This window comes from Paraburkholderia sp. BL9I2N2 (genome assembly GCF_004339745.1).
In the GTDB taxonomy this organism is placed as follows: Bacteria; Pseudomonadota; Gammaproteobacteria; order Burkholderiales; family Burkholderiaceae; genus Paraburkholderia.
Genome location: NZ_SMGP01000004.1, coordinates 963,909 through 1,078,889 on the forward strand (window position 1 = coordinate 963,909; position 114,981 = coordinate 1,078,889).

99 protein-coding genes and 2 pseudogenes (2 of these 101 running past the window's edge) are annotated in these 114,981 nt (G+C 63.1%); 55 read left to right on the forward strand and 46 right to left on the reverse strand.

Annotated elements, in window-relative coordinates:
• Positions 1-1,605, forward strand: partial view of an ATP-binding protein gene (locus B0G74_RS40785; RefSeq protein WP_132382902.1) — the 3' portion only. Its footprint begins 252 nt before the window's first position; the window shows 1,605 of its 1,857 coding nt (coding positions 253-1,857); the start codon falls outside the window, past its left edge; its stop codon occupies positions 1,603-1,605.
• An 81-nt stretch (positions 1,606-1,686) separates the two neighbouring features.
• Here the strand turns inward: B0G74_RS40785 and B0G74_RS40790 are convergent, their stop codons facing one another.
• The 3 genes from B0G74_RS40790 to B0G74_RS40800 form a co-directional block, all read right to left on the reverse strand.
• Positions 1,687-2,541 carry a helix-turn-helix domain-containing protein gene (locus tag B0G74_RS40790; RefSeq protein ID WP_132382904.1) on the reverse strand — a complete coding sequence of 285 codons (855 nt, stop codon included), beginning with the start codon at positions 2,539-2,541 and terminating at the stop codon, positions 1,687-1,689.
• Between the two features lie 293 nt (positions 2,542-2,834).
• Entirely contained in the window at positions 2,835-4,175 is a 1,341-nt protein-coding gene (locus tag B0G74_RS40795; RefSeq protein ID WP_132382906.1) for a type II toxin-antitoxin system HipA family toxin, read from the reverse strand.
• Positions 4,176-4,177: 2 nt separating this feature from the next.
• Positions 4,178-4,432: a helix-turn-helix transcriptional regulator gene (locus B0G74_RS40800; protein WP_132382908.1), complete on the reverse strand. Its 255-nt coding sequence runs from the start codon at positions 4,430-4,432 to the stop codon at positions 4,178-4,180.
• A gap of 262 nt (positions 4,433-4,694) precedes the next feature.
• On the opposite strand from B0G74_RS40800, the gene B0G74_RS40805 reads away from it, so the two are divergent.
• The 6 genes from B0G74_RS40805 to zwf all read left to right on the forward strand — a co-directional run bounded on the left by B0G74_RS40805 (position 4,695) and on the right by zwf (position 11,112).
• Positions 4,695-6,035 carry an FAD-binding oxidoreductase gene (locus B0G74_RS40805; RefSeq protein ID WP_132382910.1) on the forward strand — a complete coding sequence of 447 codons (1,341 nt, stop codon included), beginning with the start codon at positions 4,695-4,697 and terminating at the stop codon, positions 6,033-6,035.
• A gap of 35 nt (positions 6,036-6,070) precedes the next feature.
• Entirely contained in the window at positions 6,071-6,703 is a 633-nt protein-coding gene (locus B0G74_RS40810; protein WP_132382912.1) for a C39 family peptidase, read from the forward strand.
• A gap of 97 nt (positions 6,704-6,800) precedes the next feature.
• Entirely contained in the window at positions 6,801-7,052 is a 252-nt protein-coding gene (locus B0G74_RS40815; protein ID WP_132382914.1) for a hypothetical protein, read from the forward strand.
• A gap of 200 nt (positions 7,053-7,252) precedes the next feature.
• The gene (locus B0G74_RS40820; RefSeq protein ID WP_132382916.1) at positions 7,253-8,359 is read left to right on the forward strand and encodes a potassium channel family protein; all 1,107 of its coding nucleotides are present in this window, start codon (positions 7,253-7,255) and stop codon (positions 8,357-8,359) included.
• A 45-nt stretch (positions 8,360-8,404) separates the two neighbouring features.
• On the forward strand, positions 8,405-9,340 hold the full coding sequence (lhpI, locus tag B0G74_RS40825; protein ID WP_132382918.1) for a bifunctional Delta(1)-pyrroline-2-carboxylate/Delta(1)-piperideine-2-carboxylate reductase: 936 nt from the start codon (positions 8,405-8,407) through the stop codon (positions 9,338-9,340).
• 290 nt (positions 9,341-9,630) lie between these two features.
• The gene (gene zwf / locus B0G74_RS40830; protein WP_132382920.1) at positions 9,631-11,112 is read left to right on the forward strand and encodes a glucose-6-phosphate dehydrogenase; all 1,482 of its coding nucleotides are present in this window, start codon (positions 9,631-9,633) and stop codon (positions 11,110-11,112) included.
• 356 nt (positions 11,113-11,468) lie between these two features.
• On the opposite strand, the gene B0G74_RS40835 is transcribed toward zwf, so the two are convergent.
• From B0G74_RS40835 to tssJ, 4 genes are all read right to left on the reverse strand, one after another.
• Complete coding sequence (locus tag B0G74_RS40835) at positions 11,469-11,948, reverse strand: DUF2778 domain-containing protein (RefSeq protein WP_132382922.1); 480 nt, start codon at positions 11,946-11,948, stop codon at positions 11,469-11,471.
• 180 nt (positions 11,949-12,128) lie between these two features.
• Entirely contained in the window at positions 12,129-12,908 is a 780-nt protein-coding gene (icmH, locus tag B0G74_RS40840) for a type IVB secretion system protein IcmH/DotU (RefSeq protein ID WP_132382924.1), read from the reverse strand.
• Positions 12,905-14,251: a type VI secretion system baseplate subunit TssK gene (gene tssK / locus B0G74_RS40845; protein ID WP_132382926.1), complete on the reverse strand. Its 1,347-nt coding sequence runs from the start codon at positions 14,249-14,251 to the stop codon at positions 12,905-12,907. Before tssK ends, icmH begins: the two co-directional genes overlap by 4 nt.
• A gap of 108 nt (positions 14,252-14,359) precedes the next feature.
• Complete coding sequence (tssJ, locus tag B0G74_RS40850; RefSeq protein WP_132382928.1) at positions 14,360-14,986, reverse strand: type VI secretion system lipoprotein TssJ; 627 nt, start codon at positions 14,984-14,986, stop codon at positions 14,360-14,362.
• A 364-nt stretch (positions 14,987-15,350) separates the two neighbouring features.
• Here tssJ and B0G74_RS40855 point away from each other — a divergent pair, with 364 nt between their 5' ends.
• The 9 genes from B0G74_RS40855 to tssA all read left to right on the forward strand — a co-directional run bounded on the left by B0G74_RS40855 (position 15,351) and on the right by tssA (position 26,170).
• Positions 15,351-16,037: a tetratricopeptide repeat protein gene (locus B0G74_RS40855; RefSeq protein WP_165924027.1), complete on the forward strand. Its 687-nt coding sequence runs from the start codon at positions 15,351-15,353 to the stop codon at positions 16,035-16,037.
• 36 nt (positions 16,038-16,073) lie between these two features.
• The gene (gene tssB / locus B0G74_RS40860) at positions 16,074-16,622 is read left to right on the forward strand and encodes a type VI secretion system contractile sheath small subunit (protein WP_106280696.1); all 549 of its coding nucleotides are present in this window, start codon (positions 16,074-16,076) and stop codon (positions 16,620-16,622) included.
• 14 nt (positions 16,623-16,636) lie between these two features.
• A complete protein-coding gene (gene tssC, locus B0G74_RS40865; protein WP_132382930.1) occupies positions 16,637-18,127 on the forward strand; it encodes a type VI secretion system contractile sheath large subunit in 1,491 nt (496 codons plus the stop codon).
• A gap of 72 nt (positions 18,128-18,199) precedes the next feature.
• Entirely contained in the window at positions 18,200-18,703 is a 504-nt protein-coding gene (locus B0G74_RS40870; RefSeq protein ID WP_020070381.1) for a type VI secretion system tube protein Hcp, read from the forward strand.
• An 85-nt stretch (positions 18,704-18,788) separates the two neighbouring features.
• Positions 18,789-19,268: a type VI secretion system baseplate subunit TssE gene (gene tssE, locus B0G74_RS40875; RefSeq protein ID WP_007176945.1), complete on the forward strand. Its 480-nt coding sequence runs from the start codon at positions 18,789-18,791 to the stop codon at positions 19,266-19,268.
• A 134-nt stretch (positions 19,269-19,402) separates the two neighbouring features.
• Positions 19,403-21,241, forward strand: coding sequence for a type VI secretion system baseplate subunit TssF (gene tssF, locus B0G74_RS40880; RefSeq protein WP_132382932.1), 1,839 nt, complete (start codon positions 19,403-19,405; stop codon positions 21,239-21,241).
• Positions 21,205-22,299 carry a type VI secretion system baseplate subunit TssG gene (tssG, locus tag B0G74_RS40885; RefSeq protein ID WP_132382934.1) on the forward strand — a complete coding sequence of 365 codons (1,095 nt, stop codon included), beginning with the start codon at positions 21,205-21,207 and terminating at the stop codon, positions 22,297-22,299. Before tssF ends, tssG begins: the two co-directional genes overlap by 37 nt.
• A 35-nt stretch (positions 22,300-22,334) precedes the next feature.
• Positions 22,335-25,010, forward strand: coding sequence for a type VI secretion system ATPase TssH (gene tssH / locus B0G74_RS40890; RefSeq protein ID WP_132382936.1), 2,676 nt, complete (start codon positions 22,335-22,337; stop codon positions 25,008-25,010).
• A gap of 53 nt (positions 25,011-25,063) precedes the next feature.
• Positions 25,064-26,170 carry a type VI secretion system protein TssA gene (gene tssA, locus B0G74_RS40895; protein ID WP_132383299.1) on the forward strand — a complete coding sequence of 369 codons (1,107 nt, stop codon included), beginning with the start codon at positions 25,064-25,066 and terminating at the stop codon, positions 26,168-26,170.
• 92 nt (positions 26,171-26,262) lie between these two features.
• On the opposite strand, the gene B0G74_RS40900 is transcribed toward tssA, so the two are convergent.
• From B0G74_RS40900 to B0G74_RS40915, 4 genes are all read right to left on the reverse strand, one after another.
• Complete coding sequence (locus B0G74_RS40900; protein WP_132382938.1) at positions 26,263-27,219, reverse strand: OmpA family protein; 957 nt, start codon at positions 27,217-27,219, stop codon at positions 26,263-26,265.
• A 4-nt stretch (positions 27,220-27,223) separates the two neighbouring features.
• The gene (gene tagF / locus B0G74_RS40905) at positions 27,224-28,216 is read right to left on the reverse strand and encodes a type VI secretion system-associated protein TagF (RefSeq protein ID WP_132382940.1); all 993 of its coding nucleotides are present in this window, start codon (positions 28,214-28,216) and stop codon (positions 27,224-27,226) included.
• The gene (gene tssM / locus B0G74_RS40910; RefSeq protein ID WP_132382942.1) at positions 28,213-32,097 is read right to left on the reverse strand and encodes a type VI secretion system membrane subunit TssM; all 3,885 of its coding nucleotides are present in this window, start codon (positions 32,095-32,097) and stop codon (positions 28,213-28,215) included. Before tssM ends, tagF begins: the two co-directional genes overlap by 4 nt.
• 260 nt (positions 32,098-32,357) lie before the next feature.
• Complete coding sequence (locus tag B0G74_RS40915; RefSeq protein ID WP_132382944.1) at positions 32,358-33,203, reverse strand: M15 family metallopeptidase; 846 nt, start codon at positions 33,201-33,203, stop codon at positions 32,358-32,360.
• A 124-nt stretch (positions 33,204-33,327) separates the two neighbouring features.
• Between B0G74_RS40915 and B0G74_RS40920 the strand changes: the two genes are divergently transcribed.
• Entirely contained in the window at positions 33,328-34,272 is a 945-nt protein-coding gene (locus B0G74_RS40920; protein ID WP_132382946.1) for a hypothetical protein, read from the forward strand.
• Between the two features lie 173 nt (positions 34,273-34,445).
• On the forward strand, positions 34,446-35,588 hold the full coding sequence (locus tag B0G74_RS40925) for a nucleoside hydrolase (RefSeq protein WP_132382948.1): 1,143 nt from the start codon (positions 34,446-34,448) through the stop codon (positions 35,586-35,588).
• Between the two features lie 41 nt (positions 35,589-35,629).
• On the opposite strand, the gene B0G74_RS40930 is transcribed toward B0G74_RS40925, so the two are convergent.
• Positions 35,630-36,586, reverse strand: coding sequence for a LysR family transcriptional regulator (locus tag B0G74_RS40930; RefSeq protein WP_165924028.1), 957 nt, complete (start codon positions 36,584-36,586; stop codon positions 35,630-35,632).
• A gap of 738 nt (positions 36,587-37,324) precedes the next feature.
• Positions 37,325-38,377: an NAD(P)-dependent alcohol dehydrogenase gene (locus tag B0G74_RS40945; RefSeq protein ID WP_132382952.1), complete on the reverse strand. Its 1,053-nt coding sequence runs from the start codon at positions 38,375-38,377 to the stop codon at positions 37,325-37,327.
• Between the two features lie 317 nt (positions 38,378-38,694).
• On the opposite strand from B0G74_RS40945, the gene B0G74_RS40950 reads away from it, so the two are divergent.
• Positions 38,695-39,663: an AraC family transcriptional regulator gene (locus tag B0G74_RS40950; protein ID WP_132382954.1), complete on the forward strand. Its 969-nt coding sequence runs from the start codon at positions 38,695-38,697 to the stop codon at positions 39,661-39,663.
• 25 nt (positions 39,664-39,688) lie between these two features.
• Here the strand turns inward: B0G74_RS40950 and B0G74_RS40955 are convergent, their stop codons facing one another.
• The 3 genes from B0G74_RS40955 to B0G74_RS40965 all read right to left on the reverse strand — a co-directional run bounded on the left by B0G74_RS40955 (position 39,689) and on the right by B0G74_RS40965 (position 41,819).
• Entirely contained in the window at positions 39,689-40,465 is a 777-nt protein-coding gene (locus B0G74_RS40955; RefSeq protein ID WP_132382956.1) for a molybdopterin-dependent oxidoreductase, read from the reverse strand.
• Entirely contained in the window at positions 40,462-41,094 is a 633-nt protein-coding gene (locus B0G74_RS40960; protein ID WP_132382957.1) for a cytochrome b/b6 domain-containing protein, read from the reverse strand. The genes B0G74_RS40955 and B0G74_RS40960 overlap by 4 nt, the downstream gene beginning before the upstream one ends.
• A gap of 92 nt (positions 41,095-41,186) precedes the next feature.
• Positions 41,187-41,819 carry a hypothetical protein gene (locus tag B0G74_RS40965; RefSeq protein ID WP_132382959.1) on the reverse strand — a complete coding sequence of 211 codons (633 nt, stop codon included), beginning with the start codon at positions 41,817-41,819 and terminating at the stop codon, positions 41,187-41,189.
• Between the two features lie 203 nt (positions 41,820-42,022).
• Here B0G74_RS40965 and B0G74_RS40970 point away from each other — a divergent pair, with 203 nt between their 5' ends.
• Entirely contained in the window at positions 42,023-42,694 is a 672-nt protein-coding gene (locus tag B0G74_RS40970; protein ID WP_132382960.1) for a heavy metal response regulator transcription factor, read from the forward strand.
• The gene (locus tag B0G74_RS40975) at positions 42,691-44,091 is read left to right on the forward strand and encodes a heavy metal sensor histidine kinase (RefSeq protein ID WP_132382962.1); all 1,401 of its coding nucleotides are present in this window, start codon (positions 42,691-42,693) and stop codon (positions 44,089-44,091) included. Before B0G74_RS40970 ends, B0G74_RS40975 begins: the two co-directional genes overlap by 4 nt.
• On the opposite strand, the gene B0G74_RS40980 is transcribed toward B0G74_RS40975, so the two are convergent.
• Positions 44,088-44,504 carry a VOC family protein gene (locus B0G74_RS40980; RefSeq protein ID WP_132382964.1) on the reverse strand — a complete coding sequence of 139 codons (417 nt, stop codon included), beginning with the start codon at positions 44,502-44,504 and terminating at the stop codon, positions 44,088-44,090. The two genes, B0G74_RS40975 and B0G74_RS40980, sit on opposite strands and share 4 nt — an antisense overlap.
• Positions 44,505-44,558: 54 nt before the next feature.
• Positions 44,559-44,900 (reverse strand): zinc ribbon domain-containing protein YjdM, encoded by a 342-nt coding sequence (locus B0G74_RS40985; protein ID WP_132382966.1) that lies wholly within the window; start codon positions 44,898-44,900, stop codon positions 44,559-44,561.
• Positions 44,901-45,170: 270 nt separating this feature from the next.
• Here B0G74_RS40985 and B0G74_RS40990 point away from each other — a divergent pair, with 270 nt between their 5' ends.
• On the forward strand, positions 45,171-45,473 hold the full coding sequence (locus B0G74_RS40990; RefSeq protein ID WP_132382968.1) for an antibiotic biosynthesis monooxygenase: 303 nt from the start codon (positions 45,171-45,173) through the stop codon (positions 45,471-45,473).
• Positions 45,474-45,597: 124 nt separating this feature from the next.
• On the opposite strand, the gene B0G74_RS40995 is transcribed toward B0G74_RS40990, so the two are convergent.
• Entirely contained in the window at positions 45,598-47,085 is a 1,488-nt protein-coding gene (locus B0G74_RS40995; RefSeq protein ID WP_132382970.1) for a sensor domain-containing diguanylate cyclase, read from the reverse strand.
• A gap of 247 nt (positions 47,086-47,332) precedes the next feature.
• Between B0G74_RS40995 and B0G74_RS41000 the strand changes: the two genes are divergently transcribed.
• Positions 47,333-48,265, forward strand: coding sequence for a 2-hydroxyacid dehydrogenase (locus tag B0G74_RS41000; protein ID WP_132382972.1), 933 nt, complete (start codon positions 47,333-47,335; stop codon positions 48,263-48,265).
• 21 nt (positions 48,266-48,286) lie between these two features.
• Here B0G74_RS41000 and B0G74_RS41005 read toward each other — a convergent pair whose 3' ends face one another.
• Entirely contained in the window at positions 48,287-49,045 is a 759-nt protein-coding gene (locus tag B0G74_RS41005) for a GntR family transcriptional regulator (protein WP_132382974.1), read from the reverse strand.
• Between the two features lie 258 nt (positions 49,046-49,303).
• Here B0G74_RS41005 and B0G74_RS41010 point away from each other — a divergent pair, with 258 nt between their 5' ends.
• The 10 genes from B0G74_RS41010 to B0G74_RS41055 all read left to right on the forward strand — a co-directional run bounded on the left by B0G74_RS41010 (position 49,304) and on the right by B0G74_RS41055 (position 63,707).
• A complete protein-coding gene (locus tag B0G74_RS41010; protein WP_240975458.1) occupies positions 49,304-49,648 on the forward strand; it encodes a UxaA family hydrolase in 345 nt (114 codons plus the stop codon).
• A 59-nt stretch (positions 49,649-49,707) separates the two neighbouring features.
• Positions 49,708-50,883 (forward strand): UxaA family hydrolase, encoded by a 1,176-nt coding sequence (locus B0G74_RS41015; RefSeq protein WP_132382976.1) that lies wholly within the window; start codon positions 49,708-49,710, stop codon positions 50,881-50,883.
• A gap of 201 nt (positions 50,884-51,084) precedes the next feature.
• Entirely contained in the window at positions 51,085-52,449 is a 1,365-nt protein-coding gene (gene dctA / locus B0G74_RS41020; protein WP_243658566.1) for a C4-dicarboxylate transporter DctA, read from the forward strand.
• Between the two features lie 188 nt (positions 52,450-52,637).
• Positions 52,638-53,636, forward strand: coding sequence for an Ldh family oxidoreductase (locus B0G74_RS41025; RefSeq protein ID WP_132382980.1), 999 nt, complete (start codon positions 52,638-52,640; stop codon positions 53,634-53,636).
• Between the two features lie 178 nt (positions 53,637-53,814).
• Positions 53,815-56,739, forward strand: a complete 2,925-nt coding sequence (locus tag B0G74_RS41030; RefSeq protein ID WP_132382982.1) for a molybdopterin-dependent oxidoreductase — start codon at positions 53,815-53,817, stop codon at positions 56,737-56,739.
• A gap of 27 nt (positions 56,740-56,766) precedes the next feature.
• Positions 56,767-57,522: a 4Fe-4S dicluster domain-containing protein gene (locus tag B0G74_RS41035; RefSeq protein ID WP_132382983.1), complete on the forward strand. Its 756-nt coding sequence runs from the start codon at positions 56,767-56,769 to the stop codon at positions 57,520-57,522.
• A gap of 20 nt (positions 57,523-57,542) precedes the next feature.
• Positions 57,543-58,493: a DmsC/YnfH family molybdoenzyme membrane anchor subunit gene (locus B0G74_RS41040; RefSeq protein ID WP_132382985.1), complete on the forward strand. Its 951-nt coding sequence runs from the start codon at positions 57,543-57,545 to the stop codon at positions 58,491-58,493.
• Positions 58,494-58,928: 435 nt separating this feature from the next.
• Complete coding sequence (locus B0G74_RS41045) at positions 58,929-61,607, forward strand: type VI secretion system Vgr family protein (RefSeq protein ID WP_132382987.1); 2,679 nt, start codon at positions 58,929-58,931, stop codon at positions 61,605-61,607.
• A complete protein-coding gene (locus B0G74_RS41050; protein WP_132382989.1) occupies positions 61,607-62,470 on the forward strand; it encodes a hypothetical protein in 864 nt (287 codons plus the stop codon). The genes B0G74_RS41045 and B0G74_RS41050 overlap by 1 nt, the downstream gene beginning before the upstream one ends.
• 79 nt (positions 62,471-62,549) lie before the next feature.
• A complete protein-coding gene (locus tag B0G74_RS41055; protein ID WP_132383301.1) occupies positions 62,550-63,707 on the forward strand; it encodes a glycosyl hydrolase in 1,158 nt (385 codons plus the stop codon).
• Between the two features lie 54 nt (positions 63,708-63,761).
• Here B0G74_RS41055 and B0G74_RS41060 read toward each other — a convergent pair whose 3' ends face one another.
• Positions 63,762-66,338 (reverse strand): adenosylcobalamin-dependent ribonucleoside-diphosphate reductase, encoded by a 2,577-nt coding sequence (locus B0G74_RS41060; protein ID WP_132382991.1) that lies wholly within the window; start codon positions 66,336-66,338, stop codon positions 63,762-63,764.
• Between the two features lie 271 nt (positions 66,339-66,609).
• A complete protein-coding gene (locus tag B0G74_RS41065) occupies positions 66,610-66,891 on the reverse strand; it encodes a DUF3331 domain-containing protein (protein ID WP_106311561.1) in 282 nt (93 codons plus the stop codon).
• Positions 66,892-67,262: 371 nt separating this feature from the next.
• Here B0G74_RS41065 and B0G74_RS41070 point away from each other — a divergent pair, with 371 nt between their 5' ends.
• Positions 67,263-68,345: an AI-2E family transporter gene (locus B0G74_RS41070; RefSeq protein ID WP_132382993.1), complete on the forward strand. Its 1,083-nt coding sequence runs from the start codon at positions 67,263-67,265 to the stop codon at positions 68,343-68,345.
• A 52-nt stretch (positions 68,346-68,397) separates the two neighbouring features.
• Here B0G74_RS41070 and B0G74_RS41075 read toward each other — a convergent pair whose 3' ends face one another.
• Both B0G74_RS41075 and B0G74_RS41080 read right to left on the reverse strand, forming a co-directional pair.
• A complete protein-coding gene (locus B0G74_RS41075; protein WP_132382995.1) occupies positions 68,398-69,312 on the reverse strand; it encodes an alpha/beta hydrolase-fold protein in 915 nt (304 codons plus the stop codon).
• A gap of 99 nt (positions 69,313-69,411) precedes the next feature.
• A complete protein-coding gene (locus tag B0G74_RS41080; protein ID WP_132382997.1) occupies positions 69,412-70,521 on the reverse strand; it encodes an OpgC domain-containing protein in 1,110 nt (369 codons plus the stop codon).
• Between the two features lie 521 nt (positions 70,522-71,042).
• On the opposite strand from B0G74_RS41080, the gene B0G74_RS41085 reads away from it, so the two are divergent.
• Positions 71,043-72,203: a porin gene (locus tag B0G74_RS41085; protein ID WP_132382999.1), complete on the forward strand. Its 1,161-nt coding sequence runs from the start codon at positions 71,043-71,045 to the stop codon at positions 72,201-72,203.
• A gap of 30 nt (positions 72,204-72,233) precedes the next feature.
• On the opposite strand, the gene B0G74_RS41090 is transcribed toward B0G74_RS41085, so the two are convergent.
• A complete protein-coding gene (locus tag B0G74_RS41090) occupies positions 72,234-73,181 on the reverse strand; it encodes a LysR family transcriptional regulator (RefSeq protein WP_132383001.1) in 948 nt (315 codons plus the stop codon).
• Positions 73,182-73,410: 229 nt separating this feature from the next.
• On the opposite strand from B0G74_RS41090, the gene B0G74_RS41095 reads away from it, so the two are divergent.
• The gene (locus B0G74_RS41095; RefSeq protein ID WP_132383003.1) at positions 73,411-74,412 is read left to right on the forward strand and encodes an aldo/keto reductase; all 1,002 of its coding nucleotides are present in this window, start codon (positions 73,411-73,413) and stop codon (positions 74,410-74,412) included.
• Positions 74,413-74,553: 141 nt separating this feature from the next.
• Here the strand turns inward: B0G74_RS41095 and B0G74_RS41100 are convergent, their stop codons facing one another.
• Complete coding sequence (locus B0G74_RS41100; RefSeq protein WP_243658546.1) at positions 74,554-74,850, reverse strand: hypothetical protein; 297 nt, start codon at positions 74,848-74,850, stop codon at positions 74,554-74,556.
• A 256-nt stretch (positions 74,851-75,106) separates the two neighbouring features.
• Complete coding sequence (locus tag B0G74_RS41105) at positions 75,107-75,694, reverse strand: NUDIX domain-containing protein (protein WP_132383005.1); 588 nt, start codon at positions 75,692-75,694, stop codon at positions 75,107-75,109.
• A gap of 123 nt (positions 75,695-75,817) precedes the next feature.
• On the opposite strand from B0G74_RS41105, the gene B0G74_RS41110 reads away from it, so the two are divergent.
• The 4 genes and pseudogenes from B0G74_RS41110 (at position 75,818) to B0G74_RS41125 (ending at position 79,632) form a co-directional block, all read left to right on the forward strand.
• The gene (locus B0G74_RS41110) at positions 75,818-76,573 is read left to right on the forward strand and encodes a DeoR/GlpR family DNA-binding transcription regulator (RefSeq protein WP_132383007.1); all 756 of its coding nucleotides are present in this window, start codon (positions 75,818-75,820) and stop codon (positions 76,571-76,573) included.
• 400 nt (positions 76,574-76,973) lie between these two features.
• A pseudogene (locus tag B0G74_RS41115) lies at positions 76,974-77,657 on the forward strand (molybdopterin cofactor-binding domain-containing protein); the annotation flags it as partial.
• Positions 77,654-78,376: a (2Fe-2S)-binding protein gene (locus B0G74_RS41120; RefSeq protein ID WP_132383009.1), complete on the forward strand. Its 723-nt coding sequence runs from the start codon at positions 77,654-77,656 to the stop codon at positions 78,374-78,376. The pseudogene B0G74_RS41115 and the gene B0G74_RS41120, both read left to right, overlap by 4 nt.
• Positions 78,373-79,632: a cytochrome c gene (locus tag B0G74_RS41125; RefSeq protein ID WP_132383011.1), complete on the forward strand. Its 1,260-nt coding sequence runs from the start codon at positions 78,373-78,375 to the stop codon at positions 79,630-79,632. Before B0G74_RS41120 ends, B0G74_RS41125 begins: the two co-directional genes overlap by 4 nt.
• 155 nt (positions 79,633-79,787) lie before the next feature.
• Here the strand turns inward: B0G74_RS41125 and B0G74_RS41130 are convergent, their stop codons facing one another.
• The gene (locus tag B0G74_RS41130) at positions 79,788-80,195 is read right to left on the reverse strand and encodes an SRPBCC family protein (RefSeq protein ID WP_132383013.1); all 408 of its coding nucleotides are present in this window, start codon (positions 80,193-80,195) and stop codon (positions 79,788-79,790) included.
• 131 nt (positions 80,196-80,326) lie between these two features.
• On the opposite strand from B0G74_RS41130, the gene B0G74_RS41135 reads away from it, so the two are divergent.
• Positions 80,327-80,743: a hypothetical protein gene (locus B0G74_RS41135; RefSeq protein WP_132383015.1), complete on the forward strand. Its 417-nt coding sequence runs from the start codon at positions 80,327-80,329 to the stop codon at positions 80,741-80,743.
• Between the two features lie 619 nt (positions 80,744-81,362).
• Positions 81,363-82,316, forward strand: a complete 954-nt coding sequence (locus B0G74_RS41140) for a M23 family metallopeptidase (RefSeq protein ID WP_132383017.1) — start codon at positions 81,363-81,365, stop codon at positions 82,314-82,316.
• A 10-nt stretch (positions 82,317-82,326) separates the two neighbouring features.
• Here B0G74_RS41140 and B0G74_RS41145 read toward each other — a convergent pair whose 3' ends face one another.
• Both B0G74_RS41145 and B0G74_RS41150 read right to left on the reverse strand, forming a co-directional pair.
• On the reverse strand, positions 82,327-83,145 hold the full coding sequence (locus tag B0G74_RS41145) for an alpha/beta hydrolase (RefSeq protein WP_132383019.1): 819 nt from the start codon (positions 83,143-83,145) through the stop codon (positions 82,327-82,329).
• 493 nt (positions 83,146-83,638) lie between these two features.
• The gene (locus tag B0G74_RS41150; protein ID WP_132383021.1) at positions 83,639-84,037 is read right to left on the reverse strand and encodes a hypothetical protein; all 399 of its coding nucleotides are present in this window, start codon (positions 84,035-84,037) and stop codon (positions 83,639-83,641) included.
• Positions 84,038-84,446: 409 nt separating this feature from the next.
• Here B0G74_RS41150 and B0G74_RS41155 point away from each other — a divergent pair, with 409 nt between their 5' ends.
• Genes B0G74_RS41155 through B0G74_RS41165 form a run of 3 tightly spaced genes read left to right on the forward strand, consistent with a single transcriptional unit; the run spans position 84,447 to position 88,428 of the window.
• Positions 84,447-84,902 carry a (2Fe-2S)-binding protein gene (locus B0G74_RS41155; protein ID WP_132383023.1) on the forward strand — a complete coding sequence of 152 codons (456 nt, stop codon included), beginning with the start codon at positions 84,447-84,449 and terminating at the stop codon, positions 84,900-84,902.
• A gap of 1 nt (position 84,903) precedes the next feature.
• Positions 84,904-87,135, forward strand: a complete 2,232-nt coding sequence (locus tag B0G74_RS41160) for a xanthine dehydrogenase family protein molybdopterin-binding subunit (protein ID WP_132383025.1) — start codon at positions 84,904-84,906, stop codon at positions 87,133-87,135.
• Positions 87,136-87,147: 12 nt separating this feature from the next.
• On the forward strand, positions 87,148-88,428 hold the full coding sequence (locus B0G74_RS41165) for a cytochrome c (protein ID WP_132383027.1): 1,281 nt from the start codon (positions 87,148-87,150) through the stop codon (positions 88,426-88,428).
• Positions 88,429-88,507: 79 nt separating this feature from the next.
• Here B0G74_RS41165 and B0G74_RS41170 read toward each other — a convergent pair whose 3' ends face one another.
• The 7 genes and pseudogenes from B0G74_RS41170 to B0G74_RS41200 form a co-directional block, all read right to left on the reverse strand.
• A complete protein-coding gene (locus B0G74_RS41170; RefSeq protein ID WP_132383029.1) occupies positions 88,508-89,164 on the reverse strand; it encodes an amino acid ABC transporter permease in 657 nt (218 codons plus the stop codon).
• A 2-nt stretch (positions 89,165-89,166) separates the two neighbouring features.
• Positions 89,167-89,913, reverse strand: coding sequence for an amino acid ABC transporter permease (locus tag B0G74_RS41175; RefSeq protein WP_106277825.1), 747 nt, complete (start codon positions 89,911-89,913; stop codon positions 89,167-89,169).
• A gap of 68 nt (positions 89,914-89,981) precedes the next feature.
• Entirely contained in the window at positions 89,982-90,806 is an 825-nt protein-coding gene (locus B0G74_RS41180; protein WP_132383031.1) for a transporter substrate-binding domain-containing protein, read from the reverse strand.
• Positions 90,807-90,881: 75 nt separating this feature from the next.
• Positions 90,882-91,955 carry an ABC transporter ATP-binding protein gene (locus tag B0G74_RS41185; protein WP_132383033.1) on the reverse strand — a complete coding sequence of 358 codons (1,074 nt, stop codon included), beginning with the start codon at positions 91,953-91,955 and terminating at the stop codon, positions 90,882-90,884.
• A 39-nt stretch (positions 91,956-91,994) separates the two neighbouring features.
• Positions 91,995-92,879: an ABC transporter permease gene (locus B0G74_RS41190; RefSeq protein ID WP_132383035.1), complete on the reverse strand. Its 885-nt coding sequence runs from the start codon at positions 92,877-92,879 to the stop codon at positions 91,995-91,997.
• A pseudogene (locus B0G74_RS41195) lies at positions 92,876-93,839 on the reverse strand (ABC transporter permease). Before B0G74_RS41195 ends, B0G74_RS41190 begins: the two are co-directional and overlap by 4 nt.
• Positions 93,836-94,930 (reverse strand): extracellular solute-binding protein, encoded by a 1,095-nt coding sequence (locus tag B0G74_RS41200; protein ID WP_132383037.1) that lies wholly within the window; start codon positions 94,928-94,930, stop codon positions 93,836-93,838. Before B0G74_RS41200 ends, B0G74_RS41195 begins: the two are co-directional and overlap by 4 nt.
• A gap of 533 nt (positions 94,931-95,463) precedes the next feature.
• Here B0G74_RS41200 and B0G74_RS41205 point away from each other — a divergent pair.
• Positions 95,464-96,357, forward strand: a complete 894-nt coding sequence (locus B0G74_RS41205; protein ID WP_132383039.1) for a LysR substrate-binding domain-containing protein — start codon at positions 95,464-95,466, stop codon at positions 96,355-96,357.
• Positions 96,358-96,425: 68 nt separating this feature from the next.
• Here the strand turns inward: B0G74_RS41205 and B0G74_RS41210 are convergent, their stop codons facing one another.
• Entirely contained in the window at positions 96,426-97,508 is a 1,083-nt protein-coding gene (locus B0G74_RS41210; protein ID WP_132383041.1) for an ionic transporter y4hA, read from the reverse strand.
• Positions 97,509-97,980: 472 nt separating this feature from the next.
• Positions 97,981-98,343: a BON domain-containing protein gene (locus B0G74_RS41215; protein WP_132383043.1), complete on the reverse strand. Its 363-nt coding sequence runs from the start codon at positions 98,341-98,343 to the stop codon at positions 97,981-97,983.
• 417 nt (positions 98,344-98,760) lie between these two features.
• Here B0G74_RS41215 and B0G74_RS41220 point away from each other — a divergent pair, with 417 nt between their 5' ends.
• Positions 98,761-99,402, forward strand: a complete 642-nt coding sequence (locus B0G74_RS41220) for a DNA-3-methyladenine glycosylase (RefSeq protein ID WP_132383045.1) — start codon at positions 98,761-98,763, stop codon at positions 99,400-99,402.
• A gap of 282 nt (positions 99,403-99,684) precedes the next feature.
• On the forward strand, positions 99,685-100,029 hold the full coding sequence (locus B0G74_RS41225) for a DUF4148 domain-containing protein (protein ID WP_132383047.1): 345 nt from the start codon (positions 99,685-99,687) through the stop codon (positions 100,027-100,029).
• 369 nt (positions 100,030-100,398) lie between these two features.
• Here the strand turns inward: B0G74_RS41225 and B0G74_RS41230 are convergent, their stop codons facing one another.
• Positions 100,399-100,842, reverse strand: a complete 444-nt coding sequence (locus B0G74_RS41230; RefSeq protein ID WP_132383049.1) for a CBS domain-containing protein — start codon at positions 100,840-100,842, stop codon at positions 100,399-100,401.
• A 270-nt stretch (positions 100,843-101,112) separates the two neighbouring features.
• Here B0G74_RS41230 and ribA point away from each other — a divergent pair, with 270 nt between their 5' ends.
• Positions 101,113-101,763: a GTP cyclohydrolase II gene (ribA, locus tag B0G74_RS41235; RefSeq protein ID WP_116121574.1), complete on the forward strand. Its 651-nt coding sequence runs from the start codon at positions 101,113-101,115 to the stop codon at positions 101,761-101,763.
• 128 nt (positions 101,764-101,891) lie between these two features.
• Here ribA and B0G74_RS41240 read toward each other — a convergent pair whose 3' ends face one another.
• Both B0G74_RS41240 and B0G74_RS41245 read right to left on the reverse strand, forming a co-directional pair.
• The gene (locus B0G74_RS41240) at positions 101,892-102,095 is read right to left on the reverse strand and encodes a hypothetical protein (protein WP_132383051.1); all 204 of its coding nucleotides are present in this window, start codon (positions 102,093-102,095) and stop codon (positions 101,892-101,894) included.
• Between the two features lie 14 nt (positions 102,096-102,109).
• Positions 102,110-103,027, reverse strand: a complete 918-nt coding sequence (locus B0G74_RS41245; RefSeq protein ID WP_132383053.1) for an NAD(P)H-binding protein — start codon at positions 103,025-103,027, stop codon at positions 102,110-102,112.
• A 205-nt stretch (positions 103,028-103,232) separates the two neighbouring features.
• Between B0G74_RS41245 and B0G74_RS41250 the strand changes: the two genes are divergently transcribed.
• Entirely contained in the window at positions 103,233-104,171 is a 939-nt protein-coding gene (locus B0G74_RS41250) for an AraC family transcriptional regulator (RefSeq protein ID WP_132383055.1), read from the forward strand.
• Between the two features lie 89 nt (positions 104,172-104,260).
• On the opposite strand, the gene B0G74_RS41255 is transcribed toward B0G74_RS41250, so the two are convergent.
• The 3 genes from B0G74_RS41255 to B0G74_RS41265 all read right to left on the reverse strand — a co-directional run bounded on the left by B0G74_RS41255 (position 104,261) and on the right by B0G74_RS41265 (position 106,476).
• Entirely contained in the window at positions 104,261-105,088 is an 828-nt protein-coding gene (locus tag B0G74_RS41255) for an anti-sigma factor (protein WP_132383057.1), read from the reverse strand.
• Positions 105,085-105,603 carry a sigma-70 family RNA polymerase sigma factor gene (locus tag B0G74_RS41260; RefSeq protein ID WP_012426855.1) on the reverse strand — a complete coding sequence of 173 codons (519 nt, stop codon included), beginning with the start codon at positions 105,601-105,603 and terminating at the stop codon, positions 105,085-105,087. Before B0G74_RS41260 ends, B0G74_RS41255 begins: the two co-directional genes overlap by 4 nt.
• Before the next feature lie 150 nt (positions 105,604-105,753).
• Entirely contained in the window at positions 105,754-106,476 is a 723-nt protein-coding gene (locus tag B0G74_RS41265; protein ID WP_132383059.1) for a transcriptional regulator, read from the reverse strand.
• Positions 106,477-106,756: 280 nt separating this feature from the next.
• Between B0G74_RS41265 and B0G74_RS41270 the strand changes: the two genes are divergently transcribed.
• The 3 genes from B0G74_RS41270 (at position 106,757) to B0G74_RS41280 (ending at position 108,766) form a co-directional block, all read left to right on the forward strand.
• Positions 106,757-107,026: a DUF4148 domain-containing protein gene (locus B0G74_RS41270; RefSeq protein ID WP_132383061.1), complete on the forward strand. Its 270-nt coding sequence runs from the start codon at positions 106,757-106,759 to the stop codon at positions 107,024-107,026.
• A gap of 112 nt (positions 107,027-107,138) precedes the next feature.
• Positions 107,139-108,230: a catalase family peroxidase gene (locus tag B0G74_RS41275; protein WP_132383063.1), complete on the forward strand. Its 1,092-nt coding sequence runs from the start codon at positions 107,139-107,141 to the stop codon at positions 108,228-108,230.
• Positions 108,227-108,766: a cytochrome b gene (locus B0G74_RS41280; protein WP_132383065.1), complete on the forward strand. Its 540-nt coding sequence runs from the start codon at positions 108,227-108,229 to the stop codon at positions 108,764-108,766. Before B0G74_RS41275 ends, B0G74_RS41280 begins: the two co-directional genes overlap by 4 nt.
• 7 nt (positions 108,767-108,773) lie before the next feature.
• Here the strand turns inward: B0G74_RS41280 and B0G74_RS41285 are convergent, their stop codons facing one another.
• Complete coding sequence (locus B0G74_RS41285) at positions 108,774-111,269, reverse strand: FAD-dependent oxidoreductase (protein ID WP_132383067.1); 2,496 nt, start codon at positions 111,267-111,269, stop codon at positions 108,774-108,776.
• A gap of 273 nt (positions 111,270-111,542) precedes the next feature.
• On the opposite strand from B0G74_RS41285, the gene B0G74_RS41290 reads away from it, so the two are divergent.
• Positions 111,543-112,325, forward strand: a complete 783-nt coding sequence (locus B0G74_RS41290; RefSeq protein ID WP_132383069.1) for a DeoR/GlpR family DNA-binding transcription regulator — start codon at positions 111,543-111,545, stop codon at positions 112,323-112,325.
• A 124-nt stretch (positions 112,326-112,449) separates the two neighbouring features.
• Positions 112,450-114,981 carry the 5' portion of a DEAD/DEAH box helicase gene (locus tag B0G74_RS41295; RefSeq protein WP_132383071.1) on the forward strand. It continues 927 nt past the right edge of the window, so the window shows 2,532 of its 3,459 coding nt (coding positions 1-2,532); its start codon is at positions 112,450-112,452; its stop codon lies off the right edge, out of view.

Below are 114,981 nucleotides of genomic sequence, written 5' to 3' on the forward strand. Positions count from 1 at the left end.
GACGACGACTATCAGCGGCTCATGCTGCGTTACCAGTTGCTGCAATCCAAGCTGCACGTGATGGCCGGTTCCACGCGCCGGCTGACTACCCAGCTCTCGCTGCTGCAAAGGCAGCTGGACGAAATCCATGCGCTCGATCAGTTGCTGGGCGGCATCGAACCCGAAGTCGACGCGCTGCCGAAAGACCGCAGCCAGGCCAACCGGATCGTCGCGCAACTGCGTCAGCACTGGAACGAGGTCAACGATCTCGCGCTGAGCCGCCGTTTCGCCGACGTCGCCGATCGCGAAGCGATGAACCGCGACTTCATCGACAAGCGTCGCATCCTGTTCGCCGGCGGCATGTTGCTGCTGTTGCTCTCGGCGGCGGCGACGCTGTTGCTCGTGCTGAACGGACGGCGCCGGACGCGCCTGATGCATCAGCAGCACGCGGCGCTCGAAGCCGAGCACCAGGCGAGCCGCGCCGCGCGCGAGGCGAGCCATGCGAAGGACGCGTTTCTCGGCATGATCAGCCACGAACTGCGCACGCCGTTGCATGCGATCGTGTCGTCGATCGAATTGCTGGGCTTCAACTATCACTCCGAGGCGGACCGCAAGGTGATCCAGCGGCTCGAAACCGCGGCGCGGCATCTGGAGGCACAGATGAAAGATCTGACCGACTATGCGCGCCTCGGCGCCGGCAAGCTCGAGTTGCGTCACGAGCATTTCGAGCCGCGCGAACTGCTGGCGTCGATCGTCGATGAACATGCGATGTCGGCCGCCGCGCGCGGTCTGCAACTGGAGAGCGAGGCGAGCGGCATGAGTGGTCTCGTCGATTCCGATCCGCACCGCATCCGCCAGATCGTCAACAACCTCGTCACCAACGCGATCCGCTATACCGAGACCGGCACGGTGCGCGTGCAGTTGCGGCAGCGGCCGGCGATGCTGGTTTTCGTCGTCAGCGATACGGGGCCTGGCGTGCCGCATGCGCAGATTCCGCTCATCTTCCAGGAGTTCACTCAACTGGACGCGTCGCGCACGCGCCGCTTCGAAGGCGCGGGCATGGGGCTGACGATCGTGCAGGGGCTGGTCAAACTGTTCGGCGGCACCGTCGAGGTGGCGAGCAAGGTCGGCGAGGGCACCACCTTCACCGTGACGATTCCGGTTACGCCGGTCGCGGCTGCGCAGCCGCGGGATGTGGCGGCGCGCGCCGAGCCAGGTGGTGGCGCGCGTCCGTGCGTGCTGATCGTCGACGACAACCGCCTGATCCGCGAGTCGCTCAGCGAAATGATCGCGCACATGAATTTCGACGCGCACGCCGTCGCCAATGCCGACGATGCGCTCGCCTGGCTCGATGCGCGCCGTTGCGACGTGGTGTTGCTCGATCTGCACATGCCCGAGCGCGACGGCTATACGTTTCTCGCGGACTTCGCCACGCGGGGCGGGCCGTCCGCGGGTGTGCCGGTGATCGTGGTCAGCGCGTATGCGCCGGAGGAGGAAGTAGCCGGAGGGGCGGAAGAAGGAGAAGCCGGCTCGCAGCCGTTCTTCGAAGCGTTATTAAAGCCGGTACATTACGAGGAGCTCCGCAGCGCGTTGCAGCGGGCTTTGGCTTCGCGGCATACGGTGTGATGCGAAGCGTGGCGGCCGGGCGAAGGTGGGCATCAACCTGAGCACACGCCTTCAGCCGTTTGCCGGCGCGAGTGGATCCGCTTAGGGCCGGTTCAGCCGCTTCGACAGATCGGCGACCAGGATCGCCATGCGCGCGGGCTTTTCATAGCACGCGACGTCGTAATTGCGGATCACCTGGCTGATCTCCGATTCGCTGGCCTTGCCGGTCAGCAATTCGCCAGTCAGCACGAAGATCGGCGCGTCCGGATTTTCCGAGGCGCGCACCGCGCGAATCGCGTTCGCCGAAGTCTGAGCGCCGAACAGCCAGTCGATCACGATGCCGTCGAACACCTGGCTTTGCAACTGGTCGGCAAAGGCCGCGAGTCCGTAGATCGCCACCGCCGCGAAGCCGCTGCGCTCCAGATAGTCGCGCAGGTTGTCGGCGCTGGCCTGATCGTCGTCGACCACCGCGATGGTCGGCTTGTCGGTTTCGGCGCGGCGCGGATAGATCTCGATCTTGTGAACTTCGTACGCGCTCTGGTAAAGCGTGCCGTCGTGGCGCGCCACGCGCCATTGACCGAGCCGGGAGTACGCGACGAATTCGGGGCGGCTGCCCGCCTCGAGCGCGGCGCCGACCCAGGCCGTGCAGGCCAGTTCGATCGCGCCGATGCTGAACACGGCTTCCTGGGCGATCGCGCCGACCATGCCGGGATCGAGCGATTGCGCGCCGAACAGCTGGGCGGCCGGTTCGCCGAACACCTCGGCGACCTTCTTGATCTGCGAGAGCGTCCACGGGCTGTTGCCGCGCAACTTGCGGTGCCCCTGTGAAAAACTCAGATCGAGGATGCGGCACAGCTCCGTGGTCTGCTGGCGTTTGCCGATTCCGTGCCGGCTCATCAACTCGCGCACGCGCTCGGCGACTGCGATGGAGTCAGGTGAGTTTGTTTCGTTGGCCATACTGCGTGAGAACCGCCGTCTTAAAGGGTACTGGGGAGTGCGATACGACAGGCGCAGCGCGGCCATGCACATTCAATGCGCAAAGACGCGGCGTCGCGGGGGACAGCAAATGTACCGTAAAAAGTATCGCAATCTGTAGTTTTGTACGACCGCCGCCGAGCCCGTCCGCGCGAGAGTCGGCAAGGACCGGTTTGGCGATCTTTTTATGCATTGAGCATCAATGTATTTTACCGATGAAACCTCGCTGCATCTGAAGAGAAATATGTCGCCCGATGCCGGCCGCTCGAAAACCTCTAACCAGCAGACATCGTGCCGAGCTTCGCCGCCGAGTTTTTCAGGCCTTTGAAAATCCGCTCGGCGACCTTGGCCGGAAAGCGTTCGGGCAATTCCGCCGAGACCCGCTCGATCACGCCGGGCGTCTGTTCGATCAACCGCTGGATCAGCGGTTCCGCGTCCGCGCCGTACGAGCACTTCAGCGCCATGATGTTGAAGTGGCGCCGCTGCACGTCGCGAAACGCGTCGTGCTTGCTGCGCGACCACATGCCCATGGCGAGCCTCGCCTTGAACCATGACCACTGGTTCGGGCCGCTGCCTTCCACCGGCCAGATCGACATCACGTCGTAAAGCGGCGTGAGGCGGTAATGGCCGCCCGCCAGCAGGCGGATGCTGAAGTTCTTGGCGTGGCCGTCCGGCGCCGCCAGCATCCAGAACAGAATCTGGCTTGCCAGCAACGTTTCGATGTCCTGCCGCGCCTCGACCGATTGCTGAAGAATCCGCGCGAGGTCGAGCACGCCCGGGCCGCCTTCGTTTTCGTATTTGCGATGCGACGGCACGCCGTACACCTGGCAGAAATCTTCCTGCGGCAGGCGCAACAGCCATTGCCCGCTCGAATGCATTTGCCGGTCGAAGCGCTCGACGCTCAACACCCGCTGCTTGCCGAACGCCATGATCTCCGTATTGGCGACCGGCAGGCCATAGGCGCGCAGAATCCGCAGGCAGAGCCACTCGTTTTCAACCGAGGTGCTGAGGTCGGCGAGCTTGTTGCCGACGAGGCCGAGCGGCAACTTGAAAATGTGCGTGGTGGGCGTGGCGCCATGCGGCCGCTGCCACTTGCCGTCGTGCCACAGCAGCGCGGTTTTCTCCTGCGCGCCGGCGAGCGAGATGCGGAAGTCGTCCGTCTCGTCCGGAGCGCCGAGCGCGGGGTTGCTGACCGTGCGCGCCAGCATGGTCTCGATCTCGCTGTCCGTGAGCGGCGTGCCCTCGATCCGTTCGACGCCTTGCGGCGAGTCGTCTTCGGCGAGCAACTGCACGGCGCCCACGCAATCGCGGCCGATGGCTTGCAGCAGATCGAACGCATCGAGCGTCTCGGTCTGGTAGCGTTGGCCGATGCGTTTTCTGATCGCCTCGCTGTCGGGCAGCAGGTTGTCGAAATAGTTGAGGACGCGCGGGCCTTTTTGCGCCAGGTTGCCCGGCGTGAACGGCAGCGACAGCGACAGCGGCCGTCCCGCGGGCGAGGCGACCCACGCGGGATCGTAGGCGAACTCCATGGGCCCGCGAGCGGGCAGGCGCCAGACGCCGACGCGCTCGCCGTTGGCCCATACCGATAGCGCACGTGAGTGAGTTTGGCGGCCCATGCTCACCACTCGCTCAACGGCGCCGGGCCCGGCAGCGCCTGACTCTTGTCGCGCAACTGCAATTGCAGGCCGTAGACGCCGCACAAGGCCAGCAATTGTGCGAGGGTGAGTGCGGCGGCGTCGGTTTCGAAGGCCGAAATGCGGCTCTGGCTGACGCCGATCCGCGCGGCGGCCTCGGCCTGCGTGAGGCCGGCTTGCCGCCGGCTGGCGGCAAGCAGCTGGGCCATCTGGTCCGGCGTGGCGATGAGGTGGAGCATGGCAGATTATCCGCGACACGAATAAATGCACTTTATGCGTCACACGAATATTTGTCAAATATTCGTGTGACGCATATTTTACGTATATCTGTTTGGCGAATAAAATGCAGATATCTGTGTGGCGAATAAACGGCGCGAATGGCATGAGAGCCCCGCGGACGCGCTTCAACGCGCTTGCACAGTCGGTCTTCAGGCACAGCGGCATTGCGGACAACCGGGCCGCCTGCGAAGATTACGCCCACACTTAAAACCTGCCCGCCCGATGACCACGACTTACCCGTTGCACGCGAGCCTCACTTCCGCCGACCAGGTGTTCCCGAACCATGCCGATGTGGTGATCGCCGGCGCCGGCATCATGGGCTGCGCCGCCGCTTACTATCTGGCGCGCCGTGGCCTTTCGGTGGTGGTGCTCGACAAATCGCGGATCGCGGGTCAGCAGTCGTCGCGGGCGTGGGGATTCGTGCGTCAGCAGGGCCGCGAATCCGCCGAAGTGCCGCTGATGATGGCCGGCATCCCGCTGTGGAAAAAACTCGAGAGCGAGCTGAATTTCGATCTCGAATGGCGTCAGGGCGGCTGTCTGTACGTGGCGACCGGCGAGGAGGACTGGGCCTCGTTCCAGCAATGGATGGACGTTGCCCGTCAGCATGGGCTCGATACGCGCACGCTCGACCGCAAGCAGATCGACACGGTCGTGACCGGCATGCACGCTCCGGCGCTCGGCGGCCTCTACACGCCGAGCGATGGCCAGGCGGAACCGCGTCGCGCCGCGGCTGCTTTCGCGGCGCGGGCGGCCGAGGCCGGCGCGCTCTTTTTCGAAGGCTGCGGCGTGATCGGCGTGGAGCGCGCGGGCGGTGCGATTGCCGGCGTGGTCACCGAGCGCGGCACGCTGCGCACCTCGCGCTTCATCTGCGCGGCCGGCGCCAGCAGCTGGCGTCTGCTCAAAACGCTCGGACTCGAACTGCCGCAGCAGGCGGTGCGCGGCACCTGCATGCGCACCAATCCGCTGCCGCGCATCAGCGCGTCGACGTTCTGGGGCCACGGCCTCGGCGTGCGGCAGCGCGCGAACGGCGCGATCAATCTCGCCGACGACATGCAGGTCGACGTCGACATGACGCTCGGCCATTTCCGCGCGCTCAAGTGGTTCCTGCCCGAGTTGTGGGCGCAGCGCGAGAAGTTCAGCTTCCACCTGAACGGCGCATGTCTGCGTGATCTGCGCGAGCGTTTGCCAGGCGGCGTGTCGAATCACGAACGCGTGCTGCATCCGCGTGATCCGCATCCGCAGCCGAACGTGGGCCATGCGCCCCGGGCGTTGAAAAAACTGCGCGCCTTGTTCCCCGCGTTGAAAGACGCGCAGGTGGTCGAATCGTGGGCCGGTCTGATCGACGTGCTGCCCGACGGCATTCCGGTGATCGACGCGCCGCCGCAGGTCAGCGGGTTGACGATCGCCACCGGCTTTTGCGGTCACGGTTTCGCGATGGGGCCGATCGTCGGCAAGCTGCTCGCGGAATTGAACGATGGCGGCCAGGCGTCGCTCGATCTGTCGGCGTTCCGTCTGCAGCGTTTCTTCGACGGCACGATGCAACGGCCTCGCAGCATGCTGTAAAAAACTTCTGTCTCAATCTTCCTCCCGCACCACCAATGAACGAACCGACCTTGCGCCACGCCGGCGTGCCGTACTACACGCAATGGGGCAGCCCCGACTGGGTTGGCCGGATCGTCGAGCAGCACGGCGATCCGTGCGCCGATCCCGGCTGGCAGCGCAGCGGCTTCTCCGATCCCGAGCGTTACCGCTTCTGGGCCAGGCGCCTGTGCGGCCTGACGTGCCTCGAGTCGGCGCTCGACTATTGGCGCATCGAACACGCACCGCGCGCCGCGCTGCTCGACGAAGCGTTGCGGCATGGCGTGTACCGCATGCGCGAGGATGGCGGCGTCGACGGTTTGATCTATCGGCCGTTTGCCGATTGGGTGGCTGGCGCGTTCGGCGTTCAGGTCGACGTGCTGCCGCAGGCGTCCATCGAAGACATGGCCGCGCGCCTGAACGCCGAGACGCTGGCGATCGTTTCCGTGAGCCCCGAAATCCGCTATCCCGAGCGGCCCAATCAGCGCCAAGGCGGTCATCTGATCCTGCTGCACGGACGCGGCCGCGATGGCGTGTGGTTTCACAATCCCTCGGGCATCGCGCCGCATCAGGCCGATGTGTATCTACCGTTCGAAACCATGGTGCGTTTCTACGCCGGGCGCGGCATGACGCTCAGCCGGATCGCGCGCTAGGCGCGACGTGCGGCGGGTGGGGCGTCCGGTGGGCGCGATGTTCGGGCCCGTTTTCTGCTGGATAGCCGGTACCGACTTCTGCGCTACCGGAACCGCCATGAAACGAACCTACGCCCTCCTTGCCGCCAGCTTGATGGCTCTTGGCTCCGCCGCCTCGGCGGACGCTGCCAGCCGCGACGATCAGGCCAAGGCCTGCCGTGGCGACGCCATGCATTTCTGCGCCGCCGACATTCCCAACGAAGACAAGATCACCGCCTGCATGAAGCAGCACGTCGATGAACTCAGCCCAGCGTGCCGCGCGATGTTCAAGGGTGGCAAGAAGGGCGGCGACAAAGACACGTCGCAGTGATGGCGGCGCGGCTGCTTTCGGCTTTAGCCTGGCTTGAACGCACGGCCATGCGCGAGGCTGATCAGGCTGTGTCGAACCGATCTTCAACCGCGCGCTAACGCGCCCGTCGTCGCGCGACTTACCGCCGCGCTTTCCCGATCCGGCCCCAGGGCGCGCGCGGCGTCGTAGAATCGCTTGTCCTCGACTCCCGGAGCCGCCGCGTGCCTGATTCGCCCAAGCCGGAGCCACGTCCGCCGCGCTTCCGTTTGTCGCGCCGCGCCCGCACGCCCTGGCAGGCGCCGCGCGCCCGCACGCTGTTCACGCGGCCCGCGGCGTCGCCGCAGCGCATGCTGTTGCATCGCGTCTATCTGGTGGTCGGCCTGTGCGTGCTCGCCTTCGCCGTGCTCTACATCGATCGGGACGGCTTGCGCGACGCTAACCGCAAAGTTCTCGGCATCGTCGATTTGATGTACTTCACGATGGTGACCGTGGCCACCGTCGGCTATGGCGACATCGTACCGGTGACCGCCCGCGCGCGGCTCATCGACGCCTTTTTCATCGTGCCGATCCGCATCGTCATCTGGTTCGTGTTTCTCGGCACCGCCTATCAGTTCGTCATTCAACGCGTCATCGAGGAATTCCGCATGAAACGCCTGCAAAAGCGGTTGCGCGATCACGTCGTGATTTGCGGCTACGGATTGAGCGGTTCGGTCGCGGTGCGCGAGTTGCTGGAAAGCGGTTTCGCCGCGGAATCGATCGTCGTGATCGATCCGCAGCAGGCGGCGCTCGAAGCGGCCACGGGGCTCGGCGTCGCCGGCCTGCTCGGCGATCCGTCGCGCGAAGATCTGTTGCAGCAGGCGCAGGTGCATATTGCCCGCGCGATCATCATTGCCGTCACCGACGACGCCACCGCGATCCTGCTCACGCTGACCGTGCGCAGCGTCGCGCCGCAGGCCAAGATCGTCGTGCGGATTCAGGAGCAGACCTATCAGCGCCAGTTGCGCCAGGCCGGCGCGAACGTGATCGTCTCGTCGACCAAGATCGGCGGTTTGCTGCTCGCCGACGCGGTCGACAGCGAATACATCGTGCCCTTCGTGAACGATCTTTTGTCGGCACGCGGCCGCGTCAACCTGGTCGAACGTCAGGCGACGGCGCAGGAAGTCGGCCGCTGGAGCAATGCGTTGCCGGGCGCGGTGGTGGTCGGCCTGGTGCGCGCGGGACGCGTGCTGTCGTTTTACGAAGACGAGCCGTGTCCAATCGAGGCGGGCGATCTGCTGATGGTGATCCAATCGTCGCGCCGGCCGAACGAAACGCCCGCCGCCTGCTAGCCCATACGAACTCAACCTTCTGCCAAGGACTGGAACGACCTGCCCATGACCCACCCGACCACGCAGACTTTCGACGCCGCCGCGACCACGCGGCTGATTCCCTATGCAGCGCTCGTCGACGCACTCAAGCGCGCGACGATCGACTACGCGCAGCAGCGCATCGCGAGTCCCGAGCGGCTCGTCGTGCCGCTCAACGAAGACGGCATCATGCTGTCGATGCCCGCCACCGCGCCCGACCTCGCGATCCACAAGCTGGTCAACGTGTGCCCGGGCAACGGCGCGCGCGGCCTGCCGACCATCCACGGCAAAGTGATGGCATTCGACGCCGACACCGGCGAGACGCTTTTCATTCTCGACGGCCCGACCGTGACGGGACGCCGCACGGCGGCGATCTCGATGCTCGGCGTCGACACCTTCGCCGCCGGCACGCCGCGCGAATTCCTGTTGATCGGCACCGGCACGCAGGCGCTCAACCATCTGGAGGCGATCGGCGAACTGTTTCCCGACGCGCGCGTGTGGGTGAAGGGCAGTGCGCCCGCGCGCGCCGAGGCGTTTTGCGCCGCGCATCGGGACAAGGCGCGCGATCTTCAACCGCTGATGCAACCCGGCGCCACGATCCCCGATTCGGTCGACGTGGTGATCGCGCTGACCACTAGCAGACAGCCCGTCTACGACGAAGCGGCGCGCGCGGAGCGGCTCGTGATCGGCGTCGGCGCATTCACGCCGGCGATGGTCGAGATCGGCGCGCGCACCCTCGGCGGCAGCGCGCTTTTCGTCGATGATGAAGCGGGCGCCCGCCACGAAGCCGGCGACTTCATTCAGGCGGGCGTGGACTGGGCTCAGGTCGGCGGCATCGCCTCGGTGCTCGACAATCCAGCGTTGTTGCCGCAAAAAAAACCGGTCGTATTTAAAAGCGTCGGCTGCGCCGCGTGGGATCTGGCGGCGTGCCGCGTGGCGCGCGAGGCGTTGTCAGGTGGTTGAAGGCTTGGCGAAAAAACGTGCGTGTGAGGGCCGCGTAAGCGGCCTGCGGGCGTGCTTTGCAACAGCATAGGGCGTGGCTCGCGAGCATCGAAAAAGGCCTTGAAAACAGGCCTTTATGGCGTCCGGTTGGCATATTGCGCTAACCTGAGGCACATGTTGCCGTGCAAACAATCTCAAAACGTTGCACCATAGGCGTTTGCCAGAAAAAGTGCCGGTCCGCCGGCACGGCGCTGCTGCTTTTTTCTGCCCGTTGACCGACGCCTTATCCCTCACGACGCTGCGACCGCGCTATGACGACCCACCACGCTTCTGCCACTCCCGACCTGCCGCTCGACATGATCATCTTCGGCGGCACCGGCGACCTGTCGTTTCGCAAGCTGCTGCCCGCGCTCTACATGGCGCATCTGCACTGCAATCTGCCGCCGGACACCCGCATTCTCACGATCGGCCGCAAGCCCTGGTCGCGTGAGGAGTACATCAACGAATTCATGGAGCTGAAGGCCAAGCCCTTCATCGAAAAGAAAGCATTCGATGCCGGCGCCTGGGACAAATTTCTCGCGCTGTTCGAATACGTGCGCATGGACGTCGATTCGGTCGAAGACTATCAGCGCCTGAAAGAAGTATCGCGTGAAGGCGTGCGCCGCGTGTTCTATCTCGCGACGTCGCCGGATCTGTTCACGAATATCTGCGACAACCTCTCGGCGGCGGGACTGGTGGACGCCAACTCACGCATCGTGCTCGAGAAGCCGCTGGGTCACGATCTGGCCTCCGCGCAGGAAATCAACACGGCGGTCGGCAAGCATTTCAGCGAAGCGCAGATCTACCGGATCGACCACTACCTCGGCAAGGAAACCGTGCAGAACCTGATGGTGCTGCGCTTCGGCAATCCGATTTTTGGCCCGCTGTGGCAAGCGCCGTACATCAAGAGCGTGCAGATCACCGTGGCGGAGACGGTCGGCGTGGGCAGCCGTGCGGGCTTCTACGATAAAACCGGCGCGCTGCGCGACATGGTGCAGAACCACTTGCTGCAATTGCTGTGCATCGTCGCGATGGAGCCGCCGGTGTCGCTCGACCCGGACGCGGTCCGCGACGAAAAGCTCAAGGTGCTGCGCTCGCTGCGGCCCATGACGCCCGAGGACATCGCGCGCGATACCGTGCGCGGCCAGTACACAGCGGGCGCCGTGGATGGCGAGGCCGTGAAGGGTTATCAGGAAGAAGACAATGTGCCGGCGGGCAGCCGCGCCGAAACCTTCGTGGCATTGCGCGCGCATATCAACAACTGGCGCTGGGCACACGTGCCGTTTTTCCTGCGCACCGGCAAGCGGATGCAGAAGAAGGTGTCGGAGATCGTCATCGAATTCGCCGAACTGCCGTTCTCGATCTTTCCGAAGGGCGGTCGCAATTACGGCAATCGTCTGGTGATCCAGTTGCAGCCGGAAGAATCGATCCAGTTGCAGGTGCTCGCGAAAGAGCCGGGCAGCGGCATGCATATGCTGCCGGTGAATCTGAATCTGGATTTGCAGCAAGCCTTCACCGAGCGTCGCGCGGAAGCGTATGAGCGCTTGCTGATCGACGTGATTCGCGGACGCCTCACGCATTTCATGCGGCGCGACGAACTCGAAGCGGCATGGGCGTGGGCCGAACCGATTCTGGAAGGCTGGGGCAAATCGGGCGAAAAGCCGCGCGGTTATACGGCGGGCACGTTTGGACCGGCGGCATCCACGGCGCTGATGGCGCGCGAAAATGCCGTGTGGGCGGAAGAGTCTCAATAAGCTTTGCTTCAGCGCTAGATGGAGATGGCCCGCATTTGCTGGCGGGCCACAAAGTTGGCACCCCGAAGCCTATCGCCTGCTGGACAGGTGCTTCCATGCGACTACGCTTGTGAATACAACAACGACGGCCGCGATCAGATAGCCCGAGACGATGAGGATAAAGTTAGTCCACGCCTCGATATCGTAGGCATCGGGCATCCAGGCGGGATACAGCGAACGCAGCAGGCGTCTCACGAAGTCCGCGAGCCATAGCGGTATTTCAAACGAAAGCTGTTGCGATCCCCAAGCGAGTGCTGTGCCCAATGCCAACCATACTGCGAGCGTGCTAGCGCACCATCGAAGCAATCGTGCATGTCTCATCGGACGTCGACCCGCCCGTATGCTCGCATGTCAGTTCCGGGCATTTGCATTGTGGGTTCGAACGCGCGGATATGACGTTGGAGGCGTTCAAAATCAGCCGGATTCTTGACGGTAATGCAGCCTTCGCTGAGACGCCTTTCGCCTTCGGGGTGAAGGCGAAACTGGCCTCGCCGGATACCATTGATCATAGTGAGATCGCCGCCGTGCGGATTCCAGAGCATGAACCACTTGTGTCGGTCAGTACTACCCATGTGCTCGGCAATAAAATCTCTTAGCCCGCCGAAGCGCCCACCCGATTGCCGATCCACGATGTAGTAGGTGCCGGGAGGAATCGGGCCGACATCCACATCGGCCACTTCGTCCGGGTTGTCCCGGCCTATCTTCTGCCCTGAGTAAGCCTCGACCTGGCCGAAGCCGGAGCAGACCAGCTGCGAAGTCTCTTTTCGATTGAGTGTGAAGCTACAGAACACAGGCATCGTTTTTTTCGTAGTGGAGAAAGACTCCTTCTAGCATTGCTCTTGCGGGCTTGTATATAGGACGATTTATTCTTGACGAAGTTTTACACTGGCCGATTCCATGCGGATATCCAGGCCGTCGAGGACGAAGAAAAGCCCGCGCGATGGCGGGCCACAAAGTGCCTATGGATCGACGCGGCTCTAAGGCAACGAAATCGTCAACGTAGCCGATTGCGGCCCGAGCTTGACCACCTGCGAATACGGCGCGAGCGAGCGCAAGGTCTGATCGCGCAGATAGGTATTCAGGCCGAGATAAGCCAGCAATCCAACCAGCGCAAACACGGCGCCGATCGACCACAACGGCACCTCGCGTTTCAGACGATGCGCGACCTGATCCGGCAGCGGCCAATGCGGCGCGAACTGCGCGCGCTTGCCCTTCAGATGCGCGATTTCGTCACCGATGCGCGCGGTCAGATACGCGAGCTTCTCCGGTCCTTCGAGCAGATACTTGCCCTGATAACCGAGCAGCAGGCACATGTGAAATACCTCGAGCGACTGCAAACGCGCCGCGCCTTGTGCGCGGCACTCCTCGAGATACTGGAAGAATTTCTCGCCCGCCAGTTGCTCGCCGAACAGCACGAGTTGCAGCGGCCGGCGCTCCCACTCCGTGCGGATCCTGAAGGTGGACGACAAGACCGATTCGTCGATAGCCGCGCAGAACGCAAACTTCGATGCGTAGACATCTTCGGCCGACGCATTGAGCTTCTTCGCGCCGCGCTCGAAGTCGCCGAGAAACTGCTGGATGCGCTGGCTGAATTCCTGCGCGTCGCCGGGTTCGCGACCGTTCTTCAACAGGAACAGCATGAAGAAGCCGTCGTACAAGAGATCGAGCAGCGAGCGGACCTGATAGCTCGGCTCGGTGATGGGTGCGGGCGCGGCGGAAGGCGTGCTGCCGCCAAAGAGGGATGGCGCGTAGCTCATGATGTGACGGCGATCAGTTCGAGTTGAAGATCGTTGATGCCCGACGGCGCGTAGATCATTGCCGATTGGGCCTGCAACATACGGTCGTACAGCGCGCCGCGCGCTTCGAACGAGAAGTAGCACGCACCCGGACGAACCGGAATGGCGGGCGGCACCTGCGGCGTGTAGACGAGCCGCACGCCCGGCATGGCCGAGAGCACCAGTTTGTCGACGTCGTCTGGCGCGCCGACCTTGAAGCGCGCGGGCACGGCTTCCACGAGTTCGGCGGTCGGCATGTCCGCCGACACCGCGATATAGAACATGGTCTTGTCGTCGATCTTGCCCGAGTCGAGGCGGCCCGCATGGAACGACGGACGCACTTCCTCGAGCGCGATCGCGAAGTAGCGCGTGGAGATCACGGTTTCGAGCAGATCGCGCAGGATCGTGTCGAGGCGCGCGAAGCCGGGGCCCGGATCGTCGTGCCGGTAAGCCGGCAAGTCGGACAGCGCATAGCCCTTTGAAAACGTCATCAACTGGCCGGCGAGGCGCAGCAGTTCCTGGAACAGACGTTCGGGGTGCAGCGCCGAATGCTGGTACAGGTGCGCGAGCGAAGCGAATGCCGCGCTCGCGGTATGCAGCAGCCAGAACGAAGCGATGTCGCCGGAACGGAACTCGATGATGTTCTTGGTCGGCTCGCGGTGAAAACCGTACAGCGCATTGACCTTGGCCTGTAGTGCGTCGATCAGCTGGCGCAGGCGCTGATGCAGGATCGGCGATGCGTCGATGGCGAGGCAGGGCGGCACGAAGTTGTCGTCGATCTCGAAGCCCGAGGTGGCCGTGCGGCGCACGCGCACGAGCGGCACCGACAACAACTGGTCGCGCGGCTCGCTGTGCGCGATGAGTTTGACGCTGGTCTTCAGGAAGGTGATGTCGGCTTCGGCGGCGTCGGTGAAATGATCGGCCACCGGCGTCTGCTCGCTGACGTAACGCGACACGAAACCGGCGTTGCTGTCCTGCGCGTAGTTCGCGCCGGTTTCGCGCAGCGGATGCAGCGCGAGATAAAACGTGAATTCGTTGATGCCGTCGGGCAGCGTATCCAGCGCGATGGGCGGCGACAGGTCGTCGGCTTGCGGGGCGGAATAGAGCGCGCCGTCGGGGAACACCAGCGAGAGTTCGCTCACACGCAGCACGTTGCTGCCGAGCGCGTCGCGGTCGAAGCGCGCCGAACGCACGCCCCAGTTGTACGGCTGGATCGCCTGGATCGATTCGAACAGGCGCGCCTCATGATAGGCGTCCTGACGCTGAAAATGCTGCGGCCTTAGAAACAGGCCTTCCCCCCAGAGCACTTTTGCGGAATAACTCATCTCAAACCTGTTATATGCGTTCAGCGTGTGGCGCACCCGGAGATAACCGATTCGAGCGCCGCATTGTTAATTCTCTAAAAACTGTTAAATCGTATTTGACCGGCATCTTTATCCGCAGCTTACCGAAGAAAGCATATTCAGCGATTGCGCGGGCAATCCCTGTTCCGGCGGGATCACGGTGCCGTTGGTCACCGTCATTGCACAGTTATGCAGGCCGATCATTATGCCGGATTTCTCCGACTTCGCCGGGTCGAAGGCGAATTTCCAGCGCTGCATCGCCGGATCACGGAATAGCGCGACGATACCGAATGCCTGCGCTTCACGCGAGACTTTTTCGGTAACAACGTAGCGCTGGCCCGGGATCAGTGTTACTTCACGCACGCCCAGCAAATCGCCGCCCAATGTGCTCTTTTCCTTGGCCGGATCGGTAAATGCGTCGAATGGCGCCTGCTGGAATGAAGTCGGGTCTTTCAGCGTGTAAAGCCGTACCACCAGCGCCAATGGCCGTTTGTCATTCGCGGCATTCAGATTCGGCGCGGCATATAAGGTAAGGCCGACATTGCGCGGCGGTTTCTGGGCATCCGGCAGGTCCGGCTTGCCGAGGCCGCTCGCCTGCAAAGCCGCGTTGGCAGCGGCTCCCAGCACCGTCACGCCGGCCGCGCAGCCGCCCAGTAGCGCGCAGGCGGCCGCATGAGCAATCAATAGCGATGCATAGCGAATAACACGCGAATTCATATACATCGACCGGCTCGGCGCCGTCCCCCGTCAAAACACCAATAACGAATTCAATCCGGCAAATTTGCAGCCACGCTATGCCGCGTAATGCCGCTTTATGCAACGCGCATGTAACTACCGGTGCTCCTGTGTTTGCGGGCGGCGAGTGGAAATTTTTTCCGGTACCCGCATCACCGCTATTGCAGCAGGAAACAATTTCTGCATGTTTCATTTAAATGATCCACATGCATTTTTTTCGTGCAATCCTTCTTCACACGAAAGTTGAATTATCGAAAATTGGCCTGTACTATACCCGCGCACTTGAAGCAAAGCAAAAACTCCGGTTTCTCCTTGAATTAGAAAATTCGCACGTCGGTGAAAAACGATGAATGAGCGTCTGTTAGTAAAACTATCTGGGGTTGTGTTGGCATGCGGCGTGATGGCCGGTTGCGCGACACAGGGCAACGTGGCGAGCACACCGGAGGCTTTTAATAAGCAACTTGCGGATGCGGATACCGTCGCAAAGGGCGGTGATCAGGATCGCGCTATCGCGCTTTATCAGCAACTTTCCAAATCCGATCCGACGCGTGAAGAACCGTGGTCGCGTATTGCGCAGATCCAGTTCACCCAAGGCCATTACGGCCAGGCTATCGTTGCCGCGCAAGAAGCGCTGCAACGCGACCAGACCGATCGTCAGGCAAAGAGCGTGCTGGCGGTGGCCGGCCTGCGCGTCGCCACGCAATCGCTCGGCGAATTGCGTCAGGACGCGTCGCTCGCGGGTGATGCGAAGTCGGACGCGCAAGCGCTCGCCAAGCAGCTGCGCGACACGCTCGGCGAAGCCACGCTGTTCCCGCCCGACGCGAGCGACAAGCAGGCGGTGAAGAAAAAGCGCGTGATTCGTCACGTCGCCAAGGGCAAGGCCGTGGACGCACCGGAAGCCACCGCGACCACCACCAGCGCCGCGGCGCCCGCCGCCACGCCGGCTGCTCCCGCCGCGCCGGCAGCGCCTGCCGCACCCGCCAAAGCCGCGCAAAGCGGCGGCGCGTCCGATCCGTTCAGCGCGCTGCGCTGATCCACACGCCTGATCCATCAGCACCGGGAGCCGACGATGGCGAAGAAAGAAAGCATTCAAAAACGCTTGCAAAAAGTGCGGCCGCCCCGCGTTCAATTGACCTATGAGGTCGAGCGCGGCGATGCGATCGAGGTGAAGGAGTTGCCGTTCGTCGTCGGCGTGGTCGCCGATCTGGCGGGGCAGTCTGAAGTCGAGCAGCCGAAGCTGCGCGATCGCAAGTTCGTCAATATCGACCGCGATAATTTCGACGACGTGATGAAGGCGATCGAGCCGCGCGCCGCGTTTCAGGTGGAAAACCGCCTGAGCGAAGCCGGCGGCAAATTCGCTGTCGACCTGCGCTTCAAGTCGATGGCCGATTTCAATCCGGACGAAGTGGTCGCGCAAATCGAACCGCTGCGGCGCCTGCTCGAAGCGCGCTCGAAGCTCGCCGATCTGCGCAACAAGCTGGCCGGCAACGACAAACTCGAAGACCTGCTGAGCGAAGTGCTCAACAACACGCAGCAGTTGCAAACGCTGGCGAAAGACCAGAGCAACGCGGCGGACCAGCACGGCGGCGCGCCGGACCACGACAAGCAGGGCGAATAAGCACGGGGTGTGAGATGAATCAGCAAACGGCAGCAGCCCAACTCGCTACCGCGCAAAGCGGTACGGAATCCACGCTGCTCGACGAAATCGTCGAGAAAAGCCGCGTGGCGAAGTCCGATTCCGAGCACGCGCGCGCGAAAGACCTGATCGGCGAACTCGTGCATCAGGTGCTCGACGGCACCGTGGTCGTGTCCGACAACCTGTCGGCTACCATCGACGCACGCGTTGCCGAACTCGACCGCCTGATCTCCGCGCAGTTGAGCGCGGTGATGCACGCGCCGCAATTCCAGCGCATGGAAAGCACGTGGCGCGGTCTGGACTATCTGTGCAAGGAAAGCAATACCGGCGCAACGGTCAAGATCAAGGCGCTGCATGCGCCCAAGCGCGACCTGGTGCGCGACTTCAAGACGGCGATCGAATTCGATCAGAGCGCGCTCTTCAAGAAGATCTACGAAGAAGAATTCGGCACGTTCGGCGGCTCGCCGTTCGGCACGATCATCGGCGACTTCGAAGTGACACGCCAGCCCGAAGACATGTACTTCATCGAGCAGATGTCACACGTCGCGGCGGCCGCGCATGCGCCGTTCATCGCGTCGGCGTCGCCCGAATTGATGGGCCTTGAAACCTTTGCCGATCTCGGCAAGCCGCGCGATCTCGGCAAGGTGTTCGACACGGTCGAATACGCGAAGTGGAAGTCGTTCCGCGACGCCGAAGATTCGCGCTACGTCGGTCTCACGCTGCCGCGTTTTCTGGGTCGCCTGCCGTTCAATCCGAAAGACGGCGCCACGGCCGAGGGTTTCAACTTCGTCGAAGACGTGGACGGCACGGACCACAGCAAATACCTGTGGTGTAACGCGGCATGGGCATTCGCCGCACGCCTGACAGCGGCATTCGACGACTTCGGCTGGTGCGCGGCGATTCGCGGCGTGGAAGGCGGCGGTCTGGTGGAAGATCTGCCCACCCACACGTTCAAGACCGATGACGGTGAAGTCGCGCTGAAATGCCCGACTGAAATCGCGATCACCGACCGCCGCGAAAAGGAACTGAGCGACCTCGGTTTCATTCCGCTCGTGCACTGCAAGAACTCGGACTACGCCGCGTTCTTCGCCGCGCAATCGGTGCAGAAACCCAAGAAATACAGCACCGACAGCGCGAATGCCAACGCAGTGTTGTCCGCGCAATTGCAGTACATCTTCTCGGTATCGCGCGTCGCGCATTACCTGAAGGCGATGATGCGCGACAAGATCGGCAGCTTTGCATCGGCACAGAACGTCGAAGTATTCCTGAACCGTTGGATCTCGCAGTACGTGCTGCTGGACGACAACGCGACGCAGGAGCAGAAGGCGCAGTTCCCGCTGCGCGAGGCATCGATACAGGTCTCGGAGATTCCGGGCAAGCCTGGTGCGTATCGTTCGGTCGCATTCCTGCGTCCGCACTTTCAACTGGACGAGCTGTCGATCTCTTTGCGGCTTGTCGCTGACCTGCCGAAACCGGCTAATTCATAAAGCAAGTCAGCCAACCCGCGCTGGCCGCCCGGGTTGGCTGTTAAAACCACCTCTTTGGGGAGTCGATGAGTTATGAAGGATATCTATTTAAAATTCGGCAATCCGGCGATCAAGGGCGAGTCCGCCGATAAGGATCACGCCGGCTGGATCGAAATCGATTCGTGGAGCCACTCGATCACGCAACCGCGTTCGGCAACCGCCTCGACCGCAGGTGGTCACACCTCCGAGCGTTGCGAACATGCCGACATGCAGTTCACGAAAGACATCGACGTGGTCAGCCCGCTGATCTACCAACACGCGTCCGGCGGCACGACGTTCGACGAAGTCACGATCGACTTCATGCGTTCGGATGGCGAAGGCAATCGCATCAAGTACCTGGAAGTCAAACTCAAGTACGTGATCATTTCGAGCGTGACGCCGAGCGTGGTGGGCGAAGGCCTGCCGACCGAACAGTTCTCGCTGAAGTACGCCGCCGTGCAGTGGAAGTACACGCAGCAGAAGATTGGCGGCAACCAGGGCGGCAACGCGCAAGGCGCGTGGAGCCTGACGAAGAACGACAAGACGTACGCGGTCTGATGCGCGGGTGCACGCGGCGCGCGGGGCTCGAAAGGGTTGTCGCTCACGGTGTGTGCCTTGCATCGATCCGTTTCTTCGGACGCTGATGAAACGCTTCGAACCCAGCTTTCTCGACAAGCTGTTCGACGACGAACCGCATCTGCCGGCTTCCCCGGCGATGCGGCAATTGTCGTTGGATGAATTGAAGAGCACGGTCGCGCGCGACGTGGAGGCGATCCTGAATACGCGCATTGCGCTGACCGAGCACGAACTGGCGGCGCTGCCGGAATGCCAGCGCTCGGTGCTCACGTACGGTCTGAATGATTTCGCGGGCCTGAGCCTCGCAAGCCATTACGACCGCACCTTCATTTGCAAATCGATTCAACAGGCCATTGCGCGGCACGAGCCGCGCTTGCAGCAGGTGGCGGTCACGCTCGAATTGAACGAACAATCCACCAATGCGCTGAACTTCGCGATTCAGGCGCTGTTGGTGGTCCATCCGGCGGAAGAACCGGTGAGTTTCGATGCGATGCTGCAGCCTTCCACGTTGCAATACTCGGTGACGCGCGCACGCGCGAAGCTGTAGTAGCAGAATTTTCAACCGCTGCATTCGCGTAGCGGCGTTGTCTAGCAGTTGCTTTTGTACCGCTTTGCCGCAGCCGTTACGCGCGACGGTGGCGATAGTTTGGGCGGAGAGGCTTCAGGTCCGGGGATAGATCGATGGAAGAATTGCTGCCGTATTACGAGCGCGAGTTGTCATTTCTGCGGCGCTATTCGCGCGACTTCGCCGAGCGCTACCCGAAGATCGCGGCGCGTCTGGCCATGTCCGGCGAACACTGCGAGGACCCGCACGTCGAGCGGATGATCGAATCGTTCGCGTTGCTCGGCGCGCGCATCAACAAGAAACTCGACGACGATTACCCCGAATTCACCGAGGCGCTGCTGGAAGTGCTGTATCCGCACTACCTGCGGCCGTTTCCGTCGTGCTCGATTGCTCAGTTGGGCACGTCCACCGCGCTGAGTCATCTGACCGAACCGGTTCGGGTCGAACGCGGCACCGAACTCAAGTCGCGGCCCATTCGTGGCGTGCAATGCCGTTTCCGTACCGCCTACGACGTGACGCTGGCGCCGATCCGCATCTCGGAGGCGAAATACACGTCGGTGGCGATGGCGCCGAGTGCCACCGTGCTGCCGGGCAATGCCACGGCGATCGTGTCGATCACCTTTGAATCGACGGCGGCGCAACTCGATCTCTCCGCGCTGAAAGTCGGGACACTGCGCACGCATCTGCACGGCGAGCAGTCTTTTATCGCGGCCTTGGCGGATTGTCTGTTCATCAACGGAATGGCCACTTACGTGGAAGCCGACCGTCGCGGCGTGTGGAAACAATTGCGCGAATCGCCGGTCGTGCAAGCCGGTTTCGACGAAGAAGACGCGCTGATCGACTATCCGGCCAAATCGCACCCGGCGTACCGGTTGCTGACCGAATACTTCGCGTTCCCCGAGAAATTCAACTTCGCCGACTTCGATCTGGCGGCGATGACACGCGCAAGCGGCCGCTGCCAGCGTTTGACGCTGCATGTCGTGTTGAAGGAAGTGCGCAGCGACTCGCACATTGCGCGGCTGCTGGATTCACTGGCCGCGCATCATTTCCGCCTGTTCTGCACGCCGGTGGTGAATCTGTTCGAACAGCACGGCGAGCCGATCCGTATCAGCCATCAGGCGATTTCGTATCCGGTGATCGCCGAAGCGCGTCGCGCGTTTGCCTACGAAGTCTATTCGATCGATTCGGTGAAGCTCGTCAGGCAACAGGCGAATGAAGAATCGGTAATTGAATTCCGGCCGTTCTATTCATTGCATCACGGCGAAGCGGCGCGTGCGGGTCACTATTGGTTCGCACGGCGCAATGATTGGGTCGCGCAGAAAAGCCCCGGCTACGAGACTGAAATCTCGATCGTCGATATCGACTTCGAACCGGCCGCGCCGCAAACCGATACCTTGAGTCTCAATCTGACGTGTACCAATCGCGATTTGCCCGCGGGCCTCGCGGTGGGACTCGAAGGCGGCGATCTGTTTCTCGAAGGCGGCTCGCTGACCGGCAGCATCTCGATGCTGCGCCGGCCTACGCCGAGCGTGCGCTTCGAGCGCGGACGCGCCGCGCATTGGCGGCTGATCTCGCATCTGGCGTTGAATCACGTATCGCTCGCGAATAGCGGCTTGTCGGCGCTCAAGGAAATGCTCGTGCTCTACGACTTGCGGCGCACGGCGGTGTCCGCGCGGCATATCGACGGGCTGGTCGGCATCGAACAGCGCGCCGCCGTGCAATGGCTGCCGGGCAAACCGTTCGCCACGTTCGTGCGCGGCATCGAGATTCGTTTGACGATCGACGAAGAGCATTTCGTCGGCACGAGTCTCGCGTCGTTCGTGCGCGTGATCGACACGTTTTTTGGGCTGTACGTGCATCTGAACAGCTTTGTGCAACTGGTCGTCGTGTCGAAGCGCACTGGCGAGGAGATTCTGCGATGCAAACCGCGCAGCGGCGAATCGATCCTGGCGTAGTCGAGCAGCTTCTCGACGAGCCGCATCGCTTCGAATTTTTTCAGGCGGTGCGGATTCTCGAGAAGTGGTTCGCGCAGCAATCGCCAACCCACACCGGACGTCCCGGCGAAATCGTCGCGCGGCGGATTGCCTTTCGCAATTCGCTGTCGATGTCGTTTCCGCCGAGCGAGATTCACGGCGCGCAGTCTTACGACGACGCAGGCGCGGCGCTGAAGGAAAAAGCACAACGCACGGTGGCGCTCGAAAACGGCTCGCTCGACAAGGTCGATATCACACCGGCTTTTTTCGGTTTGCTCGGCGGGCAGGGCGCATTGCCGCTGCATTACACCGAGCAGATCATCGCGCGTGAGCAGATCAAGCGGGATCGCGCCGCGCGTGAGTTTTTCGACGTGTTTTCGAATCGTGCGACGGCGCTGTTCTACGCGGCGTGGAAGAAATACCGCTTACCGTTTCACTACGAGCTGGATCGCGACGAACGCTATTTGCCTTTGCTGCTCGCGCTCGCCGGCGTCTCCGACGACGATACGCGTAACAGCCTGCAAAGCGGCGATGGCGCGCTATTCGACGAGGCGATTGCCGGTTACGCGCTGGCTGCGCGGCATCGCCCGGTATCGGCGGCTTATTTGCAACGCACGCTGTCGGAGTACTTCAAGGTGCCGGTGCGCGTCGAGCAGTTCATCGGTAAATGGTACGACGTGCCACGCGATCAGTTGACCTTGCTCGGCAGCGTCAACGCGACGCTCGGCGCGACCGCGCTGGCGGGCGAGCGCGTCTGGCAACGCGACATGCGCGCGCGTCTCGTGATCGGACCGCTCGACAAGGCCGACTATGAAGCGTTTTTACCGGGCGCCGATCGCGCGGTGGCGCTCGAACGCATGCTCACGCTGCTCGCGGGCGTCACGCTCGAATACGAGGTGTCGCTGGTGCTGCGTCGCGAGGCCGTCGGACCGAGCCTGTTGAGCAAGGGCGCGCGCCTCGGCTGGGACGCGTTCCTCTGCACGAAGGAAGCCGACCGTGACCGCGCGGATGCCCGCTACGAATTGCACGTGATTCACTGACCATAACGACAGAACCCGGACCCGGACCGCACGACATGAGTACGTCCCTCAATACCCTGATCGCCAAACTGAACCCGACCTGCCGGCAGGCTGCTTTGCTGGCGGCGAACAATTGTCTTGCGCGCGGTCACTACGAGGTCGACCTCGAGCATGTGGTGCTGGCGCTGCTGGACGAACCAGCGAGCGACGTCGCGCTGGTGCTGCGCGCGAGCAGGATCGACATGCACGCATTGCGCGCGGATCTCGAGCGCGAGTTGCAGCGTTTGAAAACCGGCAATACGCGCACGCCGGTATTTTCGAAGCATCTGATCGAGTTGCTCGAACAGGCGTGGCTGATTGCGTCGCTCGATTCGCAGATCGGGCGGATCCGTTCGGGACATCTTCTGCTGGCGCTGCTGACCGCGCCGGATCTCGCGCAATTCGCCGAGCGCATGTCGCCGTTGCTGCGCGACGTGCGCGTGACCGACCTGAAGCACAAGTTCGATGAGCTGACCACGGGTTCGCGCGAAGTCGAGCGCAGCAATGAGACGCAAAGCGCGGAAAGCGGCGCGGACGATGGGACGCCGACCGATACCGCGCCGGGCGCGCCGTCGAAAACGCCCGCGCTCGACACGTACACGAGCAACCTCACGCAGCGCGCGCGTGAAGGCAAGATCGATCCGGTGATCGGCCGCGAGGGCGAGATTCGCCAGACCATCGACATTCTGATGCGCCGCCGCCAGAACAATCCGATCATGACAGGCGAAGCGGGCGTCGGTAAAACGGCGGTGGTCGAAGGTCTCGCGCTGCGCATTGCCGCCGCCGACGTGCCCGCGCCGCTCAAAGGCGTAGCGCTGCACGTGCTCGACATGGGTTTGCTGCAAGCCGGCGCGAGCGTGAAAGGCGAGTTCGAAAACCGCCTGAAGAACGTGATCGACGAGGTGAAGAAGAGTCCGCATCCGATCATTCTCTTTATCGACGAAGCGCACACGATCATCGGCGCGGGCGGCCAGGCAGGGCAGAACGATGCGGCTAATCTGCTCAAGCCGGCGTTGGCGCGAGGCGAGTTGCGCACCATTGCGGCCACCACATGGAGCGAGTACAAGAAGTACTTCGAGAAAGACGCTGCGCTCGCGCGGCGTTTCCAGGTCGTAAAGATCGAGGAGCCGAGCGAGACGCTCGCCGCGGCCATGTTGCGCGGCATGGCCGCGTTGATGGAAAAGCACTTCAACGTGCGCGTGCTCGACGATGCGATCACTGAAGCGGTACGTCTATCGCATCGCTACATCAGCGGCCGGCAACTGCCGGACAAAGCGATCAGCGTGCTCGACACCGCTTGTGCGAAAGTCGCGCTCGCGCACAGTTCGACACCCGCAGCCATCGACGACACGAAGAAGCGCCTGGAACGTATCGACGCTGAAATCGCCGCGCTGGACCGCGAAGTGGCGAGTGGCGCGCTGCACGACGAACGGCTCGCCGAATTGCGCGGCCTGCGCGAAGAAGACCTCAAGGATCTCGCCGAAGACGAAGCGCGCTACGACAAGGAACGCGCATTGGTGACGGAGATCGTCGGCTTGCGCGCGGACATCGACGCGGCGCGCGTGAGCAGCGCTGACCCTGAACAAGCCGACAAGGCACAGCAGGCACGCGAAACGCTCGGCACGCGCGTAGCCGAATTGCACGCCTTGCAAGGCGGCCAACCGATGGTGCCGTTGCAGGTCGACGGCCACGTGGTCGCCGAAATCGTCGCTTCGTGGACCGGCATTCCGCTTGGCCGCATGGTCAAGGACGAAATCCAGACCGTGCTGAACCTGCAACCGCTGCTGGCCGCGCGCGTGATAGGCCAGGACCACGCACTCGACGCGATCGCGCAGCGCGTGCGCACCGCGAGTGCAAATCTCGAAGACCCGAACAAACCGCGCGGCGTGTTCATGTTCGTCGGCCCGTCGGGCGTCGGCAAGACCGAAACCGCGCTCGCGCTGGCCGACGTGCTGTACGGCGGCGAACGCAAGATGGTCACGATCAACATGAGCGAGTATCAGGAAGCGCATAGCGTATCCGGCCTGAAAGGCTCGCCGCCGGGCTATGTCGGTTACGGCGAGGGCGGCGTGCTGACCGAAGCGGTGCGCCGCAATCCGTATTCCGTGGTGCTGCTCGACGAAGTCGAAAAGGCGCACCCCGATGTGCTCGAAATGTTCTTCCAGGTGTTCGACAAGGGCACGATGGACGACGCCGAAGGCCGCGAGATCGATTTCCGCAACACGCTGATCATTCTCACTTCGAACGTCGGCTCGCAGGCGGTGATGCAGGCCTGCCTGAACAAGAGCGCGGAAGAGTTGCCCGACGCCGACGAACTCGCGGAGACCTTACGTCCGCAACTGTACAAAGCGTTCAAACCGGCATTTCTCGGCCGCATGAAAGTGGTGCCGTACTATCCGATTTCCGACGACGTGCTCGCCGAAATCATCGAATTGAAGCTCGATCGGATTCGCCGCCGCATCGAGTCGAATCACAAAGCGGTGTTCGAGTGGGACGAGTCGCTGGTCGATGCGGTGCTCGCGCGTTGCACCGAGGTGGACTCCGGCGCGCGCAACGTCGATCACATTCTGAACGGCACGCTATTGCCCGAAATCGCGCAGCAGGTGCTGGAGCGTGTGGCGAACGGCGCGGCGATCGAACGCATTGCCGTGCGCGCGAGCGAGGCCGGCGAATTCGATTACACGGTGGTGTGAACGGACGCGCCAATCTGTTTTAATGCCGTACCGGATACTTATTGCTTTCTTTCATGCCGATCAATCTGAACACGTTGCTGGCTCCGCTCAGCGAAACCTCGCCTTGTGGCGAAGATCTGCTGTTTTCAGCGGATTTCGATGCGATTCAGCACGCGCGCCGTTTCGAAGACCCGTCGCTGGATCAGGGCGAATGGGTCACGGAGATCAAGGAGGCCGATTGGCCTTTTGTGGTCGAGCGTTCGGGCAGTCTGCTGCAAACGCAGACCAAGGATTTGCGCCTCGCCGTGTGGCTCACTGAAGCACTCGCGATCGACGAGGGCATCAATGGTCTTTCGCAGGGCTACGCGCTGTTGACGGGGCTTTGCGAGCGCTACTGGGATCACGTGCATCCGCTGCCGGAAGGCGACGACACCGAGTATCGTCTCGGCAACGTCGCGTGGCTGGTCGGCCGCACCGGCGATCTGCTGCGCGCCATGCCGCTCACGTCGTCGCAAGGCAATGCGTACAGCACGATCGATTGGGACGTGGCCACGCACGTCGCGCAAGCCGTCAAGCGCGATCCGGATCACGCCGACGATATCGCGCGCGGCAAGCCGTCGATCGAACAGATCGAGGCGTCGAAGCGCGCTACGCCGTCGGCGTTTTACTCGGCGCTGCTTGTCGATCTTAAAGCGTTCGAAGCGGCCATGCTCGCACTCGAACAGGAACTGGACCGGCGCGCCGCCGACTCCGCGCCGAGTTTCCGTCAGGCGAAGGACGCGTACGAAAGCGTCTACCGCCTGGCCGAACGCTTTGCACGCGAACTGGGCGTGAACGCCGAAGCGCCGCCGCCCGCGAAAACGCCTGCGCCCAACGAAGTCGAACGTGCCGAGCCTACTTTCAAGACCGCACCGGAACGCGAGGAACCTGTGTTGACGACCATGCCGACGAGCCCGATTGCAGGAATCCAGAGCCGCGCGCAGGCCGTCGCGCAGTTGCGTGCGGTGGCCAAGTTCTTTCGCGCGACGGAGCCGCATAACCCTGCCGCGTATTTCGCCGACAAGGCGGCGGAGGCAGCGGATATGCCACTGCATCAATGGCTATCGACCGTGGTGAAAGACGACGGATCGCTCGCGCATATTCGCGAGTTGCTGGGCGTGAAGCCGGAAGAGAACAGCTGAACAAAGCCTTCAACGCAGCAAACAAAAAAGCCTGGCTTCGGTTATCTATCGAAGCCAGGCTTTTTTCATGCACACCGCCACGCAGGGCTAACTCAAGATCCCGCACGAAACTCGATGCGCCTATTACGTGCCCGTCCATCGGTCGTGTCGTTCGACGCGATCGGCTGATCCGGACCGACGCCCGTCGTCGTCATCTGTTGCGGCGGGATGCCTTTCGCGACCAGATAACCCTTCACCGCATCCGCGCGCGCCTGGCTCAGCGCGATATTCGACGTGCGGTTGCCCGAGTTGTCAGTGTGCCCGATGATCGCGACGGTCTTGGTCGTCATTTTCCCCATCGCGGCGGCCATCTGATCGAGAATCGCGCGGCCTTGCGGTGTGAGCGTCGCGCTGCCGGTTTCGAATTCGATCGTGCGATTCGCGAGCGTCTGATCGAGCAGGCCTTGTTCGGAAGCGCTCACGCGCAGACCGTTCTTGATCGTGTAAGTCGGGTTCAGCGCATTCGCCATGTCGCTCGCAAGCTGCTGGCGCTGTGATTCGTTGTGCACTTCGCCCTTCACGTCGATCTGCGTGCCGTCGATTTTCAACTGGCCCTTGCTGATCTGCTTCAACTGCGGGCCGATCAACTTTTGCACGTTCGCGGACCAGTTCGGCGGCGTGGCCACATCGGCGACTTCGATTTGGTCGACCACGTTGGCCGCGCCGTACGTATCGCGCAAGCGCGCAAGCACGGCCGCCTTGGTCGCTTCGTCCGGCACCTTGCCGCCGACCACGACCTGGCCCGGCGTCGCGTTGGCGGGCGGCGGCGCCGCGGTAATCGCGCCGGTGCCGGCGCCGGTCGTGCCGCTCGCGAGTCCCGCCGTATTCACCGCAGGGCCAGCATTGCCCACCGGCGCCGACGAAGCCGGCGGCAGCATCGTGGTGTGAATCGAAATGCCGCTGTTGTCGACCGGCGTGACGCGAGCCGGGCCGTCGTTGTCGGCATGCGCGAGGACGCTCAGCAGAAGACCGGCGAGCAGCACGGACGTGCGAATGGAGAGATTCAGCATCGTGTCACGCTCCCGTGAATGCTTCGCGGAACGTGTCGATGCTGACGCGCAGCGACAGTTGCGGTTGATCGAGGTAACTGACGAGCTTGCTGATGCCATGATCGTTTTGTGCGTGTTCGTCGATCCACTCGGGATCGTCGATATCGATGTTGTGCGCCGCGTACGACTGCGGATCGACCACGCTGTGCAGCGTCTTGGCCGAGGCGCCGTTAAAGCCGATGATGAGCCGCTCGCGCTCGGCAATCGTGCCGATGAAAATCGCCAGCTCGAAATCCGCCTGCGCGACGAACGGCGCAATCAGTTCGAGCCAGAACGCGGCAACGAGGCTGCGGTAGAACGGATCGTTCGGCAGCGGCAAGGTCAGTCCGCGTTCAAGGTGCGAGGAGCCGCTTTGCATCACCGGACGCAGCAGCGAGCCGAGCGCCAGCATCGCGCCACGCAGACGCACCGGATGGCCGCTCGCGAGCAGCATCTGTTCGAGCCCGGAGAGTGTCTGGTGTTCGACGAAGTCGTTGAAGGTGCCGTCGTGCGGATTGCCCGGACCGGCGCCGATCTCGATGGGAACCTGCGTCTCGCCGAGCGCCTGCAGCGCGCCGGGCGGTTCGCTGGCGCCGAGTAGCGGCTTCATCTGCGCCGCGACGCGCGACCAGAGGCGCGCGAAGGCGAGCGGACTGTGCGCGAGGAACGTCAGCGGCTTTTCGACTTCGAGCGCGGTCGCGGCAAGAAACGGAAAGCGCCGCGACGACTGATCGTGGCTCGCCATCATATGCCCGGCGATCGCCAGCTTGCTGCGCGAGCCGAGGAACGCGAAGTGCATCGGCTTGGCGTTTTCGTAGACGATCTTCCAGCGCGGATCGTCGGTGAGCAGTTCCATTGCTTCGGCGATCCAGCGGTCTAGCGTGGCCAGCAATTGCGGGTTATGCGCGCTCTTCACGAAGTCGCCGCGCGACGGGATCTTGCCGAAGTAGGCGATTTGCGCCTGCACGGTTTGCGTCATTGCGCACCCCCTGTATTCGAAACCGCGGTGGCGGCCGTAGCCGGCCGTGCCGCGGGCATTGCCGGCGCGGCGGCGGGCAGGGAGCCCGGCGCACCCGCGGCGGTCGCGTTGACCGAATTGGCCGCCGCGCTCACATCCGCCACCGAGGACGGCAGCCGCAAGCCGCGCAGGCTCTGCTGTTGCGGCGCATCGCTGCTGGCGCTCGACGCCTGCGACGTGCTGATGATGCGCATGCTGACCGCCACCGTCACGCTGCCTTGCGTCCACGACAGATCGAACGTGCCGTCCGGACGACGCTTGCGTTGCGCCGAGTTGATCAGTTTCTCCAGACCGTAGCGGCCCGGTTCGTTGACCAGTTGCAGCGTGCGGCCGTCGAAGGTCGTGGCGCTCAGTGTCGCGCCCGGCGAACCCGACGGATTCGGCCACACAAAGTTGGTCCACTGCGGCGGTGTATTGCGGTAGCGCATCTGCTGACCGTCGATCGCCAGCGTGTATTCCGTCGTGCCGCTGCTCGGCTGCGGCAGGATCTGGAACACGGTCTGCGGTTCAGCCGAGCCTTGACCGGCCGCTGCGCCGGCCGCGCCGCCCGCAAGCGGCGCTACCCAGCGCGCGAAGCCGTTGGTGAAGTCAGGCGTGAGCGCGAGACCCATATCGCCCCACGTGCGAGCTGTCAGCGTGTCGCCACGGCGCACCGCGAGCGGCCCGAGCGTGGTGCCGACGAACTTGGCGATCGCGCCGTCCGGGCCGAACACCTGGGCGATTTCGCCGGCGCCGGCTTCGACCTTCGCGTCGCTGGCAAACGGATACTTGTTCGCGAGCGAGCCCTGGAAGCTCTGATACACCTGCGCATTCCAGACCTTGTTGACTTCGACGCTGGCCGGCTGGATCACCACCGCATACGCCGCCATCAACGGACGCACGAGCAGCGGACGCAGGGCTTTGCGCTGCGAGTCGGTGAGGCCGGTGAGCATCTGTTCGTCGACGTACTTGAGCGAATCGGCGAGTTCGGAGCCGCTGCCGTCGAGCGTCTGCTGCATCAACTGGCGCGCGCCCGGTCCCGGATCGCCCTGATTCTTGATCACGTTAAAGCGCGTGCGGACTTTCGACAGCGTGTCCATATAGCCCTTGAGCATCGAACCGTTGTCGCCGCTCACGACGATACGGCCCAGCGCGGAGAACTCCTGGCCGATCGGACCCATCGGCACTTCGACCGGATTGCCGTTGATGTCGATGTTCGCATTGAGCTGGCCGGTCGGCGCACGCGAGAACCAGTTCTTGAACCAGCTCGTCACGCCCGTTTGCGCGCGCTTCAGGTTCGCGTTGAAGAGCGACGGGTTGTCCCATGAAGTCTGGTCGTACGCGGTTTCAAGCACCTTGCGGATCGGCGAGTCCTGCGGATCGCCCAGACGGTTCATCGCGTCCACGGCCTGGCCGAAGCTGCCGAAACTCTGCACCGCAATGCCTTGCATGAACTTCTGCCAGTGCATCGCGTACTCGGTCTTGTACATCGCGACGAGCGCTTTCTGAATCTGCTCGGGGCTGCCTTCGAGCGTCAGGTCGTCGTGCGCGGACGTATTGAGCACCCAGTCCTTCGCCTGCAACTCTTTCGTGGCGGCGTCGCGAATGGCGGGTTGCACGTACTGGAACCACGCCTCACGCGTGAAGGTGCCGGGGATCGCATAGCTGCCCGCCACCAGCGCCGTATTGTTTTCGCCGACAATGCGCGCGATCGTCATCGGCGCGAAACGCGTCGACGCACGCGCCTTGATTTCCTCGTAGACGCGCTGACGGGCCGGCATGCCGCGCACCACGCGGCGCAGGTTCTCACGCGTCTGATCGACGAGGCCGAGGTTCTGGTCGATCATCGGCCAGTCGTCGTCGGAAACGCGCGACAGGTAGAACGTGATCATGCGTTCTGCGCTGCGGATCATCTCGTCACGAGGCATGTTGCCGCGATTCGTTTCGAGCCAGCCGCGCCAGAAGCGGGCGACCTGATCGGTGAGGTGAGCCGTTTCCACATGACGCTTGTCGCTCAGCATCAGGTAGGTCTTGAGCGCGTTGTACGCGTCTTCGACGTTGGTCGGCGAGGCGTCGCTATACAGGCCGCCCTGGCTGTTCGCTGTCATGGCCGAATGCGTGGAGACCGGAATCGCAGCGGCGTCCGGCGCGCGGTTCAACGGCGCGAGCTGATCGGGATGCGCGTTGACGTCCTTCAGGAACGACGCGAGATTCTGCGAGACCGGATCGAGCAGGATCTGACGCACGCCGTTGTAGTACTCGGTGAGCAGGCGCTGTTCGAGGCGATCGCCTTGATACAGGCCGAGCGACACCGCGAGCGGCCGGTCGCGGCGGAACTGTTCGAGCTGGTCGATGCGGTCCTCCAGCACGTCCATGGCCTGCAGGCGCGATTGCAGGTCGTTGCGGTTCTGCTGCAAACGCACGACATTGTCGAGATCGGCCTGCACGTTCGCCGTGAGCTGCTGGTTGTTGACCGTCGACCAGGTCCAGCCGCCGAGCGCCAACGCGAGCACCGCAACGAAGCCGAAGAAGGTCGCATAGCGCATGCGCGTCTTGGCGGGGCTCGCGAATTGTTTGACCGTTTGCCGGTCGGCGAAGATCACCTTCGAAAACAGATCGCGCAGGAAGAAGCCGTTCTTCGAAAACGCGCTATGCGGCTTGGGCAGGCTATCGGAACTCAGGCCGAAACGGTTGGCGATGCGCGTGGCCGCGGCGCTGTTGGTTTCGCCTTCCTGCAAGGCGCTGGTGAAATAGAAGCCGCGGAAAATCGGCTTGTACTGGAACGGGTTGGTCTCGAACAGCGTGGCGAGAAACGCGCGCAACGCGGGCTTGATGGTCGAAAATTCGAGCGGAAAGCTCAGTTGACCCGGCGAGAGCTTGTTGCCGCGATTGATCGACATCTGCGCGACGCTGATTTCTTTCAGGCCGTCGTACAGCTCTTCGAAGTGTTCGTCGAACAGGCCGACCACGTCGCGCTTCTCATCCGGCTCGTAGGGCAGGGTGGCGCCCCATACGCGGTCGTATTCGTGGCGCTCGCTGCCGCTGAAGAACTCGGTGAAGCCGGTAATCAGGTCGGCCTTGGTGAACATCACATACACCGGCGCGAACACTTCGAGCTTTTCGGTCAACTCCTGCACGCGCTGGCGCAGGTTCTTCGCGAGATTGATTGCGAATTCGGGCTTGCTGTTGGTCAGTTCCGCAATGCTCGCGGTGACGATGATGCCGTTGATCGGCGCCTTCGGCCTGAAACGTTTGAGCAGGCCGAGAAAGCCGAGCCATTCGGTGCGGTCTTCTTCATGCACGGAATAGCGGCCCGCGGTGTCGAGCAGAATGCCTTCGGTCGTGAAGAACCAGTCGCAGTTACGCGTGCCGCCAATGCCGTGGATCACCGCGTTGTTCTTGTCGGCGAAGGGGAACTGCAAGCCTGAATTCAGCACCGCGCTGCTCTTGCCCGCAGCGGGGTTGCCGATCACGATGTACCAGGGCAACTCGTACAGCGCCGAACCGCCCGAGACCTGGCCGATCTTCGAGGTCTTGATGGTCTTCACCGCATCGACGAGGCGCGTGCGCAGCACGTCGAGTTCGGCCTGGCGCGCGGGCGTGGGCGCGGGACCGGCTTCGGCCTGCTTCTCCGCCTGCTGCTCGAGCATCTCACCGAGCTTGCGGTTCGCGCGGCGCGCGCGCAGGCGGCGCACGATCCACACCAGCAGCCACAGCGCGATCACGGTGCCTAGCACGATCGCCGGCCACATCAGGTCGATCTGCAAGGTGTCGGCGCCGATGAATAAGACAGCAGCGAGCGCGAGCAGGCCGATGATCGAGAGCGTGCGTGTGTGGGTCAACACGTTGAGAATGCGTCGCATAAGCCGTTCAGGTCTTGATGATGAGTGTTGTGGCGCGTGGTGTGGCAGGCAGCATGGCGCGCGTACGCCGTTTGAAATAAAACGAAAGCATATTCAGGCGAAAGCGAATGCGGCCGAATTGTTAAATCGGCAATAGCCGGCCGTGGCGACAGTGAGCGGAGCAATGCCGTTATGCGTGCGGCATTGCCGCTTTTTGCCAGAAAAATTGATTGAACGCCCCATGTCAACCTCTTTATTACCCGGTTTTTACCCATTCGGCCTTAATGACCGCGCCCGAGGACGAAGCCGGGTTTGTGGTATTCGACGTGCCCGAGATCCATCATTTTCCAACGGCCACCCCACGTCAGACCGACCTGTTCGGCTGTCTGCCCGTATAACTGATAACCTCGCATGGCCCAGGGATCTTTTTCTGAAATGACGAGCTTGCCGTCGCGCAAAAAGGCATTGTCCGAGGCGAGACCGTATTGGTGATAGCTTTGAAACGCTGCGGCATTGGTGACGTTGCCCCCCATTTGCGCCAGCCGGTTTTGCCGCTCCGGACTGCGATAACCTTCCAGCAAAGCCATTTCATACCCGTATTGCTCGCGCATGATTTTGTACACGAGCAATAAACGCGTTCTGAAATCGGCGTCGAGCAAATTCCAATCGCGGCTCGCGTCTTTAAGCGCGGGCCGGATCTGCTCGACTTCCTGCGTTGCGAATACCTCCGGCGGCAACGGCGGCGGGGGCACGAGCTGTTCGCCATTCAATAACGCGGCAATTTTCTCGTCCGGAACCCGTGCAGTGTCATCGAATTGGAATAATTGCCGGCCGCGTAAAGCCAATGCCACCAATGGAGGCGTCGCAAGAATACCTGTCGTGGTAAAAATCAGCAAGCGCCGCTTTACCAGTAACTTTTGCATATCGACTGCCGTCGATTGCGAAATTTTTGCCGAGCGTGCTAATTGACCGCGAGCGCGCGAAGCGCCGCGCGATGCTCCACGCATAACACGGCCGTGAATAGTGAGCGCCGCACCTAATAAAGAGGCGCGTACCGCCGGCAATAGCAGCATTGCAGCGATCACGACGGCGATGGCGAAATAGGCGAGAAGTACTACGGCAATCAAAGGCGACCCCGGAAATTGGAAACAATTGTATTTTGTAATGCTTGCTCTTAGAATCAGGCCTGCTCGGAGACGAGCCGGAACGTATTATCACGGCGAAATAATCCAGGATTCAATGAGACAGTGAATGAGTGCGCCGGAAAGTTCGAATTCCAAAGCCCCGCCTAGCCTGTTATCCGATAAGGCTAAAGGCTCTGATGGCAATGGTTCGCGAATTCTTGCGAACCTCGAAGGCCGCGTTGCGCCGCCTACGGAAAAACCACGCCGGTCGAAAGCGCCGCTTCTATTGGTCGCCTTGCTCGTAATCGCAGCCGGCGGCTGGGGTGCCTGGCATATGCAGCAGCGTACGCAGAGCGAGTCGCTGGCAGCGGCCGCGCCGGCCAGCGGAGAGAAGACTGCCGCGGCGGCGGTTGCCGCGAGCGCCGCGCCACAGGTCGTCGCCAAAGCTGAGGCGCCGGCTCCCGCTTCCTCGCAAGCGGCGACGATCGTTGCCGACGATAGCGACAGCAAAGCCGCTGCGGCGTCCGCTACGGCGCCCGCCAGCGACGGCAGCCGGCTGTCGCGCGCGCTCGCCGACGGCGCGGAGTCGAGCAGCGCACCCGCGCCGGTTGCAGCCGCAACGGCTGCTTCCGCGGCCACGGTGCCGGCGGCGAAGCATGGCAAAAGCGCAACGGCTGTGGCCAGCAAGGACAAGCACGAGAGCGCGGTCCACGGCAAGAAGGAAAGCGCCACGGCCAGCAATCGCCATGCGAGCGCGCCGACCGAGGTCGCTCAGTCGAAGAAGACGCGCGCGAGCGGTAATGCTTCGAAAGATGATTCGGATGCCGATCTATTGGCTGCGCTCGTTGCGCGGACCAAACCCGCGGATGCGAAACCCGCGGCAGGCGGTAACGCGGCGACCAAGGTCAGTGCATCGGCTGCGCCTGGCAATGCCAAGCTGGCCGAGCGCGTGAAAGAGTGCGGGCAGCGCGGCTTCTTCGAAGATCAGTTGTGCCGCTGGCGCGTGTGTGACGGTCATTGGGGCAAGGATCCGGCGTGTCCGGGTTCAGCACAGCAGGCTCATCAGCCGTAGGCGCGCTTCGTCATTCAATCGCCATGCGCGTCATTCGACGCGCATGCGTTCCACCATTCGCCGCAAACTGATTCCGTGAATTATCCATTCGACATGACGATTTGATTTCATCTGGATTACGTCTATGATGAGCCTCCTTCGCGCGGCACAGCGCTATAAAAAAGGAGACATCAGTGAAGCGACTTCTCGTGGCATTGACGTGTGTGGCAAGCGTGGCGACCGTCACGGCGCTCTCGGCGTGTGGTGGTAGCGAGATCAATGCGCAGAACCCGCCGAAGGTGATCATCGACAGCGACTACAACACGCTGAGCGACGATGGCCAGCTCGGCGTCATGGCCGCGCAATTGCAGGCGCAAGGCTCATTGAAAGTGCTCGGCATTACGGTGGTCTCCGGCAATCAATGGCTGAAGCAGGGCGTAGCGGATGCGTTGAAATCGGTTGAACGTCTGGGCGTTGAGAATCAGATCGGCGTGTATGCCGGCGCCAATTACGCTCTGTCTCACGACTTCGCCGCCATTCAGGCCGAGCAGAAGCAATTCCCCGGCGGCGACGGTTATCTCGGCGCATGGAATACACCCGAGCCGAAATCCGATAGCGATCTCGTTGCGCCGCCCGACGGTTTTGCGACCCACACCAAGGTGCAGAGCAAGAGCGCGGTGGATTTCATCGTCGACTCGGTGAAGCAGTATCCCGGCGAGGTGACGATTCTCGCGATCGGCCCGCTGACCAACATTGCGCTCGCTACGCGTCAACATCCCGAGATCGTGCCGCTAATCAAGCAGATCATTTACATGGGCGGTGCGATCGACGTGCCGGGCAACACCACGCCGACAGCCGAGTTCAATTGGTGGTTCGATCCGGAAGCGGCGAAGGCCGTGTTGCGTCTGCCGATCAAACAGGTGGTGGTTCCGCTCGATGTGACGGACACCGTGAAGATGGACAAGGCGTTGTACGATCGTGTCGCGCACGACCCGACGAAGCAGACCATCATCACGCAATTGTTCAAGACGTTAAATGGTTATGGTTTCGACGGCAAGAATGGCTTCGAGACCAACCCGAACTACACGACGAACATCTGGGACACGTTGACGCTGGCGTATCTGATGCATCCTTCGTTCGCCACGCAGACCGTGGACGAGTGGGTGGACGTGGATATGAGCTTCGGTGCGAATGACGGCAAGGCTACCGGTTATACGAGTTCGCCGCCGGCGGGATTGCAGAAGATGACGGTGGTGAAACGCTTCGACAATCCGAACTTTTTTAACTTCTATGTTGATCTGTTGACGCGGCCGGTGCCGGTCAAGTTACCTAATTGACGCGGTTTTCTACCGCGCTGCCTGCGTGCCCGCAACCCGCCTCAGGCGGGATGCAGGCCGCGCAGCAATTGACGGACACGCGAGAGATCCTGATCGACGTGCTCCGCTTTCTCGAACAACTCCGCCAGCCAGTCCACGAACGCGCGCACGCGCGGCGACACGCGGCGATTCTTCACGTAGGCCACCGAAACCGGCATCGGCACGGGCTTCCATTGCGGCATGACTTCGCGCAATAGTCCCGAGTCGAGATACGGTTGCGCGGCGATCCGCGCGGGCTGGATCAAGCATAGGCCTTGCAGGCCGCAGGTGAGATAGGCCTGTTCGTCGCTGACCTTGACGAAACCTTTTACCTTGACGTTTTGCGCTTCGCCGTCCACTTCGAAATCGAAGTCCACTTCGCGGCCGTTATGCGGCGACATGCAATTGACGGCCACGTGTCCACGCAAATCGTCGAGGTCCGCGGGCGTGCCGTAGCGGGCCAGGTAGGCCGGACTCGCGCAGGTCACGTGCTCGAGGGTGCCGAGTTGACGCGCGACCAGATTCGAATCCGGCAATTCGCCGAGCTGGATGCTGCAGTCGATGGCTTCGGTGATCAGATCGACGGTGCGGTTGCTGATACCGATGGCGAGATCGAGGTTAGGGTAGCGCGTGTGGAAGTCGTCCAGGGCCGGCAGGATGATGGCGCTGGCCACGGCCCCTGGCATCTCGATGCGCAGACGGCCGGTCAGGTTATCCGTGGCGTGACGGATGCTGGCTTCCATTTCGTCGATGTCGGCGAGGATTTGCGCGCAGCGTTCGTAGTAGGCCGCGCCTTCGGGCGTGACGCTTAGGCGCCGCGTTGTGCGGGCGAGGAGGACGGTGCCTAATAGCGCTTCCAGATTCTGAACGATGGTGGTCGCCGTGGCGCGGGGAATGTTCAAGGATTCCGCTGCGCGGGTGAAGCTGTTGGTGTCCACGATTCGGATGAATGTGCGCATTGCAGTTATTCTGTCAATCACGGTTCATGCTCCAGTCGAGGGTTTAGGGTTTTGTCTTGCTATTGCTATTGCTGTTGCCTGCGCGGCGGATTGTGGTCTTTTTTTGTGTTGGCCTTTCCTTGAAATCACGGTGGTCTATTAGCGTTGCCCCTGTGCGGGGCGGCACCTACTTTCTTTGCCGCCGCAAAGAAAGTAGGCAAAGAAAGCGGCTTCACACCGCTAATTCTTAAGCGGGTCCCTCGCGCAGTCACGGCATTGGTGCATCTGGAATCTGTCGTCTCGCACATTCCGCCACAGTGACACGGCAGTCATACTTCCCGCCTCGCGCTCCGCGCTCGCCGAAGGGGCTGGTTAAAACAAATGACTTCGTTTGTGGGTGGTGGGGCCTCGCCTCGGCGACACGCCGAAAAAGGCCGGTGGGTTAATGAAGTACCGTGGGGCGCGCGTAGCGCTGCCGGAAGAATGACGGCCTTGTCACCGGGGCTGAGTGTGCGAGGGCACAGATTCCAGATGCACCACTGCCGCGACTGCGCGAGGGACCCGCTTAAGAATTAGCGGTGTAAAGCCGCTTTCTTTGCCTACTTTCTTTGCGGCAAGCAAAGAAAGTAGGTGCCGCCCCGCACAGGGGCAACACTAATAGACCACCGTGATTTCAAGGAAAGGCCAACACCCCAAAGCACACAGTCAGAAAAAACGACTACAAAAAAAACCCACGCCGCAGGCCAAAAAAACCCACGGCGCAAGCCTAAAAAAACCGACTCACTTCCGCAAGGAATCCAAATCAACCACAAACCGATACTTAACATCACTCTTCAGCATCCGTTCATAAGCCTCATTAATCCCCTGCATAGGAATCACCTCAATATCAGAAGTAATCCCGTGTTCGCCGCAGAAGTCCAACATCTCCTGCGTCTCAGCAATCCCACCAATCAGCGACCCAGCCAGCCGGCGACGCTTGAAAATCAGATTAAACACTTGCGGCGACGGATGATCATGCTCCGGCGCACCAACCAGCGTCATAGTCCCATCCCGCTTGAGCAGATTCAAAAACGGATTCAAATCATGCTGAGCAGCAACGGTATTCAGAATGAAATCGAAGCTATTCAAATGTGCTTCCATTTCTTCGGCATTCTTCGAAATCACCACCTCATGCGCACCCAACCGCTTCGCATCTTCGATCTTCGACGGTGACGTAGTGAACAACACAACATGCGCACCCATCGCACGTGCGAGCTTCACCCCCATATGCCCGAGCCCGCCAAGGCCAACAATGCCGACCTTCTTGCCAGGACCGGCACCCCAGGTTCGCAGCGGCGAATACGTCGTGATACCCGCGCACAGCAACGGCGCCACACCAGCAGGATCGAGATTCTCCGGCACACGCAGCGTGAACGCTTCATCCACGACGAGCTGCGTGGAATAGCCACCGTAAGTGATCTGACCGTCAACCCGGTCGACACCGTTATACGTGCCGACAAAACCGTTCTCGCAATACTGTTCGAGATCTTCCTTGCAACTCGCACACGTGCGGCACGAATCGACCAGACAGCCGACGCCGACCACATCGCCCGCCTTGTATTTCGTCACGTTCGGCCCGACCGCGGTCACGCGGCCGACGATTTCATGGCCCGGCACAACCGGAAACACCGTGTTCTTCCATTCGTTGCGTGCCTGATGCAAATCGGAATGGCACACACCGCAAAACAGAACTTCCATCTGCACGTCATGGGCGCGCAGTTCGCGGCGCTGGATTTCGAACGGGGCGAGCGGCGCGGTAGCGTCGGTCGCTGCATAGGCATAAGTCGTGCTCATGGGTAGCTCCAGCAAAGAGGGTGAAGTCGCAAGGCGCCAGCGATAGGCGACGCGAATCGCCGATGTGGCCAACCTCGTTATGAACCGGGATCACGGCGCGGGCGGTGGCTGGCAAATTCGTCAAACTGGAATTGGCAACCGAGCCCGGCGCAGCGCGGAAAAGGATGATCCGGCAGGGTTCCCATGATAGGAGCGAGGAGGGAGCCCGGGAATACCTGAATGTCTTGAAGATTTGCCTAAAACTCCTGGTGAGGAGCGCGATAGGTCGTTTGGTGATAAATTTCAAGCATTATTCTCTCGCACGTCACTATACCGTCATGTCAACCCGTTCCGTTGAACCCGTCTCGGTCGATCCCGCCCAGCAGCGTGTGGTCGAATTATTCGATGCGCTCGCACCCACCCCGGGCCTCACGCGCACGAGTCTCGAAGGCGTCAACCTGATGCGCGCGAATAGTCCCATGCCGCGTATGCCGGTTATGTACGAGCCGAGCATCGTGATCGTCTGCCAGGGCCGCAAGCGCGGCTTTCTTGGCGATCAGGTGTTCCAGTACGACGCACAGCAGTACCTGGTCCTCTCAGTGCCCTTGCCATTCGAATGCGAGACCGAGGCGAGCCCGGAAGAGCCGTTCCTCGCCATCTCGGTGCGCGTCGATCTGACCATGGTGGCCGAATTGTTGATGGCGCTGAATGAAACGCACGGCGCCGCGCAGCACGAACCCGTCGGCATCTATTCGACGCCGCTCGACCCGGCGCTATGCAATGCGGTGCAACGTCTGATGGACGCGCTGGCGTCGCCGCTCGACGCGCGCATTCTCGCGCCCGGCGTGGTGCGCGAAATCTGCTATCGCGTGCTGACTGGCGAGCAGGGCGACGCGATTCGCGCGGCGCTCACGCATCAGAATCATTTCGGCCGCATTGCCAAAGCGCTGCGGCGAATTCATGCCGATTACCACGGCGTACTGGACGTCGATACGCTTGCGTCCGAAGCGGGCATGAGCCTCGCCGTGTTTCATGCGCAGTTCAAAGCCGTCACGGCCACTTCGCCGATGCAATACGTGAAGACCACGCGCTTGCATCACGCGCGTTTGTTGATGGTGCAGGATGGGTTGAATGCGGGCGCGGCCGCTGCGCGCGTCGGTTATGAAAGCGCGTCGCAATTCAGCCGCGAGTTCAAGCGTCTGTTCGGGCTGAGTCCGGTCGACGAAGTGAAGCGCATGCGCGCCGTCTACGATGCGCCGCCGCCGCGCGTGGTCAAACCGGTGGCGCGTTACGTCACCGCAGTGTGATCGGGCGAGCGGGCCGCGCTACAGGTTACAAGCCGCTAAACCAGTTGTACCCCTGGTCTTCCCAATAGCCGCCGGGATTCGTGTTGGTCACGAAGATCGCCGCGATGTGCTTGGGATTCTTGAAGCCGAGCTTGGTCGGCACGCGCAGCTTCAGCGGGTAGCCGTACTTGGCCGGCAGCGGCTCGTTGCGGAAGTCGAGCGTGAGCTGCGTCTGTGGATGCAAGGCCGTTGCCATATCGAGGCTGGAGTAATAGCGGTCCGCGCATTTGAAGCCGACATAGCGCGCGTTCAGATCGGCGCCGATGCGCTCCAGAAACGTGCGAAACGGCACGCCGCGCCATTGTCCGATCGCGCTCCATCCTTCAATGCAGATGTGGCGCGTGATCTGCGAAGCCTGCGGCAATGCGCGCAGCTGATCGAGATTCCAGCTGCGCTTGTCCGACACGAGCCCCGACACTTCCAGTTGATACGTCGAGCCGTCGATGTCCGGCGCGTCGAACTCCGGATAAAACGCATTGAACGGGAACGGGTCGGTGATTTCGCGCGCCGAATAGGTCGGTGCGAGCTTGTTGCGGTCGAACAGCCACGCCTGCACGCGATCGTTCCAGCGCGACATGGCCCACAACACCTTGTCGACCGAATCGCCGTCCTGCATGTTGCAGCCCGAGAGCATTGCCAATGCGCCGATGGAGAGCGACGAGCGCAGGAACAGGCGTCGTTGCAGCCGTTCGATTTGCGGCTGATGATCGGCAAGTACGATGCGGGAGCGGCGCGCGTCGTCGTTGGGTTTCGATGCGCTCATGCCTGGCTCCTTTCATGCGTCGAATGCCGTGCGCGCCCTGTCAGCATCGGCAGCAACGTGCGCGGCACGAGCAGCACCAGCGCCAGATGCACGACCACGAAACCGACTACGCCTGCCATCGCGATGAAATGCACGCGTCGAGCGAAGTCGAAGCCGCCGAATAGGGCGGTGAGCCAGGAGAATTGCACCGGCTTCCAGATGGACAGGCCCGACGCCACCAGCAACACGCCAAGACATAACACGAGCAGATATAGCGCACGTTGCACCGCGTTATATCTGCCGGTATCGTGCGGAAGCTTGAAGCGTAGCGCGAGGCTCGCATCATGCACCACGTCGCGCGGATGAACCGGCAGCAGCTTGCGCCGGAAATGCCCGCGGCCGACGCCATACGCAAGATACAGCAGCCCATTCGCGCAGAGCAGCCACATCGCCGCGAAATGCCACGCGATCGAGCCGCCCAGCCATCCGCCGACGGTCGCCCACACCGGAAATCTGAACGGGAAAAACGGCGACGCGTTATAGATGGCCCAGCCGCTCATCACCATGCAGACCATCGCGAATGCGTTGATCCAGTGCGTGATTCGCACGACGAGCGGGTGAACGAGCAGGCGCGTTTGCGGTTCGGGCATGGTGCAAGGGTCGCGAGGCGAACAGGAAGTGGAAAGCCGCGCCATTGAAGAACGCGGCTGTTCAAGCAAACAGCAAAGCTGGCAACGCCGTATTACATCGGCGGCGTCACACCATGCTCGCCTGCGGAGATGAAGTTGGCGGCCATCGAGCCGTCGGCTTCCTTGTGGGCAAACAGCACGACTTTCGCGCCCGGCACCAGCAGCGAACGGTCACCCGGTTCCAGCGCGACGATAGGCACGTCTTGCGGAATCACGATTTTCTTTTCACCGTCCTTGTACTTCACGGTGATCGTGCGGCCGTTGCTGACCACGAGCGAACCCACGGTGCCGTTGGTCATCGAGCTGTTGCCGCCGAGATCCCACGGACGGTGGCCTTCGCCCGAGCCGCGCATGCTGGCCGGGAACACGTGCACTTCGAGCGCCTTCAGCGTGCCGTCCGCTTGCGGGATCGCGGCGGTGCCGACATAGCTGTCCGGCTTGATGTCGTTCACATTGGCGAGCACGACGCCGCGAATCGGCGTGTCCTTGGCGAGCTTCACGTCGACATCCTTGCCGTCGCGCGTGTGGACCTTGAGCAGATCGCCCGACAGCGACGTCACCGTGCCGCGCACGCCGGTAGGCATGGCGTTCTGGGCTTGGGCAGCCGGCCCGGCGGCGAGCAGAGCAGCGGCAACGAGCGCGGGGGCGGCGAAGGCGCGCAACGCGTGCGCGGAAACGATCTTCATGAATCAGCTCCAGGTGGTGACGGATGGGGGCAGATTAGACCCGGGACCGGCTCCGGCGAGTGACAGGCGGATGACAAAAACGTCATGAATGGCGAGCGGCAGCCACGTAAAATGGCCGGCATATCCACGTCCAGCATTTCAGCGTTTCAGCGAGTGCCAGAACGAACCGCTGAGCGGACGTCCGAATCGGAGCACCGAGCATCATGAGCATCCTCGTCATCGAAGACGATCCGAAAACCGGCGACTACCTGAAGAAAGGTTTGCGCGAGAGCGGCTATGCGGTCGATCTCGCGCGCACCGGCACGGACGGCCTGCACATGGCGCTCGAAAATGCGTACGACCTCGTGGTACTGGACGTGATGCTGCCCGGTATCGACGGTTGGGAAATCATGCGCGCGCTGCGCGCGCGGCGCGATCTGCCGGTGATTTTCCTGACCGCGCGCGATCACGTCAGCGACCGTATTCGCGGCCTCGAGCTCGGTGCGGACGATTATCTCGTCAAGCCGTTTTCATTTACGGAGCTGGTGCTGCGTATCCGCACACTGCTGCGCCGCGGCGTGATCCGCGAAAGCGACGTATTCGAAATCGCCGACCTCAAGCTCGACGTGCTGCGCCGCAAGGTGACGCGTGAAGGCGTGGAGATTCCGCTCACCAACAAGGAATTCATGCTGTTGCATCTGCTGGTGCGCCGCCAGGGCGAAGCGCTGTCGCGCACGCAAATCGCCTCCGAAGTGTGGGACATGAATTTCGACAGCGACACGAACGTGGTCGACGTGGCCATCAAGCGGCTGCGTGCCAAGATCGACCATCCGTTCGAAAAGAAGCTGATTCATACGGTGCGCAGCATCGGCTACACGTTCGGCGACGGCTCATGAAATTCTGGTCCGGGCGCTCGCTCACGGCTCGCACCACGGTGCTGTTCGCGGCAATCGCGTGCGTGGTCATCGGCACGCTCGGCGCGTATTTCTATCACTCCGCGGAAGTGTCGTTGCAACGCCGCGCGGACGTGGTGCTGACCGCCCGCGTCGAGCACTTCAGCCGCATCGTGCGCGATCTCTATTCAGTGAGCGAATTGAAGAGTCGGCCGTTGCTGTTCGAGACCATGCTCGGCGCGGAACAGGACGTGCTGCTGTTTCGCCGTCCGGGCGAGGCGCCGTTCATCGACGTGAACCCGGCGGGCGTGGCGGTGCCCGCGCTGCAAGCCGGTGTTGAGGACCGCTTGCCGACCGTTGCCGACATTCGCCAGACACAGCTGGGCAACGGTGTGCCGGTGCATTGGGCGATCGCCACCGCCAAAGCGCGCGAGGACGGCACCGAAGTCGAAGTGATCGCCGGCCACCCGATGACGGAGGAAGTGCGCATGCTGGCTGCGTACCGCAACCGCATCGTGCTGGCCACGCTGATCGGCATGCTGGCCGCGACGCTGCTCGCCTGGTACGTGCTGCGCCGCGCGTTGCGTCCGGTTCGCGAGATTGCCACGCGCGCCGCGCAGATTAGTCCCGCGAGCCTGTCCGTGCGGCTCGACAGCGAGGCGGCGCCGCTCGAATTGCGTCAGCTCACGCACGCGTTCAACGCCATGCTCGACCGTCTCGCCGACGGTTATCAACGGCTCTCGCAGTTCTCCGCCGATCTGGCGCACGAGATCCGCACACCGGTCGGCGCGTTGATCGGGCAGACGCAAGTGACGCTGGCCCGCACCCGCGAGCCCGACGAATATCAGCAGGTGCTCGAATCGAATCTCGAGGAGCTGAGCCGCCTGAGCCATATCGCGGAAAACATTCTGTTTCTCGCGCACGCTGACCATGCGGCGCTTTCAGTGGAGCGTGAACGGGTCGATCTGCGCGAGGAACTCGTCAGGATCGCAGACTATTTCGAAGGTCTCGCCGATGAACGCGGCATGCGCTTCGTGGTCGAGGCCGCAGGCGTGGCATCGGTCAATCCGATGCTGTGCCGCCGCGCGATCAACAACCTGGTCGTCAATGCCGTGCGTTACGGCGCGAGCGATACGGTGGTGCGTCTGCGTGGCACGCAAGACGAAGCGGGCGCCACCGTGGTGGTCGAAAACGACGGCGCGCCGATTCCCGACGAGCAACTAGGCCGTCTGTTCGATCGTTTTTATCGCGCAGACGCGGCACGCAGCGCGTTCACCGAATCGAGCGGTCTGGGCCTCGCGATCGTCAAGGCGATCATGCATCTGCATGGCGGCACGGCGCGCGTGGTGTGTCCGGCGCCGGGCGTGGTGCGTTTCGAGTTGCGCTTTCCGGGCGCTTAAGTACCGGTTGCAACGGTGGAGGTCTGCGGCTCATGACAGCACACGCAGAGCTTGTTGCCGTCCGGATCGCGAAAGTAAGCGCCGTAGTAGTTCGCGTGATACTGCGGACGCAAACCCGGCGGCCCCTCGCACGTGCCGCCGTGAGCGAGCGCCGCGGCGTGTGCGCGATCGACCGTGGCGCGGTCGGCGGCGAGCAGGGCGATCATCTGACCGTTGCCGGCCGACGCTGGTTGGCCGTCGTAAGGCTTGCCGATCACGAACAGCGGGCGCGGCGCATCCGCCGCCATCCAGCCGGACCAGCATGCGTCGGGATCGCGGAACTTGAGCCGCAGATCGAGCGTATCCATCAGCACGTCGTAAAAGCCGCAGGCACGCTCGAAATCACTGATGCCGATGAAAACGTGGGAAAGCATGGCTGTCGCTCCTCGTGAGTGCTGCCCGTGCCGGCCAGCGCCGTTGTTTCAGACTCAGACCTTCCTCAGATACGCGGCCTTCAACATGAAGTTGCCGGCGTCCATCTTGCAGTCCACTTCATGATCGCCGCCGACAAGGCGAATGCTCTTCACCTTGGTGCCCATTTTCAGCGTGATCGACGAGCCTTTCACTTTCAGGTCCTTGATCAGTACGACGGCATCGCCATCGGCCAGCGGGTTGCCGTTGGCGTCCTTGACCACGGGCTCGTCGGCGTCGTCGGCGGACACGGCGGCGTTCGCCGGCCATTCATGCGCGCAATCGGGGCAGACGTAGTTGTCGCCGTCCGGGTAGGTGTTTTCCATCGCGCACTGCGGGCAGGCGGGAATTGTCGACATGATTTTCTTTCCAGACCGCGGCGGGCCGCGGATAACTTCAGGGTCGGCGAGTATAGCGGACGCGTGGCGGGCCGCCGGCGTCCGATGCGCGGGATGCTGCGCCAGCGCAAACTAGCGAGTGCGGAGGCCGGCGCGAGTCACGTGTGGCGACGCTGCACGGGCAGCGGACTATACTTTTCCGATCGCCTGGCGGTCCCGCAAGTTTCGTCACGCCTGGCGAAGCTTTGCAAAGCACACCGATTGCTCGAATCTCACAACTGGAGTTCTGTCATGGTCAAACTCGCACTGTACGTTCGTCTCGAAGCCAAGCCCGGCAAGGAAAAAGAGGTCGAAGCGTTTCTGCTTGGCGGCTTGCCGCTCGTCGAGGAGGAGCCGGGCACCGTCGCGTGGTTCGGTTTGAAGCTCGGGCCGTCCACGTTCGGTATCTTCGACGCCTTTCCGGATGAAAGCGGCCGTGACGCGCACCTGAACGGCAAGGTGGCGGCCGCGTTGATGGCGAAGGCCGGCGAACTGTTCGCCTCGCCGCCCACTATCGAAAAGGTCGACGTGCTGGCGGCCAAATTGCCGGGCTGAACGAGCCGCTGACGGCGCGGCCGGTCGCACGGCCTTCCCGTTTGCTGCCACTGCAACGCGGAATATGGCGGTTATCACGCCGACGCAGCGCCGGCGCCGCGCCGCGATCCGGCGCGTGCGCTTGTCAGCCGCCTGCCGCGTCGGACGCGTTCGCAGCCGGCTGATTCGCGTAGGTCGCGCGCTTTTCCTCGTACATCAGCAGATCGGCGCGCTGCACGCCTGCTTCGAGCCGGTCGCCGCGCTGGCAGGTGGCCGCGCCCATCGAGAAGCTGAGCGGCGAGCCCGGATAGAACTGATTGTTTAACTCCACCAGTTGCCTGATCGCATCGACCATCGCGGCGCCGCCGCGCTCGTCGGTGTCCGGCATCAGGATCGCGAACTCGTCGCCGCCGATGCGCGCCGCGTGAAACGGCGTCTCAGTCGCCTTGGCCAGCACCTCGCCGGCGCGCCGCAAAAGCGCGTCGCCCGCAGCGTGGCCGAGCTGATCGTTCACGCGTTTCAAACCGTTCAGATCGGCCATGATGATCGTCACGGGCCACGGGCCCTTGCGTTCGAGCCGGTTCAGTTCGTCCACGTAGAAAGAGCGGTTGCGCAGTTTGGTCAGCACGTCGTGCTTGCCGAGGAACTCGAGATAGGCTTCGGCTTTCTTGCGCGCCGTGATGTCAGTGAGCGCCACCAGCACCAGATCCCAGGTCTTCTCATGGCCCGGCAGGACGGAGAACTGCAGGTGCACGTGCACCTCGCTGCCGTCGAGCGAATAGTTGAGCACTTCGCGCTGCTGGAACAGCTTGCCGTCCCACAGATCGACCAGTTGCTCGCGGAAATGCGGACGCATGTCATCACGGAACACGTCGGCGAGACGCGCGAGCAGCGTTTTCTTGTCTTTCGCCGCGAACATGTCGAGCGTGTGCTGATTCACGTCGAGCACATGGATTTCCTGCATGCAGCGTTCGACGAACTCGGGATGCACGTCCGTGAACACGCGGAAATCGTTGATGCCGGCCGCGCGCGCTTCGTCGAGCAGACGCTTGACCGCGCTGAAATCCTCCACCCAGAGCGACACCGGCGAATACTCGAACAGGCCGCGCACATACTGCTCGGCAAGCGTCACGCGATGCCGCGCGCCTTCCAGTTCCGTAATGTCTTCGACCGACACCAGCACGCGGTCCCAGCGCGCCTCGTGGCCGGGCAGCACGGCGCCCTTGAGCAGCACGTCGAGGCGCCGCCCGCCGAGCGTGTAGTTGACCGTCTGGCTGGTGAACTGCGATTGCCCGGCCCACAACTGGCATAACTCTTCGAGGTGGGTCTTGAGCATGTCGTCGCGGAATACCGAGGCGAGATTGCCGGTGAGCGCCTCGAAATCGGCGGCCTCGAATTGCGTCAGCGTCTTCTGATTCACCTTGATGACGCGGATGCTGTGCGCGCATTGCGCGACACAGCCCGGGTTGGCGGCGAAATGCGCGCGCAGATCGGTCACGCCGTCTGCCCGCCATGCTTCGAACAAGCTGCGCACGCCGCTGAAGTCTTCGAGCCAGAGCGAGACGGGCGCGAGTTCGAACATCTCGGAATCGTCGTTGGCGGGCGCAGGGCCGCGCGGGAGGATGTCCAGCATGAGGTTCTCAGGATCGGAAGTGCCGCCATTTTAAGACGGGTTGGGCTGTGGCTGAAAAGAAAGACCCGTTACGCATCATTTTTGCGTCAGGGCGTCTAACAAGATAACGGCGGCCTTCCAATCGACTTGAGGTGCACCCGCCGGGGCATTCAGCTCTCGGGACGCTTGCCGGCAAGCGTCCTGGAGCCTTGTTACACTGGCCTGAAACTTGTCCGGTCCATCCACGTTGCCAAGAAAAAGCGCCGCCATGAAGCCATCCCTGCTAGTTCTGATCCACCTCAACGATGCAAGCCGCGCCAAGATCGAGGCGGCGTTCGAAGTGGTCTACGCGCCCGATGCCGCCGAACGAGCCGCCGCGCTCGACGCGCACGGCAAGACGATTCGCGCCGTGCTGACCAACGGCACGACCGGGCTCGCCGCCGCGGACATCGACCGCATGCCGCAGCTCGAACTGCTCAGTGCGCTGGGCGCGGGCTATGAAAACCTCGCCGTCGACCACGCCCGCTCGCGCGGTATCGTGCTCGTCAACGGCGCGGGCACCAACGATCATTGCGTGGCCGATCATGCATTCGCCTTGCTGCTCGCGGTGGTGCGCGACGTGCCGCAACTCGATCAGGCCACACGCGCGGGCGTCTGGCGCGACACCTTGCCGATGCGCCCGAACGTCTCCGGCAAGCGCCTCGGCATTGTCGGGCTCGGCAATATCGGCGAGAAGGTCGCGCGCCGCGGCGCGGGCTTCGAGATGGAAATCGGTTATCACAACCGTAAGCCGCGTGAAGGCTCGCCACATCAGTACTTCGACAGCGTGAAAGGGCTCGCGTGGTGGAGCGACTTTTTGATCGTCGCGACGCCGGGCGGTGCGGGCACGCGTCATCTGATCGACGAGGCGGTGTTCGAGGCGCTCGGTCCGCACGGCTTCGTGGTCAACGTCTCGCGCGGCAGCGTGCTCGACACGGCGGCGCTCGCCCACGCGCTTACAGCCGGCACGATTGCCGGCGCCGCGCTCGACGTCTACGAGGGCGAGCCGAATCCACCGGGGGCTTTGCTGGCACTGCGCAACGTGGTGTTGACGCCGCACGTGGGCGGCCGCTCGCCGGAAGCGATCACCGCCTCGGTCGACAACTTTCTGAGCAACGCCCGGCGGCATTTTGCGGGCGAGCCGGTATTGACGCCAATCTGACGTCGCAAGCGCGTTCCGCGGCTACTTCTCTTCGTTGCCGCCCGGCCGGTTGCCGATGTACTCGTACTCTTCGGTATTGACCCGTGAAACGCGCAGCTCGACCACGCTGCGGTGATACGAGTAGGCGATACGCCGGATCTCCAGCAACGGCGCGCCGACCTCGACGCCGAGTTGCGCGCTCTCCAGTTCGCTCGCGAGACCCACGCTCACGCGTTCATCGGTTTCGACCACGTTGATGCCGAAGCCGTCCTGATAGAAGTTGTACAGCGTGTTCGGCCGGTTGCGCAGTTTCGTTTCGGTGAGGCCCGGAAAATGGGCCTCCGGTACGGTGATATGTTCGATCAGCACCGTTTTGCCATGCAGCGCCAGGCCGTTGACGAACTGGAACACGCGCGCGCCGGTTTCCACGCCGAGCGCGGCCGCTACGTCGCGCGAGGCGCGGGCCTTTTTGAAATCGACCAGCGTGACGACGGGATAGGCCTTGTCGCCATCGCGCCGCACGATCCTGAAGAAACGGAAAAAATGCCGGTCGCGCTGATGCATGGACACAAACGTGCCCAGGCCCTGGTGACGGATCAGAATGTTCTCGGCGCACAATTCGTCGATCGCTTTGCGCAGCGTGCCGATGGACACGCCGAAGCGCTCGGCGAGCCGCTTCTCCGAAGGAATGCATTCGCCGCCTTTCCATTCGCCTGCCGAGAGCGCGGCGAGAATCGCGCTCTTGACCTCTTTGTAGCGCGTGCCGCCCAGCGCGGGCGGATTGATGGCGAGCGTGCTCATGACAACCTCTGAAATACGCGAGTCGCGCGACGCCGCTCGCGAAGGTTAAACCTGCCTGGATTTTAAACGACAAACTCATCTAGTCCATCTAGATGAGATGGATTATCTCGACACTACTGGAAAACACTCATCTAACACATATAGATGACCTAGTTGACATCCATCGATGCGGCGCCTACTATCGATTCACAGCAGCGCATCTGGCTGCGCTTTCCCCGGCGGCACGACACCGCATTCAATACACGAACGGAGACGCTAATGAGCAATCCCACGGCAGACATCAAGGGCACCGCGGCAGCGGGCGCATCGCCCGAACGCAAGACGATTCACATCGTGTTGCACGAGGCGAAGGACACAGTCGGTGTGGCGGTCGTCGAGGGCATCAAGGCGGGCACGCAACTCAACGCATGGATCATGGACGACGACGAGATCGTGACTTTCCCGGCCAAGCAGGACATTCCCATCGGTCACAAGGTGGCGCTCAAGGACATGGCGGTCGGTGACACGGTGTTCAAGTACGGCGTCGATATCGGCAAGGTGGTCGCGCCGATCAGCGCCGGCGAACACGCCCACGTGCACAACATCAAGACGAAGCGCTGGTAAGTCGCGCCGGACAGACTGTCGCAATTGAATCGCCCCCACACCTGAACGAGAGATACACCATGAGCGTGATTGACCTGGATACGACTTTCCGCGGCTATCGTCGCGACAATGGCCGCGTTGGCGTACGCAACCACGTGATCATCCTGCCGGTCGACGATCTGTCGAACGCCGCGGCGCAAGCCGTGGAGAACAACATCAAGGGCACCATGGCGCTGCCGCATCCGTACGGGCGGCTGCAGTTCGGCGCCGACCTCGATCTGCACTTTCGCACGCTGATCGGCGCGGGCAGCAATCCGAATGTCGCGGCGGTGGTCGTGATCGGCATCGAGGAAGGCTGGACCAAGCGCGTGGTGGACGGCATTGCGAAAACCGGCAAGCCGGTGATGGGCTTCGGCATCGAATTGCACGGCGACCACGACACCATCATGCGCGCCTCGAAGGCGGCCAAGGAGATGGTGCAGTACGCCACGTCGCTCGATCGCGAGGAATGCCCGATCTCGGAGCTGTGGGTCTCCACCAAATGCGGCGAGTCGGATACGACCTCGGGCTGCGGCGCCAATCCGACCGTCGGCAATGCTTTCGACAAGCTGTACGGACTCGGCACCACGCTCGTGTTCGGCGAGACCTCGGAGTTGACCGGCGGCGAGCAGATCGTCGCTGCACGCTGCGCCAACGACGGCGTGCGCGAGCGCTTCCAGTTCATGTTCGACCGCTATCAGGACATGATCAACCGCTGGAAGACGGACGATCTTTCCGAGTCGCAACCCACCAAGGGCAACATCGCGGGCGGCCTCACGACCATCGAGGAAAAGGCGCTCGGCAATATTCAGAAAATCGGCAAGAAGTGCATGGTGGACGGCGTGCTCGACAAAGCCGAAGAACCGACGCACTCCGGTCTATGGTTCATGGATTCGTCGTCAGCGGCGGCAGAGATGGTGACCTTGTGCGCGGCGTCCGGCTTCGCGGTGCATTTCTTCCCGACGGGGCAGGGCAACGTGATCGGCAACCCGATCGTGCCGGTCATCAAGATCTGCGCGAACCCGCGTACGGTGCGCACCATGGGCGAGCATATCGACGTCGACGTGACCGGCATCCTGCAGCGCGAACAAAACCTCGATCAGAGCGGCGACAAACTGCTCGAATGCATGATGGCCACGATCAACGGCCGCTTTACCGCGGCGGAAGCGCTCGGTCATCGCGAGTTCGTGCTGACCCGGCTGTTCGAAAGCGCCTGAGTCTGGCGGCCGGGCAAGCGCGGTTTGAGCGGTTGTTTCGCTCGCCTCGCGCTTGCCTGGTAGTATCGCAGTGGACCCCCAATTCCCGGCGCGCGCCGGCACGGAGAACGGCCACGACGCCGCCCGTTGCCGGCAAGCCATGCCGCTACGGCGCCGGTTCGACACCTGGCGGCAGCGAGTGGAGGAGACACCATCTTGCGCGTGCTCAAACATCTCTACGTGCAGGTCCTGATCGGACTTGCGGCCGGAATTCTCGTCGGTTACTTCGCGCCCGCGTTCGGCGTCGAAATGAAGCCGCTCGGCGATACCTTCATCCGCCTCATCAAGATGCTGATCACGCTGGTGATCTTCTGCACCGTCTCAGTCGGCATTGCGCGGATGGAAAGCCTCAAGCAGGTTGGCCGCGTCGGCTTCAAAACATTGCTCTACTTCGAGGTGGTGACCACCATCGCGCTCGTGATCGGGCTGGTCGTGGCAAACGTGCTGCATCCCGGCGCGGGGCTGAACATCGATCCCGCCACGCTCGACGCGCACGCCGTGACGCACTACGTGGCGGACGCGCATTCGGCGTCCTCGAGCTTCTTCGATATGATCGTGCCGAATTCGGTGGTCGGCGCGTTCGCGCGTGGCGATCTGCTGCAGGTGCTGCTGTTCTCGGTACTATTCGGCATCGCGCTGTCGATCATGTCGCAGCGCAGCCGGTTGCTCATGCGTGGCATCGAACAGTTCGGCGACACGCTCATGCGCATCGTCGAGATGATCATGCGGCTCGCGCCGCTCGGCGCATTCGGCGCGATTGCCTTCACGGTCGGCAAATACGGCATCGGCACCTTGCAGCAACTCGGTCTGCTGATTCTTTGCTTCTACATCACCAGCATCCTGTTCATCGTCGTCGTGCTCGGTGCGGCGGCGCGCTGGGCAGGCGTCGGACTCTGGCCGCTGTTGCGCTACTTCCGCGAGGAACTGCTGATCGTGCTGGGCACGTCCACCACGGAATCCGTGCTGCCGCGCCTGATGGAGAAACTCGAACGCATGGGCTGCCCGCGGGCGATCGTCGGCCTCGTGCTGCCCACGGGCTATTCGTTCAACCTCGACGGCGCCGCGATCTATCTGACCATGACCTCGCTGTTCATCGCGCAGGCCACCAACACGCATCTCTCGCTGATGCAGCAACTGGGTTTGCTGGCGATTCTGATGCTGACGTCGAAGGGCGGCGCGGGTGTGGCGGGCGCGGCGCTGGTCGCATTGACGGCGACACTGTCGACGCACAACATCATTCCCGTGGCGGGCATCACGCTGATTCTCGGCGTCGATCGCGTGCTCAACGAAATCCGTGCGCTGACCAATATGATCGGCAACGTGGTGGCGACGCTGGTGGTTGCGCGCTGGGAAGGGGCTTTCGATGCGCGCGCGGCGCGGGAATTCCTCGCGGCTCCGCGCGAAGTCCGGGATCAGGTGCAGCCGCAGTCGCAGTCGAAACCGCAGGCACAGGGGCCGTCGACTCAACCCGGTCTCGAGGAGAGACGCCCGGCCGCCGGCACGACGCTGCTGGAAAAGGGCGGCTAAGTAGGACAATCACGACGGCGATCCGAATGAGGATCGTCATGGGCAATGCCGCAATCGATGCATTGCGGCATTGCTTCGTGTGCGCTTCGATCGCATGCTCGGCGCAGTGCGTGGCCGTGTTTCCGGTTGAACGGTTCGCCGCGGCGCCCGACCAATACCAACAACACAACAACTTGAGGAATGACCCGATGGCCCGATTGTCTCCCGACGCGCTCACCACGCTTGCCGTCGACTTGCTGCGCCGCGCGGGCGCGTTGCCGGCCACCGCCGAGTCCACGGCTCGCGCGCTGGTCTATGCGGACCTGCGCGGTTTGTCGTCGCACGGTGTATCGCGTTTGCCGATGTATTGCGCGCAGTTGCGCAACGGCCGCGTCGATCCCGCCGCGCAAGCGACGATCGTGGCGGATCGCGGCGCGGCGGTGCTGATCGACGGCGCGGACGGTTTGGCCTATCCGGCGTGCGACCTCGCGGTCTCGACGCTTGCCGAGCGCACGAAGCACTACGGCAGCGCGGTCGCGGGCGTGAAGCGCAGCCACCATTTCGGCGTGGGCGCGGCCCATCTGGCCGCGCTCGGCGCCGCTGGCATGGTCGCTCTTGCGTTCAGCAATTCGCCGGCGGCGATGCCCGCGTGGGGCGGCCGCCGTGCCCTGTTCGGGACCAACCCGATCGCCGCCGTGTTCCCGCGTCGGCATGGCGAGCCACTCGTGATCGACCTCGCGCTGTCGCAGATCGCGCGCGGCAAGATCGCGCTGGCCGCGCGCGACGGCAAGCCGATTCCCGAAGGCTGGGCGACCACCCGCGACGGCCGGCCGACCACCGACGCCCGCGCGGCCCTCGACGGCATGATGCTGCCGTTCGGCGGCGCCAAAGGCGCGATGCTGGCGCTGGTCGTCGAACTGCTGGCGGCGGCGCTGACGGGCGCGAACTTCGGCTACGAAGCCGGCTCGTTTCTGACTGAAGAGGGAGAGCGCTCGCGCATCGGCCATCTGTTCTGGGCGATCGATCCAGGTGCGCTCGCCGGCGACGAAACCTATCTGTCGCGCGTGGAAGCGCTGATCGACATGATGCTCGCGGACGACGACGTGCGCTTGCCCGGCGATCGAAGAGAGCGTCTCGCGGACACGGCGCACAAAGACGGCGTCGAGATCCCGGATGCGCTGATCGCGCAACTCGAAGGTCGCGGTTAGCCGACGTTGACCAAAGCGCCGCAGCCGGCGCGCCATTGAAAGGCAAAAGGAAACTATCGGCGTGGCGGATAGTTTCTCTCGAAAATGGCGATTTCCCTTGTGAGGCCACGGCGCATAGGATGAGCGGTATCGCATCACCACCGCTTCGGCCCCGCCGGAGCAGCGACGGAGATCCCGCATGGAACATCACGCCCGCACGCAGGATGAACGGCTCGACATCAAGACGACCACCTGCTACATGTGCGCCTGCCGTTGCGGCATTCGTGTGCATCTGCGTGAAGGCGAGGTGCGCTACATCGACGGCAATCCGGAGCATCCGCTGAACCAGGGCGTGATCTGCGCGAAGGGTGCCTCGGGCATCATGAAGCAGTACTCGCCCGCGCGCCTCACTCAACCGTTGATGCGCAAGCCAGACGCGGAGCGCGGCAGCGCGCAGTTCGAGCCGGTGTCGTGGGAGCATGCGTTCGACGTGCTCGAAAAGCGCCTCGGCGAAATTCGCGCCACCGACCCGAAAAAATTCGCGCTTTTCACCGGGCGCGACCAGATGCAGGCGCTGACCGGCCTCTTCGCCAAACAGTTCGGTACGCCTAATTACGCGGCGCACGGCGGCTTCTGCTCGGCCAACATGGCGGCCGGTATGATCTATACGATCGGCGGCTCGTTCTGGGAATTCGGCGGGCCGGATCTCGACAGCGCCAAGCTCTTCTTCATGATCGGCACGGCGGAGGACCATCACTCGAATCCGCTCAAGATCGCCATTTCGAAGTTCAAGCGCGCGGGCGGCCGCTTCATTGCGATCAATCCGATCCGCACCGGCTACGCGGCAATCGCCGACGAATGGGTGCCGATCAAGCCCGGCACCGATGGCGCGCTGTTCATGGCATTTCTGCACGAACTGATTGCCGCAGACGCGTGGGATCACGAATTCGTGCGCCGCTACACCAACGCGGCGGAACTCGTCGATCTCGACGAAGCCAGCGAAAACTTCGGCCTGTTCGTGCGTGATCCCGAGCGGCCGGTCGGCAACCCGCTGTTTCCGCAGAATCATCTCTGGTGGGACGCTCAAGCGGCGCGCGCCGTGCCGCATCACACGCCCGGCGTCGAACCCGCGCTCGACGGCCGCTATACGCTCGACGACGGCACGCCGGTCACGCCCTCGTTCGCCTTGCTGCGCGAACGCGTGGCCGATTGCACGCCCGAGTGGGCGGCAGGCATCACCGGCATTTCGGCGGACACGATTCGCCGCCTCGCGGGTGAAATGATCCAGACGAGCCGCGATCACCGCATCACCTTGCCGATTCGCTGGACCGACGCGTGGGGCGAGACGCACGAAACGGTCACCGGCAATCCGGTCGCCTTTCACGCGATGCGCGGCCTCGCGGCGCACTCCAACGGCTTCCAGTCGATCCGCGCGCTGGCCGTGCTGATGTCGCTGCTCGGCACGATCGACACGCCCGGCGGCTTTCGTCACAAGTCGCCGTTTCCGCGCGCCGTGCCGCCGTCGGCGAAACCGCCGAACAGCCCCGACGCCGTCAAGCCGAACACGCCGCTCGCCACCGGTCCGCTCGGCTGGCCCGCTGCGCCCGAGGACCTGTTCATCGACGAACAGGGCGGGCCGGTGCGCATCGACAAGGCCTTCTCGTGGGAATATCCGCTCGCCGTGCATGGCCTGATGCACAGCGTGATTACCAACGCGTGGCGCGGCGATCCGTATCCGATCGACACATTGATGATTTTCATGGCCAACATGGCGTGGAATTCGTCGATGAACACGATGAAAGTGCGCGAGATGCTGGTCGACAAGCACGCCAGCGGCGAGTACAAGATTCCGTTTCTGGTGGTGTGCGACGCGTTCCAGTCGGAGATGACGGCGTTCGCCGATCTGATCCTGCCCGACACGACGTATCTGGAACGGCACGACGCGATGTCGATGCTCGACCGGCCGATCTCCGAATTCGACGGTCCGGTGGATTCGGTGCGCGTGCCGGTCGTGCCGCCTACCGGCGAATGCAAGCCGTTCCAGGAAGTGCTGATCGAGCTTGCGTCGCGTCTGAAATTCCCGGCGTTCACGACCGCCGAGGGCGCGCGGCGTTATCGCGACTATCCCGACTTCGTGGTCAATTTCACGACTTCGCCGGATTCCGGCGTGGGCTTTCTGATCGGCTGGCGTGGCAAGGATGGCGACAAGGCGCTGGTGGGTGAACCGAATCCGAACCAGTGGGAGCAGTACGCGAAGAACAATTGCGTGTTTCATTACCGGTTGCCTGAGACGCTGCAATACATGCGCAACTGCAACGGGCCGTATCTCGAGTGGGCGGTCAAGCACGGTTTTCGCAAGTTCGGTGAGCCGATTCTGATCCAGTTGTATTCCGACGTGATGCAGAAGTTCAGGCTTGCCGCGCAGGGCCGTACGAGCGGCAGGCAGCCGCCGGATCACTTGCGCGCGCGCGTCGAAAAATACTTCGATCCGCTGCCGTTCTGGTATGCGCCGCTGGAAAGCGCGGCTACCGACCTCGACCAGTTTCCGCTCGCCGCGGTGACCCAGCGGCCGATGGCGATGTACCACTCGTGGGACTCGCAGAACGCGTGGCTGCGGCAGATTCACGGCGAGAACTATCTGTACATGAATCCGTTGATGGCCGCCGAGAACGGTATTGCCGACGGCGCCTGGATCTACGCCGAATCGCAATGGGGCCGCGTGCGTTGCATGGCGCGCTTCAGCGAGACCGTCGAACCGGGCACGGTCTGGACATGGAACGCGATCGGCAAGGCGTCGGGTGCATGGAACCTCGGCCCGGGCGCGAATGAATCGCAACGCGGTTTCCTGCTCAATCACCTCATCACCGACGAGCTGCCCGGCCGCGACGACGACGTGGCGCGGCGCATGTCGAATTCCGATCCGGTGACGGGCCAGGCCGCGTGGTACGACGTGCGCGTGCGCATCTATCCGGCGGAAGCCGACGCGCGGCACACGCTGCCGCAATTCGCGGCGATGGCCGCGGTGCCGGGTGAGAACGGCGTGATCTCGCGGATCGTGCAGACCTACTTCGCGGGACGAGGGGAGTTCGCGGCGCGGCTGCGCGGCGCGACGGGGCGCAAATAGCATCGAGACAGCCGCAAGGAGCCTTTGATGACACAGATGGCATTGGTGATCGATCTGAACGTGTGCGTGGGGTGCCATGCGTGCGTGACGAGTTGCAAGGAGTGGAACACGTCGGGCGAATCGGGCAGTCTCGCCGATCTGAATCCGTACGACGCGGATCCGTCCGGCACCTTCTTCAACCGGGTGCAGAGCTTTGAAGCCGGCAGTTTTCCCAACGCCGAGACGATCCATTTTCCGAAGTCGTGTCTGCACTGCGAGGACCCGCCGTGCGTACCGGTCTGTCCGACCGGTGCGAGCTATAAGCGCAAGGAAGACGGGCTCGTGCTGGTGGACTTCGACCGCTGTATCGGCTGCAAGTATTGCGCGTGGGCGTGTCCTTACGGCGCGCGCGAGCTCGACGAAGGGCGCAAGGAAATGACCAAGTGCACGCTGTGCGTCGATCGGATCCACGATGAAAATCTGTCCGAGCGCGACCGTCAGCCGGCCTGTGTGCTCGCTTGCCCGACTTCGGCGCGGCTGTTCGGCGATATTCATGATCCGGATTCGGTGGTGTCGAAGGCGATCGAGGAGCGCGGTGGCTACCAGTTGATGCCCGAGTGGAATACACGGCCGGCGAATCACTATTTGCCGCGTGTGCCGACCGAGGCCGCGGGTTGCGGCAGCGGTTCCTGTTCATGCAAATCGGCCGGCTCGTTGCAGGAGCCGGGCGTGTCGCCGGAATCGCTCGATGCGCAAGTCGAGCGCGGCGAGTTGCATCTCGCGTCGATGGCGACGCGCATCTAATGAACCGATAGGACCTCACGATGAATCCCGCATTCTCCGTGGTTTTTCTGACCACTTTGAGCGGCGCGGCGCAGGGGCTGCTGATCGCGCTCGTCGGCGTGGAAACTGCCGCGCATCTTGGCCTGCTCGGGTCGCCTGTCGAGGCGTTCTATGTCGCTGGCGCGGGCGTGTCGGTGGTGTTGGGAGCGCTCGGACTGCTCGCATCGTTCTTTCATCTCGGCCATCCCGAACGCGCATGGCGTGCGATCGCGATGTGGCGGACCTCGTGGTTGTCGCGCGAATGTCTGTGCCTGCCGGCGTTTCTCGCCTGTGCGTTTTTCTACGGTGTCGCGCATTGGTTCGGCTCGCCGTGGTCGCTCGCGATCGGCTGGCTCGGCGTGCTGGCGAGCGCCGTGCTGTTCGTCTGCACGGCGATGATCTACGCGTGTCTGCGCTTTCTGCAGGAGTGGGCTACGCCGCTCACACTGGTCAACTTCGCACTGCTCGGCTGCGCGTCAGGCTTCACGCTGGCGACGGCTTTGACCGCGTGGTTTGCGCCTGAGTGGACCGCTGGGCTCGCTGTCTGCGCGTGCTTGCTGACGCTCGCGGGTCTCGCGAGCCGCTCGGCGTCGCTCGTGCGCAATGCGCGCTTGCGGCCGAAGTCGACGGTACAGAGCGCCACCGGCATTCACAATCCGAAGCTGGTGCAGGTGTCGCGCGGCTTCACCGCCGGGGCGTTCAATCTGCGCGAGTTCTTTCACGGCAAATCGGCGGGGACGCTGCGCGGTGTCAAATGGGGCTTTCTCGCGACGGCGTTCGTCGCGCCGGTGTTGTTGATGGCGTTAGGGGCGAGCTTGCATTCGATCGGCGTTTCGCTCGGTCTGCTGGCTGCGGCGTGTCTCGTGCAGTACGCGGGGCTGGTGGCGGAGCGCTGGTTTTTCTTTGCAGAGGCGAAGCATCCGCAGAATCTTTATTACGCGAGGGTGGGGTGAGGAGCGAGGTCGCGCGGGTTTGGGTTATTGACGAGCCATTCGCCATGTGAAAAAACGGTGGGGAAATCATCCTGCAATAGAAGAATCAGAAAATCCGGATCATTTTGACTTCTAAGGCGAATTCATAAGGCCTGCATTTTTTCTGAGACCTCCGCTGTACCGGTCGGTCAGTTCATTGCTGATAAAAGAACGTCACTGTTAAGTCAAAGGGATCGGCCAAAGGGTGGGCCCGTATGGCCGTGGCTGCTGTATGACGTGTTTACCATCCAACGCTTCTCATGCCGAAGCATTTCCCCGTATGCCCGACGCATATCTAAAATTCAAAGATTAATGTCGCTTCACACTTGCTGACTATTAGTGGCTGGCCGATTCTTCTGATGTTTTGTAAAATCGCGCAGAGCGCGGTCGCGCAGTCGGCTAACAAGAAGAGGCGGTATGAGTGCGCAGGACATAATCGGGGCGATAACCGGCGGGCTTGTCCAGAGTGACCGCTTGTTGAAGCTGGAAACCTCACTGGGAACTGATGTCCTGGTGCCCCAGCGGGTCGTCGGTCGCTCACGAATCGGTCGTGACTACGAGTTCACTGCCGATGTCGTTTCCACATCGGGCGCGGTTGAGCTCAAGACCCTGATCGCCCAGCCGGCGACGTTGTGGATCCAGCAGACAGACAAGTCCTATCTGCCTCATCACGGATATGTGCATACCGCACGTCGCCTCGGATCGGATAGCGGGCTCACGAGCTACCAGATCGCGTTTGCATCGTGGATGCACTTTCTGCGCTTCCGTAAAGATGCGCGTATCTGGCAAGACAAGCCGGCCGACGAAATCCTGACCGATGTATTCAACATGCACCCGCAGGCCCAAGGTGCATTCCGTTTCGCCCTAAGCAAGCCCTTGCCCTCGCGTTCGTTCTGCGTGCAATACGAGAGGGACTGGAATTTCGTTCACCGGCTCATGGAAAGTGAGGGACTGTTCGGCTATTTCGAGCAGGCGGGCGACGGCAAGTCGCATACGTTCATCGTCACGGACAGCTTGGACTCGCTCCCCTCACTTTCACCGCAGACGGTTCAGTTCTATCGCGCCGGCACGAACAGCGAGACCGATGCGTTTGTTCTCTGGTCGGGCACGCGAATGCTGCAAAGCGTGACGCTCACGACTCGCACCTTCGATTACAAGGCGCCCGCTTCGCCGGGCAATCCGAAGGGGACTAACATCCCGACGCTTCCTACTCAAGGAAGCCTGCCCCAGCAAGCGGAAGTGTATGAATATACCGGGGCTTATAGCTACGGCAAACAGGACCGGGGCGATAGCCTGTCCAAAGTTCGCGTGGAAGAGTGGGAATCACGAGCCAAGCGGTTCTTCGGTGCGGGCGGTGTGCGAGGCGCGGATGCCGGCCGCTGGTTCGAACTCGACAATCACCCCGCGCACGCCGCAGATAGCGCCCAGAACCGGCGGTTCGCAATTATCGACGCCACCTGGTTCGTTGAGAACAACCTGCCCGCGTCCGGCCACGCTGCGGATTTCCCTGATGGCCTGAAGGGCGACCTCGCGGCCATCAGAACAAACTATGCCGCTGAAGACGGACTGAAAGTTCGGCACGCTGATGGTAGTGAAGGCTTCTTCGTTGTCGAAATTGAGGCACAACGCAAGGCCGCTCCATATCGCAGCCCGTTCGAGCATCACAAACCTGACATGCATTTGCAGTCAGCGATTGTCGCCGGCCCTGCCAATGAAGAGGTCTACACGGACTCGCTGAACCGCATCAAGGTGCGCTTCCATTGGGACCGGCTCAATAACGGCGATGAAAACTCGTCATGCTGGGTGCGCGTTGCCATGTCCGATACGGGCGGTGGATATGGTGGCGTACATGTGCCACGGGTCGGCGAAGAGGTTCTGATCAGTTGGTTGGACGGCGACTGTGACAGGCCGCTAGTCACGGGCCGCGTCTACAACGGCGCAACACAACCTCACTGGCATTCCAACGGGTTGCTGTCCGGCTACCAATCCAGGGAATATCAGGGCAGCGGCTACAGCCAGATGTTAATGGATGACTCTACAGGCCAGAATCGCGTTCATCTATATTCCACGAACTCCAATGCCCAATTGCATTTGGGGTACCTGATCGATCAGTCCGGTAATAGGAGAGGACGTTACCTCGGCAGCGGCTTCGATCTGAAGTCCGATGCCTACGGTGCAGTGCGCGCGGGTCAAGGTCTGTACGTCACCACTTATCCGGCGGCCAGCCAACCGCTGGACGCGCGGGAAACGTCCGCCCAACTGGTCAATTCGGAAAGCGTGCTGGAAGCGATGTCGAATTCCAGTACCACGCATCAGGCGGAAAGCCTCAAGGATGGGTACGACTCGCTGAAGTCATTCAGTGACGCGACACAGAACAGCGTGTCGGGCTCATCATCAGGTGGAAACACCGCGGGAGGCGGAACGGGGAGTGCGAACGCATTCAAGCAGCCGGTCATGCTGTTTGGCAGCCCGGCGGGCATCGCCATGTCCACGCCGAAGTCCGCACATTTGTCCGCTGACCAGCATCTGAACCTCGTCGGCGGACAGAACGTGCATATCGCAGCCGGTAAATCACTGATCGCGAGCGTCTCAGAGAAAATCAGTCTGTTCGTGCAGAGCGCGGGGATGAAACTGTTTGCGGGCAAAGGCAAGGTGGAAGTTCAGGCGCACGCGGACAACATCGAACTGACCGCACAAAAGACGTTGAAGCTGTTGTCGGCAACGGAAAAGGTCGAGGCGGCAGCGAAGCAGGAAATCCTGCTTACATCGGGCGGTGCGTATATCCGAGTTAGGGACGGCAACATCGAGATTCATGCGCCTGGCAAGATCGATGTCAAGGGCGGCCAGCATTCGTTCGCAGGGCCAACCCAAATGTCCGCTGCCATCCCCACCATGCCCGGTTCGGAAGGTAACTACGATCAGGCATTTATCGCGCATTGGGCAGGCACGGATATCCCCGCGGCCAATACGAGGTTCCAGATGTTCTCTGACGGCACGCTCATTTCGCAGGGTGTCACGAACGATCTCGGTGAAACAGGGCTGACGCAGAGTCACGTGCCCAAAGACGTGGTCATTAAATTTCTGGAGAACCATTGATGGGTGACAAGCAGGGCACAGTCCTTGGAACGGGCACGGCAATGCTGACGCCCAGCGGCTATCAGGTTCGCCCGACAGTCGCGCTAAGCAGTTGCAACAGGATCGTGCCGCCCGCAGCGGCTTCGATAATCGGGAAATGTCCGTACTACTATCAGCCATTACACGGTGAGTATCTTGAAACGGTAGAAAAGGTTAGCGTCTCAAGTGCCTGGGAAACGGTCAAGGCTTTCGCCACCTCGTGGGATCCATGGAAAGACAAGGAGGTCGCGCGTCGTTTGCTGCATCGTCGCGAGCGGTTGATAGCGCCTGAGAGCACCGATTCCGATTGGTCTCGTCATGGCAATTTCATGATGCGACATGTCGGTTGCGAGCATAAACCGCCCTCGTATTACGTGAGCTATGGGTACTACTATTGCTCTACTTATGGAGCCAAGCTTTATCCGAAGTTGAGTCCGGAAGGGCAGGCGTGGCTACAAAAAGCGCGGTGGCATCTTCAGAAAAATATGGAAGATGGACTCAACAAGAACATGATGGGAGATTTGATTCGGATGAGCAGCCAGAAGCCTGGGAATGGCAGCTTCAAGATGATGGTTCCGCAATACGAACTTGAACTCGACGACGATATGTTCAAGGCCTTCGCGTTCAGGACACACCCTCTGGCCTATCTGGATGGCGGTCTCGCAGATCTTCCGGTTGCGGACCTCGCAAAAATTACGGCGCAACCAAACATTCAGGAGTGGGGTGACGCACGAACGTGGGAGCAGGCGGTCGACAGTGGCAAAGTGGTCCTCCCGAACATGATTAACCGCTCGGATATGGATGATCCCGTCGGCAAGGCTCTCGGCCGACTGCTGGCGAAGTGATATGCAAAAAGCTAAACGCTGGAAAATTTCGATCGGCGGGCTCGCGCTTCTCGCCGCTGTAACCTATGGATACCAGAGCATGACGACAGGTTGGGAAACGATTGCGACCGCCTTTTCAAAAGGTGACAAGCCCTATGGTGGCGGAGAATTTCGTATTCGCGGAAACCAGGTGATCAGTCTGAAGCTCGCAGATCCAGAAATCACTTTCAAGCCAGCGAGTCAGTTGAAGGATCCGCAGGTGGCAGAGCCAACCGAAGAATGGATGAATGACTCCGGCGAGCGCCTAAACCGGTCAACTGTAAATTTCTTGCAGGGGACCATCGAAGCTGGGATAAAGCGCACGTTCCAGCAACGAGGTCAGGATGCCGCATGGTGGTATTCAAAAGACTGGGGTACCGTCTATATCAGCACGGGTTGGATGGATTACAAAGCACCTCGCCTATCGAACGGCCTGGCACCGCAAATTACCAAACTCTGGCGCTCCAGCGACGGCGGCCGCAACTGGACGCAATTGAACTGGCAAGCAGATCACAACATCGGACAGTTGCTGTTTCTCGATCCGCAACGCGGCTATGCAATTGGATGGGGACCTCACATATGGCGCACGGCGGATGGCGGTCAGTCCTGGCACGAGGTCAAGGTGCCGCCGCTCGCCGACGTTGGTAAGCCCCGCAAAACATTTGACGGGATGAACCTGGCCCCCGATGGTGTGCTGCGTGTTGCCTACTATGTCGAACAATCTGGCGACATCAAAACATCCAGTCTTGTCTACCGGCTGAACTGGGACCAGGCGGACTTCGAGCAGGATGTCGTGCTGCCGGACCAGACGGTAGTCGACCTGCAATCATCCCCGCAAACGAGCGGCGGTTACTCGCTGTATGCGCTGTCCCGGTTGGGGGCGCCGCGCAATTGGGATGACCCGAGCGACAAGGGGCATCGCACAGGCGCTGTTTCAGTATGGAGAAACGTCCAGAAAGCCAGTGCGCAGCAGTTGCATACGTTTGACGACCGTTTGATGCTCGATGGTCTCAGCGTAGGTCAGCAAGGGGTGCTGCTGGTCTACGCCACGGATGCGACGGGCGATGGCGCACCACGGGATCTCACCTTCGTCAGCAAGGATTTCGGAAGGTCATGGAGCGACCTGAATGACGGGGCTGCTCAAGGCGGCTACTTCGATCCCGATACGAACACGCAGTACGCGTTGTTTGCCTACACGCTGAAGAAAAGGAAACTATAGCGATCTGGGTTTATCGTCCTTGAATAGGTGGGTCGACGTCACGACCCACCCAATCTACCCGCACGCCCCCACCTCACCACACGCCGTGCAAAAGTCACACCCGTCCTTGCGAATCACCGCATTCGCCCCGCACGACCCGCACTTACGCCCAAGCATCGTATGCAGGCCTTGCGCTCCGCCGGGCTGCGTCAACGCGAGCGCGTCGGCGTCAGTCTCAACGGGATGCGGCCGGATGCCGAAATCCGCCGGCAACGCCGTCTCGGCGCGCATCTGTCCGCGCGGCAAACGCGCCAGCATGCGCGAATGCACCTGGTTACCTTCGGCATCGAGAAACCCGCGCCGATGCAGAATCTGCTGGATCGCAAAGGCGAGGGCGGCCACTTCCGAATCGTGCCAGCGCGGCGTGCGATGCCCATCGAGACGCTGCACCTCACCGAGCCGGACCTGGCCGCGATCCCACGAAACCTTGCGCATGTCCTGCAAGTTGCGCGCGACAAAACCGCCGCGTGCCGCCAGCGACAGCGAACGCATCGTCGCCGTGATCCATTGCTGCGATTCGTCGCGCTGACCGGTCGGAATGAAGAACTCGATAGGCCGTTCGATGGTGACGTCTTCACCGCCCAGCCGTCCCGTGACCTCGATGAACGATACCGCCACATAGAGCGACTTCTTGCCCGCCTGCGTCAGATATTCGACTTTCTCGATGATCGCGGGCAGCTCGCCTTTAGGCCGATGATCGATCGCGATCCGCAACGGGTCGAGGTCGCTCTCGGCCAGCGTGTCGTCGGCTTGCGGCGGGCTCACGCTGAGCACCGCGCCGAGCGTTTCGTTGGGCCGGTAGGTGGCGAGACCCTTGAGGCCGTTTTTCCACGCATCGAAGTAGAGGCTTTCGAACGCTTCGAACGGATAGTCGGCGGGCACGTTCACCGTCTTCGAGATCGACGTGTCCACGTACGGTTGCACGGCCGCCATCATGTCGAGATGGTCGCGCGCCGACATTTCCAGCGCGCTGACGAAATAGTCCGGCAGCTTGCTCGTGTCGCCGCCGAGTTCGCGATAGAGCCGATACGCGTAGTCTTCGACATCGAAGGATTCGCGGCCGCCGTCGGCCATCACCTTCATACGCGTGTAGGTCCACGAGAAGGCCGGCTCGATGCCGTTCGACGCGTTGTCCGCGAAAGCGAGGCTCACCGTGCCGGTCGGCGCGATGGACAGTAGATGGCTGTTGCGAATGCCATCGCTGCGAATCGCCTGCTTGATGTCCTCGGGCAGACGCGAGGCGAACGTGCCGGCTTCCAGATAACGCGCGGCATCGAAGAGCGGAAATGCGCCACGCTCGCGCGCCAGTTCCACGGATGCGCGATACGCCTCGTCGCGCATCAGTTGCGCGATGCGCACGGCGAAGTCGCGCCCTTCCTGCGAGTTGTAGCGCAAGCCGAGCATGACGAGCGTATCGCCGAGGCCGGTGAAGCCCACGCCGATGCGCCGCTTGGCGCGCGACTCGTCGTATTGCTGCTGCAGCGGCCACAGCGTGACGTCGAGCACGTTGTCGAGAAAGCGCACTTGTGTGCGCGTGCGTTTGGCGAGGCCGTCCCAGTCGAACGAAGGCTTGCGGCCTTTCATCTGTGCGAACGGATCGATCACGAAACGCGTGAGGTTCAGCGGCCCGAGATTGCAGCAGCCGTACGCCGGCAGCGGTTGTTCGCCGCACGGATTGGTGGCGCGGATGGTTTCGACCGCGCGCAGATTGTTGTCCTCGTTCATGCGCGAGATGAACACGATGCCGGGTTCCGCGACGTCGTACGTGGAGCGCATGATGCGATCCCAGATCGCGCGCGCGGGGCGTTCGCTGTAGACCCACAGGCCGTCTTCGCGTTGCCGCACGTCGTCGGCCGCGCGTTGGGCGGGCGAAGGCTCGGCGCGATGCACGAGTTGCCAGGGCTGATCTTCCTCGACCGCGCGCATGAATTCATCGGTCACGCCGACCGAGACGTTGAAGTTATTCCAGCGGCCCTTCGAATGCTTGGCCTCGATGAACTCCAGCAGGTCGGGGTGATTGCAGTCGAGCACGGCCATCTGCGCACCGCGCCGCGAACCGGCGCTCTCGACGGTGCGGCACGACGCGTCGAACACGTCCATATAACTGCACGGCCCGGACGCCGATGAACTGGTGGTGTGAACGCGCGCGCCCTTCGGACGGATCGCGGAGAAGTTATAGCCAACGCCGCCGCCGCGGCGCATGGTTTCGGCCGCCTGCAGCAAGGCGACGTAAATGCCGGGCAGGCCTTGTTCGTCGACGCCCTGAATCGCGTCGCCCACCGGTTGCACGAAGCAATTGATCAGTGTGGCCGCAATGCCGGTGCCCGCCGCGCTCATGATGCGGCCGGCGCCGAGCGCGCCGTGCCGCAGGTTGTCGACGAAGAGCGCTTCAACCGATTCGCGCAACGCTTGCGGCTCCGCCTCGGCGACGCCGCGCGCGACGCGCTTGAACACATCGTCGGCCGATTGTTCGTCGCCTTTCGCGTACTTCTCTAGCAGAACGTCGAGGGAGAATTGTTGCGGTGCGACGAGTGGAGCGGGCGACGCGGGGGGCGCTATTTGCGCGCGGGTTTCCGGCGTGTCTTCGGCCATGGTATGCCCTCAATCGGCGCCGCACGGGGCACGGCGCGGTGGGTGGACGTGCGGGTCACGATAGCGCCGCGCGTGGAGCCGGCAGGTGACTTGACGCAACGACGTCCACCTTAACGCACGTGGCGAAGGGCCGCAATCAGAGGGTGTTTTACCCACGGCGCGGAGCGGGTCGCGCGAGGCGCGTGCCGGTATGTGGGTTGGTCCGCCGGGCAGATCGGGCGCGTCAGGCACGTGGCGGAACGCACGCGCGACGCCGGCAGGCAGATGAGGCTCAGGCTTCGACGCACTCCAGCAGTTCAGCGCAAATCATCGCGGAAGCGTTCAAAGGCGCCGGCCGCTCGGCCGGTTTGAATACCGCGTCGCCGCGGCGAATCTTGCGGCGCGAGACCGCGCAGGTTCCCGAGGTATGTGCCGACCTGCGGCGCCACCGCTGCTCGCCGTAATGACATTTACCCGGCTCGACCCAGCGAATTACCAGCGTCGTGTCCGAACGCTCGAGAATCTCGATGCGGACGCCATTGGTACCGTCAAGGGGGATGGACTCTAAGGTCATCGTCGTCGGCTCCGTATTGTGTGGTGTGCCGAATGTAGTCCCGCGCGAGTCGGATAGCCATTGTGTCGCGGTTGAAACACTGTTCTTCAAATAGCAACAATGAAACTTGACATTCGCGCTATCCCGAAAAGACGGGCCTTCGCGGGCCATTGTTAAGTTGAATTTACGATAGGGCGGATTTTTGCAACGCAGTGTTGTACGCAGTGAGACAAGCGTTCGACCCGCAAAGGGCGCCGGTGCTTCCTTTAAGATGTGGTTATTGATGAGCGACCGTGCAACGGCAGTGTAGCGGTTTTGCATTTTTCCGGTCGGCTCCCGCACACACCGAAGGAAGTCCTTGGGGGCACCTTCACAAAACCATAAGAGCTCACATGAATTCACGCCCGCCTGTCGCACCTCCTGAACCACCTGACGCGTCGGACTGCCTGAAGAAGCAGAAAGCGGCCTCCCTCGTGTTGTACATCGGACTGGTGCTGCTGGCGTTGTGGGTCGCGCGCGATTTCATCGCGGTGGTGGCATGGGCCGCCGTGATTGCGATCGCACTCTGGCCGCTGTTGCGCAGGGTCGAGGGCAACCGCTGGTTCACCGGACGCACGACGCTGATCGCGGCTGTCTTGACGCTGGCGATCGCGTTGCTGGTCGTGCTGCCGGTGGGCATCGGCATTGCCCAGGCGCTACGCGAAGCGCATGACATGAACGAGTGGTTCAAAGATGCGCAGGAAAACGGCATTCCGTTGCCGGATTTCATCCAGCATCTGCCGTTCGGCGTGCAGCAGGCTTCCGCGTGGTGGCAGGCCAACCTCGCTCAGCCGCTGCGCGAATCGGCCGCCATGAAAGGACTGCACAGCACCACGGTGATGACGCTCGGCCGCCACTTCGGCGCGCGCGCGGTGCATGCCGTGGCGGTGTTCGGCTTCATGCTGATCACGCTGTTCGTGATCTTTCAGGCGGGGCCGCGCTTGTCGGGCTCGCTGCTGAAGGGCGTGCGGCGCGGCTTCGGCGACGACGGCGCGCAGCTTCTGCTGCGGATGGCCACGGCGGTGCGCGGCACGGTGTCGGGACTGGTCGTGGTCGGACTCGGCGAGGGCGCGTTGATGGGCGTCGCCTATTTCGTGACGGGCTTGCCGCATGTCGCGCTGCTCGCGCTCGTCACCGCGATCGCCGCGATGCTGCCGTTCTGCGCGCCGATCACCTTTGGTCTCGCGGCCTTGTGGCTGGTCGCGCAAGGCTCGGTGGCGGCGGGCGTCGGCCTCGCCGTGTTCGGCTCGGTCGTGGTGTTCATCGCCGAGCACTTCGTGCGGCCGGTGCTGATCGGCAACTCGACGCGTTTGCCGTTCCTGCTCGTGCTGTTCGGCATTCTCGGCGGAGCGGAAACGTTCGGGCTGCTCGGCATCTTCATCGGCCCCGCGCTGATGACCGTGCTGATGGTGTTGTGGACCGACCTCGTGCAATAGTTGCACGGTTTTTTTCAGGCCCATCCCATTTCAGCCAGCACTGCTGAACCGTTCACGGCCGCTGATACGAAGGATGTTCCAGCGGCGGTTGCTGTGGTTGCTGCGGTCGCGACTGCGGTTGCGGTTGCGGCTTCACGCAACCGAGCGTGTATTTGAGCGCCGCGGGCAGCAGCGTGCTCCAGACGTCCCAGGTGTGGCCGCCGTCGATAATGCGCAGCGCCGCCGGATTGCCCGCCAGCCGCAAGTGCGTATAGAGCGAAGACGCATCGGCCTGGATCGCGAGGTCGTCGTCGCCGGCGGCGATGAACATCGGCAGACGATACGGCCGGCTCATATAGCGGTCCCACTGCGCCGGATAGTTGAGTTCGTGCCAGACCCGCGCGTCGAACTCGCGCTCGCCGAACACGCCGACGCGGCGCGCAGCCGACGCGCGCGGCGGCTCGTTCGGATAGATCGCGGGGCTCAGCAGCAGCGCGCCGCAAAAGCGCTCCGGTTGCGTCATCGCATAGCGCAGCGCGCCGAAACCGCCCATCGAGACGCCGCCGATCATCCGTCCGCCGCGTTGCGTCGAGACCGCGTAGCGCGCTTCGATCTCGGGCAGCAGATCCTCGAAGAACGCGGTCTCCATCTTCTCCTTGCGATCGACGTACCAGTCCGTGCCGCCTTGCGGCATCACGATCACGACGGGCGGCATGTCCTTGTGCCCGATCAGCGCGTCGGCGGCGCTCTGCAGGTGGCCTTGCGCGATCCAGTCGTTGGCGTCGCCGTTGTTGCCGTGCAGGAGATACAGCACGGGCAGGCGGCCGGCGTCATGGCGATAGCCGGTCGGCAGATAGATCGTGTAAGCCCAGTCGCGGCCAAGGGCGTCGGAATGGAAGCTGCGGCTGATCACGGTGCTGGCGAGCACTGGCGCGCTGCTCGAGGCCGCGCAGAGCGCAACGAGGGCGGAACGTAGGAATAGACGCATGTCAGAGTAGGAGGCCGCGGCGTGGGTCGCGCGCGGCCGTCATGCTATCAGGATCGGCGGTGAATTTTTGAGCAACGGTCGCCGGCCGGCGTACGCCGCTCAGGGCGACGTACGCAGCCGCCCGGCATACAACCGGCCGGCCAGACGCTTGAGCGGTTCCGCGCCCAGCGCCACCGCGAACAGCGCACCGATCGCAATCGCATCCGCAAGCAGTCCGAGCGGATAGTTCAGATAGCCGTCCGTCGCCGCGTACAGCACGGAATCGACCACGAGCGAGATCACCGCGCCGGCGATAAAGCACAGCAACCCCTTGCGGCCGATCACGCCGACCCACGGCACCCATTGCGCGAGCTTCTTCGCCCAGCCGAGCTGAATCAGATTCGCGACGAGCCACGCGATGGCGAGGAAATTGACCGCGCGCAGGTACGAGAGGTTTTGCTTGAGGCTGCCATCGAGCGGCTCGTGCTCGATAAAGAGCTTGTAGTAAGCGGCGGCCGCGACCACCGCAAACGCCAGCAGGCTGACGACCCAGCTCAGGCGGTGCGCGCTGATGCGCTGATAAACCGGCTGGCACCGGGCCAGCACGCCGAGCACGAACAGCAATTGCCAGGCGAACGGATTGAAATCCCAATGCATGTCCGGCGCGGCGGGCAGGTAGGCGTCGATTGCGGGCGCGCCGGCCCACAGCGCGACGCTGCCGGCCAGCAGCAGCCACGGCTTGCTGCGCGCGAGCGGCAGGATCATCGGCACCAGCAGGGCGAAGAACGCGTACATGGGCAGCACCGAGGCCAGATACGGCTGACGGCGGAACAGCAGGATGTCGCCGAGAGCCGCGAGCGGGGTGTCCATCAGATCGTCGAGATCGGTGGTGGCGAGATTCGGCCCGTCGATGCTGAAGGCGGTGAGCACGGCGCTGACCAGCAACATCAGCGCAGCAGTGACGAGGAACGCGCGATAGATCTCCAGCGAGCGCCGCAGGAAACGGCTGCGCGCGATCGTCTCGTTGCGCCGTTCGGCCAGTGCGGCGTAGGCCGTGGCGGTCGCGAAGCCGCCGAGGAACACGAAGACCTCGGCGGCATCGCACAGCGCGTAGGCGTGCAGGGTGACGCGCGACAGAATGCTGCCGCCGATGTGATCGACGACGATGATCAGAAGGACCAGCCCTCGAAAAAAATCGAGTTCGATCAGGCGGGATTGCGACTTTTGCATTGTGTGGCGCCAAAAGCAAACCCCGTGCGACGGCGCGCTGGTTCAGCGCGGCAGGCGTCTCACAAGGCTTTTAGAAATTGGATTGGATGCTGCGGCGGATACGCGACCCGCGTCGCCGCTTTCAACCGGCCGGACGTGGCGCGGTTGCAGGGGGCAGTAAAAATGACCCACGTGGCGGCGCGGAGTTCCGCTGCGCCGCTGCAAGAAGGTTGCGATTATATTTCTTTTCGTGACAAATCTGCCTGCGGCAGGGCAAGTCAGCGCGCGTGGGCCGCAGCCGGTATCAAGTCCGCGCGGCGTCGCGCCGTTTACCTGAATGAGCGCCGCGACAAAAGGGCCCAACGCACCAAGTGGAGATTTCGCAACGTTTCGAGATATCGATACGACACCCAATGGACGGCGACCTAACGGCGTGTGAGGATTTCTGAAAGCGCGTCAAGGTCGATGCAGCACCTTGTAAGGCGCAAAGAACAAAGCGGCCGGATCGAGTTGTCCCATTGCTCGAGTGCAGGGAGATCGTCATGAACAAGCAAGTGTTCGCGCTAGCTGTCTCCACCGCTATGTCCGCCGCTTTTGCCGCGCCCGCCCTGGCGCAGACGAGTGTCACGCTGTATGGCGTGCTCGACGAAGGCATCAACTACACGAACAATGTCGGCCGCGGCCATGTCTATGAGCTGGCGAGCGGCTATGCGCAAGGCAGCCGCTGGGGGCTGAAGGGCGCCGAGGAACTGGGCGGCGGCCTGAAAGCGATCTTCCAGCTGGAAAACGGTTTCGACGTGAGTTCCGGGCGGCTCAACCAGGGCGGCCGGATGTTCGGCCGCCAGGCCTTTGTCGGCTTGAGCGCGGAGCGCTACGGCACGTTGACGTTCGGCCGCCAGTACGATTCGGTGGTCGATTATCTGGCCCAGACCACGGCCAACGGCAACTGGGCCGGCTTGCTCTTCTCCCACCCGTACGACAACGACAACACGGACAACTCGTTCCGGCTCGACAACTCGATCAAGTACACGAGTCCGTCGCTGTCCGGCTTCCAGTTCGGCGGCGTCTATAGCTTCAGCAACGACACCAACTTCGCCAACAATCGCGCGTACAGTTTCGGCGGCCAGTATTCTTATGGCGGCCTGCTGGTGGCCGCGGCCTATCTGCAAGCCGACAATCCCGGCAATGGAGCGAACGGGGCGATCACGGCGAACGACGCCAGCTTCATCGCCGCCCGTATGCGTGTGTTCGGCGGTGGCATCACCTATACGTTCGGTCCTGCGACTGCCGGCTTCGTCTATACCAACTCGAACTATCTGGACCCGACCGGCAACGGCTATCTCGGCGTGACGCCGCTCGTGCCGCCGGGCGTATTGCTGAACTCGCTGAAGTATCAGAACTTCGAGGTGAACGGCAAGTATCAGATTTCGCCGATGCTGTTCGTCGGTGCACAGTACGTGTACACGATGGAAACCTACGACGCCTCGACCGGCGGCGTGAAGCCGAAGATTCACTCGTTCGGCCTGATGGCGGATTACAACCTGTCCAAACGCACCGACGTTTACATCCAGGGCGAGTATCAGCAGGTGACGGGCGACGCGACCTATTCGATTCTGGACGACGCGTTCAACGTCGGCACGCAGTCTCCTTCATCGACCTCGAGGCAGGTCGTGGTGCGCGCAGCGATCCGGCATAAGTTCTGACTTCACCTGGGCTAACCACCTCGCCTAACTTTACCTGGCCGCGCCGCGCGGCCGTTTGTGTTTAGGCGCCGCCACAGCGGGCGTCTTTGTGCCGATCAACTCCGCCACCCAGTCGACAAAAATCCGCACCCGCGGCGCCAGATGCCGGCCGTGCGGAAACACCACTGACACGGGCAGCGGCGGCGCCTTCCAGTCCTTCAGCACTTCGACGAGTTCGCCGCTTGCGAACAGCGGCGCGTCCACGCTGCCGACCGGCCCCTGAATCATGCCGAGCCCGGCGAGACAACAACTTATATAGGCATGCGCGCTGTTGACCGAGACGGCGCTGCGCATCGCGACCGTCTTCAGTTCGCCTTGCTCCTGATACTCCCAGTCGAGATCGCGTCCGCTGCGGCTGGAGAAAAAGCCGACAGCGACATGGTCGTCCAGATCGGCGGGCGTACGCGGCAGGCCGTGTTTCTCGATGTACCCGCGCGACGCGCAATTGACCTGCTCGAACTCGCCGATGCGCCGCGCGACCAGCGTCGTGTCGCCCATGCTGCCGACCCGCACCGCGCAATCCACGCCGTCCTCGATCAGATCGATCATGCGATCGGTCGCGCTCAGCACGACGCGAATGTCCGGATAACGCGCGAAGAATTCCGGCAGCGCGGGGATCACCACGTGCACCGCCAAGCGCTCCGGCAGGTCGACGCGGATCACGCCGCGCGGGCCGTTGGCGACATCGGCGAACAGCGCCTCGGCGTCGTCGATCTCGGCCAGCACCTGGACGCAGCGCTCGTGATAGGCGGCGCCTTCGAGCGTGAGCGCGACGCGCCGCGTGGTGCGCTGAAGCAGCCGCACGCGCAGATGGCTTTCCAGGTATTGGATCGCGTTACTGACGGTGGGGCGCGGCAGTTGCATCTGCTCGGCGGCTTTGGTGAAGCTGCCGAGTTGCGCGACGCGCGCGAAGACTCTCATGGCTTGCAAGTGATCCATCGACGACGCTCTCCGTCTGAGACCTAGCCGGACCGGGTCCGGGTGGCTTTCCATCACCCTGATTGTTAACCGTTTTCGACCAATCTGATCGAACGCCGCGCCTTTATCGCTTGTCGGCTCGGGCGCAGAATGCCGCTCAGGCGTGACGGATCCGGCTTCAAACGCGGCTTCACGCAGGCCGGTTCGCCGTCATCCTAAACGTGATCAAACGACTTCGGGAATGCACGCAATGAATACACGTCAACTGGGCCAGCAAGGCCCGCGAGTTTCCGCCATCGGCCTCGGCTGCATGGGCATGTCCGATCTGTATGGCCCGGCCGACCGCGACGAAAGCATCGCCACGATTCACGCGGCGCTCGACGCCGGCATCACGCTGCTCGACACCGGCGACTTCTACGGCATGGGCCACAACGAAATGCTGATCCGCGACGCCCTGCAAGGGCGCCAGCGCGAGAACGTGGTGGTCAGCGTGAAATTCGGCGGGATGCGTGATCCGGCCGGCGGCTGGATCGGCTTCGACGCGCGGCCGGCGGCGGTGCGCAATTTCCTCGCGTATACGCTGCGGCGGCTCGGCACCGACTATATCGACATATACCGCCCCGCGCGACTCGATCCGGCCGTGCCGGTCGAAGAGACCGTCGGCGCCATTGCCGATCTGGTCAAGGAAGGCTACGTGCGCCAAATCGGCTTGTCGGAAGTCGGCGCGCACACGCTGCGCCGGGCGCGGGCTGTCGCGCCGATTGCCGATCTGCAAATCGAATACTCGCTGATGTCGCGCGGAATCGAGGCCGAGATTTTGCCGGTGTGCCGTGAACTCGGCATCGGCATCACCGCGTATGGCGTGTTGTCGCGGGGTCTGCTGAGCGGCACGTGGTCGAAGGAGCGCGGCGCGCAGAAGGATTTCCGCAGCGTGAGCCCGCGCTTTCAGGGCGAGAACCTCGAGCGCAATCTGGCGCTGGTCGAAACCCTGCGCGCTATCGCCGACGCGCGCGGCACCAATCCGGCGCAACTGGCGATCGCATGGGCCTTGTCACGCGGCGGCGACATCGTGCCGCTGGTCGGCGCGCGGCGCCGCAGCCAGTTGACGGACGCGCTCGCCGCCACCGAGTTGAGCTTGAGCGCCGACGAGTTGGCGCGCATCGAAGCTGCGATTCCGCCTGAAGCCGTGGCGGGTTCGCGCTACAACGAGGTGCAGATGGCGCATCTCGACAGCGAACGCAGCGGGCATTGATCGGCTGATCGGCTATTCGATCGGCCCGCATTGGGAAAAGGAAAGACGTAAACGAATCGCGCGCCTTGGATAACGGATTATCACAAGGCGCGCGAATTTCAGACTATGAATATCGAGCGGCGTATTAAAACGGATTAGCGATCAATTCATCACGTAATTCTGAAACAGAATGCCGACGATAACACCGAACGGAATACCGAACGTCCGGCCGCGAAGGGTGGCGTTGATGTCCTCGTCGAGGACGAAGCTGCAGCGGCGCTCGCGCCAGACGGTTTTATAGGCCAATGGTTTCGCGTCGACGATCACGATGGAAATCAGCGCGGTCATCGTAACCTGTTCGAGTGCATGCAGTTTGGCCATAAACGGCGAAAATTCGCCTGCATTGCACAGGAGCACCATGATGACGGCGGCAATCAGGGTGCCGAAGAAAAAAACCATTCATGAATCGGTTTGCGGAACTGAGAGAATCCATTTGAACCTCGGCTTTACCCGCAGCCTTGATAAAGGCGGCGAATTAAAAATATTCTGACGGAAAGGGTTTTCCATTCGATAAACCGGCGTCGCCTTGACTGCGGCGCCGGTCAATCTCACACGGATGCGTAAGAATATTTTTACTGCCGTGTTCAACCTATCGTCCTTTTCCTAATGCCGGGTAGGATGATTCCGAAAAGCGCGGAAACTCGCCACGTTCGAACTACGTGCCGAACAGATTCAGTTGGGCGTACTGCAACAGCATGATGGTCTTTCCGTCGACGATTTCACCACGCTCGATCATCGCCAGCGCTTCGTCCACCGGCAGCTCCAGCACCTCGATATCTTCACCTTCGTCGGCGAGGCCGCCGCCCGCGCCGACTTTCGCCACCGCATCATATTCAGCGACGAAAAAGTGCAGTTTCTCCGTGACCGAACCCGGGCTCATGAAGGCCTCGAATACCTTGCGGACGTCGTGCACGCGGTAGCCGGTTTCTTCCTCGACTTCCGCGCGAATCCGTTCCTCCGGCGACGCGGTCTCCAGCAGCCCGGCCGGCGTCTCGATCAGCATGCCGTGATGACCGTTGACGAACGCCGGCAAGCGGAATTGCCGCGTTAGCACGACCGTGCGCCGGTGCGGTTCGTAGAGCAGCAGCGTCGCGCCGTTGCCGCGGTCGTAGGTTTCGCGGCTCTGGCGTTGCCAACTGCCGTCGGCGCGCTGGAAGTCGAAGGTGGTTTTTTTCAGCACGTACCAGTCGTCCGACAGCACCTCGACGTCGACAATCCTGACCCGTTCGGCGATTTCGTTCATGGCTCGCATCCTGTCCTGTAGGGAAACGCGGTTCGCCCCGCATGCGAATCATGGTATCGTGCGATATCGTGCAAAAACAAGTAATTTCGTGCAAGTCGATAAGACTCGCTAAGGACCGCCGCCGTGCTCACATCGCAAAGAAAGCAACTGATACTCGATGCGCTCAAGCGTAGCGGGCAAGTGGTCGCCAAAACCTTGAGCGCTGAATTCGACGTCTCCGAAGACACGATTCGCCGCGATCTGCGTGAGCTCGCTGCCGAAGGTCAGCTTCAGCGCGTGCATGGCGGCGCACTGCCGGCGTCGCCGGCGGCGGCGGACTTTGCCGGGCGCGAGCGTATCGAGTCGGCGTCGAAGGCGGCGATCGGCCGGGCGGCCGCGGGCATGATCGCGCGTGGCCAGATTGCGTTCGTCGACGGCGGCACGACCGCGGTGCAACTCGCGCGTCATCTGCCGCGTGACTTGCGGGCGACGATCGTCACACATAGCCCGAGCATCGCCGTCGAACTCGCGGAGCATGCCGGGTTGGAAGTCGTGATGATCGGCGGCCGCCTGTTCCGGCATTCGATGGTCAACGTCGGCGCCGCGGCAATCGAAGCGCTCAGCCACATTCGCGCGGATCTGTATTTCATGGGCGTGACCGGCGTGCATCCGCAAGCAGGCCTGAGTACCGGCGATAGGGAAGAGGCCTACGTGAAACGCGCGTTCGCGGAACACGCGGCGGAGACGGTGGTGCTGGCGTCGGCGGAAAAACTCAATGCGGCCTCGCCGTACAAGATCGCGGATGTGACGGCGGCGAGCACGATCGTCGTCGAACGGAATACGGACGAGGCCTTGACCGCGCCGTTCGAAGCGTTGGGCATCACGATCGTGCGGGCATAGTTGGGCATGCTGATTAAAAAGTAGAAAAACCGCCGGAAACCGCTGTAAACCCGCGAATATAGCGGACCATACGAGATCCGTTATTTGCGAGATAGGGCAAAAAATTTGACGCACCCCGCGGCAAATCAGCGCGATAATCCCGCCCCTTGCCCTCTGTGGGGCGAGGACAAGGCAACTCACGGTACTTCAAGGTCAATCAGATCGACTGCGGCACGACCGAAGTGACGGTCGTCGCAGGTCGCCGGTACGCCCGGGCGTTAAATAGCGTCCGCGGTTCGAACACCTCCCTCGTGGTGATAGCCGTCCAGCGCAGGTTCGTTGCGTGCCGTCACGCACGCGGCCGCGCGCGCGTGACGGTTGGTGTCTTCCTGACGCCGGGAAGGAAAGGCCTTGATGGCCGCACGAACTCGGCCTCGTGACCGGCGCGACCGTGCACGTGTTCAACCGCTGGCAGTGGACCGAAGCGGACTTCGAGATCGACGGCAGCGTCGAGCGTTGGCCGCTCGACGGTCTCGCTGTGCGCTATGGCGACAACGCGTCGGCCGACAAGCAGAAGATGCAGACCACGGCGAATCGCTACCGCGTGCTGGACCGCCAGCGTGTGTTCATTCCGCCGGTCCAGCGCAACAACGCGGCCGTCACGTACTACAGCGCGGTCGGCACGCTGGTGGAGCTGTCGGTGCATGAAGCGAGCGGCAAGGTCGATCTGCTCGCGCATCACTCGATCATGGAGTGCGGCAATCAGATCTCGCCGCAACTCGTGTCCGGCCAGTTGCAAGGCGGTCTGGCGATGGGCATCGGCCACGCGCTGCATGAATACCTGCCGCTCTACGAAGACGGTCCCGGCAACGGCACGTGGAACTTCAATCGCTACCACTTGCCGCGCGCAACGGACGTTGCCGTCTGGACCCAGACCGGCGAAGTGCTGCCGCCGCTGACCGAGACCGATCCGCCGAAAGGCATCGCCGAAGTGGTGATGATTCCGGTGGTCGGCGCCATCGTGAACGGCATCGCGCATGCGATCGGACATCGCTTTACCGATCTGCCGGTCACCCCGCAACGTATTCAGGAGGTGCTCGCATGACGGCCCCCAATCAAACCAACGCTAATGTCGCTGGCGGCGCGGTAAGCACTGCCGCTGCAAGTGGCGCTTCCGCCGCATTCGGCGCGGCTCCCGCGAGTGGCGCTTCCACGGCTTCGGCCGCCGACGCCGCGAGCGCGCCTGCCGCCGCCGTGGTCGAGCGTCCGCTCACGCATTTCCGTTCGATGCCGCTGTCGATCAAGGTGAACGGCGAGATCGTCGGTCCGACCGATGTGCCCGTCGGGCTGATGATGATCGACTACCTGCACGAGTATCTGCACCTGACCGGCTCGCGCCTCGGCTGCGGCCAGGGCATCTGCCACGCGTGCGTGGTGATCGTCGACAAACCGGACGGCACGAGCGAAGAAGTGCGCACCTGCATCACCGGCGCGAATTTTTTCCACGGCAAATCCATTCGCACGATCGAAGGCCACGCGAAGCGCAACGAAGCGGGCGAGGTCGTCGAACTGTCGCCGATCCAGCAGAAGTTTCTCGAGCACTTCAGTTTTCAGTGCGGCTACTGCACGCCGGGCTTCGTCAATGCGGCGACCGTGTTGATCGAACGCCTGAAGCGTGAGCCGGTTGCCAAAGACAAGGTCGAGGCCACGATTACGGAAGCGCTGAACGATCACATCTGCCGCTGTACGGGCTACGTGCGCTATTACGAAGCCGTGAAGGAAGTCGTGCTGACGACGCCTGGTCTCGTAAAGGACGCCGCATGATGAGCCGACCGATGAACTTGCGCCGCGCGCTGCTGCTGCTCGGTACGACGCTCGCGCTGAGCGCTTGCGGCAAGCACGACGACTCCGGCGCGCTGGCCGCGGCCGCCGCATTGGGACCGCAATCCACCGCCGCCGATCCGCTCGCGCGCGGCCGCTACCTCGTCAAGGCCGCCGATTGCGCTGCCTGCCACACCACGGCAGACGGCGCGCCGTTCGCCGGCGGCGTGAAGCTGGCTTCGCCGTTCGGCACCTTCTATGGCACCAACATCACGCCAGATAAGGACCACGGCATCGGCAACTGGAGCGCGGACGATCTCTACAAGGCGCTGCATGACGGCGTCACGCCGGACAAGCAGCTTTATCCGGCGATGCCATACACGTCGTACCGTCAGTTGTCGCGCGCGGACAGCGATGCGATCTACGCGTACCTGATGGCGCAGAAGCCGGCCGCGGTGGCGAATCACGAGCCCGAACTGTCGTTCCCGTTCAACATGCGCTTCGGCGTGCGTTTCTGGAACTGGGTGTTCCTGAAGGACGCGTTGCCGGATGCATCGACTGGACGCACGGCGGAGTGGAATCGCGGCCGCTATCTGGCGAGCGCGCTCGGCCATTGCGCTGAATGTCACACGCCGCGCGGCACGTTCGGCCAGCTCGACGGCGCGAAGCCGCTGACCGGCGCGGCACTCGGCCGGATCGCGGCGCCGGATATCACGCCGCACGTTCTCGCGGCGCGCGGCTGGAGCGCGGCCGACCTGCAGACGTTCTTCGCCACCGGCATCGCGCCGCAGGGCTCGGCATTCGGCGAGATGTATCCGGTGGTGCATCTGAGCAGCCAGTACCTGACGCACGACGACCTGCGCGCCATGTCGACCTATCTGCTCGGCGACCAGGCTCCCGCGCCGCAACCGCTGCGCTCGGTTTCCGCGGATGCCGCTCAGCTCGAAGCAGGGCGCAACGTTTATCTCGCCGTGTGTGCGGGCTGTCATGGTCTGAACGGCGAAGGCAAGCCGCATGTCGCCGTGCCGATGCACGGCAACTCGACGCTGCGTCAAGGGGATGCCCACAATCTGATCGTGGCGATGCTCGATGGCATCGGCGCGCAGGATTTTCCGGGCCTCGAACGGATGCAGGATATGCCGGGCTTCGCCACGCAACTCAACGACGCGGAACTCGCGCAGCTCGCCAATTATCTGCGCGCGACGTGGGGCGGCCAGCCTGCAGATGTGACGGCGGATGCGGTGAAAGCGCTGCGCTGAACCGTAGCCGCACTTCTGGCGCTTGATATCAGGCGCCAGGCAGCGTTCAAAGAAACCGGTGCTCTTTCGTTAAGGGTGCCGGTTTTTTTACGCGTGAGGGTCATGCGCAAGCAGCAGCGTGGACAAAAACCGTCAAGGCCGCGCACGCACTTTCGTCAATCGCGCCCTTCGACCAACGCCTTCAGCTTGCCCAAATCCCGTTCGACCCATTGCGCGTCAGCGGCAAATTTCTCGTCCGTCATGCCGGGCACGCGAAACAGTGTGAATTGCACATCGCAGCCGCTGCCGTTTGCGATCACCCGCAGCGGTATGTAGATCTCGCTGCCGTCGGGCAAGACGACGTAGTGGTCGAGCACGCCATACTCGTTCGGCGCGGAAAAGCGCACGGTCGTCGTGCCTTCGCTGCCTTCGAAACGCCATGTCGCACCGTCATGGCCCAAGGGCCGGCCCAATCCTGATGCCCATTCGGGAAATGCCGCCGGCTCCGATGTGAAAGCGTAAACCTCGCGCCAGTCATGCGCGATGTGGACGCTGATGATTTGCGCCTGCGCAGGCTCAGTCATGATGTCTCCTGTGAACGGCGCGCAATGAACTCGCGCGCTACGGTCTGCTCAAATGGTATCGCGCCGCTGCCGGCTTGCGGCGCGCCTTACGTTTCGCCGTAGGCAAGACAGATTCCTTTCACGGAGACTTCATGAACAATCGCGCGACGCAGATCCTTCCTCATCATAGTTACGTCTATTCGCTGGGCGCGCCGCTGGCCTGTGTGCAAGGCACGATCAGCAAGGTGTTCGCCAGCCCGGAGAATCACAACGGCGCCAATCACCAGCACTTCGTCATCAAGATCGACACGGTCGTGAAGTTCGAAGGCGGTACGGAAAAACTGGTGGGCACCGAGGTCTTCGTCGCCGTGCGTTTCGGCGACAACGAGGGCCTCGCGCACGAGATCCCCAATTTGCAGGCAGGGCACCCAATCGAAGCGCAAGGCGAATACATCCCCGACGCCAGCGCCTATCCCACCGAAGACAATCGCAATCCCGTTCTGCCGGTGCTGCACTTCACGCATCATCCGATCGGCTACGTGAAGTACCAGGGGCAGTACTACAGCTAGCCTCGTTCCATCGAGCCGGACGGACGCCGGGCCGTCCGCGCGCCGACACGATCCTCCTTCACGCCTGCCGCCGCCGCTGGCAATTCAAGTTTTGACGCCATTCTGCCGTTAATGCAAACGTTATCGTGCGCTTGCGTGGGCTTCGGCGTGCGTGCGTCCTGCATGGCTTGCAGACCCGCAGCCTGATCCGCCAGCGGCGCATGAAACACAGTCCGGTAATGACGAACTTGCGGCGGCCACGCGGATGCCTGACGGGCACGCGCCGCCGTACACGTTGCACGTGCAACGATGTCCGCAATACCGTGCGTAAGGTTTGTATCAAAGTATGTGGGTTGGCGCGTTTTTTATATAACGCACTTTACAATTCCGCTTGAATTTTAATCGGCAGTCTGGCCCTTTTCGCGGACGATGGGCTGTTTTGGCGGGCGGCATGTACGCGTCCCGGGCATCCGGCAGCTTGTGAAGGCGAGGGTTGGGTTGGTCGGCAGGGCATGGGTGAGCGCCGCACGAAGCGGCTTTGCCGTGTCGCAGGGGAAAGCAGCGCGCCGTCCGGGCGCGCGCATCGCACGCGACAAGGCGGCATCCGGCTCGCCAATGAACGAGGCAGGAGTCGAACAAGATGGGAAAGCGCTTCGACAGAACCAGGATGGCCAGTCTCGCTGGCGTATGGGTCGCGCTGGCGGTCAGCGGTTGTGCGAATCTGGGCCAGCAGGACGCGCAGACAGCCGCGGCGGCTGCGTCCAGCGTGCCGGCGCCAAGCGCGCCGGCAGCCGATGCGACGGCGGCCGCGCCGCCCGCGATCACCCCCGAGCAGAGCGCGCTGCTCAAGAAATCGCCGCCACTGGTGTATCGCGTCAAACGTGGCGACACCTTGGCGCGCATCGCGCAGCATCATCATTGCAGCGTGAAGCAGTTGCAGACCTGGAATGGATTGAAGGCGTCCTCGCACTTGAAGTCGGGACAGGTCTTGCACGTCGCGTCGCCGGAAACGGTGCGGGCGGTGAACGCGGCTAATGCGGCAGCGAAGGCCGCCGCGGCGTCCACGCCGGCGACTTCGGTTGCGGCGCAGCAGGCGGCGGCGCCGGCCTCCGCGTCGGGTCCAACGCAGTCAACGTCGCAGTCCGCTCAGGCCGTGCAGTCGCCGACGCTCAGTGCCGCTGAAGCACGCGAAGTCGCGCAGCAAACCGCGCGGCACGCGAACGGCGTATCACTAGCCTGGCCGGCGGGCGGGCGCGTGGTCGAAGGATTCCAGCCGGGCGAAACGCGCGGCATCGAAATCGGCGGCAAGCCTGGCGATCCGGTGCGGGCCGCGGCCGACGGCAAGGTGATGTACGCCGGCACGGGCCTGAACAGCTACGGCAGCCTGATCATCGTCCAGCACAACAAGGACTTTCTGACCGCCTACTCGCACAACCGCAAGCTGCTGGTCAAAACCGGCGACATTGTCGTGCAAGGACAGCAGATCGCCGAGATGGGCGACGAAAACAATTCGCGCGTTTCCGTGGGCTTCGAATTGCGCCGCGACGGCAAGCCGATCGATCCCATGCCGTACCTGCCGCACGGACGCGGCTAGGCGCGCGACCTCAATCCAGCCACAGCAGCGCCGCGGCAACGATCGCTTCCGGCGCGTCTTCCTGCATCAGGTGGCCGGCTGTCGGCACCGCCTGAAAGCGCGCTTCCGGTATGGCCGCGGCCAGTTGACGGCCGCGCGCCAGCGGAATCCACTGGTCCTCTTCGCCCCACAGAATCTGCACCGGACAGCGTAGCTGCGGATAGCGCGCCTCGACCTCGTCGGTGTAGCGCTGATCCATTTGCGCGATCTGCCGGTAAAACGCGGCTTGACCCGTTGCGCCGAGCCAGGGCGTCACATAGGGCGCGAGTTCGTCATCCGGAATCTCGCGCGCGATCGCGCCGCGCACGTACGCCTTCACCACCGCCTCGTGGATGTAGGGCGGCAGTCCGGCAAACGCGTCACCGTGTTCGCGCACATGCCGCACGAACGGCGAACCCCACGGCGCGACCGCTACCGGATCGATCAGCGTGAGGCTGCGATAGTCGCAGCCGTCGATCAGATGGGCGCGCAATGAAGTCGCGCCGCCGAAATCGTGCGCGATGACATCCGGGCTTTCCAGTTGCCAATGCGCGAGCAATTCCGCCAGCAAACCATTCTGCACGCCGAGCGAGACGTCCTGGCCGTCGCGCTGTTCGGATTGTCCATAGCCGAGCAGATCGTAGTAATAGACGGTGCGCGTCTGCGCGAGATGCGGAGCAATGCGGTGCCACACATACGAAGAAAAGGGCGTGCCGTGAACCAGCACCAGCGGCGGGCCATTGCCGCTCACGTTGAAGCGCACGGCTTGATCGCGGAAGGTATAGCTTTCGGGGAGCGGCCAGTTTTGCATAGCGATGAGCGTCGCAAGAAAGTCTGCTTACCTTAGCAGGGCTTCGTGAAGCATGCTGACCGGCTTTTCGTAGCCTGCATCAGGATGCCTCCCGCAGAAGCTCACCTTTGTTTTAGTCAGCAAAGCCAGGCAAATTCAACCTTGACTCGGTCGCGCACTCGTTTCAACGGCAAACGAATCCACCACACAACACACACTCTTACGAATCGTGCATAAATTGGCCTGAAATAAGGCCTCGTTGCGTTGGCCGCATTCAAAAAGCCTGGTAATCCGTCAACGCCGCCGCCGTGCCGCCGTCATGCAGACGAGTCCCGCTCGATCGAAACGCGCGCTTTTCAATGGTGAGGAAATTCGGGAGCCGAGGCCGCATGAACGCTGCGCGCCGCGCTCGCGACCATGCCGACAGCGAATCGCCAACCACGCGCAAACCACGCGCAAACCACGCGCGGCCCGAACCCGCACTACGCGAGCACACGAAGCCGCGCGCAACCGGCTACTTCGATTCAATCCCGCGCAACAGCTGCGACACCTGGCCATGCTGATGCAGGATCGCCGGATCGGCCTGCAATAGCGGCAGATAGCGCGGCAGGAAGGCATTGTTCGGCTGGTCGGGCGAGAAGAGCCCGGTCACCGCTTCGGCCGCGGCGGTGCGGTCGGCGGCTTCGGCTTCCTTATCGTCGAGAATTTCGTCGACGTTCGCAATGATCGTCGAGAGCGGCGTGAGCCAGCGGAACCCCGAACCGTTGATGAGCACCTGCAGGAAAGCCGCCGGCGTGACCGGGCCGAATTCCTTTTCGTACACGGCACGCTCGTGATCGAGGATGGCTTTGTGCAGCGCCAATAGCGGTCGGCGAATGTCCGAGAGGAATTGAGTGCATTGCGAGTCGTTCATGTGTGCTGCTCCTTCGGATAGTCAGTCAGACCGGATCCATGCTAACAAAATCGCCCGGCATTGATTCAACAAGATTCACTGATCGTATAAAGGCCGGCCGCTCGAACCGCCGCGCGGATAGTTTCCGCCGATTAAAAACACCTTTCAGCCACGCGATCGGCGCCCGCTAGAATCTTCCAGCCGGCCGGCGGCATGCAGCTTCGAGGCGAACTTTTTAAAGGGCGTCTACAATTCGCCGATCAGTTTTGGCGCGTTCGCGCCCATGCATTCACCGCCGTTTTAAACGACTGGAAAGCCGCAGCGCGCATTAGTCCGGCTTATCGAATAAACGCGGCGAGTCTTTACGTTTCGGTTCGACGTCTCTGCCTAAACCACCTGATAAACAATAAACCCCACTCGGAGCCGCTCAATGACAACGCTGAATATCAATGGCCAGACGCACACCGTCGACGCGCCGCCCGACATGCCCCTCCTGTGGGTCTTACGCGATGTGGTCGGTCTGACCGGCACGAAGTTCGGTTGCGGCATCGCGCAATGCGGAGCTTGCACGGTGCACCTCGATGGCGTGGCGGTGCGCTCGTGCGTGTTGCCGGCGGCGGCTGTTGGCGACCGCAAGATCACCACGATCGAAGCGGTGGGCAGCACGCCGGCCGGTCAGAAAGTGCAGCAGGCCTGGCGTCAACTGGACGTGGTGCAATGCGGCTACTGTCAGTCGGGGCAGGTGATGTCGGCGGCTTCGCTGCTGGCAAGCAACCCCAATCCTACCGATGCGGACATCGACGCCGCCATGGCCGGCAATATCTGCCGCTGTGGGACCTATAACCGCATCCGCGCGGCGATCAAGCACGCCGCTAAGGGGGCATGACATGTCCCAGGGATTGCTCGATGCACAGAGCGGCGCGCGTGCCGCACGTGGCTTTTCACGACGCGCCTTTCTGAAATTTGGCGTGACGGTAGGCGCGGCGGCAGGCGGTGGACTGTTGCTCGGCTTCAGCATGCCGGCCGCGAGCCAGGATCAGAAGGCCGGCAAATCGGTGATCGGCGGCGACGGTGTCGAAACGCCGCAAAGCGGCGTGTTCGCACCGAACGCCTTTATCCAGATCGATACCGCGGGCAAGGTCACGCTCGTGATTCCGAAGGTCGAGATGGGCCAGGGCGTCTACACGTCGATTCCGATGCTGATCGCCGAAGAACTCGAAGTGCCGCTCGACGCGGTCACCATCGATCACGCGCCGCCGAATGAAAAGCTCTTCATGGACCCGCTGCTCGGCGGGCAGCTCACGGGCGGCTCGACCTCGATCCGTTATGCGTGGGAGCCGATGCGCAAAGCGGGCGCCACCGCGCGCACCATGCTGATCAGCGCGGCCGCGCAGCAATGGCAGGTCGATCCGGCAAGCTGCCATGCGCAGGGTGGGCAGGTGATCCACGAGGCCAGCAAGCGCAGTGTCGGCTATGGTCAACTGGTGACCGTGGCCGCCGGTCTGCCGGCGCCGCAAGACGTCAAGCTCAAGGACCCGAAGGACTTCAAGCTGATCGGCACGGCGGTCAAGCGCCTCGATTCGCCGGAGAAAGTGGACGGCACCGCGATGTTCGGCCTCGATGTACGCGTGCCCGACATGGTCTACGCGGCGATTGCGAACTGCCCGGTATTCGGCGGCACGCTCGCCAGCGTCGACGACACCAATGCAAAAAAAATCCCCGGCGTGCGCCAGGTCATCAAGATCGACAACGCGGTCGCGGTGATCGGCGACCACACGTGGGCCGCCAAGCGCGGCGTGCAGGCGCTCGTCATCAAGTGGAACGAGGGTGCCGGCGCGAATCTGTCGATGAAGCAGATCGTCGACGATCTCGCCAACGCCTCGCAACGCAACGGCGCGGTGGCGCGCAAGGACGGCGACGTCGGCAATGCTTTCTCCAGTGCGAAGACGCGCGTCGACGCCGTGTATCAGCAGCCGTTTCTTGCGCACGCCACCATGGAGCCGATCAACTGCACGGTGCACGTGCGCCCCGACGGTTGCGATGTCTGGCTCGGCTCGCAGGTACCGACGCGCGTGGTGGATGCCGCCGCGGCGGTCACGGGCTTGCCCGCCGACAAGATCGTCGTGCACAACCATCTGATAGGCGGCGGCTTTGGGCGGCGGCTCGAGTTCGACATGGTCACGCAAGCCGTGAAGGTCGCCAAACAAGTCTCGACGCCGGTGAAGGTGGTCTGGACGCGCGAAGAAGACATTCAGCACGACATGTACCGCCCGTATTACTACGACAAGATTTCGGCCGGGCTCGACGCGAATGGCAAACCGGTCGCGTGGCAGCATCGGATCGTCGGTTCGTCGATATTGGCGCGTTTTGCACCGCCCGCCTTCAAGAACGGTATCGATCCGGATGCGGTCGAAGTCGCTTCGGATCTGCCATACGACTTGCCCAACCAGTTGATCGACTACGTTCGCGAGGAGCCGCACGCGGTGCCCACCGCATTCTGGCGCGGCGTGGGACCGACGCGCGGCACCTTCGTGGTGGAGAGTTTCATCGACGAACTCGCGGCGCAGGCCAAAGTCGATCCCGTCAAATACCGTCAGGATCTGCTCGGTAAGACACCGCGTGCGCTGAACGTGCTCAACGTCGCCACGCAGGCGGCGAACTGGGGCAGCGCGCTGCCGAAGGGACAAGGGCGCGGCGTGTCGGTCATGCATGCGTTCGGCAGCTTCTTTGCGATCGTCGTCGACGTCGCGGTGGATCAGGGCGAGGTGGCGGTCAAACACGTGGTGTGCGCGGTCGATTGCGGCATGGTGGTCAATCCGAACACGATCGAAGCGCAGGTGCAGGGCGGCATCATCTTCGGCATCACGGCGGCGCTCTACAGCGAGATCACGATCAAGGACGGCCGCGTCGAGCAGAACAACTTCACCGATTACCGGATGCTGCGCATCGATCAGACGCCGCCGATCGAGGTGCATATCGTGAAGAGCAGCGAGGCGCCCGGCGGCATCGGCGAACCCGGCACGGCGGCGCTCGCGCCCGCGCTGACCAATGCGATTTTTGCGGCCACCGGCAAGCGGCTGCGGCAATTGCCGGTTGGCAGCCAACTGCAAACCGCCTGATCGGAGCCCGACATGAAAAACACTCTGAAGGGTTTCGGTGCGGCGTTGTGCGTGACGCTGCCGTTCCTCGCGCAGACGCCGGCGCTGGCAGCGGATCAGGCGTTGGTCCAACGCGGCGCTTATCTGGCGAAGGTCGGCGACTGCGTCGCCTGTCACACGGCACCGAAGGGCAAGCCGTTCGCGGGCGGCCTGCCGATGACCACTCCGATGGGCCAGATCTACACCACCAACATCACGCCCGACCAGCAGACCGGCATCGGCAGCTATACAGAAGAGGACTTCGCGCGGGCGATGCGCGAAGGCGTCGCCAAAGACGGCCACAACCTCTATCCGGCGATGCCGTATCCGTCGTACGCCAAGGTCAACGACGACGACATGAAAGCGCTGTACGCGTATTTCATGAGCGGCGTGGCGCCGGTGCAGCAGGCGAATCGCGAGCCCGACATCAAGTGGCCGATGAACATGCGCTGGCCGTTGAAGTTCTGGAACATGGTCTTCCTGGAGAAAGGCGTCTATCAGGACAAGCCGGGCAAGGATGTAGCCTGGAATCGCGGCGCGTATCTGATTCAGGGGCTCGGGCACTGCGGTTCGTGCCACACGCCGCGCGGCATCGCGTTCCAGGAGAAGGCGCTCGATGAAAGCGGCAGCGCGTTCCTCACCGGCGGCCTGCTCGACGGCTGGTTCGCGGCGAATCTCACCGGCGAGCAGAACGTTGGTCTCGGCCGCTGGAACGATCAGGACCTGCAGGCGTTTCTGAAGACCGGCGCGAATCGCCATGCCTCGGCGTTCGGTTCGATGACCAGCGTGATCAACAACAGCACGCAGGGCATGAACGATACGGACATTGCCGCCATGTCGACGTATCTGAAGTCGCTGCCGCCGGCGGGCGGCAGCGGTGCGCCGCCGTATAAGTACGACCCGCAGGCGACGAAGGTGTCGCTGAACCGTCCCGCGAACGATGCCGGCGCGCGGGTCTATACGGCGTATTGCATGCACTGCCACGGTGTCGATGGCCGCGGCTTCGCACCGATGCTGGCGCCCTTGTCCGGCAATCCGAACGTGCTGGAGAAGGATCCGTCGTCGCTGATCAACGTGACGCTGAACGGCACCGAGGACCTGGTGATCGGCGGCATTCCCGCGCCGTATCCGATGCCGAAGTACGCGCCGGTGCTCAACGACCAGCAGATCGCCGATGTGCTGACCTTCGTGCGAGCCGGGTGGAACAACGGCGCGCCGGCGGTGACTGCGGACGACGTGGCGAAGTTGCGCAAGTCGACACACGCGGCTCGCTAGTCCTCTCACGGCAGTAATAAAAAAGCGGCAACCGTTCTGCACGGTTGCCGCTTTATTTATTCACACGCTGCAGCCAATTTCAACGATGCTGGCCCACCTTCTGTCGTTTCTCCAGCACCCGCGCGTACCACGTCAGCGGGAAGCACATCGCGAAGTAGATCATCGCGACCATGCCGTAGATCGGGAACGGGCGGAACGCGGCGTTGGTGATCATGGTGCCGGTCTTGGTCAATTCGGTGAAGCCGATGATCGACGCGAGCGCCGTGCTTTTCACCACTTGCACGAGAAAGCCGACCGTCGGCGCCACCGCGATTTTCCGCGCCTGCGGCCACACGATATAGCGCAACTGCTGGGCGAACGTCATACCGAGACTCGCGCCCGCTGCCCACTGACCACGCGGCACGGCTTCCACACAGCCGCGCCAGATATCGACCAGATAGGCGCTCGTATAAAGCGTCAAAGTGACGGTGGCCGCGACCCACGGCGACACGTCGACACCGAGCAGCGGCAAGCCGAAAAACGCCAGAAAGAGCTGCATCAGGAGCGGCGTGCCCTGAAACACTTCCACATACACCACGACGATGCGCCGCAGCCAGGCGATCGGCGACACGCGCATCGCGAGCAGAATGAGGCCGACAATACCGCCGCCGACAAACGCGATCAACGACAGCAGCACCGTCCAGCGGGCGGCGAGCAACAGATTGCGGGCAATGTCCCACAGCGTGAATTCGACCATGATCAACGCTCCGTGGGCAGGGTGCGGGCGCCGCGCCACATCAGGCGGTTGCGCCAGTTACGCGGCGCGCTCTCGTTGCCGCGCGCCGCACGGCCCGCGAACAGTCCACGACCGAGCCGGTTGAGGATTTGCCGCAACACGATCGACAGCACCAGATACGTCGCGGTGATGATCAGGTAGCTCTCGAACGAGCGGAAGTTGCGCGACTGGATGAAGTTGGCCGCGTACGTGAGATCGGGCACGGAGATCTGCGAGACCACCGCCGAGCCGAGCATCACGATCAGCACCTGGCTCAGCAGCGCGGGAAACACGTTGGCGATGGCCTGCGGCAGCACGATGAAGCGAAACACTTGCCGCCCATGCAGACCGAGAGCCTGCGCCGCCTGCACCTGGCCGCGCGAAATCGAGTCGATGCCGGCGCGCACGATCTCGATGGCATAAGCGCCGAGATTGACGGTCATGGCGAGAATCGCGGCCTGCACTTCATCGATATGAATGCCGAGACTCGGCAAACCGAAGAATACGAAGAACAACTGCACGATGAACGGCGTGTTGCGGATCAACTCCACGTAACTCGCCACGACCCAGCGCGCCCATTTCGGCCCGGCCACCGCCACGCTCGCACCGGCAATGCCGACGATCCCGCCGAGCACGGTGGAGACGGCCGTCAGCCCCAAGGTCACGGCGACGCCGCGCGCGAGCATCCCCGCATAGAGGCCGAAGCCGCTGAAATCGAACGCATAGGTCATGGCATGGCGCTCATCGTGAGGTCAAACTCCGGCGCGGACCACGCTTCGTGGTCCGCGCAAAAAAAGGTTCAGAGGTCGGCCGGCAGCGGCGCGCGCAGCCACTTCTGCGAAATCGCGTTCATGGTGCCGTCCTTGCGGGCCTTGGCAATCGTTTCGTCGACTTTCTGCTTCAGACGCGGCTCGTTCTTGTTCAAACCGACGTGATCCGGCGAGCTGAACAGCGAGAACTTCTGCTCGGGATCGTTGGCGGGATGACGCGCGAGAATCGTGGCGCCGACGTCGTTGCCGACTACCATCAACTGTACCTGACCAGAAAGAAACGCCGAAATTACGCCGTTAGGATCGTCGAAGCGTTTGATGTTCGCCGTGGGCGGCGCGATCTTGGTCACGCTCAGGTCTTCCAGCGTGCCGCGCGCGACCGAAATCGACTTGCCGGCGAGGTCGGCGGCGCTCTTCACGGGCAGCGCTTTCGGGCCGAACACGGCGAGGTAGTACGGCGCGTACGGTTGCGAGAAGTCGATCACTTTTTCGCGCTCCGGCGTCTGGCCGACCGACAGCAGCATGTCCGCCTTGTGGTCGGCGAGGTAGGCCATGCGGTTGTCGCCCGTCACCTGCACGAGTTCGACCTTGGCGTTGAGCGCCTTGCCGATCAGGTTCGCGACGTCGATGTCGTAGCCCATCGGCTTCATATCCGGGCCGATCGAGCCGAACGGCGGGTAGTCCTCGAACACGCCGATGCGCACCGTACCCGACTTGGCGATGTTGTCGAGCGCGTCCGCATGCGCGGCCGACGGCAACGCGCACAGTGCGCCGAGGGCGGTGAAGGCGAGCGTCGCGGCGAGCGTGGCGAACACGCGGCGGGTGCGGGTTGGGGCAGCGGGGCGGTGGTTCATGATCTTTCCTCTGTCGAAAATGTCGGTATTGGAATGGGTTTGAGTGGCGTGCGATTCAGTGGGAGTCAGTGCGCTTCAATGCCCGACCCGCGCGGCGATCAGTTTGCACGCATGCGGCGGCAATTCCGCGAGCACCGGCATGCCGAGCGTAAGCCCCGGCGTTTCGCGCGGCGTGGTGGCGGCGGTCAAGATGAAGCCGGCGCAGTCGATGGTCGCTTCGAGCGACGCGCCCACGTCGCGGATAAACGTCACGGTGCCTTGCAGCCGGTTCGGACCCGCGGAATCGGACGCGGCTTTCACGCACACGTCTTCGGGGCGGATCAGCAGGCGGATATCGCTGCTGGACTCCGGCACGCGCGCCGGTTGCACCACGCTGATGCGCCGGCCGCCCGGCAGGCTCACGCCGCCCGCGCCGTCGTAGGTGACCGGCAGGATATTGCCGAGACCGATGAAGTCGGCGACGAACTCGCTGACCGGATCGCGATAGATATCGAGCGGCTTGCCGACCTGTGCGATGCGGCCTTTCTCCATCACGACGATCTCGTCGGCCATCGTCATTGCTTCGCGCTGGTCGTGCGTGACCATGATCGTCGTGATGCCGAGACGCTGTTGCAGCAGGCGGATCTCCACCTGCATGGCTTCACGCAGCTTGGCGTCGAGCGCGGAGAGCGGTTCGTCCAGCAACAGCAGTTTCGGTTGCGAGGCGATCGCGCGCGCAATCGCCACGCGCTGACGCTGGCCGCCGGAGAGTTGCGTGACCGGCCGGTTCGCCATGTGCGGCAACTGGATCAGTTCCAGCAACTCCGCCACGCGGCGCGTCTGCTGGTCCTTCGCCGTCTTGCGCAGCTTCAGCGGATACGCGATGTTCTGCGCGACCGTCATGTGCGGAAACAGCGCGAGCGACTGGAACACCATGCCGAAGTCGCGCTGGTTCGCCGGCAGGCGCGTGATGTCGCGCCCGGCGAAATGGATGCTGCCCGAGGTCGGCGTTTCCAGGCCGGCGATCATCCGCAGCAGCGTGGTCTTGCCGCAGCCGGACGGGCCGAGGAAGCACACCAGCTTGCCGTCGGGCACGCTCAGATCGACGCTGTCGACGGCATGGGCCGCGCCGAAGCGCCGGGTCACGGCCTGCAACGTTAAATGGGTCATCGGATGCTCCAGCAAGAAGAGGGCGTCATGAGCGCGCGATCACAAAGCGACGCCTTCGTCGCCGATCAGCTTTTCGAGCAGCCAGATCAGCGCGAAGTCGATCGCGACGATGAACACGGCAAAACAGAACACGGTCGGATCGAGCGACGACACCGTGCGGCTGTAGAGCCACACCGGCAGCGTCATCGTATCGATGCCGTACAGGAAGAACGTGACCGTGAATTCGTTGAACGAGATGATGAACGCGAACAGCATGCCGGCGAGAATGCCGGGGCGCATCAGCGGCAGGATCACGTCGACGAGCGCGCGGCTGGGACTCGCGCCCATCACGCAGGCAGCCTCTTCGAACTCCGGACCAATCGAGGCGACCGACGCCGCGCAATTTTTCACGGTGAACGGCAGCGCCAGAATCACGTGCGCGATGATCAGGCGGAACACGCCGAGTTCGACCGGCAGCACGTTGAACACCAGCAGCAGCGACAGGCCGAGCATCACGAGCGGATAGACGAGCGGCAACGCGACCAGTTGTTCGACCGCGGGCTTGCCGCGAAAGCGGTAGCGGCTCAACGCGTAGGCGGCGGGCACCGAGACGAGCGTGGCGATCACCATGGTCGATAGCGCGACGATCAGGCTCGTGCGCAATGCGCCGCCCATCGACAGCGTGTCGCTCGCGTCCGGCGACACGAAGCTGTGCCACGCGGCGCGATACCAGTGCAAGCCGTAGGCATGCGGCGGGAATTCGAGCGTGTCGGCCGCGCTGAACGACATCGTGATCATCGTGAGGATCGGCAGCGCGGCGAGGAACAGAACGATAGCCGCGAGCAGGGCGGTGGCCTTGCCGAGCTGGCCGGGCATGACAGCCGGCAAGCGTGGTGCACGCGGTTGCAAGCGCGGCGGCGGCGCGGTTTGAATGGGCGTGCTCATGCGTGAGGCTCCTCGGCGAGACGCTGCGTGCGGCGCACGAGGCGCTGCGACAGCGCCATCACCGTCAACGTGGCGACCATCAAAACGACACCCGACGCGGAGGCCGCCGGCCAGTTCAGCAAGGGCGCGACCTGATCGTGGACCAGCACGGCGAGCATCGGCACGCGTCGTCCGCCGAGCAGCAGCGGCACGGCGAACGCGCTCGCGTTATAGGCGAATACGAGCAGCGCGCCGGACACGAGACCGGGCATGGCGAGCGGCAACAGCACGTGACGCAGCGTTTGCCAGCGCGTCGCGCCGAGCGTGGCGGCGGCTTCCTCGTAGGAACTCGAGACCGCGCGCATCGCGCTCGAGAGCGGCAGCACGGCGAGCGGAAACGCCGTCTGGATCAAGCCGAGCAGCACGCCGTTTTCGCGGTACAGCCACATCAATGGACGTTGCACGAGGCCGCTGCCGAGCAGCGCGTGATTGAGCAGGCCGGCCGGCCCGAGAATGATCAGCCAGCCATAGCCTTGCAGCAGCAGATTGACGAGCAGCGGCAGCAGCACGCCCGCGAGCAGAAGCCGCCGTGCGAGCCGCGACTTCGTTGCGCGCCATCGCCAGTGCGACCGGAATTGCCAGCAGCACTGCGCAGATCATGCTTTGGAACGCGAGCTTCAACGTGAGCCACAACGACTTCATGAAGTAGCCGTCGAGCAGGTCCGCGTAGTTTTGCAGCGTGAAGCCGCGCCACTCGTTGCCCTGCGTGCCGAAGCTCATGCGCAGCACGACCAGCGCCGCCGCGCCGAGGATGGCGAGAAACAGCAGGATCGGCGCGAGCAGCAGCCACGGCCGCGCCTTTGCCATCGCGTTGGCGGCGGGCGTGTCCGGTCCGAGACTGGACGCGCCCGTCGCGGCATCCGAGGCCGGATCGGACGCCGGTGAAGCACGCCGCGAAAAGCGGGCGAGCATCGCGGTCATGCCGAGAAGATTTCGGTGTAACGCTTGATCCACGCCGGCTGCACCACGGCGAGCGCCTTGTCGTCATGCAGCACGGCTTTCTCGGCGATCTGCTGCGGACTCGGCACGAACGCACGGCTCTCGGCGGGAATCACCGCTTTCGAATTGACCGGGCCGTTCAGCACGTCGGCGGCCATGCGGCCTTGCACGCCGGCGTCGAGCGAATGGTTGATGAAGGCGTGGATCAGATCGCTGTCGCCCGGATGCGCCTTGGGGATCACGGTGAACATCAGCTGCGTGGCGAAGCCTTCCTTCATGCCGTAGGTCACGCCCATCTTGTACTCGGGCTTGCGGATCTGGTTGGGGAAGAACGCCGGCGAATAGATGCCGCCGATGTCGAGCGACCCGGTGCGGAACAGATCGGCCACCTGGTTCGGGTTCTCGCCGAGCGTCATCACGCGGTCTTTCAACAGCATCAGTTTCTTGAAACCCGGCTCGATGTTCTGCTGCGAGCCGCCGTTCATCTTCGCGGCGATGATCGCCAGGTCCACCGCTTCGGCCCACTCGGGCGGCGGCAGGAACAGGCGGCCGGCGTATTTGGGATCCCACAATGCTTCGTACGATGCCGGCGCGGTCTTGACTGTCGACGTGTTGTAGATCAACCCGTCCGACCACAGCAGGTAGCCGACGCCGAAGCCGTTCGCGCCCGTGCGGTACTGCGCCGCGACGTCTTTCAGGTTCGGCAGCTTGTCCAGATCGGGCTTCATCAGCAGACCGGCGTCGCCGAGACCGGCCGCGCCGACGCCGGCCAAGGTGATGACGTCGTAGGTGGGACGATCGCCCGCGGCCTTGACCTTCGCGACCATGCCGGAGGTGCCGTCGGCGCGGTCGGCGATCACTTTGGCGCCGGTTTTCGCCGTGAACGTGGCGGCGATATTGCGCAGAGCGGCGGCGCCCGTGTCGTCCGACCACGTCAAGAGACGCAGCGTCTTGCCGCTGAAGTTGTGTTCCTGCGCGCGCAGATTGATGAACGGCATCGGCAAGGTGGATGCCGCGAGTGCCGCGCCGATCGACTTGATGGCCTGCCTTCTACCCCGTTTGATCTCTTCCATGGCGGTCTCCTGTGTTGAACGCCTGTTGCCTAGTGATATCGCTGTGACCGCCGCCGCTGCATCGCTCGTTTGCGTTGCTTGCCTGCGCTGCGTGTGGATGCACTCTAGGTTTGCCAAAATCCCTCAACAAACGAAATATGCGCATGGAGGGCATGACGTAAGCTCATGCAAAGGCCGCCGCGCGACTGGGGCGGCGCACGCCCGTCAGAGGGCGGGAGCGCCGAGGCAGTAGCGCATGCGGGTTAACGTCCATGTTTCGTCGACGATTCGCGCCCTCGTGGAGGTATGAGGAAAGCTCGGTTCTGGTGCGGTTGCGAACGTGTTTTGCCCTGCGCCGGTGCATGCTGGCCTGGTTAACGGCAAGTTTTGGCATCGGCATGAGCCGAATGCATGACCGTCGTGTTCACCGCTTCTCGTTAGGCAATTTGTGATCGCGTATCCTGTAGGCCCGCGAGAGGCGTTCTGGCGGCAGGCGACGACCCGCGCCGCCACGCCCACGCAATGATTTTTCCTGATCGTACTGGACACCCACGATGCGCCGCCTACCGCCGCTCAACGCGCTGCAGATTTTCGAAACCGTGGCGCGGCATCGCAGTTTCACGCGCGCCGCCGACCATCTATGCCTGACGCAGGGCGCGGTCAGCCGGCAAATCATCGCGCTCGAGGACTACTACAAGTTTCCGCTCTTCAAGCGCCACGCGAAAGGCCTGACGCTCACTGCCGAAGGGGAATTGTTGCTTCCGGCCGTGAAGGAGAGCTTCGCGCGCATCGAGGAAATTTCGCTGCGCCTCACCCGGCAGCGCACCGATCTCGCGCTGAAAGTGCCGACCTGTGTGATGCGCTGGATGCTGCCTAAGATCATGCGCTTCCAGGCAGAGTATCCCGAACTGCACGTGCAGATCACGACTACGTGGCAGCACGACGTCGATTTCCAGCTCGAACCGTTCGACGCCGCGATCATTTACGGCTCGTCGCCGGGGGCGGACGTGCAGGCGGTGCCGTTGTTCGAGGAGCGTCTGACGCCCGTGTGCGCGCCCGATCTGCTGAAAGACAAGCCGCTTGCCGAGGTGGCTGATCTCGCGCGCCACACGCTGCTGCATCCCACGCGCGATCATCGCGACTGGAAGATGTGGCTTGCCAAGGTGACCGAGATCGATGCCGCGCACGCCGCGGCGATCGACGCCGAGCACGGCCCGAGCTTCGACACGCTCGATATGGCGACCAACGCCGCGTTACAGGGGTTCGGTGTCGCGATCAGCGATCTTGCGCTGATCGACGAGGACGTGGCGGCCAAGCGGCTCGTGCGGCCGTTCGATACGGTGCTCAAGACCGGCTGGCGTTACTACTTCGTCTACCCGGACTCGGTCGCGCATCAGCAGAAGCTGAATCTGTTCCGCGACTGGATCGCGGCGCACTGGGAAGAGTAGTCCGGCTGGCGTGGCGGCGCGTGGGCCAGCCGACCCGACGCCGCTCTTTCAGGCTCTGGCGCCCAAGGTCAAGGTGCGAACGACAGAAACAGATACGCCGCGAACAGCGACAGATGCACGGCGCCTTGCAGAATCGTCGTGCGGCCCGAGCTGAGCGTGAGCGTGCCGACTATCAGCGTGAGGACGAGCAGCACGGTTTCCTTGCCGTCGATGCCGAGCACCAGTGGCTGGCCGGTGTACAGAAAGACGCAGGCGACGGTCGGAATGGTCAGGCCGATACTGGCCAGCGCCGAGCCGAGTGCGAGATTCAGGCTGTTCTGCAAGCGGTCGGCGCGCGCCGCGCGCACCGCGGCCAGCCCTTCAGGCAGCAACACGAGCGCGGCAATCACAATGCCGACCACGGCAGCCGGCGCGCCCGCATTCTTGACCGCGGTTTCGACCACCGGCGAGAGCACCTTTGCAAGCAATACCACCGCGACGAGGCACACCAGCAGCAAGCCGCCGGCCGCCATCGCCTGGCCGGCGCTCGGTGGCGCGGCATGGACGTCTTCGTCCGGCGTGCCGGCCAGAAAGTAATCGCGGTGGCGCACGGTTTGCACGAACACGAACACGCCATACAGCACGAGGGACGACACCCCGGCAAACGCCAGTTGCGATGACGACAGGACCGGGCCGACGTTCGTGGTGGTGTAGTTCGGCATGACCAGCGTCAGCACGGACAGCGACGCGAGCACGGCCAGCGCCGCAGCGGCGCCACGGCTTTGAAAATCCTGCTCGCGATGGCGGATACCGCCCACCAGCAGGCAAATGCCGACAATGCCGTTGCAGACGATCATCACCGCCGCGAATACCGTGTCGCGCGCGAGACCGGCCTTTTCCGGACCGGACGTGAGCATGACCGAGACGATCAGCGCGACTTCGATCACGGTGACGGCCACTGCCAGCACCAGCGTGCCGAACGGTTCGCCGACCCGATGCGCGACCACTTCCGCATGGTGCACCGCCGTGAAGACCGCGGCGCACAACGCCACGCCGACCAGCACGAGCAGCAGGCCGCTGTCCGGCATGGCATACGCGATACCGAGCACGATCCACGCGACGAATGGCACGGCAATGGTCCAGCGGGGCAGAACGGTCGCAGGCGTGGTCATCGGGCTTCCTTTTAATGCTTGTATTGAGTGGCCCGGCGGGGCGCGAACGGCTTCCGCCTTGGCTTGAAGCGAGCGCATATGTTCATGCAACTTCTAAACAACACGCCCTAACACTTTAAATTATAAAGGATAATTGTTCGTGATCGTGGCTTTGTCCATGCTCAGGGACAGACGACGATGGCGTGCGTCCGGCATGCTGTAGCGCAAACGGCGACTGCTGGAGAAAGGGATCGGGTCACGCAGAATTGCGCGGATAACGCGTGGCGGACGTGGCTGGTGTGTGACGAATGCGCGGTGGCTACGGCGACCGGTAGGCATTGAGGTTCCGTCGGCTAAACGCGGGATGTCGGGCGAACCCCGGTGTGTCGAGGATACTACGGCTGCCGCGTGCGGCGAAACCGCTCCGGTGGCGCCAACGCCCCTGTGACAGGGCATTGGCGTCCGGCTATGTGATTACAGCAGGCTCACTCGATTACTGACCGACCGGACGAATCGTCAGGGCGTTCTTGACCGACGTCACGCCGGCCACGCCTTGCGCCGCCTGAGTGGCCAGGTCGACTTGCTGCTGCTCGGGCACGGAGCCAGCCAGCGTCACTGCGCCGCCGCGTGCACGCACGGTGATGTTCGCCACGCTCAGGCCTTTGGTCTTCGACAGTGCGGTGCGGACCTTGCGTCCCAGGGCGCGATTGGCCGCCTTGGTCTGCTTGGCCGTCGGTTGCGCCGACTCCGATGCCGCGGCCGGAGCTGCGGCGTCGCTGGTTTGCGCATACGCATTGAGGGACGCGAGAACGATCAGCGCGCTGCCGATCATCTTGATTGCCGGGAATGCTTTCATTCAACTCTCTCCTATTGTCATGGGTACAACCGCCCCCGAATGAGGCAGTGCGCTACACCAGCAGGTACATCGGGATCAAAACTGAATGGAACGGTGCTGCGGATCGTGCGAATGCTTTCAAACTGTATGCTGATTCGGGCGGGCCGAAACACACGCGAGCCGGCAAAGGCTGTGCTGCAGGCCGGAAACACACGATACTCCAATTAGTGCCATGGTGATGGCGGCGCAGCACGGAAGTGAGGTTTTGGTACAACGAATGGGCCGATGAAAACTGACCGATGGCGCTCAACCGCTGGAACCAGAGCGTTGCCTCGCGCCGTTGGCGGCTCGCGACGGCGCGGTTGCACGCATCCATCCCATACCGTTTGCATAGCTTTTAAGTCCCACACCATGCGCTTTAAGAATAAGGTCTAACGCATGCGGAAACATCAACTTCCCATCCTGCCATTGCTTCGTGACGAATTACCGCTCGATACCGTCGAACTCGCGCGCTTCATGATCGGCAAATACCTCGTGCACGATCTGCCCGAAGGGCGCATGAGCGGACGCATCGTCGAGACCGAGGCGTATCCGCTCGGCGATTCGACCAGTCATGCGTTCATGGGCCGACGTCCGCATAACGGTTCGATGTTTCTCGCGCCGGGTCACGCGTATGTGCGGCTCACCTATGGGCTGTCGTACATGCTCAACATGTCCGCCGAAGCCGAGGAGGTCGGCGCCGGTATTCTGTTGCGCGCAATCGAGCCGCTCGAAGGCCTGCCGCTCATGGAAGCGCGGCGGCCCGGCGTGCCGTTGCGCGATCTCGCGCGCGGACCCGGCCGGCTCACGATGGCGCTCGGGATCGGCCCGGCGTTCGACGGCTGGGATCTGTGCTCGGGCCGCAGCTTGTGGATCGGCGTCATGGAGCGGGGCGAACTGCCGGTGGGAGTGACGACGCGCATTGGCTTGTCGCGCGAAATGCATCGGCCGCTGAGGTTTTTCGAACCCGGCAGCGCCTTTGTCAGCGGGCCGCGCAAGCTCCTGCTGACGCCCCAATCCGGTGCGCCGAACAGGGCGTAAATCTGCCCGGCGATCATGCGTATGTCAGCAGAACACGCTCAGATCAGATGCATTTTTGAAACTTCAGACACAAAGGGTTACGATCCCGACAATTATTACGCCAAACATGCTATTTGGATTGAGGCTTGCGGTAATTTTCGACCCATTCTTGCGATTGCGACAATTATGTATCTCGAAATCTAGGGTTTTCCCTTGGCGATCTGATGACTAGACTGAAATCACTCGCTTCTCACATGGTGTGGCAAGCGTTGCAAATAAAACCAGGTCTGGAGGTAAATCATCATGAAATCGCTCATCAAAGCAGTCGCCATTGCAGCCGTTCTCGCCGCTCCGATCGCTTCGTTCGCTCAGTCGAGCCAACAGCCCGTCACCCGCGCGGAAGTTCGCGCCGATCTGATCCGGGTTGAACAAGCCGGCTACAACCCGGGTGCGTCGAACGATTCGACCTATCCGGCCGACATTCAGGCTGCCGAACGGCGCGTACAGGCGCAGAACCCAGCCGTCGCGCAGACCCAGGAGCCGGTCGCCGATACCAGCGGTTACGGGGGTGCGACAAGTGGTTCGTCGCAAGCGGGCGGGGTGGTTCAGCCGATGTCGGGCCCGAAGTCGGTGTACTTCGGTAACTAAGCCAGCGAGGGAGCCGCTTGCGGGCCTGGATTCAGGCCGTAGTGGCAGGCCCTTGCAGAACGTCGATCGAGGCGAAAGCGCGCGGATCAACCGGGCAGCATTTCGCCTCGAACGAGATGCAGTAGTCTGTCAGCAAGCAGTGTGAAGTCGGTATCGACATGCGCGCCGCATTGATGGCGCGCACCCTTTCAACCGTCGAATTGATTCGAGCGCGACGCGGCAGCAGCGCCGCGAGCACCACAAGACAGCCGGGCCGCGCGAGTCGCGGTCCACAAGTCAAGGAACCTCCGCTGCCGCAAGGTAGCTTCGCCCAACCGTTTCACGGATTGGGCTTTTTTTGCGCGTCGGTTCCGCGGCGTGCGTATCAGGTCAGGGCCGCTCGCCGTGAATATAGAACTCGAGCTGCTGAATGGTGAACTGCTGTTCGGCGATGATGTTCTTCACCAGGTCGCCGATCGATACCATGCCGACCAGCCGGTCATTGTCGATCACGGGCAAGTGGCGCATGCGCCGCTCTGTCATGAGGGCCATGCAGTCGTCGGTGGTCTGATCGGGGCGGACAAAGCGCACGGCCTTGCTCATGATGTCGCGCACCGGCGTGGCCTTCGACGAGCGGTCCATCAGCACGACCTTGCGCGCATAGTCGCGCTCCGTGACGATTCCGGCGATGCTGTCGCCGTCCGTGACGACCAGCGCGCCGATGCCCTTTTCGGCCATCAGCTTGATCGCTTCGTAGACTGAGTCGTCGGCCCCGACAGTGAAAACAGTGGTGTTGTTCGGTTTCGTTTTAAGAAGCTGTGCAACGCTTGTCATGGAGCGGCTCCGTTTCGCAGTGCAGCACGCCGGCGCGGCGCGCTGTCGTGAGGGACAGGCCATTCCAGTATAGGCGTGACGCGCCACCGGGGTACTTCGGGAATACCTGTGGCGCGCGCTGCGTTTAACTCGGGTAGCGGCGCACCGCCAGAGCGGTTCCGCGCTCCATGCAGGGGCATACGGGTGCGGCAGGCCGATTAGCGGTAAACTCCCAGTCCGTACCTTATTCCCGGTTTGATCGGGTTCATGTCAGCACCATTGTCTAACGCCATGCTCACGTCTCACGATCCGTCGCCCGCAGTAGACGGCGCACCCAACGGCGAATGCGTCATTCTCGACGCCACCGCCACGCTTCCTACGCGCTACGGCACGTTCACTTCCTACGTGTTTCGCGTATGCGAGAGCGGCGCCGAACATCTCGCGCTCGTGATGGGCGACGTCGCCAACCAGTCGTCCGTGTTGACGCGCCTGCATTCCGAGTGCCTCACCGGCGACGTGCTCGGCTCGTACCGCTGCGACTGCGGCGAGCAGCTCGACCTCGCGCTGCGCTACATCGCGGCGGAAGGCTGCGGCGTGCTGCTGTATCTGCGCGGCCACGAAGGGCGCGGCATCGGCCTGTCGAACAAGATTCGCGCATATGCGCTGCAGGAGCAGGGGCGCGACACCGTCGAGGCCAATCTCGATCTCGGCTTGCCGGACGACTCGCGCGAATACGACTCGGCCGCGGGCATTCTGCGCACGCTGAAGGTCACGTCGGTGCGTCTGATGAGCAACAATCCGGAGAAGTTCGACACGCTGTCCAAGCATGGCATTCCGGTGTGCGAGCGGGTCGCGCTGGCGATTCCGATGCGCGAGGAAAACGAGCGTTATATCCGCACCAAGCAGGTGAAGTTCGGTCATTACTTCGACGAGAACGAATGAGCCACGCGCCTGTGCCGGCCGCCGTTTGTGCACGGCAGCCGGCGTTGTAGCGGCGGATTCGTCGATATCTTGCGCCCGGCATGCCGGGCGCTTTGCTTTGCGCCTTCGATACATCGAAGCGCGGCGGATCAGAACAGGCTGAAGTCGTCGTTGCTGTCGGGAATTGCGTTGAGCACGTCCTGCAGCGCGCGCCAGCCTAGCCATCCCACAAGACTTGCCGATATCGCCAGCCAGCGGTGCGCGCGCGTGTTCATGCGCGTCGATCGCGTTCGATGTTGGGACGCGACCTTGCGCGCGTCGATCGATGTACGTAGCAAAGGGCAGGTATGCATGCGGTCTCTCCTCTCTAACGAGCGGTGCCGTCGGCGGTTGCCGCGGCCGTGGCCACGCGCGGCAGAATCGCCGCCAATACTTCAGCTAGCGTCGTCGCGCCGAAGCGACGTTCGCTGATATCCGCTTCGACATCGATACGACCCGCGTTGTGCGCGTCGTAGAGGTCGGTGATCGAACGCGCGTGGCCTTCGCCGAGCCCCGCGCCTTGCAGCACCGCGGCCCATTCGCCGCGCGGCACTTCACGTGCTACGACGGCACGGCCTGCCAGTTCGCTGATCGTGCGCGCCACGTCCAATGCGCTGATGCGCTCATCGCTTTCGATGCTCACGACACGCGGCGAGACCGGCTGCACTCGATCGTCGAGCAACAGTTCGACGGCCAGCACGCCCACGTCCTGTGCGGCGACGGTGGGAAAGCGTTTGCTCAACGGATGATGCAGACTCGGCAGCGCGCCTTTCGCGAGCGCGATCGGCAGCACGCGTGCCCAGTTATGCATGTGTTCGGCGGCGCGCAGAAACGTCAACTGCGAGTCCACCGTTCGCAGTTGCGTTTCAAGCTGGTGAAACAGCGTGGTGATGCCCGTGCCGGCCGCATGTTCCGCGCCGTAGTCGGAGAGCGCGAGAATGCGAGAGGGCGGATCGGCGCGCAATGCCGCGATGCTCACGTCGATCATGCGCCGCATCGCCTGTGCGGGATCGGCGTGTCCCCGTGGCAACGGACACAGCAGTTGCACGGCATGCGCACCTTCGATTGCGCGCGCCACCGTTGCGGCGTCGAGCAGATCGGCAACGGCGATCTCGCAGCCGATCCCGGCGAGGAATTCGCCCTGTTTTTTATCGCGGACCACCGCACGCACGTTGCGGCCCGCCCGGCGCAATGCCGCCGCGCTCACTGCGCCGACATTGCCGGCTGCTCCAAAAATCACGAACACGTTGCGCTCCTTGTTGGCTCGGTACGGCCTTATCTTAGAGGCGCGGCAGCGGGGAAACGCGCGGGCAAGGATCGCGCCGCGCAGATTCGGATGACGGTTTTGCTTGCCGCGCAGCAGCAGACGCGTTGAATCTCGTAGAGTCGAGCGAAGCGGCGCGAAACGTCGCACAATGCAGGCACACTCGAAGTCATCCACGAGGGCAGCAATGAATGCAGTGACACCGATACCTGGACTGCAACCGCAGCCGCATAGCGGTTCCCGCGTCGTATTGCGTTCGAGCAGACTGCTCGGCTGGCAAGGCTTCGGCGCGGAGCTGGTCAACGTGTCGGCCGGGCTGCACCGTATTCCCGCGTTCAAATATCACCGGGTGGGCGTGCATGTCGGCGCGCCCGTCAAGGCACGCTGCCTGTGCAACGAGCGCCGCTACTCGCGAATCCAGGCGCATGGCGACGCCGACGTGATTCCCGCCGGACTCGACGGGCAGTGGAGCGATGAAGCCGCCTGCACGATTTTCAGCGTGTGGATCAGCGAGGCGTTCGCGCAGCGGACCGTCGAGCAACTGTCGCTGAAATCGAGCGATGCGCAACTGCGCCCACAATTCCAGCTGCGCGATCCGCGCTTTCAGCATCTCGCCTGGGCCTTACGCGCCGAACTCGAAGCGGACGAGGCATCCGATCCGCTCTACGCCGAAAGCCTGTGTACGGCGATGATGGTGCGATTGATCGGCGGTGCGCCGACGCTCGATAACAAGCGGCGCACGCTCGCGCCGAAAACGGCCGCGCGCGTGATCGAGTTTATCGAAGCGCATCTGGACCAGCGTCTCACGCTAAGCGAACTGGCCGCACTCGCCGAGTTGAGCGTGCCGCATTTCAAGGTGCTGTTTCGCGAGACGCTCGGCATGCCGGTGCATCAATACGTGGTGCAGCGGCGCGTGGAGCGCGCGCGAACGCTGCTGCTGCAAGGCAAGCTCAACGCGAGTCAGATCGCGCTCGATACGGGCTTCGCGCATCAGAGCCATATGGCGCATTGGATGGGCCGCTTGTTGGGTGTGACGCCGCGCGAGCTGATCAGGTCAAGTGCGAATTCAGGCAGCATTGTCGAGTTCGATTCGAGCCATTCCCGCCGCATTGCTACGCCGCGCTAGACCCTCGCAACGACGTTATGCGCGCGGCCTCACTGGATCGAGGCCGCGCGCCTGGAAGCTGAAGCGCACACCGTAATGCAGGGCACCGATCAACCCGGCGCCGCGCCCGTCAACTGCGAATAGACGTCATGCGACAGTTGCAGCAACTGCTTGCGGTCGATTCCGCCCGACACCGCATAGCCGAAATCGCCGTCGATCCAGTAGAACACGTTCACCGGGCCGTCCTGATACAGCTTGAACGCGGTCGTGTTCGAGTTCTGCTGGCGACGCGAAATGCACAGCGTGACGCGCTCGCCGTTCGGCCCGCGATACATGAACTGCGCGGTCGGTCCATCGGCGCCAGGCAGCAGCCGTCCGCCCGAGAGATTGAAGCCGCTCTTCGACAGAATCGGCGGATGCACGTTGGTGCCGAGACGGTTGGAGAGCCACTGCACGAAATCCTGTTCGTGATCGTCGGTGCTCATCTCGGTCGGCCGGTCGACGGCGGGCATGTAGACCACATGCGCCACCGCCGCCTGCCGCGCGAACACTTCCGAGCTGTCCGCGCTGACAGGCCGCGTGTCCGAGTGGCCACTTGCAACCGGCGCGATCACGTCCTGTCCCATATGCGTGCCCACGCCGATGCCCACGCCCATCACCAGCGCCGCCGCCATCCCGGCGAATTGCGGCCAGTTGGCGGCAATCCGCCAGCGGCGCGGCGCAGGCGCCTGCAGGCGCTTCGGCACGGGTTCGCTCAGCACGCGGTCGTAGCGCTCGTGGAACATGCTGTTCAGCGAAAAATAATCGCTGACTCGCGCGGCCAACTCGGGGTTCTGTTCGAGCGCGCGCTCCACATCGGCACGGCGTTCGTCGGACAGCGTGCCGTCCACGTACGCATGCAGGTCTTCTTCGCCGATCGGCATAGTTTGGTCGCTCATCGCACCACCTGTAATTTTGCACCGGGCTGCGTGCCCGCCATCAACGCCCGCAACCGTTCGCGTCCGCGCGACAGCCGCGACATCACCGTGCCGAGCGGAATGTTCAGCGCGAGCGCCACGTCGGCGTAGCTCATTTCCTCGAGGCCCACCAGCAGCACGACTTCACGCTGCTCCATGGGCAGGCGCTGCAGCGCGTAGTCGAGGTCGCGCATTTCCAGCGAGCGGGTCTGCTCGGAGGGCACGGCGAATTCGCTCTCGGACACGCTTTCGTCGTCGACCGCCACGTGGACGGCGCGCGCCGAAGCCTTGCGCGCCTGATTGGCGAACACGTTGTGCATGATCGTAAACAGCCACGCGCGCAGATCGGTGCCCGGCTGGAACATGCCGGTGCGGCCGAGCGCGCGTTCGAGCGTGTCCTGCACCAGATCGTCGGCGAGGTCGCGATTGTTGATCAACGCTCGTGCATAGCGCCGCAAACGCGGTACATGCTCCATCAACTCGTCACGGACATCCATTTTGTATCCCAATCGTGGAGTTTTTCCGCGGGCAAGAAGGCGTTCTCCTGCCGCGCGAAAAGACGCATTCGAGATGCGAACACACGTGCGCGCATTTTATTCCGCCGTGGTGTCTGAAAGCGTGAAATGTGTGCCGCAGTCAACATCCTGTCATCGCATGGTCATCGCGTCGGCGGCGCGCATCAGGCCGTGGGTGCGGGCGTCGCCGGCGACCACGAAACGCTGCCGCTGCGCGGTCCACAGCAACAGGCGAATCTCGCCGATGCGTCTCGCGGACCACTGCGCCTGCGCCGGCGCGAACAGCGCCAGAGCCGACAGCAGCACCACCGGTTGATTGTCGCCGTTCAGATAGATGAATTCGCTGACCCGCTGAAGCGGGCCCAGCGCCACCACTTTTTGGTCCACGAGGCGCAACCCGATCGCCGAAAGATTCGGCGCGGACGGATCGGCGCGCGTCGGCGACGCAGCGGAAAACTGCCCGGCGGCGCTTTCGGCCAATGCCATCACCGCGGCGTTGTTCAGCGCCTGGGCGGACACCTGAGTCGCGGCGAGCCAGCCGCTTGCCACCGCCAGCGTCAGCGCGAGCGCCGCCAGCGTGTTGACCACCTTGCGGGTCCGTTTTCCCGTGTTGATGCGCTCCAACACGCGGCGCCATCCTTTGACGCGGCCCGGCACGGGTTCGTCAGTTGTTTGGAAAGCCTGCTGAATCTGCGCGTTCAGCCTGCCGTAAAACGCCACCCGGCGCGCCTCCGCCGGATCCTTGCCCAGATAGTCCCGCAGAAATGCCGCGCGCTCAGGCGTCAGCGTGCCGTCGGCGTAGGCCTGAATGTCCGCTTCGGAAAGCGGCGAATCGGAAGGGGCGTCAATGGTCATGATGTCGGCGTGCGAGGGAGTTCGGCTAGCGAAGGGGCGAACACGCACACACCCAAGTTTATTCCATATGTTCGCACGCCAATTTCAGCGCCGCAGGGCGGCCGCGAGCGCACTTTCATGCGCCCCTCAGCGCGCTGCCGAAGCACGAGCTAACCCGATTGCGCGCCGGTTTATTCCCGCTTCCGGATATGTTTTTTCTGACGCTTCGAGGCAGGAATAAAAGCCATGGACCTGTGGTTCTCCCTCATGCAAACCCGCACAAAACTCACTGGAGTTCATCATGAAGAAGATCGCTTTTGCCGCATTGTCCGTTGCTGTTCTCGCTGCTTCGTCGAGCGCTTTCGCGCAAGGCAAGACGCGTGCTGAGGTGTATCAGGAATTGATCCAGGCCCAGCAGAACGGCCTGAATTACGTCACCGATGCATCGTATCCCGACGTGAGCCCGGTGTTCGCGCAGCAGGTCGCGCAGCACAAGGAAGCACTCGCCAAAGAAGCGGCAGCCGCCAACCATGTTGCGAGCCAGGACGCGCAGGCAGGCAGCGTCAATTGAAGTGCCGATACCCCGGCGCGCGACTGGAACGGGCGCGCCGGATATCGAATGGAATAGATCGCTGCATCGCGTGTTAGCCCGGTAAGCGCATCTATCCGAGAGAGGAGTTTTCGTGGCAAAACCATCCGTTCCCAATCCCGGGCCTGTCTGCGTGCCCTGCCGACTCATCGCGATCGGCGCGGCCGTGCTGGTGCTCGCCGGCGGCTTCGCCTACACGGCGGGCTGGCTGACGCCGGCGCGTCTCACCGCACCGCGTTTCATCAACACATTCGAGGCCGTGGCCGGCCAGCCGCATCCCGGTTATCGGCGCAATCATGCCAAGGGCCTGTGTATCGAGGGCTATTTCGACAGCAACGGCGATGGCGCGGCGCTGTCCAGCGCGGCCGTGTTCGCGCCCGGCCGCACGCCGGTCACGGGCCGTTTCGCGGTGCCCGGCGGCAACCCGTCCGCGCCGGATACCAGTTCGCCCGTGCGCAGCCTCGCGTTGCTGTTCCAGTTGCAAAACGGCGAGCAGTGGCGCACCGGGATGAATTCGACGCCCGTTTTCGCGGTGCACACGCCCGAGCAGTTCTATCAGCAACTGGTGGCCGCCAAGCCCGACCCGACGACCGGCAAACCGGACCCCGCCAAACTCAAAGCGTTTTACGCGGCGAATCCCGAGACCCAGCCGTTTCAGGCGTGGGTGAAGGCCCATCCGCCTTCGTCGAGTCTGGCGAATGCCGCGTACTACAGCATCAACGCATTCCGTTTTACCGACGGCACCGGCAATACGCATGCCGTGCGCTGGGCGATGGTGCCCGAGACGCCGTACGCGCCGATCACGGACGCCGAAAAAGCCGAGAAGAATTTTCTTGAGGCCGACCTCGATCAGCGCCTGCAAAACGGCCCTCTGCGCTGGCATCTGATCCTGACCGTCGCAAAGCCCGGCGACCCCACCAACGACGCCACGCTGCAATGGCCCGACGATCGTCAACAAGTCGACGCGGGCACGCTCGTGATCGATCACACGACGTCGCAGGCAAACGGCACGTGCCGCGACGTCAACTTCGATCCGACCATCCTGCCGGCCGGCATCAAGCCGTCGGACGATCCCTTGCTGGCCGCGCGCTCGGCCGCGTACGCACTATCCTACAAGCGCCGCACACGCGAGGAAGCGTTGCATCCCGCGGTTCATCAAGCCCAGACAAACGGAGACCACTCATGAGGCCGACGCGCACCCATTTCAGTCCGCTCGCGCGCCTGTTGCATTGGACGATGGCGCCCCTGATCATCGCAATGCTGTTCATCGGCGTGGGCATGGTCGCCACTGTCTCGAGCGCGCACAACACGCTGATCGCGATTCACCGGCCGCTCGGCATTGCGTTGCTGCTGCTGGTGGTGCTGCGTGCGGGCGTGCGCCTCACACGCGGCAGCCCGCCGTTGCCCGACGATATGCCCACGCCGCAGCGGTTCGCGGCGAAGGCTTCGCATCTGGTGCTCTATGTGTTGATGGCGGCAATGCCGTTGATCGGCTGGGCGATGCTGTCCGCCGCGGGTTATCCGGTCACGCTCTACGGTCCGCTGCACTTGCCGCCGATCGCGCCGCATAACGTCGAGTTGTTCGCCTTGCTGCGCGCGTTGCACACGTGGTTTGCGTTCGCCTTGTTCGCCACCGTGCTGCTGCATCTCGCGGCGGCGCTGTTTCATGGGCTGATCCGACGCGACGGTGTGTTTTCGAGCATGGCGCGCGGCGAGCGTTAGTTCTTCTTTAGCGCTTCACGCGTTCCGAGCGCGGATCGTAAGGCGCTTTCAGATGCAGCGTTGCCGGCAGCAGTTCGCCGGCGACGTCGATCGCATAGCGGCCGCTGTTCAGATAGGCGGCATCCGCTGCGCCCTCGGGATTGTTCACATAGCCCATCGCCACAGGACAGCCGAGCGTGTGGCCGAACGCCGCCGAACTCACGAAGCCCACTGGCTTACCGTCGCGCAGAATCGCTTCACCGCCCCATAGCATGCGATCCGCGGCGCCGTCGGCGGTCAGTACGACCATGCGTCTGCGTGGCGGTTCGGCGCGCAATTTCAGCAGCGCGTCGCGGCCGCGAAACGCCATGTTCTTGTCGAGCTTGCACGCGAACGACAGTCCCGCTTCGAACGGATTCGTATCCGGCGTGAGTTCGCGGCCCCATGCGCGATAACCTTTTTCGATGCGCAAAGAGTCGATTGCATAGTAGCCCGCGTTGACGAGGCCGAACGCTTTACCCGCGGCGCGCAGCATCTCGTACACGCCGACCGCGAATTCCACCGGCACATACAGTTCCCAGCCGAGCTCGCCGACGTAGGTGAGGCGGGTGGCCCGCACCGTCGCGTAACCGAGGTCGACCTCGCGGCTCTGGCCGAACGCGAACGCTTCGTTGCTCCAATCCGCTTTCGACACGCTTTGCAGCAGTTCGCGCGAACGCGGGCCCATCACGGCGAGCACGGCATACTGGCCGGTCACGTCGACGAGCGTGCAGTGTTTGTCGTGTGGAATGGCCTTGTCGATCATGTCGAAGTCGCGCGTGGTTTGCGCGGTGCCGGTGACGAGCAGGTATTGATCGTCGGCGAGGCGCGTGAGCGTGAAGTCCGATTCGTAGCCGCCGCGCTCGTTGAGCATGGCGGTGTAGACGGTGGTGCCGGTCGGCACATCCACGTCGTTGGCGACGATGCCTTGCAGCACGTTTTGCGCGTCGCGTCCCTTGACGAGAAATTTGGAGAACGACGTCATGTCGAACAGCGCGACGCCTTCGCGGCACGCGCGGTGTTCGGCGCCGCTCCAGGGCAGCCAGTTCTGCTGGCCGAATGCGTACTCGATTCTGGCCTCTTGCGGCGAAGGCGCAAAAAAGTTGGCGCGTTCCCAGCCCATCTTGCTGCCGAAACACGCGCCTTCGTCACGCAGCAGCGAATACAGCGGCGAGCGGCGAAACGGCCGCGCGCTGTCGAGTTCGCGATTCGGCCACGGCATCGCATAGTGCAGACCGAGCGTTTCCTTCACGCGGTCGTGCAGCCACGTGTCGTTGCCGTTGAAGCGCGCGAAGCGGCGAATGTCGACCGGCCACAGATCCATGGTCGGCTCGCCTGCCACGATCCATTCCGCGAGTGCCATGCCGGCGCCGCCCGCCGAGGCGATCCCCATCGAATTGAAACCCGCGCCGACGAAAAAGCGCCGCAGTTCGGGCGCTTCACCGAGCATGAAGTTGTTGTCCGGCGTGAACGATTCGGGGCCGTTGTAGAACTGCTTCACCTGAGCCGTTTCGAGCGCGGGCACGCGCTGCAACGCATTTTCCATCAGGATTTCGAACTGATCCCAATCGTCCGGCAGCAGTTGAAACTCGAAATTCTCGGGGATGCCGTTCATGCCCCACGGCTTCGCATCCGGTTCGAAACCGCCCATCACGAGGCCGCCCACTTCTTCCTTGAAGTAGATGAAACCGTCCGGGTCGCGCATCACCGGCAGGTCCGGATGCACGCCGGCAATCTGTTCCGTGACGATGTAGTAGTGCTCGGCCGAGTGCAGCGGCACGGTCACGCCGCACAAGCGTCCGACGGCTTTGGCCCACTGACCCGCGCAATTCACCACGATATCCGCGCCGAGCGTGCCTTCCTCGCCATCCTTGTTGCGCCAGGCGAGGCCGCTGACCTCGCGCGCGCCGCTCGCTTTGCCGTCTTGCGCGGTGCGCGTGTGGATCGCCATAACGCGGGTGTTTTCGACGATGCGCGCGCCGCGCTGGCGGGCGCCCCGGGCGAGGGCCTGGGTCAGATCGGTGGGATTCGCCTTGCCGTCGCCGGGCAGCCAGACCGCGCCGAGCAGGTCGTCCGTGCGCATGACCGGCCACAGGTCGCCGGCTTCGCGCGGGCTGATCACGTCGCAGGCCACGCCATAGGCGCGCGCGACGGCGGCGGTGCGTTTGAGCTGCGTCATCCGCGCGGACGTGCGGGCCACCGAGAGCGAGCCGCATTGCTTCCAGCCGGTGGCGAGGCCGGTGTCCGCTTCGAGTTCGGCGTACAGCGCGGTCGAATAGCGGATCAGCTTCGTCATGCTCTCTTGGGCGCGCAACTGGCCGACGAGCCCGGCCGCGTGCCAGGTCGTGCCGCACGACAGTTGGCCCTGTTCGAGCAACACCACATCGGTCCAACCTAGCTTCGTCAAGTGGTAGGCGACCGAGCAGCCGATGATCCCGCCGCCGACAATGACGACGCGAGCGTGAGTGGGAATGGATGTGGACATGTGTGGATATGCGTGGATCAGGTGCGTGTAGATTGCCGTAAAAAGACACGAAATGCAACGAATACACAGCCTTGTTGTGATTCGGGCGGCGTCATGCAGCGGTCATACGACCGTGCGCCTTCCGGAAGGGTACGGCCACTCCGGCCTTGCTTCAGAAGGAGAAAGTTCATAGTGCGCCTTAAAAATGTGGTTTTAGTTGGAAATGTGTGGCTATTCAATCCGTAAAACTGTGTCTTTTGCTAGACTGCAGTGAATCCTCACCGCCCAATCGCCATGTTCTCCAACCAGCGCCAAGCCGAAATCCTGCGACTCGTCCGCGAGCAGCGCACCTGCACGATCACCGATCTCGCCGGCCGTTTCGCCGTCTCCGACGAGACCATCCGCCGCAACATCAAGCCGTTGATCGCGGACGGCCTGCTAATCAAAGTTCACGGCGGCATCATGCTGCCGGAGCGTCTCGACGAGCCGCCGTTCCAGCGGCGCATGACGGCGAGCCTCGAGGGCAAGCGGGCAATCGGCGCGCGGATCGGCGAACTGGTGCGGGACGGCGATTCGCTGATCCTTGAAGGCGGCACGACGTGCCTGCATATTGCACAGGCGCTCGCTGCCCGTTCGCGGCTCACGGTCGTGACCAATTCCATCGAAGTCGCGCGCGTGCTGGCGCCGCGCAACGGCAACCGGGTGTTCGTCGCGGGCGGCGAGCTGCGGCCGGACGACTGCGCCGCGGTTGGCGACAGCGTGCTGGCGTTCCTGCGCCAGTTCCACGTGCGCTACGCGATCGTCTCGGTCACCGCGATCGACATGCAGGGACGTTTCATGGACGCGCTGCCCGCCGACGTGGCGTTTTCGCTGGCGGCGTTCGCCCAGGCCGAACGGCGCGTGGTCGCGGCGGATCACGCGAAATTCGGCCACAGCGCGCTGGTGCACGCGTTCGGCGCGGACGCCGTCGATCTGCTGGTGACGGATGAAGCACCGGCGCCCGCATTGGCTCAGGTGTTCGCGGCGGCGGGGGTGGATGTGGAAGTGGGCACACAGCCAATTTCGTCCAACGCGTAAAATGGCCGGTTATCACGGGCAATCGATGCCGCAGAGACATTCACCGGCCGGCGCCAGCCGCGCTCTGTCGAGCTGATTCTGTCCGCGCGCTTGCCCAAGCCGGCTTGAATAGGATTGGACGTCGATGTCGTCAGTTTTCTTTGATCGGGAACGGATTGCAGAATGGCTGGGGGACCACACCGTCGCCAAGGCGCGCTCGGTCGGCCCCATCGCCAATGTGAAATGGCACGGCGCCACGCTGAGCGGCGACGTGCAGGGCACGCGGACGCTTCCCTACAAAACGCGGGTACGGTTTCGGACCGACGGCGGTTCCCCTTGGGCGCAGAGCGACTGCACGTGTCCGGTCGGGCGCAACTGCAAGCATGTCGCCGCGCTGCTGCTCGCCGAACTCGACTATCACGACGAGATGGACCACATCACCCATGTCGAACTCGACGACGGCGATTCGGCGCGCGATCTGCCGCCGAAGCCGATGGCGCACATGGGACAGCCTTCAGGCGTGCGGCCCGAACTGGTCAGTTGGCTCGAACGTTTTCGCGCCCGCGCCGAGGCTGCGGACGCCGACGCCCAGAAGGCGAGCGCCCCGCGCACCCAGACGCTCGCATACCGGCTGAACTGGTCCAACTTCCACATGCGCCACGAGGTGGTGCTGTACCGCGCGCGCTGCAATCCGGACGGCGCGGTTGTCGAAGTGGACGAACCTTGGGGCAATGTCGAGACGGCGCTGCTCAAGCAGCCGAAATTCGTCTCCGACGAAGACCTGTCGATCCTGCGCGGCCTGTGGCTCGGCCGCTCCCGTGAGGACTTCGGCCAGTTCATCCTGCGCGGCACGAGCGGCGCGGAGATGCTGCAGAAACTGATCGCGACGGGGCGGCTCTTCGTCGACTTCAATCCCGCGCCCGGTCAAGCGGGACCAACCGCGCTCTCGCGCGGCGCCGACCGACCCGGCCGGATCGAATGGGAGCCGCTCGCCGACGAGCGCCTGCGGCCCGTGCTGTGCACCGAGCCGCGCGCCAGCATGGTGCTGCCGACCGAGCCGGTCTGGTACGTGGATGGCGTCGCGAATGAGGCGGGCATCGTTCAGTCGTCGCTGCCGTTCCAGCAGTTGCCCGACTACCTCGCCATGCCGCCGATCTCGCTCGCCGAAGCGCCGCTGGTCGCCTCGGTGCTGCGCGAGATCGCGCCCGAGTTGCCGCTGCCGCCCACGCACGACGCGTCCGCGATTCGCGTGATCGACGTCGAGCCCGTGCCCGTGCTCTCGCTCAACAGTCATGCGCTGCCGTCGTCGGCGAGCAAGGCGGGGCTGCGTCAATCCGGAGCGGTCGAGTTGGCCGGCGTGAGTTTCGATTACGACGGCGTGAGCATCAACGTGGACAGCAGCGTGACGCTCGTGCCGATGCCGGGCGGCGATGTGATTCATATCCGCCGCCGCTACGAGGCCGAGAAAAAACGTCTGCTCGAACTGCGCAAGACGGGTTTGCAGAAGGTGCCGACCAGCCGGGTCTACGCATCGCGCCTGCTGCCCGACACCATGCTCGGCCTGCCCGATGCCGAAGCGTGGTCCGCGTTCGTCAACGACGCCGTGCCCGACCTCGTGAGCAAAGGCTGGCGCGTGACGATGGCGCCGGAGTTCCGCTACAACGTCATCGAGATCGACGCGATCGAAGGCACCGCGCATCAGGCCGGCGACGGCTGGTTCGATCTGGAGATGGGCATCCGCATCGGCGAGCGCAACGTGCGGCTCGAGCCGCTGCTCGCCGACCTGTTCCGGCGCGACCGGCGCTGGCTGAGCGGCGCGCTCGAAAGCATCGCCGACGACGAACCGATCGAGCTGAAGACCGAGGAGAACAAACGTCTGCGCTTGCGCGCCAACCGTCTGAAGCCGGTGGTGCGTGTACTCGTCGATCTGTTCGACGCGCTCGGCGGCTCGCTCGCGGAGGGTGCGCCGCTGCGCGTGGCATCCGTCGATGCCGGTCGACTGGAAGCGTTGAACGGCACGGGCCGCTGGCAATTTCGCGGCGAAGATTCGATCCGGCAACTCGCGCAGCGTCTGCAAGCCGGGCCGGGTTTGCGCGAGGTGCCGGTGCCGCGCGGCCTGAAGGCCGAACTACGGACCTATCAGCACCAAGGCCTGAACTGGATGCAGTTTTTGCGCGAGCAGAACCTCGCCGGCGTGCTCGCCGACGACATGGGTCTGGGCAAGACCGTGCAGACGCTCGCGCATATCCTCGCGGAAAAAGAAGCGGGGCGTCTGACGCGGCCGGCGCTGATCGTCGTGCCGACCACGCTCGTGCACAACTGGCGCGAAGAAGCGCGCCGCTTCGCACCCGAACTCAAGGTGCTGGTGCTCAATGGTCCGCAGCGCAAGGAGCGCTTCGAACAGATCGCCGGGCACGAACTGATTCTGACCACGTACGCGCTGCTATGGCGCGATCAGAAGGTGCTCGCCGAGCATGACTATCACTTGCTGATTCTCGACGAAGCGCAGTACGTGAAGAACGCCACCACCAAAGCCGCGCAGGCGATTCGCGGGCTGCGCGCGTCGCATCGGCTGTGTCTGACGGGCACGCCGCTGGAGAATCATCTCGGCGAGCTGTGGTCGCAGTTCGATTTTCTGTTGCCGGGCTTTCTCGGCAGCCAGAAAGACTTCACCAAA

What these genes read in the sequence shown, in the direction of transcription:
- B0G74_RS40790 (WP_132382904.1), bottom strand. Translation starts at nt 2,541, where the DNA reads ATGGCCAACGAAACAAACTCACCTGACTCCATCGCAGTCGCCGAGCGC.
- B0G74_RS40795 (WP_132382906.1), bottom strand. Translation starts at nt 4,175, where the DNA reads ATGGGCCGCCAAACTCACTCACGTGCGCTATCGGTATGGGCCAACGGC.
- B0G74_RS40800 (WP_132382908.1), bottom strand. Translation starts at nt 4,432, where the DNA reads ATGCTCCACCTCATCGCCACGCCGGACCAGATGGCCCAGCTGCTTGCC.
- B0G74_RS40805 (WP_132382910.1), top strand. Translation starts at nt 4,695, where the DNA reads ATGACCACGACTTACCCGTTGCACGCGAGCCTCACTTCCGCCGACCAG.
- B0G74_RS40810 (WP_132382912.1), top strand. Translation starts at nt 6,071, where the DNA reads ATGAACGAACCGACCTTGCGCCACGCCGGCGTGCCGTACTACACGCAA.
- B0G74_RS40815 (WP_132382914.1), top strand. Translation starts at nt 6,801, where the DNA reads ATGAAACGAACCTACGCCCTCCTTGCCGCCAGCTTGATGGCTCTTGGC.
- lhpI (WP_132382918.1), top strand. Translation starts at nt 8,405, where the DNA reads ATGACCCACCCGACCACGCAGACTTTCGACGCCGCCGCGACCACGCGG.
- zwf (WP_132382920.1), top strand. Translation starts at nt 9,631, where the DNA reads ATGACGACCCACCACGCTTCTGCCACTCCCGACCTGCCGCTCGACATG.
- B0G74_RS40835 (WP_132382922.1), bottom strand. Translation starts at nt 11,948, where the DNA reads ATGCCTGTGTTCTGTAGCTTCACACTCAATCGAAAAGAGACTTCGCAG.
- icmH (WP_132382924.1), bottom strand. Translation starts at nt 12,908, where the DNA reads ATGAGCTACGCGCCATCCCTCTTTGGCGGCAGCACGCCTTCCGCCGCG.
- tssK (WP_132382926.1), bottom strand. Translation starts at nt 14,251, where the DNA reads ATGAGTTATTCCGCAAAAGTGCTCTGGGGGGAAGGCCTGTTTCTAAGG.
- tssJ (WP_132382928.1), bottom strand. Translation starts at nt 14,986, where the DNA reads ATGAATTCGCGTGTTATTCGCTATGCATCGCTATTGATTGCTCATGCG.
- B0G74_RS40855 (WP_165924027.1), top strand. Translation starts at nt 15,351, where the DNA reads ATGAATGAGCGTCTGTTAGTAAAACTATCTGGGGTTGTGTTGGCATGC.
- tssB (WP_106280696.1), top strand. Translation starts at nt 16,074, where the DNA reads ATGGCGAAGAAAGAAAGCATTCAAAAACGCTTGCAAAAAGTGCGGCCG.
- tssC (WP_132382930.1), top strand. Translation starts at nt 16,637, where the DNA reads ATGAATCAGCAAACGGCAGCAGCCCAACTCGCTACCGCGCAAAGCGGT.
- B0G74_RS40870 (WP_020070381.1), top strand. Translation starts at nt 18,200, where the DNA reads ATGAAGGATATCTATTTAAAATTCGGCAATCCGGCGATCAAGGGCGAG.
- tssE (WP_007176945.1), top strand. Translation starts at nt 18,789, where the DNA reads ATGAAACGCTTCGAACCCAGCTTTCTCGACAAGCTGTTCGACGACGAA.
- tssF (WP_132382932.1), top strand. Translation starts at nt 19,403, where the DNA reads ATGGAAGAATTGCTGCCGTATTACGAGCGCGAGTTGTCATTTCTGCGG.
- tssG (WP_132382934.1), top strand. Translation starts at nt 21,205, where the DNA reads ATGCAAACCGCGCAGCGGCGAATCGATCCTGGCGTAGTCGAGCAGCTT.
- tssH (WP_132382936.1), top strand. Translation starts at nt 22,335, where the DNA reads ATGAGTACGTCCCTCAATACCCTGATCGCCAAACTGAACCCGACCTGC.
- tssA (WP_132383299.1), top strand. Translation starts at nt 25,064, where the DNA reads ATGCCGATCAATCTGAACACGTTGCTGGCTCCGCTCAGCGAAACCTCG.
- B0G74_RS40900 (WP_132382938.1), bottom strand. Translation starts at nt 27,219, where the DNA reads ATGCTGAATCTCTCCATTCGCACGTCCGTGCTGCTCGCCGGTCTTCTG.
- tagF (WP_132382940.1), bottom strand. Translation starts at nt 28,216, where the DNA reads ATGACGCAAACCGTGCAGGCGCAAATCGCCTACTTCGGCAAGATCCCG.
- tssM (WP_132382942.1), bottom strand. Translation starts at nt 32,097, where the DNA reads ATGCGACGCATTCTCAACGTGTTGACCCACACACGCACGCTCTCGATC.
- B0G74_RS40920 (WP_132382946.1), top strand. Translation starts at nt 33,328, where the DNA reads ATGAGTGCGCCGGAAAGTTCGAATTCCAAAGCCCCGCCTAGCCTGTTA.
- B0G74_RS40945 (WP_132382952.1), bottom strand. Translation starts at nt 38,377, where the DNA reads ATGAGCACGACTTATGCCTATGCAGCGACCGACGCTACCGCGCCGCTC.
- B0G74_RS40950 (WP_132382954.1), top strand. Translation starts at nt 38,695, where the DNA reads ATGTCAACCCGTTCCGTTGAACCCGTCTCGGTCGATCCCGCCCAGCAG.
- B0G74_RS40955 (WP_132382956.1), bottom strand. Translation starts at nt 40,465, where the DNA reads ATGAGCGCATCGAAACCCAACGACGACGCGCGCCGCTCCCGCATCGTA.
- B0G74_RS40960 (WP_132382957.1), bottom strand. Translation starts at nt 41,094, where the DNA reads ATGCCCGAACCGCAAACGCGCCTGCTCGTTCACCCGCTCGTCGTGCGA.
- B0G74_RS40965 (WP_132382959.1), bottom strand. Translation starts at nt 41,819, where the DNA reads ATGAAGATCGTTTCCGCGCACGCGTTGCGCGCCTTCGCCGCCCCCGCG.
- B0G74_RS40970 (WP_132382960.1), top strand. Translation starts at nt 42,023, where the DNA reads ATGAGCATCCTCGTCATCGAAGACGATCCGAAAACCGGCGACTACCTG.
- B0G74_RS40975 (WP_132382962.1), top strand. Translation starts at nt 42,691, where the DNA reads ATGAAATTCTGGTCCGGGCGCTCGCTCACGGCTCGCACCACGGTGCTG.
- B0G74_RS40980 (WP_132382964.1), bottom strand. Translation starts at nt 44,504, where the DNA reads ATGCTTTCCCACGTTTTCATCGGCATCAGTGATTTCGAGCGTGCCTGC.
- B0G74_RS40985 (WP_132382966.1), bottom strand. Translation starts at nt 44,900, where the DNA reads ATGTCGACAATTCCCGCCTGCCCGCAGTGCGCGATGGAAAACACCTAC.
- B0G74_RS40990 (WP_132382968.1), top strand. Translation starts at nt 45,171, where the DNA reads ATGGTCAAACTCGCACTGTACGTTCGTCTCGAAGCCAAGCCCGGCAAG.
- B0G74_RS40995 (WP_132382970.1), bottom strand. Translation starts at nt 47,085, where the DNA reads ATGCTGGACATCCTCCCGCGCGGCCCTGCGCCCGCCAACGACGATTCC.
- B0G74_RS41000 (WP_132382972.1), top strand. Translation starts at nt 47,333, where the DNA reads ATGAAGCCATCCCTGCTAGTTCTGATCCACCTCAACGATGCAAGCCGC.
- B0G74_RS41005 (WP_132382974.1), bottom strand. Translation starts at nt 49,045, where the DNA reads ATGAGCACGCTCGCCATCAATCCGCCCGCGCTGGGCGGCACGCGCTAC.
- B0G74_RS41010 (WP_240975458.1), top strand. Translation starts at nt 49,304, where the DNA reads ATGAGCAATCCCACGGCAGACATCAAGGGCACCGCGGCAGCGGGCGCA.
- B0G74_RS41015 (WP_132382976.1), top strand. Translation starts at nt 49,708, where the DNA reads ATGAGCGTGATTGACCTGGATACGACTTTCCGCGGCTATCGTCGCGAC.
- B0G74_RS41025 (WP_132382980.1), top strand. Translation starts at nt 52,638, where the DNA reads ATGGCCCGATTGTCTCCCGACGCGCTCACCACGCTTGCCGTCGACTTG.
- B0G74_RS41030 (WP_132382982.1), top strand. Translation starts at nt 53,815, where the DNA reads ATGGAACATCACGCCCGCACGCAGGATGAACGGCTCGACATCAAGACG.
- B0G74_RS41035 (WP_132382983.1), top strand. Translation starts at nt 56,767, where the DNA reads ATGACACAGATGGCATTGGTGATCGATCTGAACGTGTGCGTGGGGTGC.
- B0G74_RS41040 (WP_132382985.1), top strand. Translation starts at nt 57,543, where the DNA reads ATGAATCCCGCATTCTCCGTGGTTTTTCTGACCACTTTGAGCGGCGCG.
- B0G74_RS41045 (WP_132382987.1), top strand. Translation starts at nt 58,929, where the DNA reads ATGAGTGCGCAGGACATAATCGGGGCGATAACCGGCGGGCTTGTCCAG.
- B0G74_RS41050 (WP_132382989.1), top strand. Translation starts at nt 61,607, where the DNA reads ATGGGTGACAAGCAGGGCACAGTCCTTGGAACGGGCACGGCAATGCTG.
- B0G74_RS41055 (WP_132383301.1), top strand. Translation starts at nt 62,550, where the DNA reads ATGACGACAGGTTGGGAAACGATTGCGACCGCCTTTTCAAAAGGTGAC.
- B0G74_RS41060 (WP_132382991.1), bottom strand. Translation starts at nt 66,338, where the DNA reads ATGGCCGAAGACACGCCGGAAACCCGCGCGCAAATAGCGCCCCCCGCG.
- B0G74_RS41065 (WP_106311561.1), bottom strand. Translation starts at nt 66,891, where the DNA reads ATGACCTTAGAGTCCATCCCCCTTGACGGTACCAATGGCGTCCGCATC.
- B0G74_RS41070 (WP_132382993.1), top strand. Translation starts at nt 67,263, where the DNA reads ATGAATTCACGCCCGCCTGTCGCACCTCCTGAACCACCTGACGCGTCG.
- B0G74_RS41075 (WP_132382995.1), bottom strand. Translation starts at nt 69,312, where the DNA reads ATGCGTCTATTCCTACGTTCCGCCCTCGTTGCGCTCTGCGCGGCCTCG.
- B0G74_RS41080 (WP_132382997.1), bottom strand. Translation starts at nt 70,521, where the DNA reads ATGCAAAAGTCGCAATCCCGCCTGATCGAACTCGATTTTTTTCGAGGG.
- B0G74_RS41085 (WP_132382999.1), top strand. Translation starts at nt 71,043, where the DNA reads ATGAACAAGCAAGTGTTCGCGCTAGCTGTCTCCACCGCTATGTCCGCC.
- B0G74_RS41090 (WP_132383001.1), bottom strand. Translation starts at nt 73,181, where the DNA reads ATGGATCACTTGCAAGCCATGAGAGTCTTCGCGCGCGTCGCGCAACTC.
- B0G74_RS41095 (WP_132383003.1), top strand. Translation starts at nt 73,411, where the DNA reads ATGAATACACGTCAACTGGGCCAGCAAGGCCCGCGAGTTTCCGCCATC.
- B0G74_RS41100 (WP_243658546.1), bottom strand. Translation starts at nt 74,850, where the DNA reads ATGGTTTTTTTCTTCGGCACCCTGATTGCCGCCGTCATCATGGTGCTC.
- B0G74_RS41105 (WP_132383005.1), bottom strand. Translation starts at nt 75,694, where the DNA reads ATGAACGAAATCGCCGAACGGGTCAGGATTGTCGACGTCGAGGTGCTG.
- B0G74_RS41120 (WP_132383009.1), top strand. Translation starts at nt 77,654, where the DNA reads ATGACGGCCCCCAATCAAACCAACGCTAATGTCGCTGGCGGCGCGGTA.
- B0G74_RS41125 (WP_132383011.1), top strand. Translation starts at nt 78,373, where the DNA reads ATGATGAGCCGACCGATGAACTTGCGCCGCGCGCTGCTGCTGCTCGGT.
- B0G74_RS41130 (WP_132383013.1), bottom strand. Translation starts at nt 80,195, where the DNA reads ATGACTGAGCCTGCGCAGGCGCAAATCATCAGCGTCCACATCGCGCAT.
- B0G74_RS41135 (WP_132383015.1), top strand. Translation starts at nt 80,327, where the DNA reads ATGAACAATCGCGCGACGCAGATCCTTCCTCATCATAGTTACGTCTAT.
- B0G74_RS41140 (WP_132383017.1), top strand. Translation starts at nt 81,363, where the DNA reads ATGGGAAAGCGCTTCGACAGAACCAGGATGGCCAGTCTCGCTGGCGTA.
- B0G74_RS41145 (WP_132383019.1), bottom strand. Translation starts at nt 83,145, where the DNA reads ATGCAAAACTGGCCGCTCCCCGAAAGCTATACCTTCCGCGATCAAGCC.
- B0G74_RS41150 (WP_132383021.1), bottom strand. Translation starts at nt 84,037, where the DNA reads ATGAACGACTCGCAATGCACTCAATTCCTCTCGGACATTCGCCGACCG.
- B0G74_RS41155 (WP_132383023.1), top strand. Translation starts at nt 84,447, where the DNA reads ATGACAACGCTGAATATCAATGGCCAGACGCACACCGTCGACGCGCCG.
- B0G74_RS41160 (WP_132383025.1), top strand. Translation starts at nt 84,904, where the DNA reads ATGTCCCAGGGATTGCTCGATGCACAGAGCGGCGCGCGTGCCGCACGT.
- B0G74_RS41165 (WP_132383027.1), top strand. Translation starts at nt 87,148, where the DNA reads ATGAAAAACACTCTGAAGGGTTTCGGTGCGGCGTTGTGCGTGACGCTG.
- B0G74_RS41170 (WP_132383029.1), bottom strand. Translation starts at nt 89,164, where the DNA reads ATGGTCGAATTCACGCTGTGGGACATTGCCCGCAATCTGTTGCTCGCC.
- B0G74_RS41175 (WP_106277825.1), bottom strand. Translation starts at nt 89,913, where the DNA reads ATGACCTATGCGTTCGATTTCAGCGGCTTCGGCCTCTATGCGGGGATG.
- B0G74_RS41180 (WP_132383031.1), bottom strand. Translation starts at nt 90,806, where the DNA reads ATGAACCACCGCCCCGCTGCCCCAACCCGCACCCGCCGCGTGTTCGCC.
- B0G74_RS41185 (WP_132383033.1), bottom strand. Translation starts at nt 91,955, where the DNA reads ATGACCCATTTAACGTTGCAGGCCGTGACCCGGCGCTTCGGCGCGGCC.
- B0G74_RS41190 (WP_132383035.1), bottom strand. Translation starts at nt 92,879, where the DNA reads ATGAGCACGCCCATTCAAACCGCGCCGCCGCCGCGCTTGCAACCGCGT.
- B0G74_RS41200 (WP_132383037.1), bottom strand. Translation starts at nt 94,930, where the DNA reads ATGGAAGAGATCAAACGGGGTAGAAGGCAGGCCATCAAGTCGATCGGC.
- B0G74_RS41205 (WP_132383039.1), top strand. Translation starts at nt 95,464, where the DNA reads ATGCGCCGCCTACCGCCGCTCAACGCGCTGCAGATTTTCGAAACCGTG.
- B0G74_RS41210 (WP_132383041.1), bottom strand. Translation starts at nt 97,508, where the DNA reads ATGACCACGCCTGCGACCGTTCTGCCCCGCTGGACCATTGCCGTGCCA.
- B0G74_RS41215 (WP_132383043.1), bottom strand. Translation starts at nt 98,343, where the DNA reads ATGAAAGCATTCCCGGCAATCAAGATGATCGGCAGCGCGCTGATCGTT.
- B0G74_RS41220 (WP_132383045.1), top strand. Translation starts at nt 98,761, where the DNA reads ATGCGGAAACATCAACTTCCCATCCTGCCATTGCTTCGTGACGAATTA.
- B0G74_RS41225 (WP_132383047.1), top strand. Translation starts at nt 99,685, where the DNA reads ATGAAATCGCTCATCAAAGCAGTCGCCATTGCAGCCGTTCTCGCCGCT.
- B0G74_RS41230 (WP_132383049.1), bottom strand. Translation starts at nt 100,842, where the DNA reads ATGACAAGCGTTGCACAGCTTCTTAAAACGAAACCGAACAACACCACT.
- ribA (WP_116121574.1), top strand. Translation starts at nt 101,113, where the DNA reads ATGCTCACGTCTCACGATCCGTCGCCCGCAGTAGACGGCGCACCCAAC.
- B0G74_RS41240 (WP_132383051.1), bottom strand. Translation starts at nt 102,095, where the DNA reads ATGCATACCTGCCCTTTGCTACGTACATCGATCGACGCGCGCAAGGTC.
- B0G74_RS41250 (WP_132383055.1), top strand. Translation starts at nt 103,233, where the DNA reads ATGAATGCAGTGACACCGATACCTGGACTGCAACCGCAGCCGCATAGC.
- B0G74_RS41255 (WP_132383057.1), bottom strand. Translation starts at nt 105,088, where the DNA reads ATGAGCGACCAAACTATGCCGATCGGCGAAGAAGACCTGCATGCGTAC.
- B0G74_RS41260 (WP_012426855.1), bottom strand. Translation starts at nt 105,603, where the DNA reads ATGGATGTCCGTGACGAGTTGATGGAGCATGTACCGCGTTTGCGGCGC.
- B0G74_RS41265 (WP_132383059.1), bottom strand. Translation starts at nt 106,476, where the DNA reads ATGACCATTGACGCCCCTTCCGATTCGCCGCTTTCCGAAGCGGACATT.
- B0G74_RS41270 (WP_132383061.1), top strand. Translation starts at nt 106,757, where the DNA reads ATGAAGAAGATCGCTTTTGCCGCATTGTCCGTTGCTGTTCTCGCTGCT.
- B0G74_RS41280 (WP_132383065.1), top strand. Translation starts at nt 108,227, where the DNA reads ATGAGGCCGACGCGCACCCATTTCAGTCCGCTCGCGCGCCTGTTGCAT.
- B0G74_RS41285 (WP_132383067.1), bottom strand. Translation starts at nt 111,269, where the DNA reads ATGTCCACATCCATTCCCACTCACGCTCGCGTCGTCATTGTCGGCGGC.
- B0G74_RS41290 (WP_132383069.1), top strand. Translation starts at nt 111,543, where the DNA reads ATGTTCTCCAACCAGCGCCAAGCCGAAATCCTGCGACTCGTCCGCGAG.